The organism is Pseudoalteromonas sp. B131b (genome assembly GCF_037162545.1).
In the GTDB taxonomy this organism is placed as follows: domain Bacteria; phylum Pseudomonadota; class Gammaproteobacteria; order Enterobacterales; family Alteromonadaceae; genus Pseudoalteromonas; species Pseudoalteromonas fuliginea.
On sequence record NZ_JARLUZ010000002.1, the window covers coordinates 288358 to 403700 of the forward strand.

The 115343-nt window shown below is 38.3% G+C and carries 97 protein-coding genes and 12 pseudogenes (1 of these 109 running past the window's edge); 79 read left to right on the forward strand and 30 right to left on the reverse strand.

What is annotated here, in order from left to right; all coding sequences use genetic code 11:
• The first annotated feature begins 44 nt into the window (after positions 1-44).
• From P4S65_RS19225 to P4S65_RS19250, 6 genes and pseudogenes are all read left to right on the forward strand, one after another.
• Positions 45-386 (forward strand): cupin domain-containing protein, encoded by a 342-nt coding sequence (locus P4S65_RS19225; protein WP_337120922.1) that lies wholly within the window; start codon positions 45-47, stop codon positions 384-386.
• A 536-nt stretch (positions 387-922) separates the two neighbouring features.
• Positions 923-1459, forward strand: a complete 537-nt coding sequence (locus P4S65_RS19230) for a hypothetical protein (RefSeq protein WP_337120923.1) — start codon at positions 923-925, stop codon at positions 1457-1459.
• Between the two features lie 468 nt (positions 1460-1927).
• Positions 1928-2407 (forward strand): hypothetical protein, encoded by a 480-nt coding sequence (locus P4S65_RS19235; RefSeq protein WP_337120924.1) that lies wholly within the window; start codon positions 1928-1930, stop codon positions 2405-2407.
• Positions 2408-2575: 168 nt separating this feature from the next.
• Positions 2576-3541 (forward strand): IS30 family transposase, encoded by a 966-nt coding sequence (locus tag P4S65_RS19240; RefSeq protein ID WP_337120925.1) that lies wholly within the window; start codon positions 2576-2578, stop codon positions 3539-3541.
• Positions 3542-3783: 242 nt separating this feature from the next.
• Positions 3784-4758 (forward strand): transposase, encoded by a 975-nt coding sequence (locus P4S65_RS19245; protein WP_096794527.1) that lies wholly within the window; start codon positions 3784-3786, stop codon positions 4756-4758.
• Positions 4759-4960: 202 nt separating this feature from the next.
• Positions 4961-5119, forward strand: a pseudogene (locus P4S65_RS19250) (transposase); the annotation flags it as partial.
• A gap of 536 nt (positions 5120-5655) precedes the next feature.
• Here the strand turns inward: P4S65_RS19250 and P4S65_RS19255 are convergent.
• A complete protein-coding gene (locus P4S65_RS19255) occupies positions 5656-6540 on the reverse strand; it encodes a hypothetical protein (RefSeq protein WP_096794528.1) in 885 nt (294 codons plus the stop codon).
• 569 nt (positions 6541-7109) lie between these two features.
• Between P4S65_RS19255 and P4S65_RS19260 the strand changes: the two genes are divergently transcribed.
• From P4S65_RS19260 to P4S65_RS19295, 8 genes and pseudogenes are all read left to right on the forward strand, one after another.
• On the forward strand, positions 7110-8066 hold the full coding sequence (locus P4S65_RS19260; RefSeq protein WP_149605489.1) for a phosphotransferase: 957 nt from the start codon (positions 7110-7112) through the stop codon (positions 8064-8066).
• Between the two features lie 146 nt (positions 8067-8212).
• Positions 8213-8842: a uracil phosphoribosyltransferase gene (gene upp / locus P4S65_RS19265; protein WP_007378878.1), complete on the forward strand. Its 630-nt coding sequence runs from the start codon at positions 8213-8215 to the stop codon at positions 8840-8842.
• Between the two features lie 60 nt (positions 8843-8902).
• Positions 8903-10089: pseudogene (locus P4S65_RS19270) on the forward strand (uracil-xanthine permease family protein).
• Positions 10090-10233: 144 nt separating this feature from the next.
• The gene (locus tag P4S65_RS19275) at positions 10234-11979 is read left to right on the forward strand and encodes an HAD-IIB family hydrolase (protein WP_096794531.1); all 1746 of its coding nucleotides are present in this window, start codon (positions 10234-10236) and stop codon (positions 11977-11979) included.
• The gene (locus tag P4S65_RS19280; RefSeq protein ID WP_096794532.1) at positions 11972-13204 is read left to right on the forward strand and encodes a glycosyl transferase; all 1233 of its coding nucleotides are present in this window, start codon (positions 11972-11974) and stop codon (positions 13202-13204) included. The genes P4S65_RS19275 and P4S65_RS19280 overlap by 8 nt, the downstream gene beginning before the upstream one ends.
• Before the next feature lie 39 nt (positions 13205-13243).
• A pseudogene (locus tag P4S65_RS19285) lies at positions 13244-15021 on the forward strand (sugar phosphorylase).
• A gap of 135 nt (positions 15022-15156) precedes the next feature.
• Complete coding sequence (locus P4S65_RS19290; RefSeq protein WP_007378873.1) at positions 15157-15546, forward strand: cytochrome b562; 390 nt, start codon at positions 15157-15159, stop codon at positions 15544-15546.
• Positions 15547-15618: 72 nt separating this feature from the next.
• A complete protein-coding gene (locus tag P4S65_RS19295; RefSeq protein ID WP_096794534.1) occupies positions 15619-16005 on the forward strand; it encodes an OsmC family protein in 387 nt (128 codons plus the stop codon).
• A gap of 63 nt (positions 16006-16068) precedes the next feature.
• Here P4S65_RS19295 and ykgO read toward each other — a convergent pair whose 3' ends face one another.
• Together ykgO and P4S65_RS19305 are read right to left on the reverse strand one after the other, a co-directional pair.
• A complete protein-coding gene (gene ykgO, locus P4S65_RS19300) occupies positions 16069-16203 on the reverse strand; it encodes a type B 50S ribosomal protein L36 (protein WP_337120928.1) in 135 nt (44 codons plus the stop codon).
• Positions 16203-16469 (reverse strand): type B 50S ribosomal protein L31, encoded by a 267-nt coding sequence (locus P4S65_RS19305; protein ID WP_007378870.1) that lies wholly within the window; start codon positions 16467-16469, stop codon positions 16203-16205. The genes ykgO and P4S65_RS19305 overlap by 1 nt, the downstream gene beginning before the upstream one ends.
• Positions 16470-16708: 239 nt before the next feature.
• Between P4S65_RS19305 and P4S65_RS19310 the strand changes: the two genes are divergently transcribed.
• Both P4S65_RS19310 and P4S65_RS19315 read left to right on the forward strand, forming a co-directional pair.
• Entirely contained in the window at positions 16709-16978 is a 270-nt protein-coding gene (locus P4S65_RS19310; RefSeq protein ID WP_007378869.1) for a hypothetical protein, read from the forward strand.
• Between the two features lie 182 nt (positions 16979-17160).
• Complete coding sequence (locus P4S65_RS19315) at positions 17161-17457, forward strand: hypothetical protein (RefSeq protein ID WP_007378868.1); 297 nt, start codon at positions 17161-17163, stop codon at positions 17455-17457.
• A gap of 32 nt (positions 17458-17489) precedes the next feature.
• On the opposite strand, the gene P4S65_RS19320 is transcribed toward P4S65_RS19315, so the two are convergent.
• Complete coding sequence (locus tag P4S65_RS19320) at positions 17490-18377, reverse strand: LysR family transcriptional regulator (protein WP_337120930.1); 888 nt, start codon at positions 18375-18377, stop codon at positions 17490-17492.
• Between the two features lie 238 nt (positions 18378-18615).
• On the opposite strand from P4S65_RS19320, the pseudogene P4S65_RS19325 reads away from it, so the two are divergent.
• From P4S65_RS19325 to P4S65_RS19360, 8 genes and pseudogenes are all read left to right on the forward strand, one after another.
• A pseudogene (locus P4S65_RS19325) lies at positions 18616-19664 on the forward strand (MFS transporter).
• Positions 19665-19820: 156 nt separating this feature from the next.
• Complete coding sequence (gene dkgB / locus P4S65_RS19330; RefSeq protein ID WP_337120932.1) at positions 19821-20636, forward strand: 2,5-didehydrogluconate reductase DkgB; 816 nt, start codon at positions 19821-19823, stop codon at positions 20634-20636.
• Between the two features lie 79 nt (positions 20637-20715).
• Positions 20716-21003 carry a putative quinol monooxygenase gene (locus tag P4S65_RS19335; RefSeq protein ID WP_007378673.1) on the forward strand — a complete coding sequence of 96 codons (288 nt, stop codon included), beginning with the start codon at positions 20716-20718 and terminating at the stop codon, positions 21001-21003.
• Positions 21004-21155: 152 nt separating this feature from the next.
• A complete protein-coding gene (locus tag P4S65_RS19340; RefSeq protein WP_337119635.1) occupies positions 21156-22253 on the forward strand; it encodes an ISAs1-like element ISPsesp1 family transposase in 1098 nt (365 codons plus the stop codon).
• 264 nt (positions 22254-22517) lie between these two features.
• On the forward strand, positions 22518-22673 hold the full coding sequence (locus tag P4S65_RS19345; protein ID WP_337120935.1) for a hypothetical protein: 156 nt from the start codon (positions 22518-22520) through the stop codon (positions 22671-22673).
• Between the two features lie 26 nt (positions 22674-22699).
• Positions 22700-22858: a hypothetical protein gene (locus P4S65_RS19350; protein WP_007378675.1), complete on the forward strand. Its 159-nt coding sequence runs from the start codon at positions 22700-22702 to the stop codon at positions 22856-22858.
• Between the two features lie 108 nt (positions 22859-22966).
• On the forward strand, positions 22967-23371 hold the full coding sequence (locus P4S65_RS19355) for a hypothetical protein (protein ID WP_337120937.1): 405 nt from the start codon (positions 22967-22969) through the stop codon (positions 23369-23371).
• Between the two features lie 138 nt (positions 23372-23509).
• Entirely contained in the window at positions 23510-24274 is a 765-nt protein-coding gene (locus tag P4S65_RS19360; protein WP_337120938.1) for a 2-keto-4-pentenoate hydratase, read from the forward strand.
• Positions 24275-24351: 77 nt separating this feature from the next.
• Here P4S65_RS19360 and P4S65_RS19365 read toward each other — a convergent pair whose 3' ends face one another.
• Positions 24352-25212 carry a delta-class carbonic anhydrase gene (locus P4S65_RS19365; RefSeq protein WP_008137213.1) on the reverse strand — a complete coding sequence of 287 codons (861 nt, stop codon included), beginning with the start codon at positions 25210-25212 and terminating at the stop codon, positions 24352-24354.
• Positions 25213-25341: 129 nt separating this feature from the next.
• Positions 25342-25995, reverse strand: a complete 654-nt coding sequence (locus tag P4S65_RS19370) for a DUF6058 family natural product biosynthesis protein (RefSeq protein WP_007378679.1) — start codon at positions 25993-25995, stop codon at positions 25342-25344.
• Between the two features lie 171 nt (positions 25996-26166).
• Here P4S65_RS19370 and dapA point away from each other — a divergent pair, with 171 nt between their 5' ends.
• From dapA to P4S65_RS19480, 22 genes are all read left to right on the forward strand, one after another.
• Complete coding sequence (gene dapA, locus P4S65_RS19375) at positions 26167-27084, forward strand: 4-hydroxy-tetrahydrodipicolinate synthase (RefSeq protein WP_096794539.1); 918 nt, start codon at positions 26167-26169, stop codon at positions 27082-27084.
• A gap of 116 nt (positions 27085-27200) precedes the next feature.
• Positions 27201-27914, forward strand: coding sequence for a beta-ketoacyl synthase chain length factor (locus P4S65_RS19380; protein WP_198403034.1), 714 nt, complete (start codon positions 27201-27203; stop codon positions 27912-27914).
• Between the two features lie 34 nt (positions 27915-27948).
• A complete protein-coding gene (locus P4S65_RS19385; RefSeq protein WP_033040640.1) occupies positions 27949-28689 on the forward strand; it encodes a lysophospholipid acyltransferase family protein in 741 nt (246 codons plus the stop codon).
• Entirely contained in the window at positions 28686-28943 is a 258-nt protein-coding gene (locus P4S65_RS19390; protein WP_008137204.1) for a phosphopantetheine-binding protein, read from the forward strand. The genes P4S65_RS19385 and P4S65_RS19390 overlap by 4 nt, the downstream gene beginning before the upstream one ends.
• A gap of 21 nt (positions 28944-28964) precedes the next feature.
• A complete protein-coding gene (locus P4S65_RS19395; RefSeq protein ID WP_002958648.1) occupies positions 28965-29210 on the forward strand; it encodes an acyl carrier protein in 246 nt (81 codons plus the stop codon).
• Positions 29211-29214: 4 nt separating this feature from the next.
• Complete coding sequence (locus tag P4S65_RS19400; RefSeq protein WP_337120939.1) at positions 29215-29631, forward strand: hypothetical protein; 417 nt, start codon at positions 29215-29217, stop codon at positions 29629-29631.
• The gene (locus tag P4S65_RS19405; protein WP_337120940.1) at positions 29613-29780 is read left to right on the forward strand and encodes a hypothetical protein; all 168 of its coding nucleotides are present in this window, start codon (positions 29613-29615) and stop codon (positions 29778-29780) included. Before P4S65_RS19400 ends, P4S65_RS19405 begins: the two co-directional genes overlap by 19 nt.
• The gene (locus tag P4S65_RS19410) at positions 29773-31137 is read left to right on the forward strand and encodes an AMP-binding protein (protein WP_096794540.1); all 1365 of its coding nucleotides are present in this window, start codon (positions 29773-29775) and stop codon (positions 31135-31137) included. The genes P4S65_RS19405 and P4S65_RS19410 overlap by 8 nt, the downstream gene beginning before the upstream one ends.
• The gene (locus tag P4S65_RS19415; RefSeq protein WP_096794660.1) at positions 31121-31486 is read left to right on the forward strand and encodes an ApeI family dehydratase; all 366 of its coding nucleotides are present in this window, start codon (positions 31121-31123) and stop codon (positions 31484-31486) included. The genes P4S65_RS19410 and P4S65_RS19415 overlap by 17 nt, the downstream gene beginning before the upstream one ends.
• On the forward strand, positions 31479-32228 hold the full coding sequence (locus P4S65_RS19420) for a glycosyltransferase family 2 protein (protein WP_337120943.1): 750 nt from the start codon (positions 31479-31481) through the stop codon (positions 32226-32228). Before P4S65_RS19415 ends, P4S65_RS19420 begins: the two co-directional genes overlap by 8 nt.
• Complete coding sequence (locus tag P4S65_RS19425) at positions 32218-33186, forward strand: LpxL/LpxP family acyltransferase (RefSeq protein WP_337120944.1); 969 nt, start codon at positions 32218-32220, stop codon at positions 33184-33186. The genes P4S65_RS19420 and P4S65_RS19425 overlap by 11 nt, the downstream gene beginning before the upstream one ends.
• Positions 33179-34723, forward strand: a complete 1545-nt coding sequence (locus P4S65_RS19430) for an HAL/PAL/TAL family ammonia-lyase (protein ID WP_337120945.1) — start codon at positions 33179-33181, stop codon at positions 34721-34723. The genes P4S65_RS19425 and P4S65_RS19430 overlap by 8 nt, the downstream gene beginning before the upstream one ends.
• Positions 34716-35144, forward strand: coding sequence for an acyl-CoA thioesterase (locus P4S65_RS19435; RefSeq protein ID WP_007378690.1), 429 nt, complete (start codon positions 34716-34718; stop codon positions 35142-35144). Before P4S65_RS19430 ends, P4S65_RS19435 begins: the two co-directional genes overlap by 8 nt.
• Positions 35145-35167: 23 nt before the next feature.
• Positions 35168-35677 carry an outer membrane lipoprotein carrier protein LolA gene (locus P4S65_RS19440; RefSeq protein ID WP_007378691.1) on the forward strand — a complete coding sequence of 170 codons (510 nt, stop codon included), beginning with the start codon at positions 35168-35170 and terminating at the stop codon, positions 35675-35677.
• 46 nt (positions 35678-35723) lie between these two features.
• Positions 35724-37964 carry a transporter gene (locus P4S65_RS19445; protein WP_337120947.1) on the forward strand — a complete coding sequence of 747 codons (2241 nt, stop codon included), beginning with the start codon at positions 35724-35726 and terminating at the stop codon, positions 37962-37964.
• A 1-nt stretch (position 37965) separates the two neighbouring features.
• The gene (locus P4S65_RS19450; protein WP_337120949.1) at positions 37966-39204 is read left to right on the forward strand and encodes an NAD(P)/FAD-dependent oxidoreductase; all 1239 of its coding nucleotides are present in this window, start codon (positions 37966-37968) and stop codon (positions 39202-39204) included.
• Positions 39192-39752, forward strand: a complete 561-nt coding sequence (locus tag P4S65_RS19455) for a DUF3261 domain-containing protein (RefSeq protein WP_337120951.1) — start codon at positions 39192-39194, stop codon at positions 39750-39752. Before P4S65_RS19450 ends, P4S65_RS19455 begins: the two co-directional genes overlap by 13 nt.
• A complete protein-coding gene (locus P4S65_RS19460; protein ID WP_337120952.1) occupies positions 39749-40918 on the forward strand; it encodes a beta-ketoacyl-ACP synthase in 1170 nt (389 codons plus the stop codon). Before P4S65_RS19455 ends, P4S65_RS19460 begins: the two co-directional genes overlap by 4 nt.
• On the forward strand, positions 40911-41366 hold the full coding sequence (locus P4S65_RS19465; RefSeq protein WP_337121199.1) for a hotdog family protein: 456 nt from the start codon (positions 40911-40913) through the stop codon (positions 41364-41366). The genes P4S65_RS19460 and P4S65_RS19465 overlap by 8 nt, the downstream gene beginning before the upstream one ends.
• Entirely contained in the window at positions 41363-42088 is a 726-nt protein-coding gene (gene fabG / locus P4S65_RS19470) for a 3-oxoacyl-ACP reductase FabG (RefSeq protein WP_337120953.1), read from the forward strand. Before P4S65_RS19465 ends, fabG begins: the two co-directional genes overlap by 4 nt.
• Entirely contained in the window at positions 42088-43317 is a 1230-nt protein-coding gene (locus P4S65_RS19475) for a beta-ketoacyl-ACP synthase (RefSeq protein ID WP_337120954.1), read from the forward strand. Before fabG ends, P4S65_RS19475 begins: the two co-directional genes overlap by 1 nt.
• Before the next feature lie 90 nt (positions 43318-43407).
• A complete protein-coding gene (locus P4S65_RS19480; protein WP_337120956.1) occupies positions 43408-44712 on the forward strand; it encodes a DEAD/DEAH box helicase in 1305 nt (434 codons plus the stop codon).
• A gap of 31 nt (positions 44713-44743) precedes the next feature.
• On the opposite strand, the gene P4S65_RS19485 is transcribed toward P4S65_RS19480, so the two are convergent.
• Entirely contained in the window at positions 44744-46243 is a 1500-nt protein-coding gene (locus P4S65_RS19485) for an amidase family protein (protein ID WP_096794550.1), read from the reverse strand.
• Between the two features lie 95 nt (positions 46244-46338).
• On the reverse strand, positions 46339-47946 hold the full coding sequence (locus tag P4S65_RS19490) for an NAD(P)/FAD-dependent oxidoreductase (RefSeq protein ID WP_002958627.1): 1608 nt from the start codon (positions 47944-47946) through the stop codon (positions 46339-46341).
• A 194-nt stretch (positions 47947-48140) separates the two neighbouring features.
• On the opposite strand from P4S65_RS19490, the gene fdxA reads away from it, so the two are divergent.
• From fdxA to P4S65_RS19515, 5 genes and pseudogenes are all read left to right on the forward strand, one after another.
• Positions 48141-48464, forward strand: a complete 324-nt coding sequence (fdxA, locus tag P4S65_RS19495) for a ferredoxin FdxA (protein WP_024599924.1) — start codon at positions 48141-48143, stop codon at positions 48462-48464.
• Between the two features lie 147 nt (positions 48465-48611).
• Positions 48612-50854: pseudogene (locus P4S65_RS19500) on the forward strand (DUF5916 domain-containing protein).
• Between the two features lie 335 nt (positions 50855-51189).
• Positions 51190-52368, forward strand: a complete 1179-nt coding sequence (locus P4S65_RS19505) for an IS4 family transposase (protein WP_050484169.1) — start codon at positions 51190-51192, stop codon at positions 52366-52368.
• 398 nt (positions 52369-52766) lie between these two features.
• On the forward strand, positions 52767-53534 hold the full coding sequence (locus tag P4S65_RS19510; RefSeq protein ID WP_337120961.1) for a hypothetical protein: 768 nt from the start codon (positions 52767-52769) through the stop codon (positions 53532-53534).
• Complete coding sequence (locus tag P4S65_RS19515; RefSeq protein ID WP_337120963.1) at positions 53516-54691, forward strand: putative bifunctional diguanylate cyclase/phosphodiesterase; 1176 nt, start codon at positions 53516-53518, stop codon at positions 54689-54691. Before P4S65_RS19510 ends, P4S65_RS19515 begins: the two co-directional genes overlap by 19 nt.
• 29 nt (positions 54692-54720) lie before the next feature.
• On the opposite strand, the gene P4S65_RS19520 is transcribed toward P4S65_RS19515, so the two are convergent.
• The 7 genes from P4S65_RS19520 to P4S65_RS19550 form a co-directional block, all read right to left on the reverse strand.
• A complete protein-coding gene (locus P4S65_RS19520; protein ID WP_096794552.1) occupies positions 54721-55422 on the reverse strand; it encodes a TorF family putative porin in 702 nt (233 codons plus the stop codon).
• A gap of 9 nt (positions 55423-55431) precedes the next feature.
• Entirely contained in the window at positions 55432-56649 is a 1218-nt protein-coding gene (locus P4S65_RS19525) for a BCCT family transporter (protein WP_033038804.1), read from the reverse strand.
• A 158-nt stretch (positions 56650-56807) separates the two neighbouring features.
• Positions 56808-58475, reverse strand: coding sequence for a choline dehydrogenase (betA, locus tag P4S65_RS19530; protein WP_096794553.1), 1668 nt, complete (start codon positions 58473-58475; stop codon positions 56808-56810).
• Between the two features lie 11 nt (positions 58476-58486).
• Positions 58487-59950, reverse strand: coding sequence for a betaine-aldehyde dehydrogenase (betB, locus tag P4S65_RS19535; RefSeq protein ID WP_096794554.1), 1464 nt, complete (start codon positions 59948-59950; stop codon positions 58487-58489).
• A 1-nt stretch (position 59951) separates the two neighbouring features.
• Positions 59952-60527 (reverse strand): transcriptional regulator BetI, encoded by a 576-nt coding sequence (betI, locus tag P4S65_RS19540; RefSeq protein ID WP_007376366.1) that lies wholly within the window; start codon positions 60525-60527, stop codon positions 59952-59954.
• A 441-nt stretch (positions 60528-60968) separates the two neighbouring features.
• Positions 60969-61274, reverse strand: coding sequence for a hypothetical protein (locus tag P4S65_RS19545; protein WP_149605466.1), 306 nt, complete (start codon positions 61272-61274; stop codon positions 60969-60971).
• On the reverse strand, positions 61274-61531 hold the full coding sequence (locus P4S65_RS19550; RefSeq protein ID WP_007376364.1) for a DUF3081 domain-containing protein: 258 nt from the start codon (positions 61529-61531) through the stop codon (positions 61274-61276). The genes P4S65_RS19545 and P4S65_RS19550 overlap by 1 nt, the downstream gene beginning before the upstream one ends.
• 146 nt (positions 61532-61677) lie before the next feature.
• Here P4S65_RS19550 and P4S65_RS19555 point away from each other — a divergent pair.
• From P4S65_RS19555 to P4S65_RS19570, 4 genes and pseudogenes are all read left to right on the forward strand, one after another.
• Positions 61678-62957, forward strand: a pseudogene (locus tag P4S65_RS19555) (flavohemoglobin expression-modulating QEGLA motif protein).
• Positions 62958-63082: 125 nt separating this feature from the next.
• Positions 63083-64774: a TonB-dependent receptor gene (locus P4S65_RS19560; protein ID WP_337120965.1), complete on the forward strand. Its 1692-nt coding sequence runs from the start codon at positions 63083-63085 to the stop codon at positions 64772-64774.
• Positions 64690-66057, forward strand: coding sequence for a TonB-dependent receptor domain-containing protein (locus tag P4S65_RS19565; protein ID WP_337121200.1), 1368 nt, complete (start codon positions 64690-64692; stop codon positions 66055-66057). Before P4S65_RS19560 ends, P4S65_RS19565 begins: the two co-directional genes overlap by 85 nt.
• Positions 66058-66163: 106 nt before the next feature.
• A complete protein-coding gene (locus tag P4S65_RS19570) occupies positions 66164-66637 on the forward strand; it encodes a hypothetical protein (RefSeq protein WP_096794558.1) in 474 nt (157 codons plus the stop codon).
• Between the two features lie 495 nt (positions 66638-67132).
• Here P4S65_RS19570 and P4S65_RS19575 read toward each other — a convergent pair whose 3' ends face one another.
• The 5 genes from P4S65_RS19575 to P4S65_RS19595 are packed head-to-tail and all read right to left on the reverse strand — an operon-like array spanning position 67133 to position 72658.
• On the reverse strand, positions 67133-68077 hold the full coding sequence (locus tag P4S65_RS19575; RefSeq protein ID WP_337120968.1) for a hypothetical protein: 945 nt from the start codon (positions 68075-68077) through the stop codon (positions 67133-67135).
• Positions 68055-68858 (reverse strand): DUF1338 domain-containing protein, encoded by an 804-nt coding sequence (locus P4S65_RS19580; RefSeq protein ID WP_337120970.1) that lies wholly within the window; start codon positions 68856-68858, stop codon positions 68055-68057. The genes P4S65_RS19575 and P4S65_RS19580 overlap by 23 nt, the downstream gene beginning before the upstream one ends.
• A 35-nt stretch (positions 68859-68893) precedes the next feature.
• Positions 68894-70360, reverse strand: coding sequence for a succinylglutamate-semialdehyde dehydrogenase (gene astD, locus P4S65_RS19585; protein ID WP_337120972.1), 1467 nt, complete (start codon positions 70358-70360; stop codon positions 68894-68896).
• Positions 70361-70367: 7 nt separating this feature from the next.
• A complete protein-coding gene (gene astA / locus P4S65_RS19590; protein ID WP_149605462.1) occupies positions 70368-71402 on the reverse strand; it encodes an arginine N-succinyltransferase in 1035 nt (344 codons plus the stop codon).
• 50 nt (positions 71403-71452) lie between these two features.
• Positions 71453-72658, reverse strand: coding sequence for an aspartate aminotransferase family protein (locus tag P4S65_RS19595; protein ID WP_337120975.1), 1206 nt, complete (start codon positions 72656-72658; stop codon positions 71453-71455).
• Positions 72659-72855: 197 nt separating this feature from the next.
• Here P4S65_RS19595 and P4S65_RS19600 point away from each other — a divergent pair, with 197 nt between their 5' ends.
• Positions 72856-73284: an Lrp/AsnC family transcriptional regulator gene (locus P4S65_RS19600; protein WP_007376357.1), complete on the forward strand. Its 429-nt coding sequence runs from the start codon at positions 72856-72858 to the stop codon at positions 73282-73284.
• Positions 73285-73315: 31 nt separating this feature from the next.
• On the opposite strand, the gene P4S65_RS19605 is transcribed toward P4S65_RS19600, so the two are convergent.
• On the reverse strand, positions 73316-74260 hold the full coding sequence (locus P4S65_RS19605; RefSeq protein ID WP_033030158.1) for a hypothetical protein: 945 nt from the start codon (positions 74258-74260) through the stop codon (positions 73316-73318).
• A gap of 390 nt (positions 74261-74650) precedes the next feature.
• Between P4S65_RS19605 and P4S65_RS19610 the strand changes: the two genes are divergently transcribed.
• The 11 genes and pseudogenes from P4S65_RS19610 to P4S65_RS19660 all read left to right on the forward strand — a co-directional run bounded on the left by P4S65_RS19610 (position 74651) and on the right by P4S65_RS19660 (position 91027).
• Positions 74651-74953, forward strand: a complete 303-nt coding sequence (locus P4S65_RS19610) for an isoamylase early set domain-containing protein (RefSeq protein WP_007376355.1) — start codon at positions 74651-74653, stop codon at positions 74951-74953.
• Positions 74954-74962: 9 nt separating this feature from the next.
• A pseudogene (malQ, locus tag P4S65_RS19615) lies at positions 74963-76953 on the forward strand (4-alpha-glucanotransferase).
• Positions 76953-79180, forward strand: a pseudogene (gene glgB / locus P4S65_RS19620) (1,4-alpha-glucan branching protein GlgB). The pseudogenes malQ and glgB overlap by 1 nt, the downstream one beginning before the upstream one ends.
• Positions 79173-81236, forward strand: coding sequence for a glycogen debranching protein GlgX (gene glgX, locus P4S65_RS19625; RefSeq protein ID WP_149615233.1), 2064 nt, complete (start codon positions 79173-79175; stop codon positions 81234-81236). The pseudogene glgB and the gene glgX overlap by 8 nt, the downstream one beginning before the upstream one ends.
• Positions 81229-83766: a glycogen/starch/alpha-glucan phosphorylase gene (locus P4S65_RS19630; protein WP_337120980.1), complete on the forward strand. Its 2538-nt coding sequence runs from the start codon at positions 81229-81231 to the stop codon at positions 83764-83766. Before glgX ends, P4S65_RS19630 begins: the two co-directional genes overlap by 8 nt.
• Positions 83767-83780: 14 nt before the next feature.
• The gene (glgC, locus tag P4S65_RS19635; protein WP_008137132.1) at positions 83781-85082 is read left to right on the forward strand and encodes a glucose-1-phosphate adenylyltransferase; all 1302 of its coding nucleotides are present in this window, start codon (positions 83781-83783) and stop codon (positions 85080-85082) included.
• Between the two features lie 86 nt (positions 85083-85168).
• Positions 85169-86704, forward strand: coding sequence for a glycogen synthase (locus P4S65_RS19640; RefSeq protein ID WP_337120983.1), 1536 nt, complete (start codon positions 85169-85171; stop codon positions 86702-86704).
• A gap of 90 nt (positions 86705-86794) precedes the next feature.
• Positions 86795-88008 (forward strand): annotated as a pseudogene (locus P4S65_RS19645) (EAL and HDOD domain-containing protein).
• A gap of 30 nt (positions 88009-88038) precedes the next feature.
• The gene (locus tag P4S65_RS19650) at positions 88039-89109 is read left to right on the forward strand and encodes a DUF418 domain-containing protein (RefSeq protein WP_337120985.1); all 1071 of its coding nucleotides are present in this window, start codon (positions 88039-88041) and stop codon (positions 89107-89109) included.
• A gap of 86 nt (positions 89110-89195) precedes the next feature.
• Entirely contained in the window at positions 89196-90293 is a 1098-nt protein-coding gene (gene rluF / locus P4S65_RS19655; protein ID WP_337120987.1) for a 23S rRNA pseudouridine(2604) synthase RluF, read from the forward strand.
• A 401-nt stretch (positions 90294-90694) separates the two neighbouring features.
• Complete coding sequence (locus tag P4S65_RS19660; RefSeq protein ID WP_149605455.1) at positions 90695-91027, forward strand: PBPRA1643 family SWIM/SEC-C metal-binding motif protein; 333 nt, start codon at positions 90695-90697, stop codon at positions 91025-91027.
• A gap of 109 nt (positions 91028-91136) precedes the next feature.
• On the opposite strand, the pseudogene P4S65_RS19665 reads toward P4S65_RS19660, so the two are convergent.
• A pseudogene (locus tag P4S65_RS19665) lies at positions 91137-94203 on the reverse strand (efflux RND transporter permease subunit).
• 2 nt (positions 94204-94205) lie between these two features.
• On the reverse strand, positions 94206-95288 hold the full coding sequence (locus P4S65_RS19670) for an efflux RND transporter periplasmic adaptor subunit (protein WP_007376342.1): 1083 nt from the start codon (positions 95286-95288) through the stop codon (positions 94206-94208).
• A gap of 122 nt (positions 95289-95410) precedes the next feature.
• On the opposite strand from P4S65_RS19670, the gene P4S65_RS19675 reads away from it, so the two are divergent.
• Positions 95411-96307 (forward strand): LysR family transcriptional regulator, encoded by an 897-nt coding sequence (locus P4S65_RS19675; RefSeq protein WP_337120990.1) that lies wholly within the window; start codon positions 95411-95413, stop codon positions 96305-96307.
• Positions 96297-96608 carry an MGMT family protein gene (locus P4S65_RS19680; RefSeq protein WP_337120992.1) on the forward strand — a complete coding sequence of 104 codons (312 nt, stop codon included), beginning with the start codon at positions 96297-96299 and terminating at the stop codon, positions 96606-96608. Before P4S65_RS19675 ends, P4S65_RS19680 begins: the two co-directional genes overlap by 11 nt.
• Before the next feature lie 319 nt (positions 96609-96927).
• On the opposite strand, the gene P4S65_RS19685 is transcribed toward P4S65_RS19680, so the two are convergent.
• The 5 genes from P4S65_RS19685 to P4S65_RS19705 form a co-directional block, all read right to left on the reverse strand.
• On the reverse strand, positions 96928-97521 hold the full coding sequence (locus P4S65_RS19685; protein WP_197184951.1) for a hypothetical protein: 594 nt from the start codon (positions 97519-97521) through the stop codon (positions 96928-96930).
• A complete protein-coding gene (locus P4S65_RS19690; protein WP_337120996.1) occupies positions 97511-97945 on the reverse strand; it encodes a hypothetical protein in 435 nt (144 codons plus the stop codon). The genes P4S65_RS19685 and P4S65_RS19690 overlap by 11 nt, the downstream gene beginning before the upstream one ends.
• 381 nt (positions 97946-98326) lie before the next feature.
• A complete protein-coding gene (locus P4S65_RS19695) occupies positions 98327-100270 on the reverse strand; it encodes an ATP-binding protein (RefSeq protein WP_337120998.1) in 1944 nt (647 codons plus the stop codon).
• Positions 100267-101457 carry an SIR2 family NAD-dependent protein deacylase gene (locus P4S65_RS19700; protein WP_337121000.1) on the reverse strand — a complete coding sequence of 397 codons (1191 nt, stop codon included), beginning with the start codon at positions 101455-101457 and terminating at the stop codon, positions 100267-100269. The genes P4S65_RS19695 and P4S65_RS19700 overlap by 4 nt, the downstream gene beginning before the upstream one ends.
• A 58-nt stretch (positions 101458-101515) precedes the next feature.
• Positions 101516-102352, reverse strand: coding sequence for a hypothetical protein (locus P4S65_RS19705; protein WP_337121002.1), 837 nt, complete (start codon positions 102350-102352; stop codon positions 101516-101518).
• Between the two features lie 280 nt (positions 102353-102632).
• Between P4S65_RS19705 and P4S65_RS19710 the strand changes: the two genes are divergently transcribed.
• Positions 102633-103730 carry an ISAs1-like element ISPsesp1 family transposase gene (locus P4S65_RS19710; RefSeq protein ID WP_337119635.1) on the forward strand — a complete coding sequence of 366 codons (1098 nt, stop codon included), beginning with the start codon at positions 102633-102635 and terminating at the stop codon, positions 103728-103730.
• A gap of 48 nt (positions 103731-103778) precedes the next feature.
• Here P4S65_RS19710 and trhA read toward each other — a convergent pair whose 3' ends face one another.
• Positions 103779-104447, reverse strand: coding sequence for a PAQR family membrane homeostasis protein TrhA (gene trhA, locus P4S65_RS19715; RefSeq protein ID WP_442961890.1), 669 nt, complete (start codon positions 104445-104447; stop codon positions 103779-103781).
• A 219-nt stretch (positions 104448-104666) separates the two neighbouring features.
• Here trhA and P4S65_RS19720 point away from each other — a divergent pair.
• The 3 genes and pseudogenes from P4S65_RS19720 (at position 104667) to P4S65_RS19730 (ending at position 109265) form a co-directional block, all read left to right on the forward strand.
• Positions 104667-107016, forward strand: a pseudogene (locus P4S65_RS19720) (TonB-dependent receptor).
• Positions 107017-107109: 93 nt separating this feature from the next.
• Complete coding sequence (locus tag P4S65_RS19725; protein WP_337121004.1) at positions 107110-107463, forward strand: hypothetical protein; 354 nt, start codon at positions 107110-107112, stop codon at positions 107461-107463.
• A gap of 323 nt (positions 107464-107786) precedes the next feature.
• Positions 107787-109265: a cellulase family glycosylhydrolase gene (locus P4S65_RS19730; protein ID WP_337121006.1), complete on the forward strand. Its 1479-nt coding sequence runs from the start codon at positions 107787-107789 to the stop codon at positions 109263-109265.
• 64 nt (positions 109266-109329) lie between these two features.
• Here P4S65_RS19730 and P4S65_RS19735 read toward each other — a convergent pair whose 3' ends face one another.
• Positions 109330-111021 (reverse strand): alkaline phosphatase D family protein, encoded by a 1692-nt coding sequence (locus tag P4S65_RS19735; protein WP_096794580.1) that lies wholly within the window; start codon positions 111019-111021, stop codon positions 109330-109332.
• 302 nt (positions 111022-111323) lie between these two features.
• Here P4S65_RS19735 and P4S65_RS19740 point away from each other — a divergent pair, with 302 nt between their 5' ends.
• The 6 genes and pseudogenes from P4S65_RS19740 to phrB form a co-directional block, all read left to right on the forward strand.
• A complete protein-coding gene (locus tag P4S65_RS19740) occupies positions 111324-111596 on the forward strand; it encodes a hypothetical protein (protein WP_007376333.1) in 273 nt (90 codons plus the stop codon).
• Positions 111597-111831: 235 nt separating this feature from the next.
• Complete coding sequence (locus tag P4S65_RS19745; protein WP_008137099.1) at positions 111832-112410, forward strand: LON peptidase substrate-binding domain-containing protein; 579 nt, start codon at positions 111832-111834, stop codon at positions 112408-112410.
• A 68-nt stretch (positions 112411-112478) separates the two neighbouring features.
• Positions 112479-113102 carry a sigma-70 family RNA polymerase sigma factor gene (locus tag P4S65_RS19750; RefSeq protein ID WP_002962457.1) on the forward strand — a complete coding sequence of 208 codons (624 nt, stop codon included), beginning with the start codon at positions 112479-112481 and terminating at the stop codon, positions 113100-113102.
• Complete coding sequence (locus P4S65_RS19755; RefSeq protein WP_008137096.1) at positions 113095-113775, forward strand: ChrR family anti-sigma-E factor; 681 nt, start codon at positions 113095-113097, stop codon at positions 113773-113775. The genes P4S65_RS19750 and P4S65_RS19755 overlap by 8 nt, the downstream gene beginning before the upstream one ends.
• 8 nt (positions 113776-113783) lie before the next feature.
• Positions 113784-114737, forward strand: a complete 954-nt coding sequence (locus P4S65_RS19760) for a YbgA family protein (protein WP_337121008.1) — start codon at positions 113784-113786, stop codon at positions 114735-114737.
• Positions 114737-115343, forward strand: a pseudogene (phrB, locus tag P4S65_RS19765) (deoxyribodipyrimidine photo-lyase) (it continues 787 nt past the right edge of the window). The gene P4S65_RS19760 and the pseudogene phrB overlap by 1 nt, the downstream one beginning before the upstream one ends.

The window sequence follows — 115343 nt, forward strand, 5'->3', positions numbered from 1 at the left end:
ATTTTATTGCCTCTTAATGAGGCGTTATATTTCAAGGAGCACTTTTGGCAGTCATTAGCAATAAATTAGCCGAACATTACACTTGGGGAAACCATTGTGACGGTTGGCATCTTGTAAAATCTGAAAGCTTAAGCGTAATCCAAGAAAGAGTACCTTCTGGTTGCTCCGAATCTCGTCATTTCCACACCAAAGCAGAGCAATTCTTTTTTATCTTATCTGGTATTGTAACTATGGAACTTGAGGGGAAAACCTTCAGAGTAAAACCAAATGAGGGTATTCATATCCCTGCAGGTTCAAGGCACCAATTAAGTAACCAGCACGAAATTGATTTAGTATTTACAGTAACATCGACACCACCAAGTCATGCTGATCGAATTGAAATATAACAAGAAATTCAACAAGGACAAAAAACAGTTGGCTTTTGCTCCTTCGTCGCTTATTTTAACCAACAATTTTTTGCCTGTTAATTAGGCGTTATAAGGCATTTCATTTAGGCTTTTTAGGTTGGTTTTCTGAAAGCTGAATCAGCACTGTTTATTGCGAAGTTTACATCATCAACTTCGTGTTAAGTTTGCTAGAACAACTTGGTTTTCCAAAGCCTAAACGTCGTCACTTGCTGTGTTTTTCACTTCAAGTGCGGTAGCCTGCTTGAGTGTCCAAAACTGAGTTTTATTCGGTAATTTAAAATTGGTTTTCAGCTTCGTTTGTCAATACGCTTCGTTGAGAATTAATCTTAAATTAAAAAGGTAAATTACATCACATTGTGGTTTCCAATTGTAGGGTTTAGTTATGCTGGCCTTATAACAAGCAATTTAACAGGACTAAAAACAGTGGTCACTCGTTCGTGCCTCACTCATTTTAGCCCACTATTTTTAGCCAGTTAATGTGGGCGTTATGTTTCAAAAGCACACGGGTGTCTAATTTGAATTCTAATATTGTAAACTCAGTAATTGATAACTTTCGACAAGCACTCATTTCAGGAGTTCATCAAGTAGAAAGATCATATGAAATGTATGTAAATGAGTCGAACTCGCGAGAGAACGAGTACCCTGATTCATTTAATGACTATTTCGATGATTGGGCTCAGTGTTTATGGGAGCTACTTGTTGAAAGAACTATTTGTGCTCCGTTGGAGAGATTAAGAGTTTATGGTGAAGGATCAGATTATAATCCAAATCAATATAGCCATGTATTTTTCCAAGACGTTGGTGAATCTCATGAAATTATATGCAGAGTAAAGAAGGATCATTATGCTGTTGATGTAATTACTGGTGAAAATGTTAAATTAGAAGAATATCAATTTATGAGATTTGCTGCTTTCGCTGGGGGATGGTTCAAATTATCCCCACCATTCGATCATGTTCAATTAGATGAAATAAACGCGTTGGGTGCTAATTATAAGCAAATATTAATTCCTTTTAATTTGGTAGAGTTTGAAGTTATCAAAATTTCAACATAACAAGCAATTTAAACGGAACTAAAACAGCTCGTCATTTTTGCAAAAACAAAGGGCGCAAAAATGTCGCCCAATTCTAGTCCGCTTAATGTGGGCGTTAGGGCTATACATAAACTATGAGTATATTTAGAGTATGAAGAAAGAAATAATTGGTTATGTATTAGCCATATTAAGTGTGATTGCTAGTGGCGTTTTTTCTTGGTACTTTTACGATAAAAGTCAATAAGATCGAGTTCCTGTCTATTCAACAGATATTTTCCCTACTATTCTATATAACAAAGAAGAAAGTGAAGATAGACCATTCAAAGTAGTTCTTAAAAGCGGAGAAAATCTCGAAAAAGATATATATCTCGCAGAGCATTTTTTTGGAATAAAGGTAATAATCCAATTTTAAAATCTGACGTTCTTGAAGTTCTAACAGTTACTTTTAATGATGACGAGACTGAGTTATTAGATGTACGTGTAGATAAAATGAGTCGTGCTGTGGTGAAATGTGAAATATCTTCAGTTAGTGAAAGTAATAAGTCATTTACTCTTAGTTATAGGGTTTTAGAAGAAAATGATGGATGTAGTATTAAGATTTTTTATATTGGTAAAAAATATCCTGAAACAATAATTGAAACAGCAATTGTTGGTGTTCCTGAAGTTGAAATATTCTCTGACACCCTTGAAGAACAAATGGACCAACAACCTTGGTATAAAAATTATAAGAGGTACACACCAGGTTTATTCTTACTTTTGATTATAAGTGTCTGCCTGTTTTTCATACATAAAAGCAATATTCAAATACCCAGATTCAGATTGGTTTTCTGTTTTATTATTTCAGCACAAATTTTCATGTTACTTGAGATTCGTTTAGGAAACTCTTATTTCAGTATTAATTTTGTAAAACCTAATACGGAACAGTGGATTTTAAATAGCCCTAACAAGCCACTCAAGCAGGACAAATAACAGTTGGTTTTGTTCGCTTCGCTCTCTATTATAACCAACTATTATTTGCCTCTTCCCGAATTCATTTTGCAAGTGCACCACTGACCATAACCCACCAAAAAATATGACATTCTGAAGTATTTGCTAATGTAGTAAGTGCGACCAAACTCATTATCGAGGGAATTCAGAATGTCTTATGAACATATTAACAGTTTCGAACGAAAAGCTATCTACTATCGATTCAACAGTGGCGAAAGCTGCCGATCCATTGGTAAACTATTAAATCGACACCATACAACTATCATGCGTGAAGTTAAGCGAAATAAGCCACCCTACTATGATTATTTCGATGAGGCAGCGCACGAAAAAGCGATGGCAAGAAGGAAGGTCTCTAGGCATGCAAGAAAAAGAAACAATAAGGCACTGTACGAGCTTGTGCTGAGTAAGATAGCAATAGGATGGTCTCCAGATGCTATAGCAGGTCGGCTTAAGAAGGATAACCCGTCAGATGAATTAATGCATGTCAGTCATGAAACAATCTATCAATGGGTGATTAAGGATTTTAAAGCAGGTGGAGAGCTATACAAAGACTTAGCTAAGAGGCATAAAAAAAGACGTAAACAACGTAAATATGGCGATTTACGTGGGCAAATTAAGAATAGAGTAAGTATTAGCGAACGACCAAAAATAGTCGAAGACAGAAGCCGAATAGGTGACTGGGAAGGTGATTTAATTGAAGGCAAAAAGGGCTCTGGTTTTTTTGTAACCCATGTTGACCGTAGCTCTCGATATTTAATCGCGCAAAAAATAGAGACTAAGCAAGCTGAGTCATTCAATACGGCTACAGTAGAGATGTTTAAAGAGATTCCAGAGCATAAACAGTTAACTCTGACCTTGGATAATGGAAAAGAATTTTCGAAATTTAAAGCTTTGGAAGAAGAACTAGATTTTATTATTTACTTTGCTGATCCTTATTGTTCGTGGCAACGAGGAACAAATGAACATACAAACGGTCTGATCAGGCGTTATTTCCCAAAGAAAACTGATTTTTCAACTATAACTAATGAACAACTCCAAGAGGTTGTAATGAAAATTAATACTCGCCCAAGGAAAATACTAAATTATCAGACAGCTGAAGAGGTCTTTATTAATTAGTGATTTAAGGTTTGGTGCACTTGGAACCTGAATTCGGGCTTAGAGGGAAAATAAACTAGACACCCATCCTAAATTTTGCACTTTTCAAAATTAAAGGCTAGCCTTTAATTAGTACAAAAAACAAGCAGGGTGTCTTATGGCAATTGCAAGAACAAAATAAACTAGACACCCATCCTAAATTTTGCACTTTTCAAAATTAAAGGCTAGCCTTTAATTAGTACAAAAAACAAGCAGGGTGTCTTATGGCAATTGCAAGAAAACGACAAGTAAGTTTGGTTGATACAAAATACTACCACTGTATTTCGCGTTGCGTGCGCCGTGCATTTTTATGTGGCGAAGACCGTTTTACTGGTCAATCTTACGAGCATCGACGAGGGTGGGTTAAAGATAAGCTGCTTGAATTAGCGAAGGTATTTTGTATTGATGTATGTGCTTACGCTGTTATGAGTAATCACACCCACTTAGTACTGTATGTTGATGATAAAAAAGCGAATCGATTAAACGATAAAGCGATTATCATTCGCTGGCATAAGATCTGTAAAGGTACTGTACTTACGCAAAAATACATACAGGGTGAAAAGCTAAGTAAAGCCGAACTTATCTTTTTCAATCAAACAGTAAACGACTACCGCGAGCGCCTATCAAGTATTAGCTGGTTTATGCGGTTGTTAAATGAAAACATTGCGCGCAGAGCAAATAAAGAAGATAACTGCACAGGACGGTTCTGGGAAGGCAGATTCACATCACAAGCATTATTAGATGAAGCAGCACTTGCCGCTTGTATGGCGTATGTCGATTTAAACCCAATTAGAGCTAAAATGGCTAAAACGCCTGAGGAATCAGACCACACCAGCGTTAAACAACGACTAACATACGCAAAAGAAGGCAAACAACCAAAACAACTACTGCGCTTTGCAGGAATGCCACGTCAGATAATGCCAAAAGGACTCCCGTTTGAGCTTAAATCGTACCTTGAACTTGTTGAATTAACAGGGCGTTGTATACGAGAGGATAAACGCGGTTATATTAAAAGTACACACTTACCCTTACTCGAAAGAGTTAATATTTCCCCCGAAAACTGGTTAAAGCTTACAACCCAATTTACGCGCGTATTTCATGGCGCAGTAGGCAGGCCAGCCTCACAAGAAAGTTATTGTGAAAACTTAAAGCGAAAGCGGCGAGCGAATATCAGTAACTGCGAAAAGCTATTGGCATAAAACTTAAACTACTCAGTAAAACTATTCAGTAATAAATCACAACTGCACCATGCAGTTATTTTCATGGGCCGAATTTAGGTTTCAGCGTGCTAATTTTTTTATGGATGAAATGTAAGTAACCGAGTAGTAAAAGATAAATTCTTAACCTACAAATTTAATGGCAACGTTTTGTTTGTTTAATTATAGTGGCTGTCTATTTTAACTGATTATTTCCCCCGAAAACTGGTTAAAGCTTACAACCCAATTTACGCGCGTATTTCATGGCGCAGTAGGCAGGCCAGCCTCACAAGAAAGTTATTGTGAAAACTTAAAGCGAAAGCGGCGAGCGAATATCAGTAACTGCGAAAAGCTATTGGCATAAAACTTAAACTACTCAGTAAAACTATTCAGTAATAAATCACAACTGCACCATGCAGTTATTTTCATGGGCCGAATTTAGGTTTCAGCGTGCTAATTTTTTTATGGATGAAATGTAAGTAACCGAGTAGTAAAAGATAAATTCTTAACCTACAAATTTAATGGCAACGTTTTGTTTGTTTAATTATAGTGGCTGTCTATTTTAACTGATTAAAGTAGCTTCATAGTTTAGCTGTAGTTTAAAATGGCGATAATTTTAATCTTTTTTAAATTTAGCTGCTGGTAATATAATAACTATTCCCGCCCATATCCCCCAGAAAAATATAGCAGGAAAAATGTCACTGATAAAATAGGACATACTTGTATAGTATCCTTCAGGCGCTGATGAATCTGAAGAAACAAAAAACACACCTATAGGTTTAAGGTAGGCAGGATAATGCGAATTGGATTGAAAAATCATACTAATATAAGGCCATACGAGTAACCAATAGATAGATCCAGAAATCTTATTAAACAATATCCGTTTTAATTTACTTTTACTTATGAACATTTATAATTTTCCGTACTAGGTAGGTTTTTTTGTGCTAACCACTTTGCTTTATATGCTCCCCAACCAGCTAGTGAATCTTTATTTTGAGAAACCGATTGTAACCCCAAAATAATCAACTCTTGTGTTGCTTTTACAGCTAGTTTACCTGAATTAGTATTCAAAGACCCTGAGTGTATATCACCTTTGGAGTGTGGAGTAATTGTGTCTATTGGTGAACCATGTTTCTGCTTATCATAATCAAATATTTTAATGATTGGATGGGGGTGGTTAGCTTCTGCAGCATCAACACCACTGATCATAGCTTCTTTTCTGCATTTGATTTGATATATAGCTTTTTCACTTCTTACTGTATGGGCTGGAGAAAATGAATCTTGTAATGCGTGTAAAGCCAAAGCTAAATGTTTTACCCCGTACCTCCTAGTTTGAAAAGTTACATTTTCATTATCATTTTGATGCTGTTTTAAAATATTAACTTTTTGCTTACACTCAATCACCCATCGATCCATCTTCTCCTTAATGAACACACAGCCATTAATGTATGAGTCATATTCGGTTTCATTAGAAGATTTCATGAAGTGATAACGCTGGCCAGTTGGAGCTTCATGTGTCCAACTTTCATCAAAATCAACCGCTGCGATTCGTCTTGCAAGATTTTTTCTAGGATCGAAAGCGTTAAAATTATATGCTCTAAGGTTGACCATGTAGGCAATAAATGCAGAGATAAAATCAGCTCGATTTGAAACTTCGGGGTTGCTCCACTGATAAGTCCCATTTACGAATATTGGAAGGCTACAGAGTTTCCTTTCCACTTGACAGTTTTTTTGCATTTGAGTAATTGCTTCTACAGATATCTTTATATGTCCATCGGCTTTCATTTGCGATTCCTTTGCTTTATGTTTCTTTAGAAAAAAGAGGTAAGCATCCTGTAGAATAAACTTACTTCTTTCCTGCTTGATTTTTAGCCAGTTGATATTAAGTCAGGCTTATAGTTTATGTCAATGCCCATCAGTATAATTAGGAGCACAGGCGTTACTAGAACACGTTATCCGAGCAGACGCTGCATTGCTTTATACAAGTTATACTTTGGCTATGTCTAACTTTGACTAAATATTAATAAAACAAATTAACATGACACATATGGACGCTCCCTTGAAGTCAAGACGAGCCGATGTATAAACATCTAAGTTTTTGCTTTTGTTAATTATCATGTATCCCATTTCCCAGTAATGATGCGTCACAAGCTTGCTAAAAAACAAAGATAAATAAGCCAGACGCCCATCCTAAATTTTGCATTTTTAGAAACAAGTTGTATAGATAAATTAAGATGGGTGTCAGTCAAAAAGAAATGTATATTTTTGTTAAACCGTTCGGTTTTTATTAAGTAGTTTTATTAAAAACGCCCACTAATGTTAAACTACAAAAAATTTAATTATTTAATATTACCATGGCATTTTACATTCCTTTATTACAACCTCATTTTAAGCACATTGAAATTGGCGATACGTTAACATCCCTTTGGAGTGGCTGTGGCAGTATTGTGCAGTGCCAGCTTGATGATGAGGCATGTGTTATTAAAGCGATTAAAATACCTAGCTATATAAACCATCCAAAAATTAAACAAAGCGAATTTGCACTTAAAAGAAAGCAGCATTCCTATAGCGTTGAATACACTTTTTATAAGCTTTATAGCCAGCATTTACCAGTACATGCGCAAAGTATTGAATGTATAAGCGCAATTAATAAAGATGATGAATACGCGCTGGTGTTTAAAGACTTTACCAAGCATGGGTTTACTCAAGCGAAAAGCGAACATATAAAAGCTATATTAAAGTGGCTTGCGCACTTTCATGCATTTAACCTAAACAAACCTGTTGACGGCTTGTGGCGGCAAGGCAACTATTGGCATTTAAGTACGCGGCCAGATGAGTTTAATAAATTAAAAACAAGCGCGAATGAAAAGTCCGATATTAAAAATTTTGCACATAAAATAGATGAGGAACTACAAAGTTGTGCGTATAAAACGCTGATTCATGGCGATGCAAAACTTGCTAACTTTGCAGCAAATGAGCGCGATAAAATACTCGGTTATGATTTTCAGTATATAGGTGCAGGTAGTGGGATAATTGATGTAATGTATTTTATGACCAGTTGCTTAAGTGATGCACAATTACACGAATGGGCTGAGGATTACCTTGTGTACTATTTTGATAATTTAAAGGCTGCTATTAATATTTATCACCCTACAGCACCAGCAGGTAAAATAGCTGACGATTGGCTCGTTTTATGGCCTGCGGCATGGGCTGACTTTTATCGGTTTTTAGTTGGCTGGAGTCCTGAACATCAAAAAATAAATAGCTATATGCTTAAGCAAGTAAATAACTGGTTAGCAGCTAATATTTAATAAACAGACTGTGTTAGCCACTTGCATAAATATCAAGCAAAGCAATAGATTTTTGCACAGCATATGAAAATCCCTTTAAAATTACAGGTCAAATGACCTTTTTTAATATAAAATACCGCTAATTATTGTCTCTGTAGGTTTTTATCATGGCTATTCACGTTATTACTCATCCTCTTGTTCAACATAAACTTGGTTTAATGCGCGCATATGGCATTAGCACTAAAAGCTTTCGTGAACTGTGCTCTGAAGTAGGCACATTATTAACCTACGAAGCTACTAAAAACCTTCCACTTGAAGATAACGAAATTACCAGTTGGGACGGCAATAAATTAAATGTGCAGCACATTAAAGGTAAAAAAATTACAGTAGTGCCTATTTTACGTGCAGGCCTTGGTATGATGGACGGTGTAATGCAATTACTACCAGCCGCTAAGGTTAGTGTTGTAGGTCTTCAACGTAACGAAGAAACGCTAGAGCCAATCCCTTATTTTGAAAAGTTAGTAGGTAATATTGACGAGCGTTTGAGCCTAGTAATTGACCCAATGCTTGCAACCGGTGGCTCAATGATTGCCACTATCGACATGCTTAAAAAAGCAGGCTGTAAAGAAATTAAAGTTATTATACTTGTAGCAGCACCGGAGGGCGTTGCAAAAACACTTGAGGCTCACCCAGACGTAGAAATATTTACTGCATCAGTAGACAGCCACCTGAACGAAAAAGGATACATAGTGCCCGGTTTAGGTGATGCGGGCGACAAAATATTCGGTACAGTTTAGGAGTGTTCAGTGCAAAATAACGCCACATTTTCTATAAAAACCATTTTAACGGGTGCACAAATGCTGTTTGTAGCATTTGGTGCATTGGTGCTTGTGCCGCTATTAACAGGGCTCGATCCGAGTGTGGCATTGTTTACAGCAGGGTTTGGTACTTTGCTGTTTCAGATAGTGACTAAAGGTCAAGTGCCTATATTTTTAGCCTCTTCATTTGCTTTTATTGCACCTATTATTGCTGCCGTGCAAATGTGGGGTGTGCCCGCGACAATGGGGGGCTTAATGGCGGCTGGTTTTGCATATATGCTGTTGAGCTTATTAGTAAAATTTAAAGGCGTAGCAACGCTTCATAAAATTTTACCACCTGTGGTTGTAGGCCCCGTAATTATGGTTATTGGTTTAGCCCTTGCACCTGTTGCTGTAAATATGGCGATGGGTAAAAGTGGCGACGGCAGTCTTCAAATTATTGATTACAATAACGCTATTTTTATTTCGATGTTTTCGTTATTAGTAACGCTTGTTTTTGCAGTATGGGGAAGGGGGTATTTAAACTTATTCCTATTCTGGCAGGGGTTGTAGCGGGTTATGGCTTATCGCTTATTTTAGGTGTTGTGCAATTTGACGCAGTAAGTAATGCACAATGGTTCGCTGTGCCTAACTTCACATGGCCAGAATTTAAATGGCAAGCTATTTTGTTTATGGTGCCAGTGGCTATTGCGCCAGCCATTGAACACATTGGCGATATGATGGCGATTAGCCAAGTAACCAACAAAGACTTTTTGAAAAAGCCTGGCTTGCACCGTACTTTGTTTGGTGACGGCTTAGCTACATCAGCCGCGTCATTATTTGGTGGCCCGCCTAACACTACTTACTCAGAAGTAACGGGGGCAGTAATGCTTACCAAAAACTTTAATCCAAAAGTAATGATGTGGACGGCCATTATTGCTATTGCTTTAGCGTTTATCGCTAAAATGGGGGCTGGGCTGCAAACAATACCGGTACCTGTAATGGGCGGTATTATGATTCTACTTTTTGGTTCTATTGCCGTTGTTGGCCTAAATACACTGGTTAAGTCGGGAGATGATTTAACTGCGCCGCGCAACTTAAGCATTGTTGCCCTTATTTTAGTGTGCGGTATTGGAGGAATGCATGTTGGTGGTAGCCAATTTAGTTTGGAGGGCGTAAGTTTATGCGCCATCTTAGGTATCGTACTTAACTTAATATTACCTAAAGCAGAGCCTGTAGAGGCTTAATTTTGAACATTAACTAATTAGTTTGCACCATAATAGCGCATTTTAAATGCGCTATTTTTTTAACCTGTTAAAAAATATACAAAAAAATATTGGTCTAGTATCTGCATTTACTCCTTTAGAACGTATTGTATGCAAGGAGTTACTATGTCAGAGGCCAATATTGTGGATATAACCCCGTTTTTAGCAAAGCACCAACTGCCTTTAAAGTATCAATATTTGAGTGAGCAATACTTTGTTCCACTCGCGCATGACATCCTCGAATCTAAAAAAACAAATACTCCTATTTTTGTTGCCATAAATGGATGCCAAGGATCAGGGAAAACAACACTCGCTGATTTTTTAGTTACGTGGTTTTCTAAAAACACCTCCCTTAACAGTGTCGCATTATCTATTGACGATTTTTATTTAGCTAAGCAAGCGCGTAAACAACTTGCTGAGGATGTTCATCCACTATTTGCAACTCGTGGTGTACCAGGTACTCATGACACGGAGTTGATGAATCGCACTATTTCGCAGCTATTAGCAGGTGATATAAATGTGCCATTACCACGCTTTAATAAACACATTGATGATTGCGTTTCTCAAAATGAATGGTTAGCTAATTCAACGCCTGTCGATATTGTTATTTTAGAAGGATGGTGTGTAGGCAGTGAGCCGCAACCATTATTTTCATTGAGTGAACCGCTTAATGAGTTGGAGCAGCTTCATGATAAGGAGGGCGTGTGGCGTCGTTGTATAAACAGTTGTTTAGCCAATGAGTATAAAGCAATCTTTAATAAAATTGATTACACCGTAATGCTTAAAGCGCCAAGCTTTAGTGATGTATTTACATGGAGACAAGAGCAAGAGCAAAAACTAATTGCTAAAGAAGGTGCAGGATCAGGCACGATGACTAATGCGCAGTTAGTGTGGTTTATTTCTCATTTTGAGCGTATTACACGCGAAAATTTAAATACTTTGAGCAGTAAAGCAAACGCACTGATTGAGCTTGATGCTAATCGCGATATAAGTGGGATGCATTTAATTAGCGATGACACCCTTCAGCCAATTATTTTTACCGATTTAGATGGCACTTTACTCGATCATAGCGATTACAACACCAGTAATGTGAGTGTGTTATTGCAACAGTTACAAAACGCACATATCCCAGTGGTGTTTAATACCAGTAAAACATTTTGCGAAGTGGTTGAAATTAAAAACGAATTAAACATCCAACAGCCTTTTATTGTTGAAAATGGCGCTGCAGTTTATATACCCGATCACTACTTTGAACTTAAACCGATTGGTTGTAAAAAAGTTGGCGCTTATTGGTGTTTTGCATTAGCTAAGCCTTTGTCGCGTTTATTAAGTGATTTAGAGTCGCTCGATTCTAAATACAAAGCGCATTATAAATTATTTAGCAACTTAACCGGTGAACAAATCTCTGAGTTAACAGGGTTGAGTGACGAACAAGCAAGGCGTGCGCAAACGAGAGACTACTCAGATCCACTTTATTGGTATGGCAATGATGACTTACTAAATACCTTTGTCGAAGATGTTAAAGCGCTTGGTTACGACATAAAAGTAGGAGGGCGCTTTATTCATATTGCCAAAAATACAGACAAAAGCGCTGCACAGCAGTGGTTAGTTAAGCAGTTTACCCATCACTTTAGAAAGCCTCTCACAGTCATAGCATTGGGCGATAGCGATAACGATAAGCAAATGTTAGAGCAAGCCAATATTGCCATTATTATTGCAAATCCGGCGAGCAAAAAACCGGTTAAATTGTCACATAACAAGGCACGCTATTCACAATCGCCAGCACCATTAGGTTGGATTGAAGAAATAACATCACTACCTTGTATTAACAGTATTTTAAGTATTACTGAGGAGCAAACATCTCATGGCTGATTTTTACCAAAATGGCGTAATTACTACATTACACAATATAGCTGACCGACCAATTGAAGAGCTAGAAAAAGAATTAATCGGGTTTAGTAAGCAGCGTCCAATGGGGCTTATATTACCATCGTTATTTAGCGAGTTAGAAGGCCCTGCGCTGCAAAATATAGTTAGCGAGTTGCGTGAAGTACCGTATTTATCGCAAATTACTATTGGCCTAGATAGAGCTGACGAAGCACAGTATCGCCACGCACTTGGTTTTTTTAAAGAGTTAAATCAAAACCACAAAGTACTTTGGAACGACGGCCCGCGCTTACAAGCTCTTGATAAAGAATTACAAGAGCTAGGCGTAGCGCCAAGAGAGCTTGGAAAAGGCCGAAATGTTTGGTACTGCATGGGTTATAAGCTAGCAACAGCAGAAGTAGAATCTATCGCGCTGCATGATTGCGATATTTTAACCTACGACAGAAGCCTACTTGCTCGCTTAATTTACCCTGTTGCGCATCCGCGTTTTAACTATGAATTTTGTAAAGGCTTTTACCCGCGTACAGCAAACGGAAAAATTAACGGCCGTGTATCACGCTTATTAGTAACGCCACTACTGCGTTCATTCAAAACTATATTAGGTAACCGCGACTATTTGGAATACATGGACTCATTTAGATACCCATTAGCAGGTGAGTTTTCGTTCAGACGTGATGTATTAAACGACATTCGCATCCCAAGTGATTGGGGATTAGAAATTGGCGTACTAAGTGAAATGTATCGTAATTATTCACATAATCGTTTGTGCCAAGTAGATATCGCCGATAACTACGATCACAAACACCAAGTACTATCACTTGATGATCAAAGTGCTGGGTTATCTAAGATGTCGATTGATATAACCAAAGCTTTATTTAGAAAGCTAGCAACACAAGGCGTTACTTTTACCAGTGAAACTATTCGCTCACTCAAAGCAACGTATTACCGTATTGGTTTAGATTTTATAGAAACCTACCATAATGATGCAATAATGAATGGCTTAACGCTTGATGTGCATCAAGAAGAAAAAGCAGTAGAAATGTTTGCACAAAATATTATGAATGCAGGGCAACAATTTTTAGATAACCCAATGGAAGCGCCATTTGTACCAAGTTGGAACCGTGTTGTGTCAGCAATGCCAGATGTATTTGAGCGCTTAAAAGAAGCAGTGGAGTTAGATAACAAAGAATATAGCCAACCTAAAAAATAAATGTTCAGGTTAAGTAACTAAAAAATAAAAGGGGCGCATGTGAGCACAGTTAACGAACTATTTTTACAGCGGGTAGAGCAACATCTTCGAATAATTTATGAGGATGTTGAACTGCCCTTATCAATTGCTGAGCTTGCTCAGCAATTGATTAAGATTATTTTAGGCAGCAGTCCACTGCGCGACCCGACACCGCATACAAACAGGTGGGATGAACAAGATATAGTATTGATAGCTTATGGCGATTCAATTATTAAGCATGATAATAGTGATTTTGCGGTATCAAGCCCAATGGAAGCTCCGCTCAAAACACTACACCGATTTATAAAAGATCAATGCGATATGCAACTTAATGCGCTGCATATATTACCATTTTACCCGTACAGCTCAGACGAAGGCTTTGCAGTAATGAACTACGTGCAAGTTAACGAATCGCTAGGGGATTGGGGGGATATTCAAAACATAGCCAAAGATGTAAAGCTAATGGCTGATTTAGTAATTAACCATTGCTCAAGCAGAAGCGTATGGTTTGAGAATTTTTTAAACGATTTACACCCAGGTAAAGATTACTTTAAAACGGCAAGCTTAACTGATGATTTAAGCCAAGTTGTACGCCCGCGTACCTCATCGTTATTGAATACCGTAACAACGCCAAGCGGCGAAAAGCACGTATGGTGCACGTTTAGTCACGATCAGGTTGATTTTGATTTTGGCAATCCTGATGTACTTAAAGAGTTTGTGGGTATAATTCGGCATTATTTAGACAACGGTGTGCGCTTATTTAGACTCGATGCAGTTGCTTTTTTATGGAAGCAACTAAATACAAATTGTATTAACTTACCACAAACACATGAAGCCGTAAGGCTAATGCGCACGCTTATTGAGCATGTAGAGCCAAGTGTGGTCATAATTACCGAAACCAATATCCCAAATCAAGAAAACCTATCGTATTTTGGTAACGCCAATGAAGCGCATGCGATTTACAACTTTGCACTGCCACCATTATTGCTACACACTTTGTTAAGTGGTGATAGCACAGCACTTAAACACTGGATGATGAGTATGCCGCCGGCGCAAAACGGCACAGCCTACTTTAACTTTATAGCATCGCATGACGGAATTGGGCTTAGGCCAATTGAGGGTTTATTAGAACCTAGCGAAGTGGCTTCACTCGTAAGCACAACGATGCAATTTGGTGGGCGTGTTTCAATGCGTACCAGTAATGACGGCACACATACCCCGTATGAGCTAAACATTGCATTATTCGATGCGCTACAAGGAACACATAACGGCCCAGACAAATTTGGCCTTGAACGGTTTATGTGTGCACACGCAATTATGTTTGCACTTGAGGGAATACCAGGGCTTTATATCCATAGTTTACTTGGCACAACAAACGATTACGAGCGTTTTGAAAACTCTCAACACAACAGAGCCATTAACCGTCATCGTTGGCAAGAGTCAAAATTGTTAGCAGCGATTGGTGAAAAATACAGCCATCATCATAAAGTATTTATTGGTATTAAAGCGTTATTGGGTGTACGTAAAATGCAAAGTGCGTTTCATCCTAATGCCACGCAGTTTACGCTGCATTTAGCGGGGGATTATTTGGTTTTTGGCGACAAAGCATCGATCGAAAGCAAAGTATATTTTGTGTTTATAATATAAGCGATAAAGCACAAACCTTAATACTAGCCGATTTAAACCTAATTAATACGCAGCAATGGTTCGATTTAGTCGCAGTAAACACAATAGAAGAAGGGCAGCTAAATATTGAACTCGAGCCATATCAAAGCGTGTGGTTGAGCAACCTGCAGTAAATATTTTTAACAATTTAAATATCAAACTAACTGTAAAGGGGCTTTACAGTTAGTTTTAAGCCATTTCACTACCCGAGTTACTTTCTTTTCTATCCTTGATACAATCTGTATGTTTTTAACTTAGTAAGGTTGTTCATGAAGTCTTTTTATATATTTTTCACATTGTTATTTAGCTCATTAGCATTTGCTGATCAGCCTGTTGATCTCGAAATAAACATGAAAAACACAGGCCTTGCTTATAAACAAGCAGTACAAGCAACTGATCTAGTAGAATTTAATATCGCAATCGATAAGTTTATTAAGCTGGCAAAAGTAAGTAAAACAGCCAAATTTTATAAAGAGCCCGAACAGTCATTACAAGGCCTTGATAAAGTAATTGCTCAGGCTGAGCTTGCTAAAAATGCGGCTAATAAACAAGGGCTCGCAGGGGCGAAAGCATCATTAAAAAATATAGATGATTTACGTAAAAAATATCACAAACTACATGAGCCACCAGGCTTTTTTGAATTATTGTTTGGTTCGTAATCTAGGCTCAAACTAAAAAATTATGTATTAGTCAATATTTTAACCAACATTTAGGTTATATAAGGAATAACAATGGAAATTTCAGTTTCAATGTTAGAAGGCCAAAAGCAAAGTGCAAAATTTGGCGATTTAGAAGTGATAAGCGATCAAAGTATTGCTGCGGGTGGGAGTGCCGAACACCCTGAACCTTTTGACTATTTTTTAGTGAGCATGGTGCTATGCGCAGGGTTTTACGCACGAAAATTTTGTGAACAACGTGATATTTCTACACAAGGAATGACGCTAACGCAAAACAATGAAAACGTTGATGACAATGGTAAAAAGTTATTTGCTATTGAAATTAACCTACCAGAGGGTTTTCCTGAAAAATATAAAAAAGCCCTTATAGCTGCTGTTAATACGTGTACTGTTAAAAAAGTAATTCAGGCCGTGCCTGAATTTTCAGTCATTGTAAAATAGTAACGTCCTAAAATTAGGTAGCTTAAATAAGCTACCTAATTATGTATTAATACCCCGCTGAGATTACTTCTTTTTCATCCCTTGAACGGCTTTAAGGCGAGGGTTGCTTTTACAGATAACAAATACACGGCCTTTGCGTTTAACTATCTGACAACCAGCGCGCTGTTTTGCACTTTTGAGTGAGCTAAGTACCTTCATTATTTTTCCTCTTTTTTACTCGTTGAAACACCTTTAAATCGACGATTAAACTGTGCAACACGACCATCTGTGGTTACGGTTTTTTGCTTACCTGTATAGAAAGGGTGTGAATCACTCGACACATCAATAGGCACATACGGATAAGTTTTACCGTCTACCTCAACAGTGCGGTTGGTTTTAATTGTTGAACCGATAATAAAATAAGAGTCGGCAGCGGTGTCGTGAAAAGCAACTACTTGGTAGTCAGGGTGAATATTTGGTTTCATAATGCGCCTCAATAAATGATATGTGATAATATATCATTTAATTTAACGCATTTTTTTGTGCTTTGCAAATAGTTTTAAAAGCAGTGAAAAGCACCAGTTTGATGGCTATTTGTGCAAATAAATCAAAATATAAGCACTTAGATTAAAAATGCTGGCTATTAGCGTTTAGGCTGTTATAACTATATTTAAGCTAATAAAAACGTTAAAACCGCATTTACAGTTGATCACAGAGGTAATGTATGAGCGACGCAGTACAACAACAAGAAAAAATAGATCAAGGGGTGATGGATACCCTAAGAGAGCGTGACCATAGTGCCTTAGCACATCAACTTAATCCTTTAAGTTGTAACCACAACGACATTGTTGAGTTATTGGCACAATATATGGCACTCAGTGAGCAAGACAATGATGAATTGTTTGACGATTGGTTTGATAATTTATCTAAAGAACAGCATACGGTATTAAAAGTTTTTGAAATTTATCGAGGTCAATATGAGCATCAAAACTAATATTGTTTTAGATGCTTAGTTTTACTCTAAATACGAATAATTTAACTTTATGATTAAAGCGTTATTAGACTAATATAAATTTACTCTCTGATTAAAGTTTGGTTATACCGAGCTAAATTAGTTTAATAATTCAAGTTTTTAAGAAATGTTTGTTAAAATTAGTCAGTTAACAGGAGTCAACAGTGGCAGACATTAATAAGTTAGTAAATAATATAAAAACAATAGTGAAAGATAATCAAATACCGCTTAATAAACTAATGACACCTGACTTTATTAGCTCACATACAAAGTATAATGATTTTGATAGTTTATTGGCCGGAGGCGGTTTTGAAATAACGGATGAAAAACAATTTAATTTATTTCCTAGTAACGATTGGGAAGCGTACATAACTAGGCAAACGCAGTTTATATCATGGAGAGAGATGAGGATGAGAGCCATGGTTATTTATGTTGGTTATCAAATAACACTCGATGATTAATTTATTACCTTTATTATTTCTATTTTAAAAGATCACAAAGTTAGTTTTGGTTTTATAAAATCTAAAAAAGCGACAATACGAGACGAAACTGCGCTGTTTTTATAATAAACCGCTTGTATAATTTCACGATTATTTGGCCTCATAACCGCATTGGGTAGTAATTCAATAAGTCGCTTTTCATTTATGTCATTTCCAATCATAAAATCCGAAAGTAGAGCAATGCCTTGCCCTACTAAACATAATTGTCGTACTGTCTCTCCGCTACTCGCGCTCAGCGAATAGCTTAGTTTTAAAGGTTGAATTAACGGCCAGCTATTAAGTTTAGGTGAGTCGGTAAAACCAATTAATTTATGGCTGGTTAAATCATTTATAGCATTAATTTTAGGGTTACTTTTTAAATACTCAGGGCTTGCGACTATACGCAGTTTACTATTGCCTAACTTACGAGCATGTAGGTTTGAGTCCTTTAAATCACCAATGCGTATGGCTAGGTCGGTTTTATGTTCAAGTAAATCAATAATGCTATCGTGCGAGGTTATATCAAGCGTTATGTGCGGGTATTGCTTAGCAAATTCGCCAATTAAAGGCGTAAGTTGGTGCAATACAAAAGGGCTTGCCGCATCTATTCGCAGCTTGCCACTTGGCGCTTGTTTTAAAAGCTTTATGGCTTCTTCACCGGTATAAAGCGTATTTAATCCTTCGCGCGCATATTTTATAAAAGTATGGCCTTCTTCGGTAAGTTCTAATCGGCGTGTTGTTCTGTTTAGCAAAGTGCATTTCAGTGTATTTTCAAGGCGTGATACAGCTCGCGACACTTTAGCCACTTGTTGATCGAGCAAATTAGCCGCCCCCGAAAAGCTTCCGCAATCGACTACCGTTATAAACGTTTCTAAATCTTCAGTTTTTGAATGAACAGCCATAAATATACCAACACCATCTTTGCATTATTAACAAAAGTATTTTGTCACTAATGCTATTTTTTGCAAACGATATTTTAGCCAAACTATATTCTTCATATATTAATGAGGATATAACTATGCCATTGGCTTTGTGGGCGCTTACCTTAAGCGCATTTGCAATAGGAACAACTGAGTTTGTAATAGTGGGGTTAGTCCCACCATTGCAAACGACTTAGGCGTAAGCCTACCTTCAGCTGGTTTGCTTGTAAGTTTATATGCGGTTGGCGTTGCTATTGGTGCACCGGTGCTAACAGCTTTAACGGGTCGTTGGAATCGTAAAGTGGTCTTAATAAGCTTAATGGGCTTGTTTGTATTGGGTAACTTACTTGCTTGGCAAGCGCCAAGTTACGAAACATTAATACTTGCGCGCATTTTAACGGGGCTTGCCCATGGTGTGTTTTTTCAATCGGATCGATTATTGCCACAAGTCTAGTAAGCAAAGACAAAGAAGCCAGTGCAATTGCCATTATGTTTACCGGGCTTACTGTAGCACTCGTAACTGGTGTGCCACTAGGTACATGGATTGGACAACACTTTGGTTGGCGTGCAACGTTTTTAGTTGTGTCGGTATTAGGTTTAATTGCATTAATCGGCAGTTCTATTTTAGTGCCAAAAAACTTAAAACAATCAATACCAGCCACGTTTAAAGAACAACTACAAGTAATTGTAAAACCGCGTTTATTACTCGTGTATTTAATGACGATATTGGGCTACGGCGGCACGTTTACAGCGTTTACTTATTTAGCACCTATTTTAGAGCAACAAACAGGCTTTGCGCCTTCGGCTATTGCCTTAATAATGCTTGTTTACGGCGTATCGGTAGCGGTAGGTAATATTTGGGGTGGAAAGTTGGCCGACAAGCGCGGCCCAATTAGCGCTTTGAGTATTATATTCAGCGCTTTGAGTGTTATTTTACTGATATTTACCTTTACGATGGAATCAAAAATTGCCGCTGTACTTACTATTCTAGTCTGGGGCGCATTTGCTTTTGGCAATGTGCCAGGCTTGCAACTTTATGTAGTAAAGCAAGCGCAGAAGCACACGCCAAATGCGGTAGATGTTGCATCAGGTTTAAACATAGCCGCATTTAATATTGGTATTGCTCTTGGCTCAATTATTGGCGGTAGCGTAGTAGAGAACATGACTCTGCAAGACACAGCATGGATAGGCGCTGTTATCTCTGTTTTAGCCCTCGGTGTTACACGCTACAGCGGTATGCTTGATAAACGTGAAATTCAGCAAGCATAAAGTCTTAGCTGTTAAGATTGAAACTAAAATTAATGACCTCATACCTGTTATAAGGTCATAGATTTTTAAGTGACAGTCGCAATAAGAAGTAAAAGGTGTATTTCGTAAAGCTTTAAAAGAGCTTGTTTTTAACCGATTATTTTATAAGGATAAACCATGACAAAACGTGTAATAGAAATGCCAGAACTAGGTATGGGAACATTCCGCTTAGAGGGCGACACTGCCTATAACTCAGTAAAAATGGCACTTGAAGTTGGGTTTCGCCATATTGATACCGCACAAATTTATGGCAACGAAGAGCAAGTAGGCCAAGCTATAAAAGACAGCAATATTCCGCGCAGTGAAATATTCTTAACCACCAAAGTGTGGAATAACAAATTAAACAAAATCGACTTTATTCCAAGCGTTAAAAAGTCACTTGAAAAGCTACAAGTTGATTCGGTCGACTTACTGCTAATTCATTGGCCATCGCCTGCTAACGACGAGCCAATGAGTGAATACCTCACTGAATTACTAAAAGCGAAGCAGCTTGGTTTAACCAAACACATTGGTGTATCAAACTTCACCATTGCAAACTTAAATGAAGCAATGCAAACACTCGACTCGCGTGAAATATTTACCAATCAGGTTGAGGTTCACCCATATTTAACTAATACTAGATTGCGTGCGTTTTGTGCTCAGCACGATATACACGTAACGGCGTACATGCCATTTGTAGTAGGCAAAGTACTTAAAGATCAAACCATTATCGACATTGCTAAAAAGCACGATGCAAGTCCAGCACAAGTTGTTTTAGCATGGGTTAACGCCAGCGGTATGACGACAATTCCATCATCAACTAAGCGCAAAAATTTAGAAGATAACTTTAACGACCACGTTAAATTAGATGATGAAGACATAGCCCGCATTGACGCTCTAGATTGTGGCGACCGCCAAGCAACACCAGACTTTGCGCCGCAGTGGGATCAGTAAACTTACCTCAAACGCAAAGTTAAACTAAATATTTTAAGGTGTAGATTATCTACACCTTAACTTTTAAAAAGGAATACACATGTTAACGGTTATAGCTGCACTGTCGTGCAAAAATATTGATGCAGATGTGATGCTTACAGCACTTGAAAACTTACAAAAGTCATCGCGCCAAGAAGTAGGGTGCTTACGTTATGAATTATCGGTAAAAAGTGATGATGAACATACTGACTATGTAGTTAGCGAACAGTGGGCGTCTGACGAACACTTTGAAGCGCATAAAAACGAGCCACACTTTAAAGCGTTTGGTATGCAAGTTACTGGGCTTTTAACCAATAGTAGTATCGATGTATATAAATCAATTGGTTAAATTATTTTTATAGTGCTTATTATGGTATGTATTAAAATACTTAGCTAAATTACATGTAATAAAGTAAATACTCAAATCAGGGCGGGATCACACTTTGTAAATAAACAAATTTTATGATCTAATACCATAAATTTAATCACCTTAAACTTATTATGTCACTCTTCTCCCATTTAGAACTCGTCAAAGATAATCGTTCACATATAAATCAACACCATAACTTAGTTGATGTGCTTTTTCTTATTATTACTGCCGTTACATCAGGGTGTGAAAACTGGCAAGATATTGAAGTCTATGGCGAAAGTAAGCTTAATTGGTTAAGAGGATTTCGTTCTTTCAAAAATGGCATACCCACTCGACATAGTATTGCTCGGATTTTTAGAACCGTTGATACTGACTCATTACTACTCGCGATGTATAGCTGGGTCAATCAAAACCGCGTTAAATCAGCGCATCCTGTCATTGCCTTCGATGGCAAAACTATTCGCGGAGCAAGTAAACACATTGCTGATAAATTACACCTCGTCTCAGCATTTGATTGTGAGGCAGGTCTCACATTATTCCACCAAACAGTTGGCAGTAAGACGAATGAAATACCGGCAGTTCGGGATTTATTGAAAATACTCGATATCAATAACACCGTCATTACACTTGATGCTTTGCACTGCCAAAAAGAAACGCTAAAACAGCTAATTAGCAGACATGCAGATTATCTAGTGCAAGCAAAGGGTAATCAAAAGAAACTTTATAGCGCGATTCAAGATGCATTTACACACCAGTATGAATCTGAAAACTCAGAGATACTTAGTCATGTAACACAAGATGCAGGGCATGGGCGAAAAGAAGTACGCACGATAGATTGTCTTGATGCGCGTTTATTACCGAGTGAAATTAAAGAGAGCTGGCCATCAGTTAGGACAATCGTTGCGGTGCAGCGAGAGCGAACGAAGGGTAATAGAACGAGTATTGACACACATTACTACCTAACATCGTTGACAGACAATATATTGATAAGTAAAGCAATAAGACAACATTGGCTGATAGAAAATCAGCAACACTGGATACTAGATGTCGTATTTAAAGAAGATGCCTGTCAAATACATGAGCCATTAAGTGCGCAACATATGGCACTATTTAGACGCGTCGTTAGGAACATGATAAAGCAGCATACGAAAAGCAAGGGGTCAATAAGAAGTAAGTGTGTAAGAGCTTGTTATGATGATGCTTTTAGAGAAGAACTTCTTTTTGGTTAACATTTTTAACAAAGTATGCTCGCGCCCTGATACTCAAATAGGTGCTGTTAACTTACATCACCTTTTTATTTTTTCACTCTAACCTGCCTCTAAAATACTCAACTTCCCCAATATATCAATGCAACCTAATAGGACTCTTTTTATGAATTCGTAGTGTGTCGAAATCTAAGATAGTTTTGTAGTGAACGCCAAATTTTATGGTAATAGAAAATCTACTTGGCCCACCTGTTTTAGTTGATAATTCATATGGTTTTGCTCTTACTAATGCAAATTGATGATTCTTCTGTTAGTTTAGCAACTGACCTGAAGCTAGGTGGAAAACACATGGCTCCCTCTTTAGTTGTTGAACTAGGCAAAGAAGCAAGTATCAATATTGATGGTAAAGAGCTTTCAGTTTTAGTAAGCAAATCAAGCAGCTAACAAGTTAAAAATTAGGAATATAATTAATGAGAAACTCAAGAAATGAAATAGTAAAATATGGAGTCTCTTTTGGTACAGCCCTAGCAATTGCTATTTCATGGAGTGCTAACGAGTCTGTGTTATGGGCAATTTTGCATGGTTTTTTATCTTGGTTTTATGTTATTTGGCATGTAATTACGCGATAAGTGTTTTCGCGTGTGCACTGATTGATTTGTAGACCGCGGTCAATGTTAATAGTTGAGCAATTACCATTTAAAACGATTAAGTTAAAAATATAAAAGGAATAATTAATAATGAAAGGTGCGGGTGGAAGCTCTGGTGGTATTGGGCATTTTTTTATTGGTTTAATTATGATGTGCGGTGGCTTTTATATGCTGCTAAACGCAATTTCGGTGACTTCTAATTTTGGACTAAGCTCTCGCATTTATAGTGTTAATGCTTTAGGTGGCTTTGGCGTTACAGGCGGCATGGTTATGATCCCGTTTCTTTTTGGTGTGGGCCTAATTTTTTATAATTCTAAAAACATTTTAGGCTGGGTGCTATCGCTTGGCTCGTTAACAGCACTAATATTTGGCGTTATATCGAGTGTTCGATTTAGTATGCGAACTATGACGTCGTTTGATTTGATTGTTATTATAATTTTAGCGTTTGGTGGCTTAGGGCTGTTTTTACGCTCGCTTAAATCTGTTGATACTTAAATAATTACCACGCTTTGTTTTAAATACAATTTTAACTAGAGGCATTTAACATGATGTTCCAATGCCTAAACTAATATATTAATAATATAATCCTTCCTATTTACTGCTTAACCAGCAACGTATTTTAAAGAGATTTATGTGAACAACTCAATACAGCTAAAACTAATTGCTACTCATTTATTAGCACAAAGAGAAGAAAACCCAGCGCGTTCAAACTTTCCCAAAGAGTTAGTACTAGACTCGACTGACGATGCGATAGAAGTACAAAAGTTGATGATTTACTTAAATGATCAAACTGTATATGGCTGGAAGTGTATGCTGCCTTTAGATGATGGCTCAATTATATTAGCGCCTCTTTTACATGCACCTATAAAACAAGCTGAAAATTGCCCACTGTATACAACAAACAATAAAGCGCTTATTGAACCAGAAATTGCATTTATTTTACAAAGCGATTTACCAAGTAATAAAACCTATACAAATGAAGACGTGGATACTGCATTTGCCAGCGTCCACTTGGCACTTGAGCTTATTCAAAAAAGATTTGATGAAGACACTCCAAGCACTCACATTGAAAAGCTGGCTGATGGTTTATCTAATCAAGGCGTGTATTTAGGCCCGAAAATAGATAAAGCCAAAGCGTATAACGCAAGTACTGTAAATATAAACGTTAAGCAAACTGAGCTGGAGTTAAATTTAGCGGGTGTGCATCCTGCTGAATTTGCGCAACTTCCACTTTATTGGGCAGTTAATTACTTATCAGCAAAGGGAATTAGCTTAAAAGCAGGGCAAGTGTTTATAACAGGTTCTTATTGTGGTGTTGTTGAGCTTAATACCAATGAGCAAACATGTATTACATATGAAGATTTAAATACATTTAATGTGACATTTTTATCCCATTAAGCGTAATACTCATTTTAACGGTCATAATAAAACAACCCACTAATTAGTGGGTTGTTTTTTATTAGGCTAAATTTTAATTATTTGATTTTAGAGAGTAATGCAGGGTTTATTACGAGATTTCTTACACCGTGAGCATGATCTTCATTAAAGGTATTACTTTCACACCACTTACCTACACTGTTTATATCTACTTTTGCTACTTTTGGTTTAACTGACCATGTTACTTGGAAAGGAGAGCCTGCCTCATTGTAACCAGGGCCAGTGGTAGAGCCGGTATAAATAACTGCTTCACCAGTATTAGTAAGTGCATTCGCTGCTTGGTAATAGCCATTAACCGATGACACGTTACTTATTTCGTTAAAATCAAGCGCGTTTGCATCGTTTACTAATACGTATACTTGCGCTTCAACACGTAGTTGCGGATTTTTAATCGAATCACTCAAACAACTACCCAGTGTAGGGCCAGGTTTAACCATTGCACTGCTATGCACATTGTGAACTTCAATGGTGTCGCCTACTGAAAGAGCGCCGTGTTCGCTCGGACAAATCTTTATTTTTGTAGGTTTGCTCTCATTTTTAGTTAAAGAGCCTGAATACACATAGCCACTTTGATAGCCATGACCATCGCCATTGCCTGCATATTTACTAAACTCGCCGCCGGCGTGTTCTGCATTTTTATGAAAATGGATATTGCATAAGTTCATTTGTGATGAAGCAGGCGCATCAGAAAATATTACTGTATTCTCGCCTTTATGATTATCAATATTACGCGGAGATTGAGGGCCAAAACCTTTATTAATTGTGTTTTTAGCAAGTGCGGCGCGCTGTGTTTTTACTACGTCATCGCTTACGTTCTCGTGGTTAGCTTTAGCAAGCGTATTAAAAGAAAGAATTGTGAGTGCAGCAGAAATTAAGCTTATTTTTGTTTTCATTGTCATTGAGTCAGTGCCTTTATTAAGGTGCTTTATTGCGAATTTTCGCTCGTTTGATACGTGATAGTTACGTTAATAGATCTCATTTAATCTAAAAATAATCCTAAAATAGTAAATAATCAACTTAATATAATGTTATTTAATAGACAAATCATACTTTAAAACAAGTGCATCAATGTAGCGAGTGCGTAATGTGCTTTGCTTTTCATGATCGGCACCATGACTCAGTGCACGGTTTAAAAGCTTCATAGCGGGATGTAAGTAAGAACGCTCGTCTTTGTCTAAACTCGCTTTACTTCGTAGTTCGGTAATATCGTCTACAACTAAGCGACCAATATCAACAGCGACTATTTCGTCTATTAATCCATTTTGAGTAAGTACGCCGTATTTACTGCATAAAAATTGTTGCCAGACTTGTTGTAAGTGCTCGTCTATTTCGCAGCCAAATAACTCTTCATTAAATTCAAACCCTTGCTGAGCTAATTTAGTCAAAATGGCAATGTATTGTTGTGCAAAGTAATTAAAAGCATGGCTTGATGATTCTATTTTTTGTTTTATTAAACCTTGCCCCCAATTTACACAGCCGCGTGGGTAGTAATCGTCATACTCTTCGCATTCATACAAACCTGAATATGAACTACAACTAAGTTGACTTTTAATACAATAACTTGGTTTGGGGAAAACACTTTGCTCTTGCCAAGTTAAAAGCATGTCTGAATCTATATTTAATGCTTGGCATAGTTCATCGGTGTTATAAAAATGAGTTGCTAAGTAGTCAGATAAACGCATAAAGCCTCTGGTATCGTTAAAATACAAATACTGTTTATATGTACAGTACTTCATTTTGAATTAACAAACTCAATAACACAAGGTATTTTATAATTAAATATGCGCTTACACCTCCAAAAGTACTGGCAAATATGTTACAAATAGCGCAAGTTTTATAAATAATGAATTTTTATGCGCACCCTAGAACAAATTAAACAAGCAAGCCTTATTACAGCGATTAAAACGCCATACTTAGCAAACGGTGAAATAGACCTAGCAAAGTACGATGAACTCGTTGCAATACAAATTGCAGCGGGCGTTGATGGCATTGTAGTCGGTGGCACAACAGGCGAAGGCCAGTTAATGAACTGGGAAGAGCATTTAATGCTTATAGCGCACAGTGCAAACAAGTATGGCGACAAACTGGTTATTGTTGGTAATACCGGTAGTAACAACACCCGTGAAGCGATTAAAGCAACTAAATATGGCTTTGCCAGCGGTATGGATGCAGCACTGCAAATTAACCCGTACTACGGACGTACGTCAATCGCGGGTGTTAAAGAGCACTTTAAGCGTGTGCTTGATATTGGCCCAGCCTTTATTTACAACGTAGCAGGGCGCACAGGTCAAGACCTAACACCTGATATTATTGAGCCACTTGCAAAGCACGAATATTTTATTGGTGTTAAAGAGTGTGGCGGCAATGAACGCATTGCCCATTATGAGCAACAAGGTATTGCATGTTGGTCGGGTAACGATGACGAAAGCCACGATGCGCGCCACACACATAAAGCGCACGGTGTTATTTCGGTTACTTCTAACTTAATACCTGGGTTATTTCGCCAATTAATGGATACTAAAAATAACGAGCTAAATACTTCGTTACAACCATTAATGAACTGGTTGTTCTGTGAACCAAACCCGATTGCTATTAATACCGCGTTGATGATGACAGGTGCAGTAAATCCAGTATTTAGATTACCGTATTTACCGCTTAGCGAGGAGCAACAAAAAATCGGTTTGCCATTAATAAATCAACTTAACGAAAGTGATGTAGTAGGCGGTAAGGCTGACTATATAGATATAAAAAATATTGCTCTACTTTCTTAGTAATATGAGCCAGTACTGAATGATTTTAGTTGCTGGCTTTTATTTAATGATTATTTACTTTTATTGCTAATATCGGTAAAATTCTCGTCCTTATAATTAATAAAATATGTATATCTGTGAAATTTGTTGTTGAAGAACTCGCTATATGGATAAAGCCTGAACAGCGACAAATAAAAGAGAGTAATTGGTTTGATTCCTCCGTATTAAATCTTAGTTGGGTGCCTGCTATGCAGCGACGCCGCATGACTCCTTTTATTAAAATGGCGCTCTTTAGTGCCCATCAAGTAAGTGCTCAAGGTAGCTATATTAATTTACCTAGTGTTTTCTCTTCTCGCCACGGCGATTTTCACAAAACGTCTAACTTACTTGTTGATGTAGTAAATGATCAGCCTTTGTCGCCAACTGGTTTTGGGCTAAGTGTGCATAATGCGGCTTCAGGACTTTTTGGGATAATACAGGGTAATACAAGTGCTACAAATGCAATTTCGGCAGGCGCTGAAAGCTTTATTTATGCACTAGTAGATGGCGTTGTACGCCTTATTGATAGTGAACAGCAACATATATTAATAGTCCATACCGATGAAACCCTCCCTGACATTTACGTGCAGTTCGCTGATGAACAGCAAATAGCACACTCAATTGGTTTAATAATCAGAGCCCCGCAAGAAGGCGAACCTCATTTTAGTTTAAAAAAAGTATTTAATACGGGCATGGAAAAAAGCGACTTACCAATGAGTATCCAATGCGCTAAAGCTTTGTATGAGCGCAGCAATATATTACTTGTTCATAACGCGCTTGAGCACGATTGGCAGCTTACGTACCATGCTTAAAAATGCACAAAGGCTATGTGGATTGTTTTGGCGAATGATTACTACTGCATTTTGCTTTTCAGTTTTTGGAATTGGTGGTTTAGTATTAGCCTTTATTATTTTTCCCGCTCAGCGTTTATTTGAAAATAACCCAGTTAAACAAAAGCTTAAAGCTCGAAAAACAGTGCATTACTGCTTCAAATTGTTTGTTAGCTTAATGCATTTACTGGGTGCTATTCGGTTTCATGTTAACGATAAAGCACAAATTGAAAGCTTAAAAGGACAATTGATATTAGCAAACCATCCTTCTTTAATTGATGTTGTTGTTTTAATTTCGGTGATAAAAAACGCAGATTGCGTAGTAAAGGCGCATTTATTTAAAAACCCTTTTGTGCGCGGCGTTATTAAAAGCACAGGCTATATAAGTAATGATGATCCGCAAGAGTTATTACGAGAGTGCGAGCAAAGTTTACAAACGGGTAATAACTTAATTGTATTTCCTGAAGGGACACGGACAGAGCCTCACAAAAAATTAAAGTTTAAACGTGGCGCTGCAAATATTGCAATTAGATGTAATGCGCCTATCACTACTTTTTTAATTAAAATGAAACCAAACACTTTAACCAAAGGCACTCCTTGGTATAAAGTCGCGCCATATCAGGCGCATTTTACAATGAGGCTTACGAGCCAGCAGTTTAATTGTGCAACGTACGACAGCGATATGCCTGCAATGCAATCACGCCAATTGACTAAAGATTTACAACATTATTTTACACAAGAGCTAAAAAATATATGAGCGAATTAAAAGAACAAATAAAACAACTGATTATCTCAAGCCTTGACCTTGAAGACATGACCACTGCTGACATTAAAGACGATGACGCTTTATTTGTAGATGGGCTAGGGCTAGACAGCATAGATGCGTTAGAGCTTGGCCTTGCGATAAAAAAGCAATTTGATGTGAAAATAGATGCAAATTCTGAGCAAACTAAAGCGCACTTTGCCTCAGTTAATTCTTTAGCAAAATTTATTGAACAAGCACGTTCTTAATATATAAAAGTAGGAAGAAAAATGAAAACCGCTGCTGAAATTTATGATGTATTACACGGCATTTTAGAAAACGAATTTGAAATAGACCCAGAAGATATTAGCTTAGAGGCTAACCTATACCAAGATCTTGATTTAGACAGTATTGATGCAGTTGACTTAGTTGTGAAATTAAGAGAAATCACAGGTAAAAAAATTGAGCCTGATGCCTTTAAGCTTGTGCGCACAGTGCAAGATATAGTCACCGAAATAGAAAAGTTAGTTAACTAATACTATGTTAAAAGCAGTTTTAACAACGTTAATTATGATTTGCTTGGCTTGCTACCCTATTATTGTGTACGTAGGCCTTACGCGTTTTAATAGTCAGATTATTACAGTATTACTGCTATTTTTACTCGGGCTTAGACTTTGGTTAAGCAGAGCCTTATTTGATAAAATGCCGTGGTTAAAGCCCGCTACATTTTTAGCAGTCATTACTATTTTGATTTCCAAGGTAATGGATAGCGACTTAGGGCTGCGTTTGTATCCCGTAATCATTAATTTAGTTATGTTAGTTGTGTTTGCGTATTCTTTGTATAAAGGGCCTTCTATTATTGAAACCTTTGCGCGCATTACTGAGCCCTCACTTGATGAAAACGCTCTGATTTATACAAAAAAAGTAACGCTAGTGTGGTGTCTGTTTTTGTATTAAACGGTGGTATTGCCCTGTACACCAGTATTTTTAGTAGCCTAGAAACCTGGGCTTTTTATAATGGTTTTATTGCTTACTTAGCTATGGGCACATTGTTTGCTATAGAGTGGTTAGTCAGACAAAAAGTAAAAAGGAACGCCGGTGTTTAATGCTTTTCAAAGTAATGCAATAAGAACATGTTTTAATCATACTGATAATGATATTTCTGAGCGTGAGTTTGTTAGTGATATAAATGAGGTTTTAGCAAAACTATCAACGTTAAACGCTACATCATCGGTTGTTTTATACACCACAGACGCCTACAAATTTTCCGTGTACTTATTTGCTTTGGCATTACACGGAAATACAGTGATTTTGCCGCCTAATGGGCAACCTGAAACGTTAAACTCCTTGCTTAAACAGACGCCGTTTTTTATTGGTGAGTCTGAATTAATAGCTGATTTAGCGGCTGATTTTTTAGATGTAAGCACTTTAGCCAATCAACCTCACTTTGTATTCATTGAAACAATTAATTGGCCTGAAGAAGGTACAATCGTTTTTTATACGTCGGGCTCGTCGGGTAAAGCAAAGCCAATTGTAAAAACGTGGCAGGTAATAAATAAAGAAGTAAATACATTAATTAACAGCTACGCACTGATTGATAATCCTATTTTTATAGCAAGTGTTTCGCATCAGCATATATACGGTTTACTGTTTAGGTTACTGTGGCCATTGCGTGCAGGGAAAGTTGTTAATACAGAACTACTGCATTACCCCGAGCATGTAGCTAAAAAGCTTAGGTTATTTAAAAAAGTAGTGTTTGTTTCAAGCCCAGCGCAGTTAAAACGGTTATGTATCGATAATGTATTAGTGAATGATAAGTCTCATTTACAATGGATATTTTCATCAGGTGGACCGCTACTAAATGAAGATGCCATTTCGTTGTTTACGCAATTAAATAAACCAGTCACACAAGTTTTTGGTAGTACCGAAACAGGTGGTATTGCATATCGACAAGTTACATCACATGAAAAAGTTAGCCTTTGGCAGCCTTTCTCGGGTATTAAAGTACGGGCTTTGGATGATCAGCGTTTAATTTTAACCTCTCCACTTGTTCGCGACAAAAATTACCCTTTAGATGATCGAGGCGAAGTACTTAAAAATGGTCAATTTAGATTATTAGGTCGATTCGACCGAATTATAAAATTAGAAGAAAAACGATTAAGTTTAGATGAGCTAGAACTACATTTGTGTACTAGTGAGTGGGTAAGTGAAGCTAAAGTAATCGCCTTGCCTGGTGAGCGATTAATTGTAGGGGCTATTGTTGTGCTTACGCATAAAGGGCAGATGCTCTTTAATGGTGAGGGTAAGCTAGCTACAAATAATTTATTAAAAGCGCATGCATTAGCGCGCTTTGAGCGAATTTGTATCCCTAAAAAGTGGCGTTTTGTAGAGCAATTACCATACAACTCACAGGCAAAGTTAAATTTAAAAGCATTGGAGAGTCTTTTTGCAAAAGTTGACTAAAACACAGCCTGATTTACTGTCTTGTGAAAAAGCAGAGCAAAAGTATAAATTAAGCTTACTAGTTCCTCATGATTTAGATTATTTCAAAGGACACTTTACGGATGGCCCAATACTCGCAGGTGTTGTGCAATTAGACTGGGCTGTGGCTGCAATTTGTAAATATTATAAGGTTCAGCAACCTGTTAAAAATGTTGAAGTATTAAAGTTTCAGGTAGTGATCACCCCAGGTATAACAGTTGAATTATTGCTTGAGCAAAAAGCAGAGAATAAATATACCTTTTCTTATAATTCAAACAAAGGACAGCATGCATCTGGCCGTGTTGTTTTTGATAGCCTAATAAATGAATAACTTTTGCATTGTTATCCCAAATTATAATCATATTACGGTTATTGATGATGTACTGAGCCAATTATCGTCATTTAATCTTCCTATTATTATGGTTGATGACGCAAGCAACGCCGAAGCTAAAAATGTATTCAGTAACCTTGATGCAAAATACGCGCAGTTGAGTGTAGTTACCCACGACGATAATCAGGGCAAAGGCGGCGCGGTACAAACAGGCTTAAAGCAGGCACATAAGCTAGGTTTTTCACATGCGATACAGGTTGATGCAGATGGGCAGCATGATTTAGCTGACATTAAAAAACTAATAGCACTTGCAAATGCTCAGCCTAAAGCGCTTATAAGTTGTTGCCCAATATATGATGACTCAGTGCCTAAACACCGTTATTTAGCACGTTATTTAACGCATGTGTGGGTATGGATTGAAACGTTAAGTTTTACAATTGTAGATTCGATGTGTGGCTTTAGAGTGTATCCACTTGAGCAAAGTACAAAGCTAATTGATGAGGTGTCGCTTGGAAAACGCATGGATTTTGACCCTGAAATTTTAGTGCGTTTATATTGGCGCAATGTGCCTTTTGTATTTTTACCTAGCCAAGTAATTTACCCTGAAAATGGGCTTTCTCATTTTCAACCATTGCACGATAATGCGCGTATTTCCTGGTTACACACTCGTTTGTTTTTTGGCATGTTGATTCGCTCTCCTGTGTTAATTTGTCATAAATTAAAGAGGCGTTATGGCCGCTAAACATTGGTCTAAAATGCAGGAACGCGGTAATTTTTTAGGTATTCAAATACTGTTATTTGCCCATAAATTACTGGGTAGAAAAGGACTGTGGATTGTTTTGTTTCCTGTGGTTTTTTATCTTTTCTTAACAGGAAAAGTAGCACGTAAAGCATCTAAAGCGTTTTTAGCGCAGGTTAATGTTTACCAAGGCTGCAAACAACTTGTTACGTTTAAAATGCAATTAACACACTTTTGCAGTTTTGCAGATAGCGCATTAGATAAAATTGATGCTTGGCTTGGGCGAATAACCCAACGTGATATTAAGTACACTAATGAGCATTTATTTGCTGAGTTAGATGAGCAAAACCAAGGGGCTATTTTTATAGGTTCTCACTTGGGTAATTTAGAAGTATGCAGGGCACTTAGCCAACACCGCAGCAGTAAAAAAATAAATGTATTGGTGTTTACTCATCACGCTGTTGAATTTAATAAAATGCTTAAAAAGATTAACCCAGATGTGTCGGTTAATTTAATACAAGTGACTGATATGGGCCCTGACTTAGCTATTTTATTAAAAGAAAAAGTAGAGCTGGGGGAAATAATCGTTATTGTTGGTGACAGAACAAGCACAACAACGGCTTCTCGGTCGGTACAGGTACCATTTTTAGGAAAAAACGCCCCATTTTCACAGGGGCCTTTTATATTAGCCGCGTTGCTTGATTGTCCCGTTTACTTTTTGTTTTGTTTAAAAGATAAAAAAAGCAAAAAGTATCAAGTGATATTTGAGCATTACAGCCAATCATTAAAAATGCCTCGACGAGAGCGACAGCAGGCGCTAACACTTATTATTACTGACTATGCAGAGCGTTTGAGTTATTACGCAGCTTTATATCCTTATCAGTGGTTTAATTTTTACGATTTTTGGAAAAGTGATCAGCAGGTAGTGCGCGATCAATCAATGGAGAGCAAGTGTGACTGAACAAAATATACAGCTTTTTGGCAATCAGCGATTATCAATTGAAGATATTGTTCGAGTTGCCTTTAATCAAACACAAGTGCAATTAAATAGCTGTGAAACTTTTAGCGTTAAAATTAATAGCGCTTTGTGTTTTTTAGACACACTTTTAAAAGAAGATGGCGTAATTTACGGCGTTACAACTGGTTACGGTGATTCTGTAACAGTTGCAGTACCCCTTGATTTAGTTGATGAATTACCTCTGCATTTAACTCGCTTTCACGGCTGTGGACTGGGGGATGTATTTAATAAAGTGCAAGGGCGTGCAATTTTAGCGACCCGCTTAACATCACTTTCACAAGGCTATTCTGGTATTAGCTGGGAAATGCTGCACCTACTTAAAGATTATTTAAATAACGATATAGTGCCTGTGATCCCACAAGAAGGGTCAGTAGGTGCCAGCGGTGATTTAACACCGTTATCTTACGTTGCTGGTGCGATGGTAGGCGAGCGTGATGTGTTTTACAAAGACCAAGTACGTAACAGTGCTGAAGTTATGAAAGAAGTTGGCTTAGAGCCACTAACACTAAGGCCAAAAGAAGGTCTTGCCGTTATGAATGGCACAGCGGTAATGACTGCATTAGCGTGTTTAGCATTTGATAGGGCTAATTACTTGGCTAAATTGGCGAGCCGTATTACTGCATTAGCAAGCTTGGCACTTAAAGGAAATAGCCATCATTTTGATGAGATATTATTTTCAGTTAAGCCGCACCCAGGGCAGCAACAAATTGCGCGTTGGATAAGAAAAGATTTAAACCATCACGATCACCCTCGTAATGCAGACAGACTTCAAGATAGGTATTCAATCCGTTGTGCACCCCATGTTATTGGTGTGCTGCAAGACAGTCTGCCGTTTTTTAGGCACATGATAGAAAACGAGCTTAACTCAGCAAACGATAACCCAATAATTGACGGCCAAGGTGAGCATGTATTGCACGGCGGGCATTTTTACGGTGGCCACATTGCAATGGCAATGGATAGCATGAAAACAGCCGTTGCAAACCTTGCTGATTTAGCAGACAGACAAATTGCTTCTTTGGTTGATACTAAGTACAACAACGGCCTACCTTCAAACTTGTCTGATAGTGCACCAGAGCGCCGTTATATTAATCATGGTTTTAAAGCGGTTCAAATTGGCTGTAGTGCTTACACTGCTGAAGCATTGAAATTAACCATGCCGGCCAGCGTTTTTTCTCGCTCTACAGAGTGCCATAATCAAGATAAAGTGAGTATGGGGACTATTGCGTCACGCGATTGTTTACGTATTTTACAGCTAACAGAACAAGTGTTAGCAAGTACGTTATTAGCCAGTATTCAAGGTGTTAGATTACGTATTAAGCAAGGCGATCTTGAGTTTTCGACTTTAACGCAAGATATGCAAAACATGTATACCGATATAACTGATTACTTTGAAAACCTCACAGAGGATAGACCAATGGAAGCCGTGCTAAGGCAAACAATAGGGTATATTCAAACTAAACGTTGGGCGTTGTATGAATAGTAAAGGTGCATTATTAACGCATGTGGTAGAAATTGAAATTCCATTTCATGACTGCGACCCAATGAATGTTGTATGGCATGGTAATTACCCACGTTATTTAGAAGTAGCGCGCTGTGAGTTACTGCGTTTATTTGATTACGATTACCCACAAATGCATGAGTCGGGCTACGCGTGGCCTATTGTTGATATGCAAATAAAGTATATTGCCTCAGCGGTATTTACTCAAAAAATTAAAGTAGCGGCTTATTTAAAAGAATTCGAGAATCGACTACGGATTGACTACGTAATCACTGACTCGCTAACTAATAAGCGCCTTACTAAAGCCTCAACCACGCAAGTTGCGGTTGAGATCAGCTCCAAAGAAATGCAATTTGAATCACCCGCTATTTTATTTAATAAGTTAAAAGCAGTTTTGAATTAAATTTTTATTTTATAGGCGATTAAATGAATTTTTTAAAATGTTTTACATTGAGCATTGCCATTAGCTTTTTGCTGTTTTGCTCTGTAGTAAATGCAGCAGCTATTAAAGGTGAGTTTAAGCAATATAAGCAATTTAATGGATTTGCTAAGCCTTTTATTTCGTCGGGTGTTTTTTCGTTAATTGACGAAAAACTAATTTGGCAAGTGAAAATGCCTGTTGAGAGTATGCTCATAATAGAAAACGGCAAAGTGCTTGCACAAAATGCCAATGGTGAGTTAATACCACAACCCGGTAGCGAGCAATTTGTAGGATTACTGAGTGACTTACTTAGCGTAAATATGAGTGCGCTGGAAACACGTTTTGACATTGTTAAAATGCAAGACGGTTGCACACAGTTAACACCAAAAGAAGCGATGCTACAGCAATTATTTAGTGATTTTATTTTATGTAATACTGCTAAGCAAGTGAGCAGTATTACACTAAATGAGCACTCAGGAAATAACACAAAAATTGAGTTTACTTATCCCAAATAAAATTATGTTTTTAAATAATGCAGTGGTTAATTAAGGGAATAGTGCAGTGACAAAACGAATTACCGTTATTGTAGGGTGGTTTAGCAGTTTAATTTTACTTTTTGCTGCAGCTTTTTGGCTGTCTAAACCAACGTTTAGCGCCGATATGTTTAGCTTGTTACCAAAATCACACTCTCAAATTGCCTATGCGGAAGATGTTTTTTTTCAACAAAATGCTAACCGTGTTATGTTCTCGTTTGCAGGAAATAATAAAAATAAAGCATTTGATGATTTCCAAAAATGGCTTGACGATAATGCAATTAAAAGCACATTTAACTTTCCGTCCGTTAACGATTTAGCGCAAACATTCTCACCTTTCAAACATGCGTTATTAAGTGATACTTACAAACAAACATTAAGCAACAAAACAACGTTTGAACATTATTACCTTGCGCAATTAAATCAGTTAGGCAACCCATTTGTAAGTGCTACCTTAAGCAAAGATACAAGTTTGAGCTTAGCGGCATTTATAGAAGATAACTTAAAACAAAGCCAATTGTTTACGCTTGAACAAGGCCGTTTAACTCGACGTTTAAAAGGCGTTGAATACCGTGTCATTTTGGCAAACTTAGCGCCTGAAAATTTAGGGGTTAATAAATCAATTGATTTAGCTGGCGCGATAATTAAACAGATCAATATACTTAATAAAACCTACCCTGATTTAAGCATTACTTACTCCGGTGTGCTATTTCATACGGCTGAAAATGCTAAACAAGCTAAATACGAGATGAGCTTGTTTGGTGGCATTAGCTTATTAGCCCTTATTGTTATGGTATTTTGGGTATTTAGGCGTTTAAACAGTATTTTATTAGCAAGCTTTACCGTACTGAGCGCACTTACTGGTGGCGCTATCGCTATGGTGTTGCTATTTAAGACTATTCATTTATTAACGCTTGTTTTTGCAGTTACCTTGATTGGTATTGCCATTGATTATGCATTTCATGGCATGACTGATTTAGCCAAAAAAGAGCATGAAAAAGGCTACAGCAAAGGGACACAATCTGCGCTTTTACTGTCTCTTATTACGACTACGCTGGGTTATTGCTGCTTACTCGGTGCGCCACTGACGTTATTGTCTCAAGTTGGGGTGTTTGTTATTGCCGGTTTGGTGAGTGCATGGCTATTTACCGTGTTAGTTTTGCCATTGTGGCAATCTACGCTCACGTTATCGCCTTCGAGTTTATTAATGAGTAAAAAACTCATCAATGTTTTTGAATATTGTAACCACCTAAAAACACCAATACTTATTACATTACTGGCCTTTATCAGTGCGTTATTTTTAATTAAACCAATTAGCTTTAATGATGATGTAAAGCTATTAAATGCAAGCTCCGATCACTTAATGCTAAACGAAAAAAAGCATTTGTTATTACTTGGACAATGGGACAGCCAAATTGTTTTTATGTTTGCAAATAGCGACGAAGCGCTTTTACAAAAACAAGAACAATTTTTAACACGCTTAACCCAACTAGACCCAAATTTTAAACATAATAGCATTAGCCATTGGTTGCCTAGTTTACAAAGACAGGGCGATAACCAGGCTGTGTTTGAACAGGCTAAAAACAAAGGGACTTTGGATATTGCAGAGCGCGTTACAGGGCAAGCACTTGCAAGTACAAAATCACCGTTAATCACTTATGAAACACTCGTCGCGAGTACATTTAAACCGTTACTGCTTTCTCAAATGGTTGTTGAGCCAAGTCAATCGATAACATGGATGTCTATTTCGGGTATTTCATCTGATCAATTAATTAATGAAGTTGAAAAAAGCAAAGGTGTTTATATTTATAACAAACCTCAACAAATTAGTGCTTTATTAAGTGACTACCGCGAATATTTGCTATTAAGCTTGGTTCTCGCGGGTCTGATCAGCTGGCTACTATTTAGCTGGCGATTTTCGATTAAGATAGCGCTTCTGCAAGTAACCATTTTATCTTTTGTGGTATTGAGTATGCTTTGGATATGTAACGCAATTCAAGGTAGCTTGTCGTTATTTAATTTGCTCGGTGCATTACTTGTTATTGCTTTAGCAATTGATTACCTCGTTTTTTATCAAATAAATAAGTTAGAGCCCAAAAATGTACTGGCGATTAGTTTATCTGCAGCGTCATCAATGTGGGTATTTGGCATGCTGAGTGCCTCTGAAACCCCTGCTATTTTTAGCTTTGGGCTGAGTGTAATGGTCGGGATCTTAGCTATTTATTTTTTATCACCGCTAAGTGTTTTAAAGCCTCAAAAGGAACAATAAATTGAATAACCTTGAGCAGTACGATGTTGTTGTTATTGGCGCGGGTCCATCAGGCGCTCTGGCTAGTAGCCTGTTAGTTCAAAAAGGTTGGCGGGTACTTGTACTCGAGCAACAGGTGTTTCCGCGTTTTTCAATTGGTGAAAGCTTATTACCGCAATGCATGGCCTACTTAGAAGAGGCAGCTTTAATTGATTCAGTACATGACAATGCAGCGTCTTTAGGTTTTCAATTTAAAGATGGTGCTGCTTTTCATCGGGCGGGGCAAAATACAACTATAAACTTCACCGAAAAATTCACTGATGGCCCAGGCACTACGTACCAAGTAAAAAGAGCCGACTTTGACAAGTTATTAGCAGACAAAGCACAAGACCAAGGCGTAGAAATTCGATATAGACACACTGTAGTCGATTATAATGACGAATTAAATGGTGCGTCGTTACTTGTGCACAACGAGCAGCAGCAAGCTTACCGCGTTAATGCTCGGTTTGTATTGGACGCAAGTGGCTTTGGGCGTGTATTACCAAAATTGTTAGATTTAGAGCTTCCCTCTCACTTTCCTGTACGCAGCGCTTACTTTAGCCACTTTAAAGACAATATTAGTGATAAAAACTTCGATCGCAATAAAATTTTGATTACCGTACATCCTCAATATTCTGATGTGTGGTATTGGCTTATTCCCTTTAGTGATGGTACTGCGAGTATTGGTGTTGTGGCGCAGTCGGAGCGTCTTAATAACGACGAATCTAGCGATGTGCTAAATCAATTTATAGAGCAAGACCCTTATTTAAAAACACTGTTGGCACAACGTCAGTTATTAACTCCTGCAAGGAATATTAAAGGTTACTCGGCAAATGTGAGTAAGTTATATGGTAAGCACTTTGCTTTATTGGGTAATGCGGGGGAGTTTTTAGACCCTGTATTTTCATCAGGTGTAACAATTGCACTCAAATCAGCAAATTTAATTGCCCCACTTGTTGATCGCTATTTAAAAGATGAGAACGTTGATTTTGACACCCACTACGCACAGCCATTACAAGCTGGAGTCGATTGTTTTAGAACATTTGTAACAGGGTGGTACGATACACGTTTTCAGGATGTAATATTTTACTCTGAACAAAATACCCAAGTACGAGAAATGATCAGTGCTATTTTAGCGGGCTATGCATGGGATACTAATAATCCATTTGTTGCGCAAAGTGAACGTCGTTTAAATGTGTTGGCTCAGTTATGTCAAAATTAATTAAGTATGCGGTGTGTATTGTATTTATATTTGCTGTATTGAGTGCATGTACGAGTTTAACAGCATCTAAAAATAGAGTGTATCTATCGCCTAATATCCAATTAAATATTAATAGCGTCCCAACACAAATGTTTGGCCAGTCTTGGCAGCATGTTTTGTATATTACGAATCAGCAAAACACACACACTGTATTTGCTCAATTAGCTATAAATGGCAAAGGTGCAATTAAGTTATTGTTAATGACAGTGCAAGGCTTTCCAATTATGGAGCTAGAAAAACCTTTAAATGGTCCAGTAAAAACAAGAAAGATGTTGGCGGTAGAAGGGATAGACCCTCATTATATTTTGGCGGATATTGCATTAGTACATTGGCCAGTAGCATTTTTACAAAAGCAGTTAGAGGGTGCTTTAATAGAGCAGGTTGACTCTAATCGGGAGGTATTTAACGATGAGGGTACATTTATCACTATTGACTATAGTGATGATTCGACAACGTTGAACAATATTTTACATCAGTATCAAATAACATTTAAAAAGGTAGAACAGTGACATATTGGCTGAATGATTTAGGCATTGTGAGTGCGATGGGCATAGGCCAAGATGCAACCACAACAAGCTTAAATAAATATAACCCTGCAACTCCTTTATTAACTTTAAATAAAAGTTTAAGTGCTGAGCAAGCCCTGCTGTATGTAGGGCAAGTTCAGTCTATTGCTTTATCAAATAATAAACGTATCAATACATTTATTGATCTAGCTTTAGAACAGATTAAGCCAACCTTAGATAAACTTTCGCATATTGATAGGTCGCGTATTGCAATTGTAATGGGTACTAGTACATCAGGTATTCATGATGGTGAAAGAGCGCGTAAAAGCTATGAAAGTACAAAGCTCTGGCCTGATGACTTTAGTTACAGTGATCAAGAGTTAGCTACACCCGCTCATTACATTGCACATAAAATAGGTGCATTAGGGCCTTGTTACAGTATTTCTACAGCGTGTACCTCAAGTGCAAAAGCGCTAATTAGTGCGCGTGCGTTGTTAAATGCTGATTTAGCTGATGTAGTAATTTGTGGTGGTGCAGATAGTTTGTGTCAATTAACAATTAATGGCTTTGATTCGCTAGCCTCTTTAAGCTCAGGTTTATGTCAGCCTTTTTCTAGCAATAGAGACGGCATTAATATTGGTGAGGGGGCAGCTTTATTTGTAATGACTAAAAATACACCAATAATAAATAACGGCATTATGCTAGTAGGCAGTGGGGAAAGTTCTGATGCTCATCATATGTCTGCACCTGATCCTAATGGAATGGGTGCTCAAGAATCAATGGAAAAAGCATTAAAAAGTGCAAAGTTATCCTCTGGTGATATTGACTATATTAATGCCCATGGTACGGCCACCTTCAAAAATGACGAAATGGAAGCACTTGCAATTAATCGCGTGTTTGGCAACAATACCCCGCTTAGCTCAAGTAAGCATTTAACAGGACATACTTTAGGTGCTGCAGGCGCCATTGAAGCCGGTATATGTTGGTTATTATTAAAAGACAGCGGCCAACATATACTGCCATATAACGCAATTAAAGAAGACGGTGATTTGGCTGATATAAAAATAATAAAACAAGCGTTTAAGCCCGCTCTTAAATACTGCTTATCTAATTCATTTGCATTTGGCGGTAATAATGCCAGCTTAATATTGGGAGTTAATGTTGACTAATTACCCTATAGAGCTAGTAGTCCCGCACGACGCGCCTATGATTTTAATCGACAGCCTTTTAGCGTATAGCGAAGATGAAGCACAATGCATTATTACTATCACTGAGCAAAGCCCTTTTTTTAGTCCTGCGATTAATGGTGTACCTAGCTATATTGGCGTTGAGTATATGGCGCAGTCTATTGCCGCTTACGCTGGCGCGTTGGCGAATGATGAAAATAAACCTGTAAAAATTGGTTTTTTAATTGGTACGCGAAAATATCAAACTTATCTACCGTGTTTTAAAAACGGCAGTAAGCTGACTATTGAAGTGAAAAAGCTATATCAAGAAGAGTCAGGTTTGAGTGTATTTGAATGCCAAATACATGATTGTGAGACTGTACTTTGCCAAGCAAAAATTAATGTATTTCAGCCTGAAAATCCGCTGGAATTTATAAGAGAAAATCAATGATAAAAAGAATTTTAGTTACAGGTTCAAGCCGTGGTATTGGTAAAGCTATTGCGTTAAAACTTGCTGAGCAAGGGTTTGATATTGCAGTGCATTGCAGATCGGGTGTTGAGCAGGCTCAAGCAACATGCTATGAGATTAATGCATTAGGTAGAGCTACCAGTTTATTACAATTTGATGTATGCGACAGAGAGCAAGCCAAAGCACAAATAATAGAAGATATAGCTAAGCATGGCGCTTATTATGGCGTGGTGTGTAATGCAGGTATTACTAACGATATGGCATTTCCTGCTATGCAAGGGGAAGACTGGGATTGTGTAATACGTACAGGCCTTGATGGGTTTTATAATGTAGTACACCCAACTGTAATGCCTATGGTACAAAGCCGTAAAGGTGGGCGAATAATTACAATGTCGTCGGTATCAGGTATTGCAGGTAACCGAGGGCAAGTAAATTATAGTGCAGCAAAAGCTGGTATTATTGGAGCTACTAAAGCACTTGCATTAGAATTGGCAAAACGCAAAATCACAGTTAATTGTGTGGCACCTGGTTTGATAGAAACGGCGATGACTGACGAATTACCTATTGATGAAATGATGAAAATGATCCCCCTCAAGCGCATGGGGAGCGTTAAAGAAATTGCAGGAACCGTCGCTTTTTTAATGTCTGATGACGCAGCATATATTACACGCCAAGTAATTTCTGTTAATGGTGGCATGGTTTGATGAAACGCGTTGTCGTAACCGGTATGTCAGTGGTCACTGCATTGGGTGATGATTGGTCTGAATTTAAACAAGCCTTAATTAAAGGCGAAAATGCGGTTGTTACTATGCCAGAGTGGGATATAGCTAACGAACTCAATACCCGTTTAGCCGCGCCAGTTAAACACTTTGAGCGACCAAGTCATTACAAACGAAAACAAATCCGTTCAATGGGGCGAGTATCACTTATGTCAACTCGTGCTACTGAATGCGCACTTGAACAAGCCAAACTACTAGAGCACGACAGTCTAACAGATGGCTCTACGGGCATAGCGTATGGCTCATCTACGGGCTCTACTGAGCCACTACTCGCCTTTGCAAATATGATGGAAACGGGGTCGATGTCAGGTGTAACAGCCACGAGTTACATTAAAATGATGGCACATACTGCCCCTGTAAATGTTGGTGTGTTTTTTGGTTTAAAAGGGCGTGTTATAACAACAAGCTCTGCTTGTACATCGGGATCTCAAGGAATAGGCTTCGCCTATGAAGCGATTAAGTTTGGCCGACAAAAAATAATGGTGGCTGGTGGAGCGGAGGAATTATGCATCACAGAGGCTGCAGTATTTGATACGCTTTATGCAACATCTACAAAAAATGACACACCAAAGCAAACACCTCGTCCCTTTGATGTAAATCGTGATGGCTTAGTGATAGGCGAAGGCGCGGGTACACTTATTTTAGAAGAATACGAACATGCAAAAGCGCGCGGAGCAACAATATTAGCTGAGGTGGTTGGTTTTGGTTGTAATTCTGATGGACAGCACGTTACTCAACCAACATCAAAAACAATGCAACTAGCGATAGAAATGGCACTACAAGATGCCAATTTAGAACCAGAAAAAATTGGTTACGTTAATGCTCATGGTACATCAACAGATAAAGGTGATATTGCCGAGTCTCACGCAACGTTTAAAGCATTGGGTAGTAAACCTATTAGCTCGTTAAAAAGTTATTTGGGGCATACATTAGGTGCTTGTGGGGCAATAGAGGCATGGGCAAGCATTAATATGATGGCTGATAATTGGTTTGCACCAACAATTAATCTAGATAACGTTGATGACGAATGTGCTCAGCTTGATTACATAAGGCATCAAGGACGTGAGATTAATACCGATTATGTGATGAGTAATAACTTTGCGTTTGGTGGTATTAACACCTCTTTAATATTTAAACGTTATAAAGCAGATTAAACGCGTTAAAATAGAACTAATGACTAACTGTTGACTCGTTTTTGCTGTATAATTTGCGACCCTTGATAATGTGGCCGTAGGTTATACAGCATGAATTTTAAATCTTTTAGTTTCGCTCCTGAAATCATCCAGGCGTTGGACGAACTTAACTATCACACTCTTACGCCCATTCAGCGCGCAGCTATTCCTGCTGTTCGTAAAGGTAAAGACGTTTTAGCCAGTGCACAAACTGGTACCGGCAAAACTGCCGCGTTTGCTTTACCTATCATCCAAAAATTGGTTGAGTCTGAACTCAGCACAACGAATGCACCTCATGCATTAGTACTTGCGCCAACGCGTGAACTTGCAGAACAAATTGCAAATAACTTCAGAGATTTTGCAAAGCATACTTCGCTTAAAGTCGTTAGTTTATTTGGTGGTGTTAGTACCGCCGGCCAAGCAAACGCTTTAAAAGAAGGTGTGGATATTGTTGTTGCTACACCAGGTCGTTTATTTGATCATATTCGTTTAGGTAACTTAAGCCTTGCAAGTGTTAAGCACCTTGTTCTTGATGAAGCTGACCGTATGCTTGATATGGGCTTTATTGAAGATATGCAAAACGTTATTAAAAGCTGTGCAGAAGAGCGCCAGATTTTACTTTTCTCAGCTACATTCCCTGCAGCAATTAAACAGTTTGCATCTAAGGTATTAAAACAAGCTGAAATAGTACGTGTTGATCAAACTAACAGTACAGCAAGCACTGTTGAGCATGTTGTTTACCCTGTTGAAGAACGTCGTAAGCAAGAGCTACTTTCTGAATTGATTGGTAAGAAAAACTGGCAACAAGTGCTTGTATTTGTAAACATGAAAGAAACGGCTGACGAGCTTGTAAAAGAGCTTAACCTTGATGGTATTCCGGCGGGCGTTTGCCACGGTGACAAATCTCAAGGTAACCGTCGTCGTGCACTTCGTGAATTTAAAGAAGGTAAAGTGCGCGTATTAGTGGCTACAGAAGTGGCTGCTCGCGGTATTGATATTGATGGTTTACCTCGTGTAATTAATATTGATTTACCATGGCTTGCAGAAGATTACGTTCACCGTATTGGCCGTACAGGTCGTGCTGGTCGCCAAGGTCAAGCAATTTCATTTGTTAGCCGCGAAGAAGAAAACACTTTGTTTGAAATTGAAACGTTAATCGGTCAAAAAATCAAACGTGTATATTTAGAAGGTTACGAAGTAAGTAACCGTGAAATACTCATTGATAAAATTGGTAAAAAACCAGCGCATTTACGCCGTACACGTTCTAACAAGTTATCAGGACAAGCAACCGGTGAAGCGCGAGCAGTAAATCGCTCACGTATTTCAAGCGTTCGTAAAAGCTTAAAAGGCGAAAAACTGTCACTTAAAAAGTCATAGTTAACGCCGTTTAGTTTAAAAAAACCTGAGTTTACTCAGGTTTTTTTGTGCCTAGTGATAACACCTCATCAATAATATTTGCGTATACATAAGCCGCTTGCTCGTCCTCTTTATTTGCTATTATGGACAAACCAACCGGTAAACCACTTACTTTTCCGACAGGTAGGGTTATGTGCGTTGTTCCTGCAATAGCAGATAACGAACTACTACTGCCATTAAAATTATCACCATTAACTAAGTCTGTTTTCCAGGCGGGTGATACTGTAGGCGCTATAACAATATCAAGCTTGTTGTTTTTATATACATTAACAATGGCTGTCGTTGCTAAAGTGCGATAGCGTTCTTTAGTCTCTTGGTATTTTTGTTTGTTTGTTAAATCAATAGCCTGCGATTGAACTAGGATATCTTGCTCAAAGTGGGGCATTTCTGTATTTTTATTTTGAATATTAAAATTAATAAGTGCTTTTAGGCTTTTAACAGCTACTTGTGCGGGAGTGCTTGCGAGGTAGTGATTAATTTCGGCTTTAAAGTCGTAAAGTAAAATATAGTATTCATCAACAAATAGCGTATCTAAGTTATCAGTAATAACTACATTAATAACAGTGTGCCCAGCCTGTTTTAATGCTTGTAACTGCTTGGCATAAAGGCGCTGCGTTTCAATTGTAAATTTATCGCTAGGTAGCGCACCGATAATAAGTGACGATTTTGATTTTAGATTACCTGCTTTTAATTCAAACCCTGTAGTTGTTGCATCAAGGGGGTCCTCACCTTGCAAAACCGACAAAACCAGCAGTGCATCTTTAAGTGAATGCGCCATCGGCCCTACTGAATCTTGACTGCTAGAAAGAGGCACTACACCTGAGCGTGATACTTGGCCCATACTCGGTTTTATTGCATAAACTCCATTTACTGAGGCAGGGCACGTAATTGAACCGTCTGTTTCAGTCCCTAATGCTATAGGCGCAAAGTTAAGTGCGATTGCCACAGCAGAGCCTGCACTAGAACCACATGGATTACGTGTTACATCGTGCGCATTATGTGTTTGCCCACCTACGGCACTCCAGCCTGACGATGAATAGGATGAACGAAAATTTGCCCATTCACTTAAATTAGCTTTGCCTAAAATTATAGCGCCCGCATTACGTAGTTGTTTAACAACAAAAGCATCATTATTAGTAACGTTATTTTTAAGTGCTAAAGAGCCAGCCGTTGTGGGAAGTGTGCCTTTCGTTTCTATATTATCTTTAAGAAGTACAGGTATTCCGTGTAATGGACCTGCCCAAGAGCCTTTGGCGGCAAGTTCATCTAACGTTTTAGCTTGAGCAATAGCTGTAGGTTCAATACTAATAACTGCATTGTATTGTGGGTTAAGTTTATTAATTCGCTCTATATAACTTTGGGTGAGTTGCTGTGCATTAATAGAATTATTTTTATATGCAGTGTGGATTTCATCGATGGTTTTTAGCTCTTGTGCTTTAGCGTTAAAAATTGCTAATACAATAAGCAACGAAAAGGTAAATGTTTTGATCATTGTTGAGGTGCTTGAGGTGTTATTATTTTCTATACATTTAGCACAAAAAAACCTCACAAAGTGAGGCTTTTCGATAAACAGCTTAAAAAAGAGGTTTAAGCGTTTTCTAACATAGACAGTGCGACTGCTTCAGCTGCTTTAATACCATCAATACCCGCTGATAAAATACCGCCAGCGTAACCTGCGCCTTCACCTGCAGGGTAAAGCCCTTTGGTGTTAATACTTTGGAATGTTTTATCACGCTTAATACTAATAGGCGACGAAGTACGTGTTTCCACACCGGTTAATAAACCGTCGTTAGTTGAAAAACCACGAATTTGTTTATTAAACGCTGGTATCGCTTCGCGAAGGGCATCAATTGCAAATTGTGGTAACACTTTACTCAAGTCAGTTAACTTAATACCAGGTGTGTAAGAGGGTTGTACTTCTCCTAAATCTGCAGATGATTTACCTTTTAAGAAATCTCCAATTAACTGCGCTGGTGCATCGTAGTTGCTACCACCAAGCTCATACGCTTGCTCTTCAAGTTTGCGTTGTAAGTCTATTCCAGCAAGTGGATTACCAGGGAAATCTTGCTCTGGTGATATACCTACCACAATAGCGCTGTTAGCGTTGCGCTCACTTCGTGAATATTGACTCATACCATTGGTAACAACACGGCCTTCTTCAGAGGTTGCCGCGACTACTGTGCCACCTGGGCACATACAAAAGCTGTAAACCGTGCGGCCATTGTCGCAATGATGCACAAGTTTATAATCGGCAGAGCCTAAAATTGGGTTTCCTGCATTTGTGCCAAAACGACATTCATCGATCATTGATTGTTTATGTTCGATTCTAAAACCGACTGAGAATGGCTTTGCTTCAACATAAATCCCTTTTTTGTGGATCATATCAAACGTGTCACGTGCGCTGTGGCCAACGGCTAATACAACATGGCGAGTGTTTAGCTGCTCGCCATTTGAAAGCGTTAAACCTGTTACTTGCCCGTCGTCTAAATGAATATCGTCAACACGTGTGCTAAAGCGAATTTCGCCGCCAAGCTCTATTATACGAGCGCGCATTTTTTCAATCATGGTGACAAGTTTAAACGTACCAATGTGTGGCTTACTTACGTATAAAATTTCATCGGGTGCGCCTGCTTCTACAAATTCAGTAATGACTTTTCGGCCATAATGCTTTGGATCTTTTACTTGGCTGTATAACTTACCGTCTGAGAATGTACCTGCGCCACCTTCACCAAATTGTACATTTGATTCTGTATTAAGTGTGCGTTTACGCCAAAAGCCAAACGTGTCTTTTGTACGTTCACGTACTTCTTTACCGCGCTCTAATATAATGGGTTTAAAGCCCATTTGAGCAAGTAATAAGCCCGCAAATAAACCACAAGGACCAAAACCAATCACGACAGGGCGCTCTTTGATATTATTGTTAGCTTGGGCTACAAATTTATAACTTGTGTCTGGTGCTACTTTTACATGCTGGTCTTTTTCAAATGCTGCGAGTAGCTCGGCTTCGTTATCAACTTCTATATCGAGTGTATAAATAAGTAAAATAGCTGATTTTTTACGTGCATCATAACCACGTTTAAACACATTAAAACTGTGCAATTGTTCAGGTTGGATTTTTAGTTTATTTACAATTGCTTGACCAATTGCGTCTTCGTCATGATCAAGTGGCAGCTTTATTTCGGTTAAACGTATCATTTATATCTCTTTTAGGTGTCATAGCGGGGTATTATTACCGCTCACAATAAGGGGATGCAGGGCACAACGAGTGTGCAAACATTAGGCGCGCATTTTACGTTAAAATAGCCTGATATGGCACTTATTTATTGTATTTTTGGGGTGGATGGGTATGATCCACAACTGTTGTTCAAAATCTTAGGTATTAAAATAGTATGGCGTTTGTTGTCACCGAAAATTGTATAAAATGTAAGTACACCGATTGCGTATCAGTGTGCCCAGCAGATGCATTTTTTGAAGGCCCTAATTTTTTAGCAATTAGCCCGATTGATTGTATTGATTGTGGCTTATGTGTCCCTGAGTGTTCAGCTGATGCGATATACCAAGAAGATGAGCTACCAGAGTCTCAAAAAGAGTTTACTGAATTAAATGCTGAACTTGCACTGGTCTGGCCGCGCATTACAGAGGTTAAACCTGCACCAGAGGACGCTGATGTATGGAATGGTATAGACAACAAACTTAAGTTACTCGAAACTTAATTATCATTTTAAAATTAGTCCTTTATTATTAATTCGTTAATATTTAGCGTAATAATCTTTGCAAGGTATTAACAAATGTACTCGCTTAAATTACAATTCATCCTATAAATTACTCACAACGAGTAAAGCAAATTTAAATGGATGTTTATGCAACTCTTTATAACCATAATAAAAAAATTATTTTTATACTTTCAAGTTTTTCTTTATTACTATCCAGCCTAGATGTAGCCGCTGAAAGACAGCAAGTATCCTTATCCCGCATTGCTTCAAATATCACCGTTGATGGTGTTATGGATGAAGCGCATTGGAAAGATGCGACACGTGTTTCCTTACTCTACCAAGACGAGCCTAATGAAAAAGGCACTCCTCCTGTAAAAACTGATGCCTTTATCTATGAAGATGGCACAAACTTATATGTTGCCTATGTTGCACAAGACCCAGACCCTACGCAAATTCGTGCATCACTTCGTGATCGTGATACGCTCTGGGAAGACGACGTAGTTATTCTAGTTATTGATACATTTAATGATGAACGCAGTGGCTATGAATTCCATGTGAACCCGCTGGGCGCGCAAGGCGATATACGAATGACCGATACCGATGGTTGGAGCTCTGATACTTCATGGAATGCTATTTGGGATAGCGCAGGGCAAATTAACGAGAAAGGTTATGTTGTTGAAATGCGTATTCCTTTTAAAGCACTGCGTTTTCCTGAAAATAAAAATGAGCTAACGTGGGGTTTTTCTGTAATGAGAAACTATCAACGAGATGTATTATATCAGCTATCAAACATGGGCTTTGACAGAAATGTGAAATGCAGTCTTTGTCAGTTTGATAAGTTAGTTGGCTTTAGTGACATTGAATCAAGTAAAAATATTCAATTAACACCCACGTTGACGGCACTTCGTAACGATAACAAACCTGAATTACCGGGTGATTGGAATAATGGCGATATAGACACTGAGGTGGGTTTAGATTTACGCTGGGGTTTAACAAAAGACGCTGTTTTAAACGCAACAATTAACCCTGATTTTTCGCAAGTAGAAACAGACTCTTTAGAACTTGATGTAAACACAACCTTCTCTATTTATTACGCTGAAAAGCGTCCTTTCTTTTTAGATGGTGCTTCTTACTTTAAAAGCAGCTTATTTGAACTTTTATACACGCGTACAATTGCAGAGCCTAATTTAGGCGCAAAATTAACGGGTAAAACGGGTAATCATAGTTATGCTTTGCTGCTCGCTGACGACGACAACAGTAATATTTTACTGCCAACGAATCAGGGCTCTGGCTTTGCAAGCTTAAACGAAAAAACGAATGCGGTGGCTGGGCGTTATCGATATGATATTGGTCAGCAAGGTACTATTGGACTTTCAAGCACACATAGAGAAAGTGATAGCTACCATAATACAGTATTGTCAGTTGATGGTAGTTATTGGTTTAATCAATCGGATACTCTTTTGTATCAAGTATCGACGGCTGATACTCGCAACTCGGCGTTTTTAATTGAAAACTATAACTTATCTGAAACTCAGTCAGATGAAGCATATGCCCTGGAACTTACCCGTGATAAACGTGATTACAAATTGTTCGCCTCTTATGAAAATATTGGGCAGGATTACCGCACTGATTTAGGTTATCAAGCTAAAGTCGATTATGAAAAAGTAGGCTTAGGTGGCGGACAAACATGGTACAGAGATGAGTCAGATTTACTTACTTCATGGTCATATGAAGCTGACTGGGATAAAACGTGGGCGCAAAACGGCGACTTACTTGAAGAAGAATACGAAGGTTTTTTAAGCTTCAAAGGTCAAAAACAATCCATTTTTGAAATTGGTTTAGTGCACCGTTATGAAAATTATAACGATAATTTTTATAATCAAAATATTGGATATATTTACACTGGGTTCAAACCTACTAAAGATTTAAAGCTTTCGTTATATCTTGAATACGCTAGCCGAATTGATTATGCGAATGAGCAGGTTGGCGATGTGTTTGATACCCAAACTCAAGTAATATGGGATATTAACGACCACTGGCAGCTTGATGTGAAACATAATTACAGCCAATTAGACAACCCACAAGGGGATCGTGTATTTACAGCGAACTTGGTTGATTTTAGGCTTCATTATAAATTCAGTATGCGTTCAATACTTAAGTTAATTTTACAATTTGAAGATATAGATCGTAACGAAAAAGCTTACTTTTATCAGGTTAGTCAAACTAATAAGGATTATGGTAGCCAGCTTGTTTACTCATATAAAATTAACGCACAAACATTATTTTATTTAGGGTATTCAGATAGAGGGTACCAAGACGATTCACTTAAAAATATTGAACGAGATCAGCGTACGTTTTTTACAAAAGTTAGCTATGCATGGCAACTTTAAAGTAGCTAAAACGAGGTGATTAATGCTTATTAGTCACCTCGAAAGACTGTTACAATTTTATTTAAGTACAATAATCATATGTATAGTTTCGAGTTTAATAGTAAATTTCTTTTACTAGGGCCTGTTGACCTTCCAGGATTAAAATTTGTTCAATCTAGGGGCGATTTAATCGCGGCGTGAGGTTTGTAACCTAGCGGGCTAAGTCAAAACCAAGCAACAAAGAGTAAATTGCCCCTAGGCAGAACCCTTCGGGCTGACGAATCCCCAAAACGTGACAGGCACAGCAATTTATGATCTTATGTAAATCACCACAACCCACATAAGTCACAACTGCTATGCCTGACACATCAGTTTGCCATAAGTACTTTAAACATGCATTAGCGCCATTCAATAATGCCAGAGTAAAAACATTACTAAGCTGCAGTAATGCATTAATTTCGGGTAATAAACTTACCTTAACTGAAATCGGCAGAAATTTGTCTGGCGCTGTGGATGTAAAACATAAAATAAAACGCGTTGATCGCTTCTTAAAAAATACTCACCTCTACAATGAAAGGGTCGCTATCTATAAAGCATTAGCTCATCCTATTATCGACTCTTTACCAATGCTTGCAATTGCCGTTGACTGGAGCGGTGCCTGTGGTCACGACTATCACTTACTGCGAGCAAGCTTACTTGTGGATGGGCGCTCTATCGTGATTTATAACATGATTGTTGAGCAGAAGAATTTTGATAGCCCAGCAACCAACAGCCTGTTTTTAGATGAACTTTATGAAGTGCTTGGACGACATCCTAGTGTCTATATTGTAACAGACGGCGGCTTTCTTACGCCTTGGTATAGTAAAGTACGCGAACTTGGTTGGCATATGATAGGTCGATTAAGAGGCTCAATGAAGTGTAAACTAGCCATGCAATCACAATGGCATACATTAAAACAACTTAGGGCTGGTGCCAGCGATATACCAAAGGCGTTAGGTCAAGCAAGACTAACTCAGTCCAGCCCGACAGCATGCGATGCATTTTTACACGTATATCATGGAAAAAATAAAGGAAGAAAAGGAAAAAGCAGATTTACGAAAGATACAAAAATGTATCAAAACTTAGCGAAAGAGCCATGGTTACTCGCGACATCAGACAATACAATGACGAGTAAGCGAGTAGTTGGTTTATATAGTAAAAGAATGCAAATAGAGCAAAATTTCCGCGATGACAAAAGTTTGAGATATGGTTTTTCGTGGCGTTTTAGTAAAAGCACCGGCATAAATAGAATAGGAATATTATGCTTGATAGCCACAATAGCGAGCACTGCGTTATGGTTTATAGGGTGTGAAGCAGAAAAAAGAAAGTGGCATATAAAATTTCAAGCAAATAGTGTTAAGAATCGCCGAGTTCTTTCATTTTTAACCTTAGCCAAGCAAGTCATAAAGCTATGTAAGAGACGTATTACACAAAGCTATATAGAAAAAAGTTTAAAAAACTTTATTTCTAATTATCAAAAAGAGGCCGCTGGATAAAGTGGGGATCCCTCAGCCCTTCGGGCAGCGCATGTTTGGCATTTATTCCACGTTATCGCCTATTTATGGGAAATAACCACACTACATAGACTCTGCCTTGCCTAAATACCAAACAGACTGCTGCAAATTTAACCTCGAAAGATAAACAGCCCCTAGCAGATTTAAATTTTCAGTAAAGGTAGTGTTTGCTGAACTACTTCCTCAATAAAATTAATTCAACATAGCAAGTACATAGGGTCTTCGCTTTGTGAAGAACAACGCTCATATCTATCGTTTTTACCTTCTATAGCACTGAAAATAAACACATCAAAAGACACCTTATATTGGACAATATCGAATTTAAAGCTTACGTTTAGTAGTATAAAAAGTTGATAATATTAAACAAAGGCATATCTTTAATGCATGTGAGCCCTCTAATAGAAAAAGAATTAAATGATAGTGTGCGGATCCTTTATTTAAATGCCTACTCTGGATTGTTTATATCTTTTATTGCTAGTACGGGCATAGTTTTTGGTTTTAGTGATAAGTCTTTTACTTCAGTTACCGATAAGCTTATTTGGTGGTTTATCATGGTTGTTGTTTTAGGGATCCGTTTGATAGATGTTTACTATTTTAAACGAAGCAGTAAAGCAGCGAGTTATGTTGATTTATATAGATTCTCTTTAAGTGTAACCCTCACGGCGTTGATTTGGTGCTGTTATGGATTGTATTTCCATTCATCTTTCAGCGTCCTAGAGCTTACAAGTATAATCATCATTTTTTCTGCACTAGGTGGTGGCTCTGCAAATATTCTTTCAGCGCATCGACCAACATGTTTTATATACGCATTTTTGTTATTGATACCATATTCAGTGCTACTGACCCTATCTGAAGAACATTATCAAAATGTATTAGGAGTATTAGGTATAGGCTTTGGGTTTGTTACGCTTATTGCTTTACACAAGGCTGCAAACTTTACGCAAAATGCCATCCATTTAAAAAATCAAAATATTGAACTATTAGAGCTGATGGAGCAGCGTGTCGAATTACGAACACAAGAAATTTATCATCTATCAAATAGCGATTCCCTTACTCAATTATTGAATAGAAACGCTTTTTTAAAAGAGTCAAAAAAAGGCTATCGCGATACCCTAATGAATCATTTGCGTTGTTATTTATTGACTTAGATGGCTTTAAACATATTAACGATACTATGGGGCATGAGGTTGGCGATCAGATTTTAACAAAAACTGCCCAGAGAATTTCAGCAGTGTGTAGCCAAAATGAGTATAAGTGTCGATGGGGAGGTGACGAATTTTTATTACTTACTGATTATAACTGTAAGGATAAAACTAATGATTTTGCAAATAAAATCATTAGTGCCATTACACAAGTACACTCGAATAGCCATTACAAAGCGGGAATAGGTGCAACGATAGGTATTGCATTTTATCCTGAACATGGCAGTGATTTGGACGAATTAATACTAAACGCAGATATGGCGATGTATCATCAAAAGCGTATTAATAGAGGAAAAATTAGTTATTTTGATGATAATTTGCGTATGCAACTTGAGCGTATAAGACGCTTAAATGACAGGCTTTCTTTTGCGGTACAAGACGGAAGTTTATCGCTTGTTTTTCAACCTATTATAGATTCTAGTACAAATCGCCCCAGTTCAGTTGAAGCACTTTTACGTTGGCAAATGGATGGTGAACCGGTTCCACCGGATGAGTTTATTCCTATTGCAGAGCAATATGGGATGATTAGTGAAATTGGACTCTGGGTTTTAAAAAACGCGTGTATTCAAGGGCTCGAGTTTCAAAGAATCATTCCCGATTTATCAATTAGTGTTAATGTCTCTGTTATGCAGCTTCAAGGGCAAAAATTTGTTGTTGAAGTTGCTGATATTTTAAGAAAATTTAGCTTTCCAGCTGATAAGTTACATATAGAAATCACTGAGTCAGTATTTGCTAAGGATAAAAGTACATTTTTATCAACGGTTAAATCTTTGCAAGAGTTAGGGGCTAGGATATCGATAGATGACTTTGGTACTGGCTATTCATCCTTATCAAGTATGTTAGATATTGGTGTGGATATCGTAAAAATAGATAAAACGTTTATTCAAGATGTCGATAAAAAAGGTCTGAGTATAGTAAATGCAGTGGTACAAATGGCCAGTTCACTTAGCTTTGATGTGGTTGCTGAAGGTGTTGAGACAATTGATCAGAGCGAAAAGTTATACAGTTTAGGCGTTTCGCATTTACAAGGTTATTATTTTTCTAAACCGTTAGATGCGAGTTCTTTATGCGCTTATCTTGAGAGTATAAAAAAGGCTTCATAAGAAGCCTTTTAATTATTGATGTGTTTTACTTACAAATCAAAAGTACGTGATATGGCAAGTACGATACGCTCATCTGCGTAATCGTAGTCAAGGCTCGTATTTTCAGCCGCCACTTCAATACCAAATCCTTCATAACTAGTTAGATATGCTAAACGGTAATGGTTGTATGATTTTTTCTCGTTAACGTCCCACGCCCATTTTTGGCCATCAAGTGAGTTTGATATATCAAAACTTGCACGTAGTGCATGATTTGGAGCCAGCTCATAGGTGTGTGCAACCATTGAGATTACATGACCTCCACCTTGACCAAAGTAATCCCAGCTATACCAAAAGTTAAGCTCAGTTTGGCCGTATTCACTCGCATAGCCAAACTTAGTGTATGCTTCAGCGTAGTTACCATCGCTGTTATTACCTTGATAAGTGTAATAAGCAATACCGTAGTCAACGCTAAACTGCTCATCAAGCTGCACATACTTGCCTACATAAGCATCAAGTTCAAAATCAGTGTCATCACCAAAATCTACATTTGACGCCCAAACACCGGCGTATACACCACTATCAAAAGCATAATCTAAGCTGCCTTGAATTGCAGGGTCGCTATCTGTCTGTGTTACACCATTAAATGTGTAGTCAGACGCTGCCGTGATTGTTGTTGACCAATCAGCAGCTGCCGTTGTTGATAAAAGTGCAAATGGTAGTGCTACTACAAGTTGTTTTAGTTTGTTATTCATTGTTTATCCCTAGTGTACTGTGTCTATTTTTGTGTAATCAATCTTGTTTGCTTTTGGTGAGCTGTCTATATTTTTGACTGTTTTAAATTTACTGTATCCAATAAAAGCAGCACACAGAAAGAATAGTCCAATAACTAATGCGCCTACCCACTGAATTTGTAAAAACTCTAGTTTAAATAATAGTGTTAATAGAGACAGAGCGACAACATTCCCAAGTATATATTTCATTTTACCAAAACGTTTAACAGTAAGGTTTAGGTTATCTGTATATAAACGCACTAACGAGTCGAGTGAGTTGATTACAAATACAATACCTACAAATACCATAGCAAAGTTTTTAATACCTTGAGTTGGGATCCCTGCTTCATGGTAGTGATAAAGTACGCTAAACCATATCGCAATAGGAATAGAAGGGAATATCAACATCGCACCTAATACTTGGTATGTTTTAAGTCCACCAACAAAGCGTGATGTAAATTGACCAATCATTATGCTCCACGCAAACCACCAAAATAAGTAAAACTCATGGTAATCATTCAACGGTAAAACAAATTCGTTAATGTTGGCAAAGTAAGTGCCAATTGAGCCCAAGTTATTAGTAAACGCAGACATTTCACTATCACCAATAACAAACGCGCCAACCCACATGAAACCTATTAACGCTAAGAATAACCACGTAGTCGCAATACTTAAAATACGCACATATTTAATGTCGGTGCTTGAGTACACTGCAAAACAAATCGCAGCAAATACAATTAAATAAAACTCGCTAACTACACTTGTACCGTCACCTAATTCGGGTAAGTACCAAGGTAAATTTGTAAGTAGTAAATAAGCGGTAAATGCACATGTGCCAATAATTACAACATTATTGATAAATTTGACCCAAGGAATTTCGAAAAATTTAACTTTAGGTTCTATTACACAGAAATAAAAGCACGTAAGAAAGTAAAATCCCCAGATCAAGAATCCCCAATAGCCAAATTCAATAGCCAGTGGATTTGCAAACGCGTATTCTGGGCTTGCTTTTATGTCTGCATAACCTGCAAACTCAGTTAAAGGAAACATAATAAGGCCAACATCAAGGCCTGATGTAAATAGTATCGCTATAAACGTAAAGGTTTTTACCGGTGTTACACCTACTACACGTACATTACCCCATTTAAGTAAGATAATAACAACTGCGAGTAAAGTAAAAATGATGCCTGCATTAAGCCAAATAGTCATTGTTACCCTCCAATAATGAATAAAAATAATTCATAAGCACTCCGTATTTTATTGTTTTATTCTCGCATTAACACAACGTAACCTATTTACATCGTGTGCCACTGCAAGGCACGCTCAGGTTTAGCCCGACGAGGCTAAACCTGAGCATGTGGCTAAAGTTAGATCTTTGAACTACGTTGTGTTTCTTGCCAGTTTGTTGTTATGGCAACATTCACATCCGATTTCTGTAATGGGTTTTTACCCAAAATTATGTCAGCTGCTTTTTCGGCAACCATAATAGTAGGCGCATTCAAGTTTCCGTTAGGAACTGTTGGGAATATAGAAGAGTCAACAACACGCAGTCCTTCAATACCATGTACTTGCGTATTTGAATTAACAACGGCCATATCATCTTCACCCATTTTGCATGAGCAAGAAGGGTGGTAGGCACTTTCTACGGCTTGGCGAACAAAAGCATCTATTTCTTCATCTGTTTGAATATGTTTACCAGGTTGAATTTCTTCATCGCGGTATTCATCAAAGGCACTTTGTTCGATTATGTCGCGTGTTAAGCGAACGCACGCTCTAAAGCCTTCAATATCGTCTTGGTGTTCAAGGTAATTAAATAAAATAGTTGGTGGCTGCTCAGGGTTCGCAGAAGCAATAGTAACACTACCGCGACTTTTTGGTTTGTTATGACCAACATGCACCTGAAAACCATGACCTGCAAATGCACTTCTACCATCGTAACGCATAGCCGCTGGTAAAAAGTGATACTGAATATCTGGCCATTCAACACCTGGTTTTGAGCGAATAAACGCACACGATTCAAAATGATTCGTTGCACCTAAACCCGAACGCGTTAATAACCAGCGCGCGCCAATCAACCCTTTTGAAACAATGCCTAGCTTGCCGTTAAGCGTGATAGGTTGCTTACACTTGTATTGAAAGTAAAACTCAAGATGATCTTGTAAGTTTTGACCTACACCTGGTAGATGATGCTGTACTTCAACGCCTGCTTTTTCAAGCGCTTGAGTATCACCAATACCAGAGAGTTGTAAAATATGTGGAGAGCCGATTGGGCCTGCACTTAGTACAACGTCTTTTGCAGCATGTGCAGTTTTAACGTCGCCATTTACTTTGTATTCAATGCCTGTGGCTTTTTTGCCATCTAAAATCACGCGCTGTGCGAGTGCACCTGTAATAATCGTTAAATTACTACGCGATTTAACAGGGTCTAAATACTCACGCGAAGCAGAGCTGCGCACGCCGTCTTTTACGGTCATGTGCATTGGGCCAAAACCCTCTTGCTGCGATGCATTATAATCATCTGTAGAAGCGTAACCGGCTTGCACACCTGCTTTGATAAAGGTGCGGTAAAGCGGGTTTTTCATTTCGTTGCCGTTATTAACGCCAAGCGGGCCTTTTCCACCACGGTAAGTATTTTCACCAAGGTAAAAGCTTTCTGCTTTTTGAAAATACGGTAAACACGATTGGTAATCCCAGCCGTTTGCACCGTGTTGCTGCCATTCGTCAAAATCTTTTGCGTGGCCACGTACATATACCATGCCGTTGATAGATGACGAGCCGCCTAATACTTTGCCTCGAGGACAATGCATTTCACGGTTATCTAAATGAGGCTCAGGCTGCGTATGAAACTGCCATGCGTATTTGTCACTATTCATAGGAATAGATAACGCGGTTGGCATTTTTATAAAAATACTTTTATCGCTACCGCCAGTTTCTAGTAGTAACACGCGGTTACTTGAATCTTCAGATAAACGGTTTGCTAAAACACAACCCGCCGAACCCGCGCCAACAATAATATAGTCGTAATGATTACTCATAGTAGGGCGCCTTAAAATGGGCTTTCTATGTCGGCCATACCAACATAAATAGACTTAGTTTGCGTGTATTGATCAAGAGTTTGTATACCATTTTCACGGCCAATGCCCGATTGCTTATAACCGCCAACTGGCATTTCAGCAGGTGAGTTACCGTATGCATTAATCCAACAAATACCAGCTTGTAACTTATGAATAACGCGGTGCGCACGTTTAATATCGCTAGTAAATACGCCTGCGGCCAAGCCTAGGTGAGTTGCGTTAGCGCGTGCAATAACATCGTCTTCGTCGTCAAAAACAAGCACGCTCATTACAGGGCCAAATATTTCTTCTTTAACGATAGTCATATCGTCGTTGCAATCAATGAACACAGTCGGTGCTACAAAATAGCCATTAGGTGCAGACTCAGGTGAAAGCGTTGTACCACCAGTTAATAGCGTTGCACCTTCTTCAATACCTTTATTAACGTAGCTCATTACTAGTTCTTGGTGCTTTTTAGAAATAAGCGCACCAAAGTTTGTATTTAAATCTTGTGGGTCGCCGGCAATAATGTTTTTCTCAGTGCGCGCTTTAAGTTCATCAATAAACTGCTGATAGATATTTTTATGAACGTAAATACGTGTACAGTTAGTACAAATTTCGCCTTGGGTATAAAAGTTACCTAACATAGCCGCGCTAACCGCTTGCTCAATGTTAGCATCATCAAATACTAATAGTGGAGATTTACCACCAAGCTCCATCGTTACATCTTTTAAAGTACCGGCAGCACTTGCCACTACTTTTTTACCAGTGCCTACTTCACCTGTAAACGATACTTTATCAATCTCGTTATGCTGCGTTAGCCACTGGCCTACATCACCAGCACCTTGAACAACATTAAACACACCTGCAGGTACGCCAGCTTCAACAAATACTTCTGCAAGTTTAATAGCGCCAAGAGGTGTTTCTTCAGATGGTTTGAATATAAATGCATTACCAGCAGCAAGGGCAGGGCCCGACTTCCAACATGCAATTTGTAGTGGGTAGTTCCATGCACCAATACCCGCACATATACCTAGCGGTTCTTTACGTGTGTAGTAAAAGTCATCACCCACCATTTGCTGTTGGCCTACTTGTGCTGGCGCAAGGCCTGCAAAGTATTCAATTACATCAGCGCCGGTTTCAATATCAACACAATTTGCCTCTTGCATTGGTTTACCGGTGTCTAGTACTTCTACAAGTGCTAGCTCATCATTACGCTCGCGTAAAATAGCCACTGCTTTTAATAAAATGCGGCTGCGTTCAATGGGTGTCATTGCTGACCACTGAGCAAAGCCTTGCTTTGCACTGGCAATGGCTGCGTTTTGAATAAATTCGTCGGCAATCTCTACTGCGTAAATAACCTCGCCCGTAGCTGGGTTTGTTACATCAAATGTTTTGCCGCTTTGGTTTGCAAGAAAATGGCCGTTAATAAAATTTTGATAGACAGGTGTAGTCACGCTAGGCTCCATATTGCTTGATAAGTGAAAGTACATAGCTTTTTGCTAACTTTTCACTGTGTTTAAACTGATTATTGTCTGACTTACTCAGTACTGCTCTTAACCATAGGCCATCGATCATCGCGGCGCTAAGTTCTGCAGCTTGATTTGCTTGCTCAATAGGCATTAATTGCTTAAAAGAAAATGCTAAATTACTTTGCAAGCGTTTACTGTTTACGTTTTGTAGTCTGTGTAATTCTTCATCGTGCATCGATTGCGCCCAAAAACTCAACCACGTTCGGGTTGTATCATTACGCTGTTGTACAAGCGCAAAGTTGGCTTCGATAATAAACATTAAACGCTCAGTGGCAGTGGTTTGATGACTTACTTTACTTATTAAGCCTTGCTTTAAGCTTGTTAGTAAGTATCTAACCGTGGCTTCAATTAACCCCTGCTTTCCACCAAAATAATGGCTAATGATACCTGATGATAAACCTGCATTTTTACTAATGCTGTTTATCGTTGTGCCTTGAAGTCCCTTAGTAGCAACTGACTCTATAGTTGCGTCAATTAGCTGCTGACGTCTAACAGGTTCCATTCCGACTTTAGGCATAATTATTATTAATTGAACGTTCAATAAAGATAAGCTTAAGGTAATAGCTCTAATAATTCAAGGTTAAGGTAAACACCGAGATATTAAAATGTAGATAGAACATTAATGATCTAGTGATTAATAGAATAAATGCAATGATTTTAAAGTGGATGTGTATTCAATAAAATCAAATGGTTAAGTTTATTTTTTTGAGTTTTTGAAATGGTGATGATTTCGTTACTATAATAAATTAAGAAAATTATTATAAAATCGTTAGTACCGTAATAGTTAGAGTACTAATAGTGTTATTTTAATGCAAAAGAGTATTAAACCTACAATTAGTTAGTGTTCTAATAAACACATGTGTAAATAGTTGACCTATAAATTAATTAATATTTAAACTAGATTCGGACAACATGATGCTCTGATTTTAAATTTTTATTGCAATTAAGCGTTATTAATAACGCCTTTAAATAGTAGGGGGTAACGTCTTAGTCTATTGCCAATGTAGTCATCAGCTAAAATTTGCTGGCAAATAAAGTCTATATCTTTGCTTGCCTCAAAGACCCAATCAAAACGCTCTATAGCCAGTAAAAAACCACGCTTTAAATGAGTTTGAGAGCGGTACTGTTCTAGGTTTTTTTGAATAATTGAGATTTTGCTTGGATCAGCTTGAAGCTCTTCTACTACTTGGTTAATAAAAGTAGTATTGAGCTTACTGGTAGGGCGGTGTCTTAGTTTTCGTGGGTGCATTATCGCTCGTTTGCAATGTTATATAATTTTTTCAAAAAGTCGTCCTTATGCTTTTCATGTTGGTAGTCAAGGTGGTAAGTATTATGAAAACCAAAGCGCAGTTCTACGCCGCTACCTTGTAAATATACGGTGTAACCGTCTACGTCAGAATAAGCAGTAACCCCTTGATAATGTTTACCTTCATCAGTCATTTCGCCTTTTTGAATTATACGTTCATAAACGGCCAAAATCTGTTTATTGTCGAGTTCGTTTTTCATGCTTTATACCTTTCATTTAGTAACTCATACGATACAGATATGAGGGTCGATCAACTTAAAAACAATAGCTAAAAAAGTGTGATATTGCTTTGTAATTTAGCCTTTTTAAATTATGCTCAAAACTCATTTATTGTTGAGCTTACACCATGATAGACAAGGCGTTACTACTAAAAACTCGTGAGTTATCGGATCAATTAATTGCATTGCAAACGCCTATTAGGATACTCGATGCTATTAATTGGGATAAACAAACTAAAGAGGAGTTTTTTAGACAAAAATGTCAAAAAATCCACTGATCGATCGTGCATACTATCAACAGCGCGATCTTGGTTTTGTACCTAGCGAGTTACGCCAAGCGTTTTCTACTTTGCACCGTAACATTATTAATCAATTGGGGCAGTTAAATCCCATTGCTCAATACATGGGAAAAATGTGCACAGAGTATAAAACAGTATTAAGCATGCTTGAGTATCGTGGCACACCTGAGTTCCATGACTTATCGGTAGAGTTATTTGGTCATCCTAAAGATTTATTTCATGCCGGTGAGCCCTCACTTTCTGAGCTAGCTAATATGCTAGATAAACCGCTGCAAAATTTACTCATAGCCGACATACTACCTGACGACCCTAAAAATATTGCTGCTGTTGATGCGGTGCGTATTTTGTCTGAGCAAGTAAATGCCAGCATGGCAGGTATAAACGTAGAGGTTATGCTTAGCGATGGGATTGTCAGTGATGCAGCCGCCGGTGCAAATAATATAAAACTAAATCAAGATGTTAAGTTTTCTCAGCGTGAGCTTGATATTTTAGAAGTTCACGAAGGGTGGATACACGTGGGCACAACTCAAAATGGATTAGCGCAGCCGTATTTAACCTGTTTAAGTAAAGGCACGCCTAGCTCGACTATTACCCAAGAAGGTTTAGCGGTACTTACCGAAATTATTACATTAAAATCGACCCCAAGGCGTTTATCTAAATTAGTGAATCGTATTCAAGCGGTTACAAAAGTAATAGATGGTGCTGAATTTGTTGACATTTACCGTGATTACGTAGCGCAAGGTTTATCAAAAGATGACAGTTACACACTTGCGCAGCGTGTATTTAGAGGTAGTACGCCAACAGGTCTGCCGTTTACAAAAGATATTGCCTACATTAAAGGCTTTGTACTGGTTTATAACTTAATACGCGTAGCAATCCAGCTTGGTCGAATCGATAGGCTACCTTTATTATTGGTAGGTAAAATATCGATAGATGACTTTAGATTAATATCGCAGCTTCATGATTTAGGTGTGATAGAGAGCCCACAATTTGTGCCGCCACACTTTAAAGATTTACGCGGTTTGGCCACTTGGTTGAGCTTCGGTCGTTTTATTGGCGACTTATCGTTTGAAAAGTTAGAAAACGATTATAAGCCGTTATTTTTATAATTAATGGTATTTTTATTTTTTATGTTAACTATCTGTTTTTTTGTTTACATACTGGAAACGCTAATGCTATTGTATTTTTTCATCCTTTTGGATGTAATTTAATAACAAAAACAGGGATAATTATCGTGAAAACAAAAGCAAAACTATTTAAAAAAGCAGCGTTATGCGCTGCAATATGCTCAACATTAACCTTTTATAGTGGTATTAGTTCAGCTAGCAATGTTGATGGTGCAATTAAAGGTATCATTACACAACAAGCTAACGAAGCTCCGATTGCAGGTGCAACTGTAACAATTTCGAATCCAGCGAATGGTTATGTTAAGTCTATCCAGGTTGACAGCAATGGCCAATTTAATCTTAACGCTGTACCAGTTGGTACCTATAATATTAAAATTGAAAAAGTAGGCTACCAGACATCAGAACTTAAAAACATTGTAATTGGTATCGGTAAATCAGCTGCTATTGAAGTTGGAATGACTGAGGGTGATATTGAAGTTATTTCTGTTACAGGAAGTAAAATTGCACGTGTTGATGTAACTAGTTCTGAGGCTTCATTTAATATTTCAGCTGATGAATTAACTCGCCTGCCGGTTGCGCAAGATATTACCTCAGTAGCATTATTATCGCCGGGTGTAAACCTTGGTGACTCACGTTTTTCTGATGCAAAAGGGAATTCATTAGGGAGTTTCGGTGGGGCATCACAAGCTGAAAATGTTTATTATGTAAATGGTCTCAATATGACCAACTTCCGAAATGGTGTTGGGGGCTCTACAATTCCATTCTTATCTTATGATTCTTTTCAAATCAAAACGGGTGGTTATTCAGCTGAATTCGGTCGTTCTACAGGCGGTGTAATTAACTCAGTAACAAAAGCTGGGACTAATGAATTTCATTTCGGTCTTCAACATCGCCAGAATATTGAATCACTCGGTGGCCAACGTCCGAACACAAACTATTTATCAGATGATTGTAGTTATAAATCTGTAAATGATGAAGTTGTTAAAACTTGCGCAAACACAGTTGGTGATATTATAACTGATAATAGCGAAGATTCACGAGCATCAAGAACTACTGATATTTTTGCTAGTGGTGCATTAATCGAAGACACTTTATTTTTCTATGCTCTTTATGAGTTTAGAGAGTACGACTACGATGATCTGTCGTCACGTGGTACGGCATTGCTGAATCGTACAGATGATGACCCATATTACTTGGGTCGTCTTGATTGGAATATTAATGAAGATCACTCTTTAATGGCTTGGATGTTTAAAGATGAATCTAAAGAATACTCAACTACTTATGATCGTGATGAAAATGGGGCTCTCGATAAAGAAAATGCTTCTAGCTCTAATACACTAAGTGGTGGTACTAGCTGGTCTATCCGCTATAATGGCAATTTGACAGATTATCTATCTGTGTCCGCAATGGCTGGTAAAGTAGAATTCAATGATACTACGCGTTCAGCTGGCGCTGATTGCCCTGTAGTTATCGATGCTCAAGCAGGGCAAAACTTAGGTTGTTGGGATCCATCAGCTTTTCAAATTTCTACTAATAGCGATGAGCGAAAGCAGTATCGTTTAGATTTTGATTGGTTAGTTGCTGACGATCATCGTTTACGCTTCGGGTATGATGCTGAAAAAACACTTCCACAAGCCAGGTTGACTTATCTGGTGGCATTTATTACAGATATATTGGTTATGATGCAGGTTCAATTTTACCAAACGGTTATGAAATTAATGAATCAGGCCGATACGTACGTGTTCGTAACTACAATGTTGGTGGTGAATTTGATATCAATAATGAAGCATTTTATATAGAAGATACTTGGAATGTTACAGAACAATTAACAGCAACAATTGGTTTACGTTGGGATAGTTTTGAAAACTTAAATGCAAGTGGTAACACTTTTGTTAAAATTGATAATCAGTTTGCTCCTCGTTTAGGTCTAGCATATGATTTATTTGGTGATGGTGAGCATAAGATATTTGCTAACGCAGGTCGTTACTATCTACCAGTTGCATCAAATACAAATGTTCGTCTATCAGGTGCCGAGCTTTATACGCATGATTACTATACAATTCAAAGTGAAGGTTCTGATGGTGTTCCTGTACTTGGAGATAAGCTAGGTGAGACAGATGTAATAGGGGATGGCACTACACCTAGCCCTGTTAGTGTGCGTGATAACGGTCTACAACCAATGTACCAAGATGAGCTGATTTTCGGATACCAAGGCATGCTTAACGAAGACTGGTCACTAGGTGTTAAATTTACGCGCCGTGAAGTAAAAAGCATCATAGATGATGGCAGTATGGTTGAAGCCTTCAAGGATATTGGTTTAGATAGTGATCATTTCTTATTATTTAATCCTGGTGAGGGTGTTTCCTTCCAGTATGATTATGATGGTGACGGCACATTAGAAGATTACGATTTCACTGCAGAGCAACTAGGTTATCCAGATGCTAAACGGAACTACAACTCAGTGGATGTAGTACTTGAAAAATCTTGGGACGGACTGTGGATGTTTAACGCAACATATACATGGTCACAAAGTTACGGCAATGCTGAAGGTTATGTGAAATCTGATAATGGTCAAGATGATGCTGGTTTAACTACTGACTGGGATTACCCTTACTTAATGGATGGTGCAAACGGTTATTTACCAAATGATCGTCGTCATGCATTAAAACTGTTCGGTTCTTACGCTGTTACAGATAACTTACTTGTTGGTATGAATGCTAATATTACTTCTGGTCGTCCTCGTAATGCACTTGGTGCGGGTTATGCTCCAGATCAAGGTTCTTATGAATACGGTGATACTTATTATGTAGGAGATACTAAATTCTCTCGTGGTAGTTTTGGCCGAACACCTTGGACTACAACAATTAATGCTAATATAAAATATGACTTAAGTGACTTTGAGACGTTTGACTCTGCATATATAGCTTTAAATGTATTCAATTTATTTGATGCCTCAAATGTTACCACTTATGAAGAATTAGCAGAAGAAGATGCAGCATTCAACCCGAATGCGAAGTTTGGTAGTTCTCTATATTTCCAAACGCCACGTCGTGTTGAAGTTGTATTCAATATGATGTTCTAATTTTTTGACCTAGTCGAAATGAATCTAATAAAGGCACTATAATTTTATAGTGCTTTTTTATTTTATGACTCCTTTAGAAGTAAAACAATAATAAAGAAGAAATTATATGAAGCAAGTTTACTTATTAATTTTAGTTTGCTTATCTTTTGTAACTGGATGTCAAAATTTTCCTATTAAAATAGATATAAAAGATAATCATTTTCGTTTTGAAAACTTTGCTTTTGATAAAGGTAAGAAAAGAGAATACGTATTTTTAATGTGTAATAATAAATTACCAACAGACTGGCATCAGGCTAGACAATATGAGAGAGGAGAACACATCTTATGGGTTAAAGCAGTAATTGGTGACAGAGATTTTCAATCGAGCATAAAAAATGCCTTTGTAAAATTTAAAGTTAATTTAAAATCAGGGGGAAGATATATTCTAAATAGAAAAATAGATGGAAATAATGTATTTATTTGGATTGAAGATGAAACCACTCGAGAAATAGTTTCGGACATAAAAAAATCCAAACTTAAAAAACCACTCATAATTGAGGGTAGATTAAGGGAAAAGCAATGTTTTGAAGGTTCAATTTAATAAAAGCGCGGTTGGAATGAGCAACTGCTTTTAATTGGAACCCTGTGAATAGTACTTTCACTCGGGATATCTTCGCTAGCAACTAAGTTGGCTTCACTGGTTGTTGCCAAGTTAGTGCACGTACCTCCAGCTGTAGGTGTAAGTACAAACAACTGTTTGTGTATGGTTTATCTACGAGTCAGTTCAGTGTCACTAATAATGTATGTGCACAGTTAAATTCACTTTTGTTGACCTTGCATGATTGGAATTTGTTCTATTTAGGAACGATTTAATCGTAGTACGAGGTTTGTAACTTAGTGGGATAAGTAAAAAACCGAGTAAAGCTTTCGCGTTCGGCTCTCGCCGTTATACTCATGCCGGCAACAAAGAGTAAAACGTCCCTCGTAGGTGACTCTTAAAAATTCTTGAAGTTAATTATTAATTGTCAAGTGGTTATATGAACATGACAAGAAACAGGGGTCAGATGAAGGTCAACTAAGTTTCAAATCTTAATATTCATTTGTGTTGAGCTATATTAAACGTAGTTTTATATATTGCCATCATCCGCTCTGCTACCTCTGGCGAAGTCGAATTATGGTGAGTCTGCTTTAAAAAATCATAGGCTGCAGGTGTTTTCATGTAATTATCAATTAAGGCGATTGCTTTTTTTCCTTCTAAAGTTTTACTACAAGCAAAGTACCCATTTATAAACTCGGGGTATTCACTAATGTCTCGACTTTCTAGCTGAGAAAATTGCGTATCTGTTAAGTTCATTTTCATAGTGTTTTCATAATCGATGATCATATCAACACGTTTATGAATTAATAATTGGCTAAGTTGAGCAAAGCTGTTTGCGCCTGTTATTTTTGCTACTTGGGTTCTATAATCCGAAAATATCGCATCTAATTGTTGATAACTTGTGGAACTAACTATGGCAAAGGTGTGTTTGTTATTAAGTAATTTTGAAATAGAAACTTTTGTAGGTAAATCTTTTAAAGTGTTTTTGAAACCAAATAATTTGCGTTGCTGATGCATATAAGTTGGAATTTGAGAAAAGACAAGCTGTTTGTTTCGAGCTTTTGTTTTTATTAAATTAAAGCTACAAACTGCCTCGTTAGTCGATAAACGTTTAATTAATCGAGCATGATTTGTTCTCGTTAAAACGGTATCAAAATACGTGTTCAAAATTGGCTGAAAAAAATTATAGTATTGTTCGCGGGCCCTTGAATCGGCATCTTCATCTGAAAAATACGAATAAGATAAAATAGTAAGGGAAGGGTTCGCATAAATTAAAGAAGGTGTAACTAATAAACTGATAAGAATACATATTTTAAAAAACTTCATATTTATGCCTTTTTCTTTAAAAATACCAAGTATCTCCAGTGTTGTCTTTATAAAAAGCCCTTTCGGGCTTTTTTGTACTAAATTTTGAATTTTATTATCGAGCGTTGGTGCTTTCAAATATTTTGTCAGCAGAGGCTGCAACAAAACCAGTATAAAGCTCACCGTCTGCTTTAGGGTAACGAATAGCAAACTCATAAAAGCAACTAGGAATGCTCATATCACTGTCACTAAAGGTCACTGAATATTCATCAGCAAGTGTTGATGATTGCTCTAGTAACACCTCTGGTGAGCCTTTAACTTCGCCGCCTGATGTATTAAGCGAAAAACCTGCATCTTTTAGAGCTTGGTTAACATCATGAATGTTATCAAACTTAGCAAGCGTATTAATATTTACGGTAAAGTGATTGGCACGGTAACCCCACGCCGACATCCACGCTGCATATTCGCTTTCAGCTAGCAGTTGTTTGTAAGTATCGGTGCTTACTTGCCAATGCGTGCCTGAATATAAAAAGTTGTCTGCTGTAACTGCACTTTCGTCAATTTGACTTACCATATCGGTTACGATGGCTTGTAACTCTGGCGAGCATTTTTCTACTAATAGTTCAGAGATAAATACTTTTGGCTGATTAGGATCGCTATGCTCATAGTGTTTTGCGTAAAGTTTTTTAGTTTCAAAGTGGTACTCACCACATTCTTTGTAACCAATTGCTAAAAAGTGAGCGGCGAGCTTTTCAAGACCCACTTTTTCAATATTAAATGTACGCAGCGCAATATGATCGTTAATGATGTCATCTTTTTGCGTTGAACCTAAAAGGTCATGAATTTTATCTGCCGATGGAGTTACGTTTAAATAGTTTTCCCAAAGGTTCTCAAATAATGTATTTACATCAGTATGCATGTTAAGTCCTTAAATCTAAAATTTGGTTTTATTGCTTATTCAATTACCAAGCCTGGTGCTAGAGTTTGCGGTAAGCTCACTTTATCTGACTCAACAGATGCTACAGGGTATGCGCAATAATCGGCGGCGTAATAGGCACTTGCTCTGTGATTTCCACTGGCGCCAATACCGCCAAATGGAGCTGCACTAGAGGCACCTGTAATAGGGCGGTTCCAGTTAACAATACCGGCACGAATGCGCTTTAAAAAGTGAGTGTAGTCATCTTCACTGTCGCTAAGTAAACCTGCAGATAAACCAAAGCTTGTGTTGTTGGCTTCAATAATTGCGCTGTCAAAGTCGGTGTAACGATACACTTTAATTAGCGGCCCAAAATGCTCTTCATCTGGCATGTCGGTAATGCTTGTTACATCAATAATGCCCGGGCTTACAAAACCTGTGCCTGGATTTAATTGCTTAAGTTCAACAAGGATTTGCGCGCCTTTTGAGACTAATTCACTTTGCGCGGCAACCATACCCAGTGCTGCTTTTTCGCTTATCATTGCACCCATAAAAGGCTGCTCTGTAGCAAAACTGTCGTCTACAACTATGTTTTTAGTTGCGCTTATTAGCTTTTCTAAAATAGCATCACCGTTGGCTGATTTTTCAATAAATAAGCGACGTGCACACGTACAACGTTGACCTGAGGTAATAAAGCCTGATTGAATAATATCGTGTACAGCGGCGCTTATATCGCTCACATCTTTTACAATAAGAGGATTATTGCCGCCCATTTCAAGTGCTAAAATTTTGCCAGGGTGTCCTGCAAACTGTTTATGTAATAAGTGGCCTGTGTTTGAGCTACCGGTAAAAAACAAGCCATCTATATCTTTATGAGAAGCAAGCGCTTTACCTGTTTCAATTTCACCTTGCACAAGGTTAATAACACCCGCTGGCAAACCTGCTTTTAACCAAAGTGAGAGGGTAAATTCTGCAACGTGCGGAGTCAATTCTGATGGCTTAAATACAACGGTATTACCGGCTAAAATTGCAGGAACAATATGCCCGTTTGGTAAATGTCCAGGAAAGTTATACGGGCCAAAAATAGCCACAACACCATGCGGTTTGTGTCTAATAAACGCTTTAGCACCGGGCATTGGGTTTTCGGTTGTACCTGTACGCTCATGGTAGGCTTTTACAGATATAGCTACTTTTCCTGTCATTGCGCCTACTTCGGTACGGGTTTCCCATAATGGCTTACCCGTTTCGCGTGCAATAATGCTAGCAAATTCTTCGCTGTGTTCTTTTAATTGTGCTGCGAAGTTTTCTAAAATGGCGATACGCTCTTCAAGTGGTTTGTCTGCCCATTGTAATTGCGCGGCTCTAGCTGCTTTTATAACAGAATCTACTTGCTGGGCGTTTGCGCCATTACCTTGCCATACCACATCGCCATTACTTGGATTGATTGACTCAAATGCTGGACCAAGTCCCACATGCCATTGGTTATTAATTAGGTGTGTATTCATAAATTATTTACAGGCGGAAAAATCGCGCTGCATCTCCTTGGCTTAAATTAAGCGCATTAGCCACATCTTGGCTAATGACGAGGGTATGTTTTGCATGATTGTAATGTGCGTCTTTGGTAAATGTTGCTCTAAAGCCACTTACGCCTTGATTGCATACAGCCAGCGTATCAGAGCTATTTTGTGATATGTGATCAAGCTCGCCAATCGTAACAGGGCAAACTTGAGAATCGCGAATGCTGCGAATATTTCCAAGCTTTGCTTCAACTGTTGGGCCTGCGTCAAATAAGTCAACGTAGCCTCTGTGCTCAAACCCTTCTTTTTCTAATAGTTTTAGCGCAGGTTTTGTTTTTTCATGCACATGCCCAATCACTGCTTGGGCTTTTTTACTAAGCAAGTTCACATAAATAGGGTATTTAGGCATTAACTCGCTAATAAATACCTTATCGCCTAAGCCAACTAAGTGATCCGCTTGTGGAAATTCGATACTAAAAAAGTGCTCTTGTAGCCATTGCCAAAAAGGAGAATGACCGTCTTCGTCGCTAACACCACGCATTTCTGCGATAACAGTATCGGCAAAACGCTCGCTATGTTGAGCCATAAACAAAAAGCGTGAACGTGATAAAAATCGACCCGTTAAACCTTTGCGGCTATTTTCTCGCAAAAATAATGTGCATATTTCTGAGCAACCTGTGTAGTCGTTACACATGCTTAAAATATCAACGGTGTTATATACATTTAAAGTAGGCGAGTGGTGTACTGTTTTACCTAAATGATAATGATATAAAGGCACCGATAAACCTACCGCGGCTTCTATAGCGGTTGTGCCAATAACGTCACCTGTTTCACTGTCTTCTAAAACAAATAAATAGCTTTCATCAAGTGGCTGGTTAATGTTTTTGGCAAAGCTTTTTTCAGCACGTTCAATTTTTTCTTTAAGCTGTGCATCGTCCACAGGTAAAGAGGTAAACCCATGACCGGATTCAATCGCTATTTGTTTAAGCGCGTCAAAATCATTGGCTGTAATAGGACGTAATACTTGCATTTATTGCTTGCTCCAATAGCACGCCTGTAGGCGTGCTAATTTAAACTATATTAACCGTTTACTACGTCGCTAACGGCTTTTTCAAAGCGCGCTAAGCCTTCTTTAATATCTTCAAACGGGATAACTAAAGACGGTGTAAAGCGAATTACATTCATACCCGCTACAAGATTCATCAAACCATTATTAGCACTGGCTACTAAAAAGTCGCGTGCGCGGCCTTCAAATTTGTCATTTAGTACTGCGCCAATTAATAAGCCTTTACCGCGTACTTCACTAAAGACGTTGTATTTTTTGTTAATTGCGTTTAATCCGTCACGGAACAATTGCTCGCGCTCTTTAACTCCATTTAGTACGTCTGGTGTATTTACTGTATCAAATGCCGCTTCAGCTACAGCACAAGCTAGCGGATTACCGCCATAAGTAGAACCGTGAGTACCAATTTTTAAATGCTCAGCAATCGGTGTACGTGTGATCATAGCGCCAATTGGAAAACCACCACCCAATGCTTTTGCCGTTGTTAAAATGTCAGGAACAACCCCTAAACCTTCATAAGCGTATAAATCGCCTGTGCGACCAACACCCGTTTGTACTTCATCAAAAATAAGTAACGCGTTATGTTTAGTACAAAGTTCGCGTACTTTTTTAGCAAATTTATCTGTTGGTGAAATAATACCGCCTTCACCTTGTAATGGCTCCATCATAACAGCACATGTTTTATCGCTGATCAGCGCTTCAAATGCCGCTATATCGTTAAAATCACAATGTACTATGTCAGCTGGTTTTGGACCAAAGCCATCTGAATAAGCCGCTTGCCCGCCCACAGTTACTGTAAAGAATGTACGACCATGGAAACCTTTATTAAATGCAATAATTTGCGTTTTTTCAGCGCCATATACGTCCAATGCATAACGACGAGCTAATTTAAGCGCGGCTTCGTTTGCTTCTGCGCCTGAGTTTGCAAAGTAAACTTTATCAGCAAATGTTGCTTCAACCATTTTTTGAGCTAAACGAAGTGCTGGCTCATTGGTCATAACATTTGATAAATGCCAAATTTTTTCGCCTTGCTCTTTTAATGCTTTAACTAATGCAGGATGACAGTGACCCAAACAGTTAACGGCAATACCACCGGCAAAATCAATGAACTCATTGTTATTTTGATCCCAAACGCGTGAACCTTCACCACGAACTGGGATAATTGCTGATGGGTTATAGTTTGGTACCATTACGTCGTTAAATAAGTCTCTAGTTACTTGCATTTTTGTACACCTAAATTAAATGGGCTTAGATAAAAGATTAGTTGCTAAATTAAAGAAGAATATAGCCGTTATTCTTGAGCAAACACGTTATTATTTTTTATAGGACACTATTATCGAAGGTTCGCAGTTAAAATTGCAGTGCTATTTTGTGAAAAATGATTAGAATAAAAGGCAAAATAACGAAATAAATAACCATTATGATAACTCCACAAGACGAAAAGCTATTATCGATACTAAAAACAAATGCACGCGCGAGTATTTCTGACCTTGCCAGACTATTGAACCTGTCGCGCTCTACAGTGCAAAGTAGAATGTTAAAGTTAGAAGAAAGCGGGGTAATTAAAGGGTATAGCGTAGACTACGGAGATGACTATTTAAACAAAATGGTATCGGCGCATGTATCAATAAAAGTAAAGCAAAAGCTCACCACTAAAACCAACTTAGAACTAAAACAAATTGACGCTATTTCACAGCTTTATGCAATAAGTGGCGAGTTTGATTTAATTGCGGTAGTTCAAGCACAAAATTTGGAGCAACTTAGTCATTTGCTAGACGATATTGGCAACCTTGATGGGGTAGAGCGTACAACATCGTCTGTTATTTTAGAAACCAAATTTAAGCGATGAGCCTGAGTATGTATCATGTCAATGCATCAGATTACTTTGTTGATGCATTGGTTATTTTTGGCGTCACTTTTACTCTTTTCACCACTGTTTTATTTGCTTCATCAAGCTTAATAAAGTAAGCATTACCGCCAATACCTTTAAACTCTTCATCGGTAAATACAATGGTGTTGTCGTCAAAGAACGTAACAGCCTCTTTTTGAGTAACAATCCCTAGGTCTATTTTTGATACATCACCAGAGAAAAATTTATCACCTTCAAAGTTTTCAAATAACCAAATACTGGTTGAATCAAGTAATACCAATTTTTTACGGTCAGGACTTAAGGCTGCTGATGTTATCCAACATAGTTTTTCTAATGTAGTACATGTTTTGAAAGAATCGATTAACTCAGCTTTAAAGTTAGCGGCGTGATCGCCCACTTTATATACCTTAGTAATACCATCAAACGGTTCAGTGCGGTTTTTAGTAAATAAATATAAATGACGGCCAAGCGCGACAAATGCTTCTAAATCAAAATTTCGATTATTGGGTTTTATTGGACTTCCATCCATTTCTGGGTAGGTAAATTTTATAATTTCTGCTTGAGTTATATCTGTTTTTATATCTATTGGGTTTTCTATTTTATAAATAGTGAGCCATCTGCGATCGTTTTTGTTATTGCCAAAATCACCTAGGAAAAAATGCCCAAACTTGTTTTGAGTCATATCTTCCCAGTCTATGTTTTTGGCATTTTCAACTAAGATTTCTTTGGCGATAGAGCCATCTTTGTTGAGCCTATATAGTTTGGGTTCATTGCCTCCATCGTTAATAGCCCATAGGCGTTTTTGCTTATCAAATTCTATACCTGATATTTCTTTTAATTTAGGATCAACTGAGATTTCTTTTTTGCTATAAAGGGTATAGATTGAAGAACCAATAAGTGTGGCTATTATTAAAAAGGTGATTGCTATAGTTATTAGAATGCTTTTTTTCAACATGAAAATTATGATATTTCAAAGTATTAATATGCGGTTTATTATCGTTTATAAAAGCGCATAACAAAAGAATTTTATAAGTTTAAGTAATACTTTTGAATTATTTCATGTTTGGTACTAATAAAAGTTGAGACAATAAATAAAGTGTGGCACGTCTAGTTGGTTTAAATATTGCTCTATAATATTGAGCTTTACAAAAGTGAATGTTTAGATACTAACTGCACTTTTTAGGTGCAAAAAAAGAATTGCTGCACTGTAATAATGCGTAAATAAAGTTTTGGTTAACTTACAACGTGTTTAATGATTTTGAATGGAATCCACATCGCCTTTTTGTTTAGTTGTATGGCCTGTGGCAAAGATTAATTACCCTTTATGGTTTAGTTGGAGCCTGCTATGTTGAATAAACGTTTTTTTAAAACAAAAGATGAAGCTGAAGTTACTTTTGAGTTCACTCACCCTGAGGCAGAGCAAGTCTGTTTGCTAGGTGAATTTAATGATTGGCAGCCAGTGCCAATGAAGCTCAATAAAAAACAGGGCGTTTTTAAGTGTAAGCAACGCCTTCCTATTGATCAGCAGTTCCATTTTCGTTATCTAATCAATGGAGATATTTGGGATAACGACCACCAAGCCGACGGTTACATTGGTAATACATTTGGCACAGAAAATAGCATAGTGAATACGCAACGTATAAATTAAGGCCAATAAATGGACGCTCTTTCGCAGTTATTTTACCTGCATGGCATTGGTTATGAATTCACTAAATACACTGGTGAACAGGTTGTTTTTAGCAACGATACACGAAAGCAAGCTTTACAGTGCTGTGGTATTGACACTAACGATGCTAATCAAATAGCGCATCTTAACTATGAATTAGATGCAGCTACTTGGCAGCAATTAGTTCCGCGTGTTAGCTTGCTTGAATGGCCTGAAAATACCTTAAAGATTCGTATAGATGAGCGTCAACAGCATTTATGTGTAGGCATAAAAGTAGAGGCGCTTGGTCTTGACTTGGCATTTCAAACTATGCGTGATTTACCTGTCACAGGTGAATATTACTTGCATGGCGTGCGATATATTGAGGTTGCGCTTGAATTACCTTTTATCCCAGCTGGATATTATGATGCAACGATAAAAGTAGGCGAGCAATTTTCAAATACACAGGTTTGGTCTGTTCCTGAACAAGTATATCAAGTAGATGATATAAAGCGTACAGGGCTCTCTATTCAGCTTTATACTTTAAAAAATAAAGCGCTATTAGGTGTTGGCGATTTTAGCGATTTATTATCGTTAACTCATTTATGTAGTGCGCAAAACATGGATTATATTTTACTTAATCCACTTCATTTATTATTTGCCGATATGCCAGAGCGAGCAAGTCCTTATAGCCCTAACAGTCGTGCTTTGCTAAACCCTTTATATATTGCCATTGATTTATGTGACGACGCTAATAACAATGCAGAGCTAAATGCTTTAATGCAAAGTGATGATGTTATTTCTCTCATGCAAAGCAATGATCAATTTATAAATTACGAAAACGTAAGTCGTATTAAATATACGTTATTTAAAGCGCTTTATAGTCAGTTTGAATTAACTGCCAGTAATGAGCGTCGACAAGCGTTTACAGCATTTTGTAACACTCATACAAGTACGCTAAATACCCTTGAATCAGATAATTTAACGTTTGACTATTATTTGCAGTGGCAAGCGTATTTACAGTTAGCACTTTGTCAAAAAAGTTGTATAGAGCTGGGAATGGCTATTGGTTTAATCAACGATTTAGCTGTTGGGTGTGCTGGCGATGGGGCCGAATTTAAAAATCAGCAATCATTATTTAGCCAAGAGGCAAGTGTTGGTGCCCCGCCAGACCCATGGGCTGAAGCAGGTCAAAATTGGGGGCTTCCGGCACTCAATCCTCGCAGTCTTAGCAATAATCACTTCGAGTTTTATCGCTCACTTATTCGCGCAAATATGCAAAATGTAGGTGGTCTCAGAATTGACCATGTAATGGCTATTAGGCGTTTATGGTGGTGTTTTGAAACGAATGGTAAACAAGATGGCTGTTATGTTTATTATCCGTTTGAGCATTTACTCGCAATTTTAAAAATTGAATCGCATATTAATCAAAGTATTGTTATTGGCGAAGATCTGGGTGTAGTCCCCCTGAGGTAAGAGATGCTTTAGCCTCTAGCGGTATTTTTTCTAACAGCTTATTTTATTTTGAAAAACAGCACGATGATGAATTTTTATTGGTTAACGATTTACCATCACGTTGCTTATTAATGATTGCCAATCACGATGTGCCTCCTTTTATGGGCTGGTGGCAACACGATGATTTAGATATAAAGCAGCAATACAGTTTAATTAACGAGCAGCAATGCAACGACTTAACCCACCAACGTGTAAAAGAGCAAGAGCGATTATTGCGCTTTATTAATGCCAATCAAACAAATGAACTTAACCTACAAGCTAATGCAATGGACGTTTATAAATCACTTGCCTTATGTTTAGCAAAGTCGCAATCACGATTACTTGCGCTGCAAATAGATGATTTAGATGAGCAGCTTTACAGTGTGAATATTCCAGGAACTGATACCGAGTATCCCAATTGGCGGCGTGTTTTAACACACACTTGCGAAGAGATTTTTAGTAAAAATGCCTCTTTGTTAGCTGCAATAGATTCAATAAGGAAAGGTTAATGAGTAGCTCAGCAGTAGATAATATTGGATCTTCTTTTAATAGTTATGATGATCAAGTACAAGCGTTAAGCGCAGGTCGTTTTAAAGACCCGTTTAGCTTTCTTGGGGCACATAAACTAACAAACACAGACACAGAGTTACGACTTTACTTACCCACTGCGTTGAATGTTGTAATTAACCTTGGCGGTAAAAAAATAAAAGCGGTGCGATACAAGCAAAGTGATTTGTTTATTGCAAAGCTAAAAACATTGCCAAGCGCGCCATATCAATGTGATGTTGAATACACAAATACAGCCGTTACGTTTTACGATGAATACAGTTTTGACACTGCGCTCGATACACAGGCAATGTACTTATTTAACGAAGGTAGTTTAGAGCATGCATACTCACACTTTGGTGCACATTTTAGCACTCAACAAAATGTAGAGGGGTGCGTTTTTGTGTGTGGGCGCCAAATGCAGCAAGTGTATCAATTATTGGTGAATTTAATTTTTGGCAAGCTAATCGTCACTTTATGCGCTTTCATCCTGCAAGTGGTGTATGGGAATTATTTATACCAGGCCTTAAAGCTGACATGTGCTATAAATTTGCAATTACCGCACAAAGTGGAGACGTGTTTGAAAAAGCAGACCCATATGCGTTTAAAATGCAGCAAGCCCCCGGTACTGCCAGTGTATTGCAATACAAACCAGAACCTATAATTCTTGATGAACAGGCCTTAAAAAATAGACAAAAGCGTAACCATATTGATGCACCAATTAGTATTTATGAAGTGCATTTAGGCTCATGGCAACGCGCTGAAAATAATCGTTATTTAAGTTACGTAGAGCTTGCTGACAAGCTAGTTAGCTATGCACTTGAAATGAATTTCACCCACCTACAGCTTATGCCTATCAGTGAATACCCGTTTGATGGCTCGTGGGGCTATCAACCCGTTGGTTTATTTGCACCTACTAGCCGTTTTGGTGACTATAACAGTTTTAAATATTTTGTAGAGCAATGCCATAAAGCAAATTTAGGTATTTTACTCGACTGGGTACCTGGGCATTTTCCAAGTGATCCGCATGGTTTGCATCGTTTTGATGGCACTCATTTGTACGAACATGCCGATATGCGTCAAGGTTTTCATCCCGATTGGAATACCTATATTTATAATTACGATCGCCCTGAAGTTAAAAGCTTTTTGATTTCTAATGCAATGTATTGGTTACACCAATTTGGGCTTGATGGTTTACGAGTAGATGCAGTGGCTTCAATGTTGTATTTAGATTACAGCCGTAAAGAAGGTGAATGGATCCCTAATTGTTATGGTGGACGTGAGAACCTTGGTGCAATCGAGTGCCTAAAGCAGGTTAATTTACGAAGTTATAAAAACAACCCTGGCATCATGATGGTAGCCGAAGAATCAACTGCATGGCCAGGTGTTACACAAAGTGTTGAGCATAACGGTTTAGGGTTTGGCTATAAATGGAATATGGGCTGGATGAACGATAGTTTGCACTATATGCAACGCGATCCGCTTTACAAACAGCACCACCATCACGAAATAACCTTTTCGATGGTATACGCCTTTAGTGAGAACTTCATACTGCCATTGAGTCACGACGAAGTAGTGCATGGCAAAGGCTCACTTATTGAAAAAATGCCAGGGGATGATTGGCAAAAGTTCGCAAACCTTCGAGCTTATTATGCGTTTATGTGGGCGCATCCAGGTAAAAAATTATTGTTTATGGGTTGTGAAATAGCTCAGCGCACTGAGTGGGGCCACGATCATTCGCTTGATTGGCACTTATTAGAGCATCAAAGTCACAATGGTATAAAACAAACAATTAAAACACTCAATCATGTATATAAAAACCAACCTGCTTTGTACGAACTTGACACAAGTGCAGCAGGCTTTGATTGGATAGATAACAACAATAACGATCAAAGTATTTTAAGTTTTGTACGGTATGCCAAAAATGCACGAAATTTAGTGGTTGTTATAGCTAATTTCACTCCAGAGTCTTATCAAAATTACGTCATTGGTGTGCCAAATAAAGGCCGCTATAAAGTAATTTTAAATACAGATGAAACCGATTATTTTGGCTCAGGGATAGACGTTACACAAAACGAATCAAAGATAGTTACTACCTTCGACAGCCCTAATCATGGGTTCGCTCAAAGCATTTCTATTGCCATTGGTGGTTTAACTACTATTTATTTACAAAAGGTCGAAGATGAGTAATCAATTTGAAGTCACTCACGGCCAAGTTGAACCCTTAGGTTCAAGTGTTACTGACGGCGGTGTAAATTTTGCACTTTATGCACCAAAAGCAACTCAAGCTTACTTATGTTTATTTGACAAAAGTGGCCATTCAGAAATATTAAAGGTGGCAATGAGCATTAACGAAGGCGGCATTTGGAGTATTCATATATTTCCTTTAAATGCAGGTGCTTTGTATGGCTTTAGAGTAGAGGGTGAATATAACCCTAAGCACGGTCAATTGTTTAACGAAAACAAACTATTAATAGACCCTTACGCAAAAGACTTATTTGGTGAGTTTACTTGGAGTGAGCGTCATTATGGGCAAATGCCAATCGGCACTAAAAGCACCGTAAATAATGCGATTGATATACCTAAGTCAAAAGTAGCAGCACCTGTGTTGTACGCGCATAAAAAGCCAAACCATAGATGGTCAAATACGGTTATATACGAATGCCATGTGAAAGGAGCAACGTGCCGTCATCCCGAAATTCCTAAGTACCTACAAGGGAAATTTTTAGGACTAAGTCATCCCAGTTTTATTGAACACTTACAGAGCTTTGGTATTACAGCTGTGGAACTTTTACCTGTTCATTCATTTATTAGTGAACAATTTTTAACGGGTAAAGGGCTGCAAAATTATTGGGGTTACAACACGCTTAACTTTTTTACACCTCATAAAGACTACTTGGTTAAAGACGATATAAATGAGTTTAAGCAAATGGTGCGAGAGCTTCATGCGGCCGACATTGAAGTTATTATCGACGTTGTTTACAACCATACCGCAGAGGCCGGTAATGATGGCCCAATATTGTCACTTAGAGGCTTTGATAACTTAGCTTATTACCGCACTGTAAGCGATCGACCAGATTTATATATAAACGATACTGGATGCGGTAACACGATTAATATTGACCACCCTCGTGTATTACAACTTGTACTCGATAGTCTTCGTTATTGGGTTGAAGTAATGGGAGTTGATGGCTTCAGGTTTGATTTGGCGACTATTTTAGGGCGTTCTCAATCTGGGTTTAGCGCTTCTCATACTTTCTTACAAGCGGTTGCCCAAGATCCTATTTTAAACAAAGTAAAGCTCATTAGTGAACCGTGGGATATAGGCCCTGGTGGCTATCAGTTAGGTGCTTTTCCGGCACCTTGGCGAGAATGGAACGATCAATATCGTGATGTAATAAAGCGTTTTTGGAAAAGTGAAGAAGGCATTATCGCCACCGTTGCCAAACGTTTACATGGCTCATTTGATATCTTCGAGCACAGTGAGCGCGGTCCGCTCAATAGTATAAATTTTATAACGAGTCACGACGGTTTTACGCTTGCTGACTTAGTTAGCTACGAAGAAAAACACAATGAGGCAAATGGTGAGCAAAATCGAGATGGTCACAGTGCTAATCATTCTTTTAATTGTGGTGTAGAAGGGTTTACAAATGATCCCAAAATAACAGCGCTCCGCTTGCAACAGCAAAAAAACTTTTTGCTTACACTTATTTTGTCCAAAGGAGTTCCTATGCTCTCATCTGGGAGTGAAATAGCGCACTCGCAAGGGGGAAATAATAATGCTTATTGCCAAAATAATCGCACCAGTTGGCTTGCATGGAAAGACTCACAATTAAATCATACATTGACTCGTTTTATAGACGATGCACTAAAAATCAGACGTACCCACAGTGCGTTTAAACACAGTGTGTTTTTAGATGATATTGATGAGCGCTTTACAGTTAGGTGGTTTACCGAAGAAGGTGTAACTATGACTGACGCGCATTGGCATGAAAATACGCGTCAGTTTTTAATGTACAGCTTGCTCGATAAGCAAAATAAACATGCACTTTTAATAATTTTTAATGCGAGTAAAAAAGTAATGTCCTGCCAATTGCCGCAATCTCCAATAAGTGCGCCTTGGCAAATGGTTTTATCAAGTGTAAATAATGCATCTGTAAGTAGTAACAACGATGCGATGGTTGAAATTTCTGCACAAAGTAGCTGGGTTTTCAGTTCAAATTTAGAGGAAGTAGGTCATGGCTAAGCAAGATGAACAAGTGTGTGTAGTAAAGGGTTGGCAAGAAGGCCCTGTTATTGATGAAAGTACGTTAAAAGATGATTTAACACGTCACTTTTATTACACCCTCGGCCGAGATAAGGTCGGCGAATCACAGTTATATTTATATCATGCATTAGCGCTCACTATTCGCGATCGACTTGTTGCTCGTTGCAGAGAAACCAATCAACAAATTAGACAGCAAAAGCGCCGTAAAACGGCTTACCTTTCTCTTGAGTTTTTAATGGGACGAGCACTGGGTAACGCTATTTTAAATCTAGATTTAGATGATCAAGTTGCTTCTGCATTACAAGAATATTGTACAACAGTCGAAACGCTTGAAGATGCCGAACATGATGCAGGGCTAGGTAATGGTGGTTTAGGGCGTTTAGCAGCCTGTTTTTTAGATAGCTGTGCAAGTTTGGCCCTGCCTGTAATTGGGTATGGCCTTCGTTACGAATACGGTATGTTTAATCAGTCTATAAATGACGGAAATCAAATAGAACAACCCGACAACTGGCTTCGTGAAGGGCATCCATGGGAACTGAGTGCCCCAGAGCATGCAAAGCGCGTTAAATTTAGTGGCTATGTGCAAAGCTATACAGATAAATATGGCCGAGAGCATCGTCAATGGATGAGTTCACACGATGTATTAGCTGTGCCATATGATGTACCAATTCCTGGCTATAAAAATAATATTGTTAATACACTTCGTCTGTGGAAGTCAGAAGCGACAGATGAATTTAATCTAACTGAGTTTAATGCTGGTAGTTACTCAGAAGCTGTAGCACAAAAAAATCTAGCTGAACAAATTACTATGGTGCTTTACCCAAACGACAGTAGCGAAAATGGTAAAGAACTTAGGTTACGCCAACAGTATTTTTTATCGTCTGCGAGTATTCAAGACATTGTTGATCAATGGGTTGCACAACACGGTGAGAGTTTTTCTGATTTTTCTGATTTTCATGTGTTTCAATTAAACGACACGCATCCAAGTATTGCTGTTGCAGAGCTGATGCGTATTTTGATTGATGACTACGAACTTGATTGGGAAGGTGCTTGGAAAATTACTACTAAAACAATGGCCTATACAAATCATACCTTACTTCCTGAGGCACTTGAAAAGTGGTCAGTATCTTTGTTTGCAAGGTTATTACCGCGTATTTTAGAAATAGTTTACGAGATAAATGCACGTTTTTTGGCCCAAGTTGCACAGCAGTGGCCAGGGGATGTTAATAAACAGCGAGCGCTATCGCTTATTGAAGAAGGTGATGAGCCGCAAATTCGTATGGCTTATTTAGCAATAGTCGGTAGTTACTCCGTAAATGGAGTCGCGGCACTGCATACTGAGTTACTAAAAGCAGGCTTGTTTAAAGAGTTTTATGCACTGTGGCCAGATAAGTTTAATAACAAAACAAATGGCGTAACACCACGTCGTTGGCTTGCTCACTGCAACCCTATTCTAAGCAAATTAATTAGCGAAAAAATTGGTAACGATTGGGTAGGCGATTTTAGTCAAATTAGTCAACTACGTCGATTTTTTGATGACCAAACCTTTCATATTCAGTGGCAATCAGCTAAACGCGAAAACAAACAACGCCTTGTTGATTTAGTCAAAGCGCGTTGCGGTGTTGAGTTCGATGTATCGATGATGTTTGACGTACAAGTTAAGCGAATTCATGAATACAAACGCCAACTACTTAATGTGTTGCATGTAATTCATCTATATGACCGTATTCGTCGCGGTGATACGCAAGGGCTTGTTCCGCGTTGTGTATTACTCGGTGGTAAAGCAGCGCCAGGCTATTACATGGCTAAAAAAATTATTAAGCTAATCAACAATGTGGCTGAGGTTATTAATAAAGATCCATTAGCAGCACCGTATTTACGCGTAGCATTTTTACCAAATTATAACGTAACAGCAATGGAAGTTATTTGCCCTGCAACCGATTTGTCAGAGCAAGTGTCTACCGCAGGTAAAGAAGCATCAGGTACAGGTAACATGAAGTTCATGATGAATGGTGCATTGACGATAGGTACACTTGATGGCGCAAATATTGAAATTAGAGATGCCGTGGGTGCTGATAATTTCTTTTTGTTTGGTGCTCAAGCACATCAAATTGATGATATTAAATCACGTTATAATCCAGAGCATTTAATTTCACAAAATAGTGACTTGGCAAACGTAATGCAGCTTTTAGAAAGTGGCCATTTTAATTTATTCGAACCATGCTTATTTGATGACGTGATCAATGCGATTAAGAGCCCGAACGATCCTTGGTTGGTCGCGCATGATTTTGAAAGCTATGTTGATGCTCAAAAACAAGTAGATAAGACCTACACTGATCAAGCCTACTGGACACAAATGAGTATTTTAAATACAGCAGCCAGTGGCATGTTTTCAAGTGATAGAACCATAAGCCAATACAGTGACGACATTTGGCATTTAGAACCCCTCAACATTAGTGCAACAGACTTAACGACAACTAAAAGTCATACCACTAACAGCAAAAACTAAATGGAGAGAGTATTATGCCCAACTACGAAAATCGTTATATAAGCAGCCTAACCAGAGAAACTTACGCACTAATACTGGCTGGAGGTCGCGGTTCACGCCTGCATGAACTGACTGACTGGCGAGCAAAGCCTGCGGTTTACTTTGGTGGTAAACATCGAATAATCGACTTTCCGTTATCTAACTGTATTAACTCAGGCGTTAGGCGCGTTGGTATTGCCACACAATATAAATCTCATTCACTTATTAGGCACGTTAACCGTGCTTGGGGGCATTTTAAAAAGGAATTGGGAGAGTCGGTTGAAATTCTACCAGCATCGCAGCGTCAAGGCGATGATTGGTATTGTGGAACCGCCGATGCTGTTTTTCAAAATATAGATATTATTCGTCATGAATTACCAAAATATGTGATGATTTTATCGGGCGATCATGTATATCGTATGGATTACGGTGCTCTTTTAGCTAAGCACGTAGAAAATGGCGCCGACATGACTGTTTGTTGTATCGAAGTACCCGTAGAAGAAGCCGCCGATACTTTTGGTGTAATGACCGTTAATGAGGAAAATCGTGTTTGCCGTTTTGACGAAAAGCCTGCAATGCCAAGTTCAGTACCTGGTAAGCCAGGTACGTGTTTAGCTTCAATGGGAAATTACGTATTTAACACCGAATTTTTGTTTGAACAGCTCAAAAAAGATGCTGAAAATGAAGGTTCTGGTCGCGATTTTGGGCACGATATTATTCCAGCAATAATAGAAGAGCATAACGTATTTGCCTTCCCATTTAGAGATCCAAACCAAGAAGGACAACCTTATTGGCGTGATGTGGGTACGCTAGATTCATTCTGGGAAGCTAATATGGAACTGGTAATGCCTGAGCCGCAACTTGATTTATACGATCCGATGTGGCCAATTTGGACCTATCAGGAACAATTACCGCCCGCTAAATTTATTTTTGATGACGATGATAGGCGCGGAATGGCTTTAGACTCAACAGTTTCTGGGGGTTGTATTATCTCGGGCTCTGCTGTTAGAAAGTCTTTATTGTTTTCAAATGTACATATTCGTTCATTTTGCGAGATAGAGCAGTCAGTTATATTGCCTGGTGCAATTATAAATAGAGGCTGCAAAATTAAGCGGGCGATAATAGATAGAAGCTGTGAGATACCAGCAGGACTAGAAATTGGTTTTGATCGTAAGACAGATGAAGACAATGGCTTTAGAGTGTCTAAAAAAGGCATCGTACTCGTGACCCGTGATATGCTCACTGAGCTTGCAAAAAAGCTTGCGCGCCAAGCAAATGAAAATAAAAAGTTAGCTTAAATAAACTAGCTAACTAATTTTAAACATGACAACAAGGCTTGCTCTTTATTGAGCAGGCTCATTAGGTTAAAGGAAGTAGTAAATTAATGCATGTATTAATGGTTGCAGCAGAGAACGACGCGTTACCAGGCGCTAAAGTAGGTGGAGTAGCTGATGTAGTGCGTGATGCACCAAAGGCCTTGGCAGAGCAAGGTGTAACTGTAGATGTTGTTATTCCTGATTACGGCTTTGCGTTTATTGAGCGTATTTATCTCGGTGAAGTAACGGTTGCTTTTAATGCACAGCCACATGTTTTAACACTTTTTAAAGTACGACAAACGCAAAGTAATGTCAGCCAAATTGTTATTAGCCACCCATTGTTTAGTGAATCAGGCACTGTTTACTGCAACGATGCACCCGGTAGGCCATTTGCCACGGATGCAACCAAGTTTGCTTTATTTAATGCCGCAGTTTGTGAGGCATTATTACAAGGGGTACTTACACGCCCTAATGCATTACATTTGCATGATTGGCACAGCGCGTGTGTTGCCGTTTTAATTAAATTTGAGCCACGTTATAGCGCACTAAATAACATACATATAGCCTACACTGTACATAACATAGCGCTGCAGGGAATAAGGCCTTTTAAGCACGATGACTCGAGTCTAGAAGCATGGTTTCCTTCGCTTAGTTATAACGGTCAACATTTATGTGATCCACGTTATCCGCATTGTTTTAACCCAATGCGCAGTGCCATTAACCTATGCGATAAAGTACATGTTGTATCACCAACCTATAGCCAAGAAGTACTTAAACCAAGTAATTATGAACATGGTTTTTTTGGCGGCGAAGGGCTTGAACAAGATCTGCAAAATGCGGCAGAACAAGGCAAACTGGTTGGTATTTTAAATGGCTGTGAGTATCCTAAGTTAACAAATGAAAATGCAGACTTAAATACTTTATATAAAAAAATAGAGAACACTTTATTTAGCTGGATGAGTAACCATAAGCAGCTTCAAAGTGGTTATTATATTGCGCACCAGCGACTACAGCAATTTAAAGCTGCAGCAAATACTGGCCCATTAGTAACAAGTGTAGGCCGACTTACAGAGCAAAAAGTCTTGTTGTTGTGCCAGCAGGTGAACGGTACTTTAGCTATTGATAACGTTTGCCAACTAGTTAATAAATACGGTGGTCGATTCATTGTTTTAGGTTCGGGTGACAAAAAACTTGAAAGTCTTTTTACTAAAGCGATGGCACGCAATTCTAACCTTTTATTTTTGCAAGGTTATGGTCAAGGTGTTGGTGATTTAATGTATCAACTAGGTGATTTGTTCTTAATGCCAAGTTCGTTTGAGCCATGTGGTATTAGTCAAATGCTGGCAATGCGAGCGGGACAGCCTTGCTTGGTGCATAGTGTTGGTGGATTAAAAGACACCGTTCAGCATAATGAAAATGGTTTTAGTTTTAGTGGCGACACATTAGCCATGCAAACTAGTAATTTACTCACCTGTTTAGACGAAACACTCTCAATTAAAAAGCAAGAACCTCAAAAGTGGCATAAAGTAAAAAAGGGTGCTGAGCAAGCCCGTTTTTCATGGACGCAAATCGCAACTGCTTATATAACAACCTTATATAGGTAAATTATTACGTGTTTTGCAAAGTTCAGTGACAATTGTATCGCTTTAATGTTTAATGACTAAGTCTGATATAAAAAACAAGAAGTAGGTAATGTGTCTGTATTTGTTGCAAGGCAAGCAATATTTAATCGTCGTCAAAATGTAGTAGCTTACGAGCTACTTTTTCGTGATAGCCCTAAAAATTATTTTCTGATATTGCAGAAGGCCAAGCGACCGCTCGTCTTATTATGGAGAATCAACTTAACTTAGGTACTCGCCATATTACATCAGGAAAAAAAGCACTCATTAATATTGGTCCTGAATCATTGAAGCTCGACTTATGCGCTTTTTTGCCTTGCCAAGATGTTGTAATCGAACTACTTGAAACCATTGAGCCAAACGATGATAACTACGAACTATGCCGAGGTTTATTTCATAGTAATTATAAACTCGCACTCGATGATTTTGTGTATAAACCACAGTGGGATCGTTTTTTAAAGCTCGTCAAATTAATAAAATTTGATATAAGAATGACACCGCTTAACGAAATACAACCCATCGTTAAAAAGCTGCAAGCACATAAACAAATAAAAATATTAGCCGAAAAAATAGAAACACAAGACGACTATAAATTAGCCTTTGATATGGGGTTTGATTATTTCCAAGGTTATTTTTTTGCAAAACCCACTATGATCAAGCAAAACGATATCGATTATAATTATGGGTTAGTTGTCGCTATTTATGCTGAAATAATGAAGCCAAACCCAGATATAAAAGTTATATCTGGGTTGTTTGAGCTAGATGCCGCCCTTGCATATAAACTACTGCGTTTAATAAACAGTGGTGTTTTTCCTATACAAAGTCAAATATCGTCATTAAAGCAAGCACTTGTCTATTTAGGGCATGATCGTCTTAAAAAGTTTGTGAGCCTTATTGTTACCGCTCATACAGCAGGAAAGAAACCTGCTGAGCTAATGCAGGTTTGCGTTGTTCGTGCTCGTTTTTGTGAGCTTTTAGCAAAAAATGTAGCAAAGAGCCAAACTGGAGAGGCTTTTTTAACCGGTTTATTTTCATTGCTTGATGCAATACTTGATCAACCGATGAGCTTACTTGTTGAAAAGCTGCCTTTTCCAGATGAGATAAAAGCTGCATTATTAAATGATAAAAATAACCTTTACTATATTTTAAATGTTGTTAGAGCATACGAAACTGGAAGCTGGTGGTCGCTAGAGCAAGCTGGGCTTTTGTTGAATATAGACAATGCTATACTGCCTGCACTCTACCAACAGTCGGTCAATTGGGCCGACAGCTATAAGAACAATATTTAACGGACATTAGCTTTAATGCGCAATTACAATATGGACTTCATTCGTGGCATAGCTGTACTGGGCTTAGTTTACATGAATAGCTATGCTTTTGGTGTTTTTGAATTAGGCTACATTGCGCACAGTAATGCCCCTGTTAGTGACTCTACTATTTATATTTTTAGTACCTTATTTGTAGACGGTCGTTTTAGAACGCTGTTTAGTTTGCTGTTTGGGGCTGGGCTTTATATTCAATGGCAACGTTATAAGTCTGATGTGCAGTTAAAAAGTAGGCTTTACTGGTTAATACTGTTTGGTTTAGCACATGGGTTTTTACTTTGGGCTGGTGATATTTTATTTGTTTATGGCATTTCAGGTTGGTTTACTCTGAAATACCTACAAAGCGATAATGCGTTACTTTTGAGGCGAGGTCTTGCATTTATTTTACTGTGTGGCATCACCACTGGGCTGGTTATGTATAGTGCACCTGTGGATATTATTTATCGCGACTCTCAAGATTTTATTTCTTTATATAGCCCACATTATTTTGATTATTTTATTTCTAACTTAGGTATGAATGCATTAATGGTATTTATAGTGCCGATAATGACCTTGTGGATGTGTGCAGGGATTATGCTCATTGGTATTTACTTGTATAAACAGGGGGTATTTAGTGAAGGCTTAAGCACAAAACAGCTAGTAACAATCGTTATTGCAACCACGATCTTGAGTGCATTTAGGCTCTATACCTCGCAATACAGTAGTGGCTTTATGTATGCCATACAAGAGTTAATAAATATGTTTGCGGCACTTGGAATGGCGACGCTGTATATTCATTTAATTGTTAAATTTTGCAATAACAGCGCACACGTTGGCAAGCTTATTCAGCAAACAGGGCGCTTAGCATTTACCTTGTATATTAGCCAAACACTCATGCAACTATTGTTATATAAAGTGCTATTTACACACTGGGTGCTCGGTTTTGATCGTATTGATTACTGGGTGCTGGCAACGGCATTAGTTGTAATGCAGCTCATATTTACCTTTATATACAGCCGCTATTTTAACCAAGGCCCGCTTGAATTTGTATGGCGTAAATTAACGAAAGCAAAAATTAATGCTTAAACACCTATAAATTCTAAATTAGGGGCGAAAAAATAGTGTGGGTGGTTTACACTACTCGCCTTAAAAATTACTACGCTATAAGTGCCATGACCGAATTAAAACGTTTAAATAAATTTATTAGTGAAACAGGATTTTGTTCACGCCGCGAAGCCGATAAATATATTGAGCAGGGTCGTGTCAGCGTTAATGGCTACTCTCCAGAAATGGGCGTAAAAGTAGCCGCTACCGATGTTGTATTAATTGATGGCAAGCCACTTAAAGCCACACCAAAGCGCGTTTATATCGCTTACAACAAACCCGTTGGTATTACGTGTACTACCGAAAGTAAAATTCAAAGTAATATTATACGAGCAGTTAACTATCCTACGCGTATATTTCCAATAGGGCGCTTAGATAGACCGTCTGAAGGGCTTATATTTTTAACTAACGAAGGCGACATCGTTAATAAAATTTTGCGTGCGGGCAATAATCACGAAAAAGAATACGTTGTTACGGTGGATAAACCGCTTAATCGTCAGTTTGTTACAAAAATGGCCAATGGCGTGCCTATTTTAGATACCGTCACTAAAGAATGTAAAGTCACGCAAAGTGGCCCTAAAGAATTTAAAATAGTACTTACCCAAGGTTTAAACCGTCAAATACGCCGTATGTGTGAATATTTAGGTTACGAAGTGGTTACGTTAAAGCGCACTCGTATAATGAACGTAACACTAAAAGGTTTAAAGGTAGGGCAGTGGCGTCATTTGTCTGATACTGAAATGGCGCAAATAAACGACTCGATTTCTGACTCAGGTAAAACCCAAGAACATTCGCTTGATGCTAACAAACAATCAGAAAATAATACGCCGTCGGCTCCCAAAAAACGTGACTTTCAGGGTGAAAATCCTCGCCGTTTTAATAAAGGCGTACAAAGTGGCGAGCGTAATACTGAGCGAAGTTCAAATCGCAACTCTGAGCGTAGTAATGCTAATGGCGAGCGCAAAAATGAGCGCAGTAAAGCACCTTATCAAAAGCGTTCTACCACGTATGTTGGTAAGCCAAAAAGTATTAAAGAGAATAAGTCGTCTAATGCTAAATCAGACTCACAACCAAGCTCAGGCCGTATTCTCAGTTTAAAAAATAATGTGCAGCTAAGTGGTGGTGTTATACCACTTAGCTTAATTAAGTGTGCTATTTTGAGGTGAGAAATAGTGTCGATAACAAGGCAAAAATTTCTTATTTAGTTGTTATCAGTAATTGCCCCTGCATTGCTCTACCTTCTGCATCCATGCAGTCGTATATCAGAAGTTTTTAACACAGTTAGCGCCAGGCTTAAGCCCTCAAATTGATCAAGTATTATTACGGATTGATATTAGATACTAAAATGTCTCTAAGCTGAGTCAGCGTAATTTCACTCTATTACGAATTTAAGGTTTGTCTAAATCTCTATTTTAAATCCATTAAATAGCTTATTTATGTCGTTATATTAGGCGTATATACGCTAAAGCCTAATTTATATTGTGCATTAACAAGTACACTTAGTTATATGTTGGGTAAGCTGTTAAGATGCGCCGTCTTAATAATGTAGAAAGGTTATAGAAGTAGCATGTCAAAGTTTTTCTTTATGGGTAAGCCCGATATAATGGGTAAAAATAACAGTAGCGGATTTTCGCCAAAACGTACCGCAAAGGTAGGGACAGAGTTACATCCGCTAACATTAATTGTAAACTCGGCTGAACGACAATCTGAAGTACAAGCAATATTAGCAGAGCATTCGCTGTTTGCTTCGATTGAAGTTAAAGCAGACGTACCAGAAGATATTCGCGAACTAGACTTTGCGCTTAGCAAGTCAACACCACAAGTATTTGATAAAGTACCAGAGCGTAACGCACCTTGTGTATGTGGTAGCGGCAAAAAATACAAAAAGTGTTGCGGCTAATTTATTAACCACTCAATATGTGGCCTTTCTTTTTTCATCGGTATTAAATAAAAATGCCACTGACCTTGAGCCAGTGGCATTTTTTTATGTTAACCGATTAGATGTTTAACTACTTACGCGGTTCGTAATCTATTCCAAAGATAACCGTGTAAAGTACTGGCACTACAATGAGGGTTAGTATGGTGGCAAAGCCTAAACCGAACATTATGGTTACCGCCATTGACTGGAAGAACACGTCAAATAGCAGCGGGATCATACCTAAAATAGTGGTTATAGCGGCCATAGCAACTGGGCGCACACGACTCACACCAGAGTCAAATACGGCTTCATAGGGCGATTTACCTTCCCTTAATTCGAGATTTATTTGATCGACCAACACAATCCCATTTTTGATCAACATACCGCTTAAGCTTAACAAACCAAGCAAACCCATAAAGCTAAATGGTGTATTCATAATCAATAACCCTGCACTTACGCCAATAATAGCAAGAGGCACGGTTGCCCAAATTACCAAAGGTTGCTTAACTGAGTTGAATAATAATACAGTTACTGCAAACATAGCTAAGTAACCCAATGGTAAAGAGCCAAATATTGCTTTTTGAGCCTTGCTTGATGACTCAAACTCGCCGCCCCATTCCAGTTGGTAACCACGTGGCAGTTCCATATTCTCTATTGGGCCGCGAATACGCGCAAATAGTTTAGCTGGGGTTTCATCGCCGAGTACATTATGATCGGCCATCACAGTAATAGTACGTTTACGGTCGCGGCGCATTATTAGGCTGTCTTCCCATTGTACAATAAACTCGTCTACTACTTGGGTTACTGGTACAAATACACCAAGTACTGGGCTGTATATTTGAAGGTCGTGAACGCTTTCTACGTTTAAGCGCTCGTTAGCCGGGGATCGTGCAATAATAGGCAGCAACTGCGTACCATCACGATATACACCTACTTGTTTACCTGACAAACTGGTGAGTAATATATCATCCAAGTCTGATTTGCTAATGCCTAAGCGGCGTGCTTTTTGTTCGTTAAACTGTGGGCGAATCATTTTGGTACGTGCGCGCCAGTCATTACGAATATTGTATGCGCCATCATCGTTACCAATCAGTTCTTCGGCTTTAGCGGCCAGTTGCCTTAAAATAACAGGATCAGGGCCCGAAAAACGGGCTTCTATTTTGGCATCGGTAGAAGGGCCTATTTCCATTGGTTTAATTTTAAGTTGTGCAGAAAGCGCATACTGATTTGAATAATCACGGACTTTTTGCATTATAGTGGCAACAGCTTCCCTGTCGGCAACACGAACAATCAATTGCCCATAAGCTGGGTATGACTTTTCTGGCGCGTAGGTAAGCATAAAGCGCGGTGCGCCTTGCCCTGTGGTACTTGTTATTTCTTCAACGAGTTCTTCTTTTTGTAAAAACGCCTCAAGCTGTTTAACTCCCTCAAGGGTTGAGCGAACATCAGAACCTTGTGCTTGCCAGTAATCTACATAAAACATAGGTGTATTAGAGGCAGGAAAGAATGACTGTTTTACAGAGCCAAAACCAACAACCGCAGTACACAGTAAAACAACCATTAATATAAGCGTGGTTTTTCTAAAGTGTAGAGAAAAATCTAATACAGCCTTATAGCCATTAAAAATAAAGCCTTTGTATGGGTCTTCATCTTCTTGGTCATTTTCGCCTTTGAATTGAGTTTCTTTAAACATCAAATTGGCAAAAAATGGCGTTAATGTAATAGCTGTTATCCAACTTAATAAAAGCGAAATAAACAGCACCCAAAATAAGCTACCGGCAAATTCACCACTGGCATCAGAGCTTAAACCTATTGGTGCAAACGCGGTTACCGCGATGACTGTTGCACCTAGTAAAGGCCACTTTGTTTGTTCAACAATATTAACTGCTGCTTTGAGTTTTGTTTGGCCACGTTTAAGGTTTATTAGTATGCCTTCGGTTACTACTATTGCGTTATCAACCAGCATCCCTAGTGCAATAATAAGTGCCCCAAGCGATATGCGCTGTAAATCGATAGCAAACAACTTCATAAATATAAACGTACCTAGTACGGTCAGTAGTAAAATACCACCAATTAAAATGCCGCTTTTTAGCCCCATAAACAAAAGCAAAACCACAATTACAATCGCAATAGCTTCAACCAAGCTGATAATAAATCCATCAACTGACTTTTCAACTTCTTTAGGTTGATTGTACACCGAACTAATATCAATGCCATGTGGTCGTTGATACTCAAGCGATGCCAAGTGTTCATCTATATGCTTGCCTATATCAACCACGTTAACACCAGAGGTAAATGACACACCTATTAATAATGCTTGTTCATTATTGTAGCGAATAATATTACTTGGTACTTCGGCATATTCTCTGTGTACCTTGGCTACATCACCTAAGTAAATTAGCTCACTTGCGCCTGTTTTTGAAATCAGTAGCGTTTCAAGCTCTTTTACATTTTTAAACTCACCCGTTGGATGAAAACGGATTGATTCATCGCCTACGCGAATTTTATCCGCGTTTGATACCGTGTTTTGCGATTGTAAAAGTTGAAATATATGACTAGGAGCTATGCCTAATTGCGCTAATTTACGAGTCGATATCTCTACCATAACCTGTGCTTGCTGCTCTCCAGCAACGGTAACTTTACTAACCCCCTTAACAAGTACCAGCTCGCGCTTTAAATAGTCTACGTAATCTTTAAGTTCATCATACGAATAGCCATCGCCTGTAACCGAATACATCACACCGTATACGTCGGCAAAATCATCTAAAATTATACTTGGGTAGACACCAGTAGGTAATGAGGGGGAGAGATCATTAATTTTACGACGCATTTCATCCCATATTTGTCGCAGTTGTTCTTTACGGTAGGTGCTTTTCATTTCTACTGTAATTTGCGATTTTCCATTTGAGGAAATTGACGTTACATAATCGACATAAGGTAATTGCTGAATCGCATTTTCGATAGGGAAGGTTACTTCTTCTTCAACTTGTTGCGGTGAAGCACCTGGGTACATGGTTATAACCATGGCCTTTTTGAGTGTAAATTCAGGGTCTTCTAATTGCCCTAAATCAAAATACGATACGCTACCACCAATTAATAGCAGCAACGTAAACATCCAGCTGATTACTTTTTTCTATAGAGAGTTGTGCAAAGCTCATTGTTATAAGCCTCGCTCTTTATTCCACGCGCGTACCTTCATTCCTTCTTTTATTGAGTGTACACCCGCGGCTACAACTATTTGACCTTCTTTAATGCCGCTTAGTACTTCAATGCCGTCGCGATGAAGTTGACCAATTTCTACCGCTTGCTTATGAACCTGACCTGTTTGCTCGTCGTAAAGCCAAACATATGCATTATTTTTAATGGTTTCTTGAGGATCAGAAAAAACGGATTCGATAGGTAAAATTGTGTAAGCAACTTGTGAGTTAGTTACTTTACTCAAATCAATTAGTACACTGCCTGTCATGCCAGCAAGTAAATTAAAGTCATCGGGTACAGGCAGAGAAAAAACAACTTTATAAGTAAGTGTTGCAGGGTCTGCTTGCGTATCCCATTCTTTTATCGTTAAGGTGTATTCTTTGTCGTCGTAACCGTCAAATTTAACAGTAGGTTGGTAGCTAGTGCCTTTATTAAAGCGTGCAACTATTTTTTCAGGAACTTGTATTTCAACGTCCATTAAATCGCGGGTTTCTAAACGTAATATATTTTGCTTCGCTTGAATATTTTCAAAGTTTTTAACAAATACTTTAGCGACGATGCCACTAAAGGGAGCACGTAATTCACTGTACTCAAGGTTTGTTTCAGCTATTTTGAATGCTGATTCAGCAACTTGCATATCAGCAGTTGCTTTATCGAGCTCTGATTGGCTAGTAATTCGTTTTTCAAATAATTGTTCTATTCGGTTAAGTTGAGATTTTGCAAGTTCATACCTAGCTTTTCTATCATCATATTGCAATTCAAAATCTTCAGGATCGAGCTTTGCCAATAGTTGGCCTTTCTCTACATGTTCGCCTGCTAAGACAGGAAATTTTACAAGCTCGCCATTTACTCTAAAAGCAAGGTATGACCCTTGGTTTGCAACAACTTCAGCAGGAAAGCTGCGAATGTTAATTTGAGAATCATGACCTATGTTGAATAATTTAACAGGGCGAATGGGCTCTTCTTTAACTTGTTGTTCTGGCTCAGAACAGGCTATTAAGCTAAGTAAGGTCGTTGTTAATAAACATAGACGAAAGAGTTTCATGTCTTCTCCGTTGCAATAATGGCAAAATAATTAAGTGCAGCATACGCTGCAAACATATAAAATAAAAATCATTAAATTTTAGAAACTCAATAAGTTTTACTTATAATGTTGCAGGGCGGTATATGAAGCTGAATCAATTAATAATTTTAGATGCCATAGTGCAAAGCGCAAGCTTAAGCGGAGCCGCATTAAAGTTACATAAAACGCAGCCCGCGCTTACACTTGCTATTAAAAAACTAGAAGAAAAAATAGGATTTGAGTTACTAGATAGAAGTAAGTACCGATTACAGCTTACTGAAAAAGGGCGTATTTTTCACCGCGAGGCGCAGCAACTCCTGCATGCGAACGGCGAGTTAGCACAGCTTGCTAAAGAATTAGCACTCGGGAATGAGCCCCAATTTAGAATTTGTTACGAACAACTTTGCCATATGCAAAGTTACAACGAGATCATAAGTAATATTTTTAGGTTGTTTACCAGCACGGAATTTAGCTTAACAAGCGGGAAGCGCTTTATTTCGTTAGAGCAAGTAAATAATGGGCAAGCCGAATTAGGTATTGGCCCGTGGTTTGATTTATTCCATGCGACAGGCGATTTAGAAAGCGTACCTATAGGCAGGCTCGATATTGGCATTGTCAGCGCTAAAGGCGTACTTCCTCAAAAGCTAACCTATAGCGAACTACAAACGTATCCGTGTTTAGCCATGTTTGAAAGTGATTTGAGTATCGACAGTGACAGGCTATCGTACTCAAAAGGCTCGGCCATGATGAAAATTGATGATGTATCGACCTTAAAATCGTTTTTACTCTCAGGCGCGGGTTGGGCAATGATGAGCCTAGAGCACTGCGACCCTGAAATAAAAGCAGGCTTACTTCAAGAAATACACATAACTGACCGTGAGCATAAGTTTAGTGCACAAATTAGAGCCTTTAGACAACATGCAGTGCACCATGGCCCTGTAGCGCGCACTATTTGGGAGCAATTTAAAGTACTTAGTGAGGCGTATTTAAATGAACGCTGATATTGATAAAGAAACACTTATTTATACTGTTATCGCAGGCATACCAATAGGTAAAGTGGCAAGCTACGGGCAAGTTGCAGCTCTTGCGGGCTACCCGCAAAACTCACGGTTGGTCGGGCGCTTATTAAAAATGATGCCAAACGACTCAGTTATACCTTGGCACAGGGTAGTGAATAGCCAAGGTAAAATATCATTCCCTGCAGGTAGCGAAAAATACCAAGAACAACGCGAAAAGCTATTATCAGAAGGCGTATTTTTTAATAACGACAAAGTGAATATGCGCGAGTGCCGATGGGAGTGATATGACTATATGGGCAGGTAAGTGCCATAGCTGACCTTCAAGGCGTGAATCGATACTCTTGTTGGGTGGCGCCTTCAGCTTAACCAACCTACCTTTTGACGTTACTGTATGACATAGTTCGGATAAGTGGTGAAGCCACGCCATCCGATAAAAATGATGAATTTAATACAAACAACTCGACTTACCACGTTGTTGAAACTAAAGATTACTTTTTAAAGCAAAATATCAGTTTTGACTAAGATTTTATAACTTGGGAGTTAAGTGTGAGAGCCAAGAGAAGGACGGATTGTGCAACATATAGCTGACGTTTAGCAACTTGTTAAAAGCCAACTGACTCATTCAAATCGGAAAGCTGTTGCTGCACTAAACTAAAAGAAACCTCTTGAACAAAAACAGTTCCACCCATCGTGTATCTGGAAACAAGATTGTCTTTTGGTACGTTGCTAGAATTTGCAATCGAATACCGAAACAAACGTCTGTCATTTGAGGCAATAGTTACTTCGAATTCTAAAAGCGTGTGGACAGGAAAAGCATCTGGTTTTATTTGTACTGTATGAGTACCTGGCGCAAGATAAAACCCAAGAAAACCTTTCGTTCCTAAACAGCCTTTTTCTATCTTACTTACAACAACATTTAAACAAACAGTTCCACCGTCATCAGCCAAAGGCCGGTAAAAGTAAACCAAAGCTTGATCTTGATTTGTGTGCATAAGACCCGAAAACTTAGGGCCTGTGGCTGCGGGGTTCATACAACCACTCAATGCCAGTAAAAAAACAATTCCTACGATAAATCTCATTAATACATCCTTTACTCTAATTGAAAGCCCCTCACTTTTAAAATGCGAAGCAGCGACCGTATTTTCTCCCAGCCCGCGCAGCGGGCGACTTAATTTGTTAGCTTTGCTAATCTGCAAGTCTCTCTTTTACCTTTAACGTGCCTGAATTAAGTGCTACGAAGTTAGTTTGACCCACTTTAACCATTCCCTGTAACCAAGTACCAATAAGTGTTCTAGGAACTTTGTTATCTGCAAAGTGGGGTAATAGCGCAAGTTGATAGCGAGTTTCCACCCAATCTTTACCTTCTGAGAAGCTTCTCCTAGTGGTAAAAGAGAAAATACCATTTATCAAGCGTAAAGACTCGCATGGAAAAGGAAGCTTGGTTACATTTGAGATGTCTTCCATTTCTACAAAACAACCTGAAGAATTGATGTTTATATTAATTGCACCGATCGCGTTTGTGGAACCAGAATAAAAGCCCTCCCAGTTTCCTGAAAGTTCTTGTTGCGCACTAACCGCAGTACTAAAAAGTAATGTAAAAAATATCAGAGAAAGTTTCATCGTCAAGCTAACATCTTTATCAGAGGACACTTTGCCTATTTTAGCGTAAAGCGTCCTTATTTTATGAGCTTCTATTAATAGCAAAAAGCATAAGTTATTGCTAGCTATATATATTATGTTTGGGGTGGGTTATTTAGTCATGTAGTAAAGGGGAGGTATCCTCTTAGTTTTACTTAGCTGACGGCAAATCTCCTGAATTGCCGGTTATCGCTTGATACCGACTATTAGCTGAGTGCCAAAAGCTGACCTTTAAGGCGTGAATCGATACTCTGTTGGATGGCGTCTTCGGCTTAACCAATCTACCTTTTGACGTATGTCGGATAAGTGGCGAAGCCACGCCATCCGACACGGTAAAATACCTTATCAATTATTATCAATATTTTATGTTGTCGAGTGGCTGGAGAGTGCCATTAGCGGACGATGGTAACGCTGTAATTTGCAGCGAGCAAAGCGAGTCCGACAAAATTGCCTCGTTAAAGCTTTGCTCGCCAACATTACTGAATTACTCCCCGCAGTTCCACACCATCGATTTACAATTGTCATTAAGTCAGCTTCTTGGATCGCGTCATTCGACCATCCACTTGCAAATTTAATATCGTTAGAATTGGGTAATTGTTCAGGTGATAGCTCTCGAATTCGAATTCTACTTGGAAGTGCTGCGGCCTCACCAACAAATATAGCTTCTCGTCTTGTAAGGGCTGATAACATTTTGGTTAAACCGCTTAAGCTGTCAGGTAAAAACTTTGATACATGTTCTTGATCACTGGAATTCGACAACCTAAGAACAATCCAAGAGTTACACTGAGAAAGAACTGTACTTTCAACATCCGAAGGCCTTTGAGAAATAAGACCTAGTCCTAACCCGTATTTCCGACCTTCTTTTGCAATACGTCGAATAGCATCTTGAGCTTCTTTATATTGTGCTTCGCCATGATTCGGTACATAACGATGTGCTTCTTCACAGACAAATAGTACAGGGTCTTTCTCTCTTTCATCCCTTGTTTGCCAGAGCTTGTATTGAAATAGAAGGCGAGATATTAATGCAGTCAACGGTCCGGCTACTTCGTTTGGGAGACCTGATATATCGATAATACGGATATCTTTCCCATCCGCTTCACCTACAAATTGTGACAATATTTCCTGTAGCTTAGGCGAAGACTCCTCAGTATATTCTTTCAATAAAAAACTAAGTTGAGGGTTTGAACGAAGGACTTTGAGTTTTTTAAGTATATTATCAACTTTATCTCGGCCTGCAGATGCCGCTAAATGATCTTGTTTCCCCGCCTTACGGCCCTGAACCTTGTCAATGTGCTTTACAAACTGTGTCAACTTAAACGGAACTGGCTTATCTCTATCAAAATTCAAAACCTGCTCTTCAGTTTTATCGACGCTGAGTGCTGCTTCAGCCCCTCCATTTGGCTCTGCTCCGATATCCTGAACATATCCGGCTTCAAGTAATCTAGCGTAAGTGATTGCCTCGTAAATAATATTGTTTTGAGATGTAGCCTCGTGTTCAGTCTTACCAATAATCAATGATCTCAATTCATCACTAGACATCAGCCAATAAGGCAATTTTAAAAGCTCTGCTTCATCATCGGCTACAGAAGCATCATTATATGCTCGGTATACTTTTGCCCTATCACCAAAAGCACTAGCATATTCACCATGTGGATCAATCATTACAATTCTGGGCTTCAATGTTGTACCTTCTGGCTCATGATCTAAAACAGAATGTAAAATTGAAGCAACTGTTCCTGATTTACCGGAACCTGTAGACCCTAATATTGCAAAGTGATGACCAAAGAGTTTATCAATATTTGCTCTGCATATTGCATTGTTACCACCGATGTAATTACCTATGGGTACCATAGGAGTGATGGCTTCATCTTGAGCATTCGATTCCGCAGCTTTATATACAGCCTCTAGTTCATCATTGAGGCAGATATAAGCACTTTGAAGGGGCAAGGGATAAGTCTCGACACCACGGGAAAAATGAAGTTGAGAATTTTTGTTAGACCATATTCCTTGACCAAACAAGTCAGCTTCTAAAATACGAGCATCATCCGCAGCATTAATTATTTGACTAGTGTCATCAGAAATCAACTCTGATCTCATTTTAAGCGACCTAACAAAAGCAAATAGTAGCTTTCTGCCAAAATGAACTTTAATGATACTACCCATTTGGCCCACGGAATAAACTTGCCCATCAACAGCACGAATCAATTCGTTCACATTATCATCAATTTCTATACGTAAATTATTGCCGGATACCTCAATAATTTTCCCGATTTTTAGCTCTGTCCTTGCTTGGAAAACATTACTCATGATACGTCCCCTGTTTTTATGAACTGAGTTAGTCCATCAAAACGCCACCATGTATATTTACTATCATCAGATTCAGCCAAAGGAGTTGTTGAATTATGATAAATTCCCAATTCACCAGCGACATACACTCTAGAACCAATCTTAGGACAGCAAAGCCAAGCATCTAAGGTTTTATTAATAACGACTCCATCTTTCGGTGCTTCTTGAATAAAAGCAATAACTGTCGTTTGGTTAGATTCACTTCTTAACGCACTTTCTATTTCAGCGTTAATATGGTCATCCCCAAAGCTGTAGCCACAAGTAATTAATGTATTTTGCTGACCATTCATGAGAGTTTTTCGTAAACCTAGAAATAAACTGGCAAATGGATCTTTCTGCGTTTCTACATATTTTGTTGCTTGAGGGTAAATCATAATATTTGCAGGGTCTGATAAGTATTTAGTTCCATACCGTGCACGCACTAGCCCTAAATTATTATCTCGGTGCCAATCTATCGAACCATGTAGTTTATATAGATGATAGGTATTTGAATCTATAGCGGTATTTGAAAACTCTTTTTCGGCATTCCAAAAACCTACAGCACCTCCTGAAAATCCATCGCATACAACTTTTTTGTGTAGAGCTAAGGCATCCTCTAGTAATGTGTCGTAATTAGTAGTAAAAAATGTTGTTTTTGAGCGTCGCTCTAGATTTGATTGACTAATCAATAATGCTTCAATAAATTCAAAATGAGGTGTTATTTCAATAATTGGATTTTCTGCTTTGCCAACCTCCTCTTCTACCCCGTAGTTAGCATTGGCACCCACATATCCATATCTAATAATCCCACCAATAGCCTTAATGATTTCTAGATATAGCTGTTTTAACTCATCAGATGTACAACTATTAGCGCCAAGGTATGCGGTTTTTTGTTTTGAGCGCTCCGCGATAGCGAGAAGATCACCTAAATGGCTCAAGTAATGTTCAACATGGCAGTCTTCGGTTAGGTCCTCTTTTAAAGAAGCCAAAATATCTTTTTCTTTAGCACCTGAATATTCTTGGATGATTTCCTCAACGCGATTAGTCAATGGATACATCAAAGGTATTTTTGAACCGAAGCTTATTCCAGCCCCAAAAAGCCAATTTTGTCTGCTTTGCGAGCTTAAAAGCTGCTTTAAGTTTTCCAATCTATTGTCAAATTCTTCCATAAGTTTCTCTCAATATTTTCGCTATAGAATACTCAATTAGGTGCAGGTGTGAATCGCATTAACGCTCAAATCCAATTCTAGTCAGAATACTACCTTGTAGATTATACAAACCACTTGGTTTACCTATCCCGTTGTTCTCTATACTTGTTTCACTCTCAATTACACTATTAAGAAACCGAAATATTTTTTCTGAGGGTTTTTCTTCACCTTCACATTGCGCTAACTCAGTTAGAGCATCGTCTTTAAATTTCTTTGCGCCAATTACTGCTAGTTCATTTTGATTAACTCTGGTTATCTCAACTTTAGCTCCTAACTCTTGGTCTGGAACAATTTCATATTGATATAAATGATACTCTCGGGTTTGAGGACATTGCACACCTAAGATAAACTCTGCCTGATAAGCAGTAAACAACCGACTCATAGAGCAATGCTCCCTAGCTTTGTTTAATACTGCTTCAATAGAATGGCAGATTACTTGAGATACATACTCGGCGGTCAAAATTGTGTCTAAGTGACTATCTAAAAACATAGAGTCATCATAATCAGTTTGTCTTAGGTGCTTATTAGTTTCACAAGACATCACTATTTGATAACTATCATTGTAATAAGTAGGAAATAGCTCTGTTAAATGGTTCTTCATTGAATTAATCAGATGCTGAGCAACTAAAGAGCTTCCAGCAAACGCAACACTACAAGCACCTTGATAGCTATTGCCTAAGTAACCATTAAACCACTCACCACAAAAATTTAATCCTTTAACACGAATTGGAATCTCAATTACTTTTTTAAAGCCTTTAACTAAGACATGGTTGTTCTGTGTGATATGGGAGTCTGATGCAAAATAAATCCCTTCTTCAAATCCTCCTGAACTATGACCAGCAAGTATAAGTGTCATTTAAACTCCTTTGGCTGCTAACATCTTTATCAGCGGACACTTTCCCTATTTTGCGCGAAAACGTCCTTATTTCATGAGTTTCTATTAATAGCAAATAGTGTAAGTTATTGCCACCTATAAATATTAAGTCTAGTAAAGGTTATTTTACTATATAAAAAAGTGATAGTTTTCTCTGAGGATTACTGAGCTAACTATAGCTCCCCCTCAGGGCGGGATCACACTTTGTAAATAAACAAATTTTATGATCTAATACCATAAATTTCATAACCTTACACTTATTATGTCACTCTTCTCACATTTAGAACTCGTCAAAGATAATCGTTCACATATAAATCAACACCATAACTTAGTTGATGTGCTTTTTCTTATTATTACTGCCGTTACATCAGGGTGTGAAAACTGGCAAGATATTGAAGTCTATGGCGAAAGTAAGCTTAATTGGTTAAGAGGATTTCGTTCTTTCAAAAATGGCATACCCACTCGACATAGTATTGCTCGGATTTTTAGAACCGTTGATACTGACTCATTACTACTCGCGATGTATAGCTGGGTCAATCAAAACCGCGTTAAATCAGCGCATCCTGTCATTGCCTTCGATGGCAAAACTATTCGCGGAGCAAGTAAACACATTGCTGATAAATTACACCTCGTTTCAGCATTTGATTGTGAGGCAGGTCTCACATTATTCCATCAAACAGTTGGCAGTAAGACGAATGAAATACCGGCAGTTCGGGATTTATTGAAAATACTCGATATCAATAACACCGTCATTACACTTGATGCTTTGCACTGCCAAAAAGAAACGCTAAAACAGCTAATTAGCAGACATGCAGATTATCTAGTGCAAGCAAAGGGTAATCAAAAGAAACTTTATAGCGCGATTCAAGATGCATTTACACACCAGTATGAATCTGAAAACTCAGAGATACTTAGTCATGTAACACAAGATGCAGGGCATGGGCGAAAAGAAGTACGCACGATAGATTGTCTTGATGCGCGTTTATTACCGAGTGAAATTAAAGAGAGCTGGCCATCAGTTAGGACAATCGTTGCGGTGCAGCGAGAGCGAACGAAGGGTAATAGAACGAGTATTGACACACATTACTACCTAACATCGCTGACAGACAATATATTGATAAGTAAAGCAATAAGACAACATTGGCTGATAGAAAATCAGCAACACTGGATACTGGATGTCGTATTTAAAGAAGATGCCTGTCAAATACATGAGCCATTAAGTGCGCAACATATGGCACTATTTAGACGCGTCGTTAGGAACATGATAAAGCAGCATACGAAAAGCAAGGGGTCAATAAGAAGTAAGTGTGTAAGAGCTTGTTATGATGATGCTTTTAGAGAAGAACTTCTTTTTGGTTAACATTTTTAACAAAGTATGCTCGCGCCCTGAGCTCCCCTTAATGACTGGTTATCGCTCAAACCTGACCATTCTAATTGGCTTAACCAGCTCAATAAACATAATTACTAATTGAAATATAATGGCAAACACACCCAGCAATAACAAACAAGTGCCAAATTGCGTGGCTAAATTGTGTGCTTTTAGCGCTGTAAAAAAAGTGCCTAAACTATAAAAAATACCGCCGGCAAGTAGCCAGTAAAGTGCTTTTACATCAACACTTGAATAAAGCGGATAAACAATAGCCAGTGCAAACCAACCCATGAGTAAGTAGGTGGCGAGTGATATTTTTTTATTACCGTTTTTTACAAATACTTTGTATGCAACGCCTGCTAGTGCCACAGTCCAAATAAATGCAAGTGTTGCCCATGACCAAGCACCGGTTAATGAGATTAATAAAAAGGGAGTGTAGGTGCCGGCAATTAATAAGTATATGGCGCAGTGATCGCACTTTTTATAAAAGGCTCTTAAGCGCGGTTGAATACTGGCGTGGTACAAAGTGGATGACAAAAACAGCACAAATAGGCTACTGCCATAAATTGCAGTACTAATATACGCTTTAGTGCTGGTGGCTTGGCTAAATAAATCCCACATAACAAATGCGGCAAATACAATACCAAGTGCATGACTAATTACGTTTAGTTGTTCTTCTTTTTTAGAATAGGGCGCTTCTAACGACATGACAGATCCTACCACTATTTGAATGAATTTTAGTGTACAAGTGTACGCTGAGTTTTTCAATCTTATAATTTTTATATGAATACAATAATTTATTATTTTTCATAAAGTTGAAACATCAATTTAACCAATGCGTAATTAATAAGACGTAAAAAAGTCGTAATAGTTCGTTAGATTACCGGTAATTCCTAAAAACAATTAACCGGACGAACAGTGAAAAACATGAAAAATAAATTAACAACACGGCCTTTTCTTAAACTTACTAAATTGTCTGTGGCGATGATTTGCGTTACATCAACAAATAGTTTTGCAGATCAAACCATAAATAAAGAACTTGATGAAATAGTGGTTGTTGCTCAAAAGCGTGCGCAATCAATACAAGATGTGCCTGTAACAATAAGTGCCTACGATGGCGACTTTTTAGAAAGCTTAGGTATTGGCGAACTCGACACTTTATCTGAAATAACACCGGGGCTTGTTATTCAAGAGCAAAGCCCTAACAACCCAGGCTTTGTAATTCGTGGTATTACGTCTGATAGTGGGTCGTCTCAATCATCCCCTCGTGTGTCTATTTATTATAACGGAGCAGATGTATCACGCTCTCGTGGCTCATACTTTGAGCTTTTTGATGTAGAAGGGATTGAAGTTGTTAAAGGACCACAAGCGACACTGTTTGGAACAGCAGCTTCTGTAGGTGCTATTAGTGTAGCAACACGTAAACCAGAAAAAGATTTTTCGGCTCAATTAAAAGCATCCGTTGGTAATTACTCGGCCAAAGGTGTTAGTGGTTTTGTAACGGGTGGTAATGATTTAATGCAAGGCCGTGTTGCTTTTACTTATCGTGAACGTGATGGGTTTATAAAAAATATTGCAGGAGATAGTAACTCCCAAAACCCGGCTGGGTTTAAGCAAGATGATATGCATGCTATTGAGCGTTTTTCTTATCGTCCGTCTTTACGTATTACACCTAGTGACGATGTAACGATTGATTTGGTGTATACGTATGAAAAAAATGATGACTCGGGTACATCTTTTAAAAATGGGCTTTATGCACCAACCGGTGGTGATACAAGCCCATATAGCTTTGTTGAAATGCCAGGTAGTCCGTATGCAGAGTCTGTGTTTGGAAAAAAGACTTAGGTGTGGAGCGCACAGTTAACGATTTAAATTTGACTGTAAATTGGGATGTAAGTAACGATTTAACAATCACCTCAATTACCGCAGGGCGTAACTTTGATTCTTTAGAAGTGTTTGATGCTGATGGTACGCAGGCATGGTTTTTAGAATTTGCAGAAGCTGCTGAGGGCGATCAATTTAGCCAAGAATTACGCGCTGTTTATACGCAGAATAAGTTTACTAGTATTTTTGGTGTGAGTTACTTTGAAGAAGATGGTAGCCAGCGTATTCCATTTAGTACAGAGGAGTCTATATTCTTAAATTGCTTAGGTGTATTGGGCTCAGGTGTTCCTTGTATTAATAATGATGGTAGCGTTAATATTTTAACGCCAGCATTAACAGGTGGTGCAATAAACGAGTTGCCATATTCATTAGAGTTTACAAACTATGGTGAAAACAAAGCGTACTCAGCGTTTGCTGATGTAACTTATGCTGCAACTGAGGCACTGGAGTTAACAGCGGGTCTTCGTTATATAAAAGAAGAAAAGCGCAGTGGTTATAGCTCTGCTGCACCCAATAGTGTTTTAACACAAGCGCCATTGTTTACGGTTGATACAAATGGTGAAACATTCTATGGCGATGCTGATTATGATGATTGGCTGCCACGTTTTAATGCGCTTTATATAATAAACCCTACTACAAATATGTATGCGACTATTTCAAAAGGGCGTCGTTCGGAAGTACTTGAAGTAAGTTCGGCTAACGACGAACAAGGGAATGCTGAAGCCTCTATATCAGAAGTTCCAGCGGAAATTATTTGGAACTACGAAACCGGTATTAAAGGCAAAGCGCTTGACGGGCGTTTAGATTACTCTGTCGCTGTATTTTATCAAGATTACTCTAACTTTCAGGTTACGTTACAGGATGATGAAGGCGTTGCGTTTTCTGCTGATGCGGGCTCTGCCACTAATGTTGGCGCAGAGGCTGAAGTAAGGGCGTTAATTAATAATGAGTTTGAGGTATTTGCCAATGCGGCTTACCTTGATGCTGAAATAGATGATGATAGTAATAACGGTAACCTCGCAGGTAATAAATTTAGATTACAACCAGAGTGGACGTTTAGTACGGGGCTGTTTTATTCAACAGAATTGTCAAACTCACTTAATTTAACGAGCTCTTTAATATATAGCTACCGCTCTGAAGTGTATTTTGAGCCAGCAAATGCGCCAATATCAGGCTTAGATATTAGCCAACCAGGGCTTGGATTAGTCAGTGCGCGCTTAGGAATTGCAAGTGGTGATGATTGGGCCGTTAGTATTTTTGCCAGTAACTTATTAGATAAAGAGTATTTAGTTGATGCAGGTAATACTGGAGGGGATTTGGCAATCCAACATTTGTTGCAGGGGCACCTCGTTTTGTTGGTATTGAGTTAACTCTCGGGTTTGGCGGACAATAATACATTTAACTACTTGATATTTTAATTGAGCCACTGCAAAGTGGCTTTTTTATGTGACCACTTTAAAAAGTGTAATTTCTATATTGGATAAATATGAAACCAGATCTTAAAGCTGCTTTACTTACCGCCATTGTTTATCCTGGAGCGGGGCATTTTTCTTTAAAAAGACACCTTATAGGCGCTATTTTTGCGGGGGTATTTTCTGTTCTTTTAATTTTAACCTTTCAAGATATATTTGCGATTGCACAGTGTACTGCAAATGAAATTGTACACGGAAAAATCCCTATGTCGGTTACGGCCATTTTAAAAGCCGCGCAACAACCTTCTGACGCCTGCGCCCAATTCGCTGAATATAAGTATGTGCCTTTAATGATTGTTATTTGGGTATTGAGTATTGCAGATGCCTATCGTTTAGGACGTAAGGTGTTGCCCAATATAATTGACTGAAATGTATGCAAGGAGGTGTTTCTTAATCGATGGCTACCTATTTACTCTACTTAAACATTTTATTTTTACCTAATGTAAAAAAAGTGTAAAAAACAATATATCCCCGACAAAATCTTCGAACTTCGTTAAACATGCCTTTTATTCTCCTTTTCCTAATTCACGGCAGTGCTTCGTGAATTTTTTGTTCAGTTAATGTTAATAATAAGTTGGTACTTTTAACTTACGTAAAATATAAATGACACTTATTTTGTATTGTTTTTTTGCGGTTTTACTTTATTACATCAGCGAAATGACGACTGATAACTTCAATTTAAGGAAATATTATGAATAACAGTTTAATTAATCACAACAAAAGGAACTTTAAAGTGACGAGCTTATCGTTAGCTTTATTATTAGGTTGTTCAACAATGGCTAATGCCGCTATTGAGAAATTAACGGTTAGCGGTAATCAAATTCTTGCTGGTGGTGAAAATACGAGCTTTGCAGGTACCAGCTTATTCTGGAGTAACACGGGGTGGGGGGCTGAAAAATTTTATACCGCAGAAACAGTAGCACGTGCTAAGTCTGAATTTAATGCAACATTGATTCGCGCGGCAATAGGCCATGGGTCAAGTGCTGGTGGTAGCTTAAATTATGACTGGGATGGGAATATGAGCCGTCTTGATACTGTTGTAAATGCTGCTATTGCTGAGGATATGTACGTTATTATTGACTTTCATAGCCATGAAGCACATACAGATCAGGCTACTGCCGTTCGATTTTTTGAAGACGTAGCTACAAAGTATGGGCAATACGATAATGTTATTTATGAGATTTATAACGAGCCGTTACAAATTTCATGGGCTAACGATATTAAGCCTTACGCCGAAACTGTAATTGATAAAATTAGAGCAATCGATCCTGATAATTTAATTGTGGTTGGTACACCAACATGGTCTCAAGACGTTGATGTGGCATCACAAGATCCGATAGATCGCGCCAATATTGCTTACACTCTGCACTTTTATGCTGGCACGCACGGACAATCATATCGAAATAAAGCGCAAACAGCACTCGACAACGGTATTGCATTGTTTGCTACAGAGTGGGGGACAGTTAATGCTGATGGCAATGGTGGTGTTAATGCTAATGAAACAGATGCATGGATGGCATTTTTTAAAACAAACAATATTAGTCACGCTAACTGGTCTATTAATGATAAAAACGAAGGGGCTTCGTTATTCACCCCTGGCGGCAGTTGGAATTCATTAACCGCTTCAGGCACTAAAGTTAAAGAAATACTCACTGGATGGGGTGGCAGTACCGTTGCTTTAGACTCTGATGGCGATGGTATAAGTGACAGCCTTGATCAGTGTGATAATACTCCTGCCGATACAGTGGTTGATAGTATTGGTTGTGCGGTAACTGATGCCGATGCTGATGGTATTAGCGATAGTGTTGATCAATGTCCAAATACACCTGCAGGGGAAACTGTTAATGATGTAGGTTGTGCTGTTGAAGTAGTTGAACCACAAAGTGATGCGGATAATGATGGAGTGAATGATGATATTGATCAGTGCCCAGATACACCCGCTGGTACAAATGTTGATGCAAATGGATGTAGCGTTGTGAGTTCAACCGATTGTAATGGTATTAATACATACCCTAATTGGGTGAAAAAGGATTATTCGGCCGGTCCATTTACACACAATAACACCGACGACAAAATACAATATCAAGGCAATGCATACAGTGCAAATTGGTATACAAACAGCCTTCCAGGAAGTGATGCTTCGTGGACGCTTCTTTATAGTTGTAATTAAGCGCGTTTAATAAAATAAACGAGAAGGTAAATAATGTGTTTACCTTCTCTTTTTATACAAAATGTTAGCCCTTATAGACACTTTGGTGTTGAGCAGCAATGTTGTAGCTTGGAGAGTTTATGTTATCTATATAGCGCCAATCGGTTGTGATTTGCTCTTTAGTAATAGTCAGTAACATATACCCACGGTGTGATAAGTCACAATAGTTTAAGTCGTTTATTAACAATGAAAGCGAGTCAGCCATCTGCTTTGCTTGTGCTGTATTAAGCGCTAAATAATGCTCCATACCCGGGGATGTTACACCAGGTGTTGCAAATTCTACTCCCACACTTTCGCCTTTTGCATTTTTTAATGTGCCATGCCACGCATTGTGCGTATCACCTGCAACCACTACTAACTTTTTATTTAATGCGGTAACGCTTTTGTATAATGCTTCGCGCTCGCTTGGGTAACCATCCCACGCATCTAAATTATAAGGCATTAAAGTATTTACGCGTGCGAGTTGCGCGGGTGTTACCGCTTTATTAGCTAACACGGCTTTTTTAATGGCAACAAGCTCTTTTAATACCAGCGGGATTTTAGTGCGATCGGATTGCGAGAATATTTCAGTAGGCAGCCACATTTTGCTCATGAGTACTTGCTGCCCTAATACTTGCCACTTTGCATTTGACTCAGTTATTGCACTCGTGAGCCAGTTTAGTTGTGTGTTACCTAGTAACTGCCTTTTTGGATTATTTAAATCACTGACAAAGCGCGCAATATCCATTTGCTTGGTCTCGGGGTTTTTATAGTCGCTGTAAGCGAGTTGTTTATCGCGTGCTATTACGCGCGTATCTAGCATGTGTAAGCTTATTAAATTACCAAAATCAAACGTGCGATATATTTGCGGGCTTTGTTCGCCCATAGGCGGTCTAATTGGCAGCCATTCGTAATAGGCTTGAATAGCCGCTGCGCGACGCTTAAAAAAGTCACCTTCATTAATGTTGTGATTTTCCGCGCCATTTTTGTATGTATCATTAGCAACTTCGTGGTCATCCCATATTGCAATAAAAGGCGCTGCTGCGTGAAGTGCTTGTAGGCCTTTGTCTGTTCTATAAATTGCATAGCGTTTGCGGTAGTCGCTTAAAGTAATAATTTCACCGCTGTTATCGGCAGCTAATTGGCGGCCAATTTTTTCAGCATTATCAGTGGCGTATCCACCCATTGGGTACTCGTAAATATAGTCTCCTAAATGCAGTACTACATCTAAATCCTTTTGCTTGGCGGCATCAGTGTAGGCATTAAAGTACCCAGCAGGGTAGTTTGAGCACGACACAACAGCCATTTTTATTTGTTCAACATTACTTATTGGCAGTGTTTTAGCTCGGCCTATAGGGCTTTGTGTTTGCAAACCCATAAAACGGTAAAAGTATTCGGTATTTGGTGCAAGATCTTGCACGTCTATTTTTATAGTAAAGTCGCGGCTTTTATCTGTTTGTTCGTAACCGCTGCGTAATATATTTTTAAAATCAGGATCACTTGCCAGCTCCCATGAAACAGTCGCAATGGAAGATGGTTGAGAGGTTGTGGCTCGCGTCCAAATTATTAAAGCATTACTTAGTGGATCACCACTGGCAACACCATGCTTAAACTCAATTGCTGATAATGGTCTGTCAGCTAGTGTTTGAGCGCAGCCTGTTATAGCGCTGGAAATAGCAACGGTAAATACACTGGCTACTGATGTTTTTAAAAAACCACGACGAGATAAGATAGACATACTGCACTTTTCAATTATTTATAGTAATGGAACTTTAACGTTTAGATATGACGTTTTTATAAACGCTAAATGTATTTACTGTGACTTTTATTAACGTGGGTAAATAGATCTTAATTATTAACCAAATATTGGTCAAAAAATAAAATTAAGTGGTTAGATTAATAGAGTGTGAATTTTTGAAATTAATTAAATTTATAAAAACCTATTTAATTACAATACTTTAATTTTTATTTTCATGTTGGCACAACCCTTGATTATATAACTTCGTCTAATCAAACAATATACAAACAAGGAATACCATTATGAAACATTCAATTAAAATCGCTATGGCAAGTTTATTAGTATTAGGTTCTGCGCAAGTACACGCAACAGAAGTGGACCTAGATGTTACTGATATATTAGCTCAAAGTGTAACAAGCTACGTTAAGCAAACAACATTCGAACTTGAAAAGTCATTAAAAGAAACGCTTTATTTTGATGCTAAAACTGTTTTAGTTGGAATATTAGATGAGGCTGTTTTAACCGAGAATACTGCGTCTAAAAATACTGACGCGAGTGTTAAAAACGTTAAATAAACCATTTAAAGGATTAAAACGATGAGCAGTGAATTTGGGTTATTTGCTTTAATGTTAGCGCCAGTAGCCAGTATGATAAGTGCATATTACTCAGTCCAAGTACTAAAAAGCATGGGGAGCTGGTTTAATATTTAACCAATGGTGGAGTAGGTAATTAATTCGATTCATGCAAAGCTGATCGACTTAGCAAAAGCGCACGTAAGTAAAGGCAGAGTGTTTGAAATAAGTAGACTTTATGAAACGTGCGATTTTTCCATTACCCATTTTTATGTTACCTGAAGGTTATACGCGATTACGCATATTTGAGCCTCGCTATTTAAATATGGTTAAAAACGCATTAAAAAATAATACAGGGTTTGTGCTTTGTACATTCGAGCATGACACGCCTTTTAATATAAGTGCGCAAGGTTGTCTTGTTGATATTATCGATTTTGATCAAGACGATAACGATGTATTATTAATTGATGTATATGCATCTAAAAACGTGCAAATTAATGATGCTTACCAAGACGAAGACGAACTGCGACATGGGCTGGTATCGCCTTGTAAGACGCCTTATTGGTACAAGGACATTAACAACTCAATTGGCAAACATTACCTATTACATGATGCGCTTTTAAACGTCTTTGAAAGTAATCCGGAACTTAGTTTACTGTACAAAAAAACTCATTTTGACAAGTTGCCTTGGATTGCAGCACGTTGGCTTGAGCTCCTGCCTATTTCTATCGAGAAAAAACAGCAACTTGCGTTTGAAACGAACTTTGATAACTTACTGAATTTCCTCCATACTGTGATTAATAACGAATTTGCCTAAATTTTATGATCCTAAATTAATTATTGCCCGTATTACTTAATACAAAAGCAATAACGGGATAAATTATTATGGTAAGTCAACAACAGTCACCACGTTGTGAACCTAATACAGGTAAGTACACTGCCATGCCAGAAACGCCGAGTAAAGAGCTCATGCAAGCGCTTATAGACGTTGCGCAATCACGCGACAAAAAAGCGTTTTCCTATTTATTTGAATATTTTGCGCCAAAAATTAAACGCTTTGGAATTAAGCAGTTTGGTGTTGAAGCTCAAGCAATGGAGCTTGTTCAAGAGACGTTAACGTCTGTTTGGCGTAAAGCACATTTGTATCACAGTGATAAAGGTGCAGCGACTACGTGGGTTTATACCGTTATGCGTAATGCTTCATTCGATATGCTTCGCAAAATGAAAAGTAACAAAGAAGAAAACATAAGCGAAGATATTTGGCCGTTATTAAACGAATCACAAGATACACATCACGAATACAGTGATCATTTAGAAGATAAGCAAATTAAGCGCTATTTAGACAAGCTACCAATCGCTCAACGTGAAGTGGTAAGAGGCGTTTATTTTCAAGATATGTCGCAAGAGCAACTTGCACATCAACTTAACATTCCAGTAGGCACGGTAAAATCACGGTTACGTTTGGCCTTGCAAAAATTACGTAATGAAATGGGAGATCAGCATGATTAAACATCACCCGAGTGAAACTTTACTGACACAGTATTGCGATGCATCACTTGCTACATCACTGAGTTTAGCCGTTTCTATACATGTAGATATGTGCCCTGTGTGCCAAGCTAAAGTCGCTAAAATTGAAGCAAGTAATGCAGACGCGTTATTTAGTGAAGAGCCAGTCCAATTTGAGATAGTTCAAACTGAGCAATCTGAGTTATTTGAAGACTTTGAATTGAATGTTCTTGATATGATCACATCTGATGATTCTATCGACGAAGTTTATGAGGTAGAGCCTGTTTCTATTAAAGTAAATGAACATAACTACCAGCTTCCACGTGCTTTAACGCGTATTTCTCATAGTAAATTTACACAAGTTGGTAAGTTAGCGCGATCTCGAGTTTCGCTTGATGATGGTGCGCTACGTTCTAGCCTGTTACACATTGATGCGGGTGGTGAAATACCAGAGCACACGCATACTGGATTTGAAGTTACTCTACTCCTAGATGGTGAGTTTAGTGACGAAGATGGTAGTTACGTACCAGGCGACTTTATATGGCAAGATGGTAGTCATCAGCATACACCTTTAACGAAAGACGGGTGTTTGTGCTTTACAGTTGTCAGTAGTGCGCTACATTTTAATAAGGGCTTCAGCAAGTTACTAAATCCAATAGGTAATTTGATTTACTAAGAGAATATATGCACACAGATATAATAAAAATAGGTATAAGCGCCTGTTTAGCAGGCGAAAAAGTTAGATTTGATACGGGTCATAAAAAATCAAATTTTTGTATGGATGAGCTAGGTAAACACGTTGAATACACACGGTTTTGTCCGGAAGTAGCTGTTGGTTTACCGATACCTCGCCCAACTATTCGCCAAGTTAAAGTGGGCGACACTATTAAAGTATGTCGCCCAGATGGCACTGGCGAAGTAGGTCAGCAACTTACCGAATATGGTAAAAAAGTTGCAACAGAACAAGCTAAAGAGTTGAGTGGATTTGTATTTTGCGCGAAAAGTCCAAGTTGCGGTATGGAACGCATTAAAATATACAATGAAGCAGGCACGGGTAATACCTCAGAAGGCGTTGGTTTTTTTGCTGAGCAAATAATGAAGCACAACCCATTATTGCCATGTGAAGAAAACGGGCGTTTAAACGATATGCATTTACGTGAAAACTTTGTAATGAGAATTTACGTATTTAAAAACTGGCAAAAGTTAGTACAAGAGCCGATTACGGTTCACAAGCTTACTCAATTTCACTCTCAGTATAAGTATTTGTTGATGGCTCATAATTACCAAGCTTATCGTGATTTGGGTAACCTGCTTGGAACGTTTGTAGGTGACGATATAAATGCAGTTGCTGATGAATATATTTTAGGTTTGATGACAGGTCTTAAAAAGCCAGCTTCTCGCAGAAATAATTGCAATACGCTAATGCATTTACAAGGCTACTTTAAAACTGATTTATCGAAGGTTGAAAAACAAGAACTTCGTGATGCGATAGATGAATACCGCGAAGGATTGGTGCCATTGTATGTACCACTTACCTTGTTAAAGCATCATTTGAAAGTTCATCCAAATGAGTACCTCGAAAAACAAGTGTTTTTTAACCCATACCCTCACGATTTAAAACTACGATTTGGTATTTAATGGATACATTATTTTGGTTTAGGCGCGATTTGCGCCTTTTTTCTAACGAAGCGTTAATTCAAGCGCTAAACAATGGCGCTAAACACGCCATTTTTTTGTGTCTGAAAAGCAGTGGCAACAACACCAAACAGCGCCTATTCAGATTGACTTACTCAAGCGTCGAGTTACTTATCTTCAATCCCAACTTGCTGATTACGGTATTACTTTACATATTATTGAAGCGCCTAGCTTTTGTGATTGTACGCGCGAGCTCATTAACTTTTGTAAAGCAAACGATGTAAAACACGTAATTGCTAATACAGAATATGAGCTTAATGAAGTAAACCGGGATAAAGCAATTTTGCATGAATGCGATGAGCTTTCTATTACTTTTACTTTGTACGAAGGTGATTTAATTGCACCTGTTGGAACGGTCAAAAATCAAAGTAATGAAATGTATAAAGTGTTTACTCCATTTAAACGTGCATGGTTAAAGCAGTATCAAGATACACACTTTAGTTTGCCACAATGGCCTTTAACTTCTGACCCTATTGAATTTGACGAGAGTGATTTACTAAAAAGTGATGGGTGCTCAGATAAGTGGCCGGTTGACGACGAAACACTCTC

Bases quoted from the DNA above. Each gene is read 5' to 3' on its own strand.
- P4S65_RS19235 (WP_337120924.1), top strand. From the start codon at position 1,928: ATGAGTCGTGCTGTGGTGAAATGTGAAATATCTTCAGTTAGTGAAAGT.
- P4S65_RS19240 (WP_337120925.1), top strand. From the start codon at position 2,576: ATGTCTTATGAACATATTAACAGTTTCGAACGAAAAGCTATCTACTAT.
- P4S65_RS19245 (WP_096794527.1), top strand. From the start codon at position 3,784: ATGGCAATTGCAAGAAAACGACAAGTAAGTTTGGTTGATACAAAATAC.
- P4S65_RS19255 (WP_096794528.1), bottom strand. From the start codon at position 6,540: ATGAAAGCCGATGGACATATAAAGATATCTGTAGAAGCAATTACTCAA.
- P4S65_RS19260 (WP_149605489.1), top strand. From the start codon at position 7,110: ATGGCATTTTACATTCCTTTATTACAACCTCATTTTAAGCACATTGAA.
- upp (WP_007378878.1), top strand. From the start codon at position 8,213: ATGGCTATTCACGTTATTACTCATCCTCTTGTTCAACATAAACTTGGT.
- P4S65_RS19275 (WP_096794531.1), top strand. From the start codon at position 10,234: ATGTCAGAGGCCAATATTGTGGATATAACCCCGTTTTTAGCAAAGCAC.
- P4S65_RS19280 (WP_096794532.1), top strand. From the start codon at position 11,972: ATGGCTGATTTTTACCAAAATGGCGTAATTACTACATTACACAATATA.
- P4S65_RS19290 (WP_007378873.1), top strand. From the start codon at position 15,157: ATGAAGTCTTTTTATATATTTTTCACATTGTTATTTAGCTCATTAGCA.
- P4S65_RS19295 (WP_096794534.1), top strand. From the start codon at position 15,619: ATGGAAATTTCAGTTTCAATGTTAGAAGGCCAAAAGCAAAGTGCAAAA.
- ykgO (WP_337120928.1), bottom strand. From the start codon at position 16,203: ATGAAGGTACTTAGCTCACTCAAAAGTGCAAAACAGCGCGCTGGTTGT.
- P4S65_RS19305 (WP_007378870.1), bottom strand. From the start codon at position 16,469: ATGAAACCAAATATTCACCCTGACTACCAAGTAGTTGCTTTTCACGAC.
- P4S65_RS19310 (WP_007378869.1), top strand. From the start codon at position 16,709: ATGAGCGACGCAGTACAACAACAAGAAAAAATAGATCAAGGGGTGATG.
- P4S65_RS19320 (WP_337120930.1), bottom strand. From the start codon at position 18,377: ATGGCTGTTCATTCAAAAACTGAAGATTTAGAAACGTTTATAACGGTA.
- dkgB (WP_337120932.1), top strand. From the start codon at position 19,821: ATGACAAAACGTGTAATAGAAATGCCAGAACTAGGTATGGGAACATTC.
- P4S65_RS19335 (WP_007378673.1), top strand. From the start codon at position 20,716: ATGTTAACGGTTATAGCTGCACTGTCGTGCAAAAATATTGATGCAGAT.
- P4S65_RS19340 (WP_337119635.1), top strand. From the start codon at position 21,156: ATGTCACTCTTCTCCCATTTAGAACTCGTCAAAGATAATCGTTCACAT.
- P4S65_RS19345 (WP_337120935.1), top strand. From the start codon at position 22,518: ATGCAAATTGATGATTCTTCTGTTAGTTTAGCAACTGACCTGAAGCTA.
- P4S65_RS19350 (WP_007378675.1), top strand. From the start codon at position 22,700: ATGAGAAACTCAAGAAATGAAATAGTAAAATATGGAGTCTCTTTTGGT.
- P4S65_RS19355 (WP_337120937.1), top strand. From the start codon at position 22,967: ATGAAAGGTGCGGGTGGAAGCTCTGGTGGTATTGGGCATTTTTTTATT.
- P4S65_RS19365 (WP_008137213.1), bottom strand. From the start codon at position 25,212: ATGACAATGAAAACAAAAATAAGCTTAATTTCTGCTGCACTCACAATT.
- P4S65_RS19370 (WP_007378679.1), bottom strand. From the start codon at position 25,995: ATGCGTTTATCTGACTACTTAGCAACTCATTTTTATAACACCGATGAA.
- dapA (WP_096794539.1), top strand. From the start codon at position 26,167: ATGCGCACCCTAGAACAAATTAAACAAGCAAGCCTTATTACAGCGATT.
- P4S65_RS19385 (WP_033040640.1), top strand. From the start codon at position 27,949: ATGATTACTACTGCATTTTGCTTTTCAGTTTTTGGAATTGGTGGTTTA.
- P4S65_RS19390 (WP_008137204.1), top strand. From the start codon at position 28,686: ATGAGCGAATTAAAAGAACAAATAAAACAACTGATTATCTCAAGCCTT.
- P4S65_RS19395 (WP_002958648.1), top strand. From the start codon at position 28,965: ATGAAAACCGCTGCTGAAATTTATGATGTATTACACGGCATTTTAGAA.
- P4S65_RS19400 (WP_337120939.1), top strand. From the start codon at position 29,215: ATGTTAAAAGCAGTTTTAACAACGTTAATTATGATTTGCTTGGCTTGC.
- P4S65_RS19420 (WP_337120943.1), top strand. From the start codon at position 31,479: ATGAATAACTTTTGCATTGTTATCCCAAATTATAATCATATTACGGTT.
- P4S65_RS19425 (WP_337120944.1), top strand. From the start codon at position 32,218: ATGGCCGCTAAACATTGGTCTAAAATGCAGGAACGCGGTAATTTTTTA.
- P4S65_RS19435 (WP_007378690.1), top strand. From the start codon at position 34,716: ATGAATAGTAAAGGTGCATTATTAACGCATGTGGTAGAAATTGAAATT.
- P4S65_RS19440 (WP_007378691.1), top strand. From the start codon at position 35,168: ATGAATTTTTTAAAATGTTTTACATTGAGCATTGCCATTAGCTTTTTG.
- P4S65_RS19455 (WP_337120951.1), top strand. From the start codon at position 39,192: ATGTCAAAATTAATTAAGTATGCGGTGTGTATTGTATTTATATTTGCT.
- fabG (WP_337120953.1), top strand. From the start codon at position 41,363: ATGATAAAAAGAATTTTAGTTACAGGTTCAAGCCGTGGTATTGGTAAA.
- P4S65_RS19475 (WP_337120954.1), top strand. From the start codon at position 42,088: ATGAAACGCGTTGTCGTAACCGGTATGTCAGTGGTCACTGCATTGGGT.
- P4S65_RS19480 (WP_337120956.1), top strand. From the start codon at position 43,408: ATGAATTTTAAATCTTTTAGTTTCGCTCCTGAAATCATCCAGGCGTTG.
- P4S65_RS19485 (WP_096794550.1), bottom strand. From the start codon at position 46,243: ATGATCAAAACATTTACCTTTTCGTTGCTTATTGTATTAGCAATTTTT.
- P4S65_RS19490 (WP_002958627.1), bottom strand. From the start codon at position 47,946: ATGATACGTTTAACCGAAATAAAGCTGCCACTTGATCATGACGAAGAC.
- fdxA (WP_024599924.1), top strand. From the start codon at position 48,141: ATGGCGTTTGTTGTCACCGAAAATTGTATAAAATGTAAGTACACCGAT.
- P4S65_RS19505 (WP_050484169.1), top strand. From the start codon at position 51,190: ATGCCTGACACATCAGTTTGCCATAAGTACTTTAAACATGCATTAGCG.
- P4S65_RS19510 (WP_337120961.1), top strand. From the start codon at position 52,767: ATGCATGTGAGCCCTCTAATAGAAAAAGAATTAAATGATAGTGTGCGG.
- P4S65_RS19520 (WP_096794552.1), bottom strand. From the start codon at position 55,422: ATGAATAACAAACTAAAACAACTTGTAGTAGCACTACCATTTGCACTT.
- P4S65_RS19525 (WP_033038804.1), bottom strand. From the start codon at position 56,649: ATGACTATTTGGCTTAATGCAGGCATCATTTTTACTTTACTCGCAGTT.
- betA (WP_096794553.1), bottom strand. From the start codon at position 58,475: ATGAGTAATCATTACGACTATATTATTGTTGGCGCGGGTTCGGCGGGT.
- betI (WP_007376366.1), bottom strand. From the start codon at position 60,527: ATGGAACCTGTTAGACGTCAGCAGCTAATTGACGCAACTATAGAGTCA.
- P4S65_RS19545 (WP_149605466.1), bottom strand. From the start codon at position 61,274: ATGCACCCACGAAAACTAAGACACCGCCCTACCAGTAAGCTCAATACT.
- P4S65_RS19550 (WP_007376364.1), bottom strand. From the start codon at position 61,531: ATGAAAAACGAACTCGACAATAAACAGATTTTGGCCGTTTATGAACGT.
- P4S65_RS19570 (WP_096794558.1), top strand. From the start codon at position 66,164: ATGAAGCAAGTTTACTTATTAATTTTAGTTTGCTTATCTTTTGTAACT.
- P4S65_RS19580 (WP_337120970.1), bottom strand. From the start codon at position 68,858: ATGCATACTGATGTAAATACATTATTTGAGAACCTTTGGGAAAACTAT.
- astD (WP_337120972.1), bottom strand. From the start codon at position 70,360: ATGAATACACACCTAATTAATAACCAATGGCATGTGGGACTTGGTCCA.
- astA (WP_149605462.1), bottom strand. From the start codon at position 71,402: ATGCAAGTATTACGTCCTATTACAGCCAATGATTTTGACGCGCTTAAA.
- P4S65_RS19595 (WP_337120975.1), bottom strand. From the start codon at position 72,658: ATGCAAGTAACTAGAGACTTATTTAACGACGTAATGGTACCAAACTAT.
- P4S65_RS19600 (WP_007376357.1), top strand. From the start codon at position 72,856: ATGATAACTCCACAAGACGAAAAGCTATTATCGATACTAAAAACAAAT.
- P4S65_RS19605 (WP_033030158.1), bottom strand. From the start codon at position 74,260: ATGTTGAAAAAAAGCATTCTAATAACTATAGCAATCACCTTTTTAATA.
- P4S65_RS19610 (WP_007376355.1), top strand. From the start codon at position 74,651: ATGTTGAATAAACGTTTTTTTAAAACAAAAGATGAAGCTGAAGTTACT.
- glgX (WP_149615233.1), top strand. From the start codon at position 79,173: ATGAGTAATCAATTTGAAGTCACTCACGGCCAAGTTGAACCCTTAGGT.
- P4S65_RS19630 (WP_337120980.1), top strand. From the start codon at position 81,229: ATGGCTAAGCAAGATGAACAAGTGTGTGTAGTAAAGGGTTGGCAAGAA.
- glgC (WP_008137132.1), top strand. From the start codon at position 83,781: ATGCCCAACTACGAAAATCGTTATATAAGCAGCCTAACCAGAGAAACT.
- P4S65_RS19640 (WP_337120983.1), top strand. From the start codon at position 85,169: ATGCATGTATTAATGGTTGCAGCAGAGAACGACGCGTTACCAGGCGCT.
- P4S65_RS19650 (WP_337120985.1), top strand. From the start codon at position 88,039: ATGGACTTCATTCGTGGCATAGCTGTACTGGGCTTAGTTTACATGAAT.
- rluF (WP_337120987.1), top strand. From the start codon at position 89,196: ATGACCGAATTAAAACGTTTAAATAAATTTATTAGTGAAACAGGATTT.
- P4S65_RS19660 (WP_149605455.1), top strand. From the start codon at position 90,695: ATGTCAAAGTTTTTCTTTATGGGTAAGCCCGATATAATGGGTAAAAAT.
- P4S65_RS19670 (WP_007376342.1), bottom strand. From the start codon at position 95,288: ATGAAACTCTTTCGTCTATGTTTATTAACAACGACCTTACTTAGCTTA.
- P4S65_RS19675 (WP_337120990.1), top strand. From the start codon at position 95,411: ATGAAGCTGAATCAATTAATAATTTTAGATGCCATAGTGCAAAGCGCA.
- P4S65_RS19680 (WP_337120992.1), top strand. From the start codon at position 96,297: ATGAACGCTGATATTGATAAAGAAACACTTATTTATACTGTTATCGCA.
- P4S65_RS19690 (WP_337120996.1), bottom strand. From the start codon at position 97,945: ATGAAACTTTCTCTGATATTTTTTACATTACTTTTTAGTACTGCGGTT.
- P4S65_RS19695 (WP_337120998.1), bottom strand. From the start codon at position 100,270: ATGAGTAATGTTTTCCAAGCAAGGACAGAGCTAAAAATCGGGAAAATT.
- P4S65_RS19700 (WP_337121000.1), bottom strand. From the start codon at position 101,457: ATGGAAGAATTTGACAATAGATTGGAAAACTTAAAGCAGCTTTTAAGC.
- P4S65_RS19705 (WP_337121002.1), bottom strand. From the start codon at position 102,352: ATGACACTTATACTTGCTGGTCATAGTTCAGGAGGATTTGAAGAAGGG.
- P4S65_RS19710 (WP_337119635.1), top strand. From the start codon at position 102,633: ATGTCACTCTTCTCACATTTAGAACTCGTCAAAGATAATCGTTCACAT.
- trhA (WP_442961890.1), bottom strand. From the start codon at position 104,447: ATGTCGTTAGAAGCGCCCTATTCTAAAAAAGAAGAACAACTAAACGTA.
- P4S65_RS19725 (WP_337121004.1), top strand. From the start codon at position 107,110: ATGAAACCAGATCTTAAAGCTGCTTTACTTACCGCCATTGTTTATCCT.
- P4S65_RS19730 (WP_337121006.1), top strand. From the start codon at position 107,787: ATGAATAACAGTTTAATTAATCACAACAAAAGGAACTTTAAAGTGACG.
- P4S65_RS19735 (WP_096794580.1), bottom strand. From the start codon at position 111,021: ATGTCTATCTTATCTCGTCGTGGTTTTTTAAAAACATCAGTAGCCAGT.
- P4S65_RS19740 (WP_007376333.1), top strand. From the start codon at position 111,324: ATGAAACATTCAATTAAAATCGCTATGGCAAGTTTATTAGTATTAGGT.
- P4S65_RS19745 (WP_008137099.1), top strand. From the start codon at position 111,832: ATGAAACGTGCGATTTTTCCATTACCCATTTTTATGTTACCTGAAGGT.
- P4S65_RS19750 (WP_002962457.1), top strand. From the start codon at position 112,479: ATGGTAAGTCAACAACAGTCACCACGTTGTGAACCTAATACAGGTAAG.
- P4S65_RS19755 (WP_008137096.1), top strand. From the start codon at position 113,095: ATGATTAAACATCACCCGAGTGAAACTTTACTGACACAGTATTGCGAT.
- P4S65_RS19760 (WP_337121008.1), top strand. From the start codon at position 113,784: ATGCACACAGATATAATAAAAATAGGTATAAGCGCCTGTTTAGCAGGC.